The organism is Marinobacterium marisflavi, assembly GCF_982447095.1.
In genome coordinates, this window is sequence record NZ_OZ457898.1 from 1,426,676 (window position 1) to 1,540,911 (window position 114,236).

The following is a 114,236-nucleotide window of genomic DNA, read 5'->3' on the forward strand; positions in this document are numbered from 1 at the left end:
ATATAGACGGCCATTCGCTCAAGGTGGGTTTGAGTATTGGTATATCGACCTATCCCGAGGATGGTCAGGACTTTGATGCACTATTGAGAGCTGCTGATAACGCCCTATATAGAGCAAAAGATCTTGGGCGGGGACAGCATCAATTCTTCGCAAAGGAGATGGCTGATAAAGCGGCCGAGCACTTGCGAATCGAGTCAGGTATAGCTCGCGCACTGAAGGCGGGCGAATTTAAATTGTTGTATCAAAAACAGATTCGTCTATCAGATCGATCAGTTTACGGAATTGAAGCGCTGTTACGGTGGCAGGACCCAGATCAAGGTTTGCTCTATCCGGACGCCTTTTTAAGTGTTGCTGATGACTCGAACCAACTTGAGCAGCTAGAGCGTTGGATTATTCACGAAGCTTTTAATCAAGCGCGAGCCTGGAATGAGGAGGGCTATCAGTTTGGGCGTTTAGCCGTCAATCTCTCACCGCGTTCGCTGCAGAGAGGCTATGCCTTCAAGTTGATCAAAGAGGCTCTTGAGCATACTGCCTGCCCCACGCATATCTTAGAAGTTGAGATATCTGAGAATTTCTTGTTGGAGAATGAGGAGGAGGGGATCGCTGAGTTGGAGTCAATTCGTAACCTCGGCATCGAGCTCTCGTTAGATGACTTCGGCACGGGTTTTTCATCGCTGCGGTATCTTCAAAAAATGCCTATCGACAAGGTAAAAATTGATAAGTCATTTATAGCGGATATAGATACTAACGATAGCGATCTTGAGATTGTCACCGCCACGATCGCGATGGCGCACAAGCTCAATTTAGTTGTTATTGCTGAGGGTGTGGAGACACAGAGTCAGTTGCGCCTGCTAGAGCCAGAAGAGTGTGACGTTGTTCAGGGGTTTCTCTTCTCTAAACCAATGGAGGCGCGGGAAATTTTCAGACTGCCAGCGTCTCAGGATCAACCATAACAGCAAGCGAATCACTGCTAATCCACAGCTGCCCGTCCTGAATATTCGCCTGCAGGTGCATACCTCGCGCTATTAAACCGACCAAAGCCTGACACTGTTCATCAGGGATTCTCGTTATCTGTAGGTTTCGTTGACGAGTCTGCTCCGCGTGAATTGTGTTTAACCAGGGTGTTACAGCTTGGTCTGAGCCGTAGCAGAGTATAACGACCTGTTCCGAGCGGTTGCAGGCTTTGCGGATGCGCTTGTCACTGGGCAGGCCTACATCGATCCACAGCTCAATCTCATCGCTGTAGCTCTTGCGCCAGAGGTCAGGCTCGTCATCAGCTGCTAACCCCTTGGTAAACTCGAGCCGCTCAGACGCAAAGAGCAGAAATGCGAGTAGACGCAACATCATCCGCTCTTCGGTCTCAGAGGGGTGCTGCGCCAGTGTCAGTGAGTGATCTGCGTAGTAGTGCCGATCCATATCGGCGATCTGAATGTGCGCTTTGTAGACGGTTGCGTTTTGAGCCAATGTTTTTACCTATTTGATTCGACTAACCAAGAGTTGATCAATCTTGAAATTATCGACATCTATTACCTCAAATTTAAAACCGGCATAGTTCACAAACTCAGTACATTTTGGAATGCGCTTGAGACTGTACATCAGGAATCCCGCCAACGTCTCGTACTGCTGAGGGTCCGGGAATTCGTCTATGTCCAGAGCTCTACTAACGTCAGTAATTGGGGTCGAGCCCTCCATTAACCACGAGTTTTCATCGCGAACAATGATTTGTTCATGCGCCTGAGTCTGAGCCCAGTCGCCCATTACAGTGCTCATCAGGTCTTTGACGGTAACAACGCCAACGATTAACGCATACTCATTCATCACAACAGCGAAATCGGCCCCTTGGCTCTTAAAACTGTCCATTGCTTCAAATAGAGTCAATGTATCCGGCAGTATCACCAGTTCATTCATCATAGTGCTATCGATTGAGAGTTCACGATTATTGAGCAGCAATGAGAGAAGGGATTTTGCATCAACATAACCAATCGCGGTATCGATGCCCTCGTGACAAACTAGGAAGCGGCTATGTTCCTCGGTACAGAGCTTGGCCCTGAGCTCAGCGGGGCTATCTGACATAGAGAGATATACCAAATGTTCCCTTGGGGTCATTGCAGTTGTAACGCATTGAGACTGCATTTCAAAAACGTTCTCGATAACCTGATGTTCATTTGCATGCAGTAGTCCTGCTGCCGCACCGGCTTCCATCATGGTGTATAGGTCATCGTCGGTAATTTCATCGCTGCGCTCGGCTCGCATACCGAAAAGCTTGAAAAACAGATCGGCCACACCATTGATTAGCCAGACTAGTGGTTTAAACACTGTGATCAGGAGTGTCATAGGCCCCGCAACTCTCACGGCGATTGCCTCTGGATGATTCATTGCGATTCGCTTGGGGATTAGATCTGCAAGTAGGATAAAGCTCAGTGTTACGAAAGAGAATGCGGCATATGAGGGTAGCTGCGAATGCGCAAGGCTTGGGTACAACAGGCTCATGGCAGAGCTAAAGTGAGGGGTCAGATAGCTTTCACTGATGATGCCTGCCAGAATCGCGACTGAGTTGAGTCCAATTTGAATAAGCGTAAAAAATGCGCCGGGTGACGTTTGCAGTGCTATGACCTGACGTGCGGCTGCATTCCCAGACTCGTACATCTGCGTCAATTTTATCTGTCGTGCTGCTGCAAGTGAGAGCTCAGAAACAGAGAAGAAGATGCTGACTAATATGCATACAATCAGCAGACCAAGCGACTCAAAAGGACCCATATCAATAACCGTCTATCCCAGAGCCAGCCAAGCCGAAACGCCAATCATTAGCGTGCCAGCGATACGATTCATAACCTGTACATTGCCGCGATTGCGCAGCAGGTGGCTTAAGGCCTTTCCACCTGCGGCATAGCCCAGCAGTGACAGAAATTCGAGCGATAGGATAATGCCCATCATACTGGCTGATTGAGCAAGGATTGGGCGGCTGCTATCAATAAACGGGGGTAGGAGGGCGATAAAAAATGCCCAACCTTTGGGATTGGCGACTGCGGTAATAAATCCCTGAGAGAAGAGTGATGCACGGCTGATTACGAGTTGATCGGGCGAGTCGCACTTGATTGCCATTTTGCCCTTTGAGCGCCAGAGTTGGATGCCGAGGTAGAGTAGATAAGCCCCACCGCCCCACTTTAATGCGATAAAAAGCTGAGGATACTGCAGCATCAGCGCAGCAACGCCAATAATTGTCATTACGACTACCAACCCAACGCCAATAAGTTCACCTAGCATCATCCACAGGGTCCGGCGCACACCGATGGTCATTCCCAGCGTCATAGCCAAGGTCATGCACATACCCGGTGTGATAGAGACAAAGAAAAAGGTGGTGATGAAGAGAGTTAGGGCAGATAGGGACAAGGTAGGTTCTCTATAGAAGTTTCTCTTTGGTCAACGGTTTCTCGATGACGTCGTCGGCCCCTAGTTGAATTAACCGGTTGGTTTCATCACCAAGTGTGGCGGCCGTTAGACCAACGATTTTCCCTGCGAACCCCAGTTCGCGCAGATGCTCAGTCAATTCATAGCCGCTCATATTGGGCATGAATATATCCGTAATAACCAAATCAAAAGCGCCGTTCGCTGAAGTGTACTCTTTTAGCGCTTCACTGCCATCTGTTTTAACCACAAGCTTTTTCGGTTTAAAGGATTTGAGAATATATTCGGTAAGCTTACGCAAGGTCGGGTTATCCGCAGCGTACAATATTTGTGAATTCGCAAGGTCCAACTTGATCTTTTCAGTCACAAGCGCTTTGGCAGAGGATACGGGGTTAACCGGTAATTCAATTAGGAACCTTGCTCCGCCCAAGCCGTCTCGACGCTCTGCACCAGCACAATACCGCCTTGCTCACGTATGGCTCGCGAGCCACGTCGAGCGTGAACTTGCCGCTCTTATCCAGCCTCAAATTTTTGCTCGAAGGAATCAAATAGAGGTTGTCTGGTTTAGGCTCCACACCTGCGTCGGCCGCATGGATTGGCATTCTGGTCGATGACGTCAGTAGATCTCCAATAACACTCGTATAGCCCGGTGACAGATGTTGCACCACGACCCAAACAAGACCCGTATCGGCAGGCGTGGATTCAAAGAACTCTTTGATCGCCTCTAGCCCACCGGCTGAAGCGCCAATACCCACAATTCTGGGCAGACCGGGAGAATTTGACTCTTTACTCATTCCGGCATTCCTTGTTGTGCACTCTTTGCGTTCCTTGCAAAAAGTGGACGGCGCTATTTGCTATAAACAGCCCAATTTTTATCCGCTTCACCGTAGGCAGATTTGATCTGTATTGGACCAGCGATAAGTGCTTGACGGTGAATAATTTGTCGAAAATGAGACTAAAGCTATTCTTCCTTGGAATCATATTCATTCAGATTATGAATTTGTCTATTTTCTCTCTTGCTCGTAAACTCGCCACACTGAAAATCACAGCCTAATTGCTGTGCTGAGGAGAGCATTATGGGTAAGACCCTCTACGATAAACTTTGGGATGCGCATCTCGTTCGCCAGAACGAAGATGGGAGCTCTTTGATCTACATCGATCGTCAGATTCTGCATGAGGTGACCTCGCCTCAGGCTTTCGAGGGTCTGCGCATGGTAGGCCGCAAGCCTTGGCGCATCGACGCTAACCTAGCGACCCCTGACCACAACGTACCGACCACTGAGCGTGCGGGCGGTGTTGACCAGATCGTGGACCCCGTTTCGCGTATTCAGGTTAAGACGCTGGATGAGAACTGTGATGAGTACGGTATTGTTGAATTCAAGATGCTCGATGAGCGTCAAGGTATCGTGCACGTTGTCGGTCCAGAGCAGGGCATGACGCTGCCGGGCTCTACCGTTGTTTGTGGTGACTCTCATACCTCAACTCATGGAGCATTCGGCGCCCTGGCGCACGGTATCGGCACCTCAGAAGTTGAGCATGTGTTGGCTACTCAGTGCCTGATTGCCAAAAAGATGAAGAACATGCTGGTTCGCGTTGATGGTGAGCTGGGCATGGGTGTGACCGCTAAAGATGTTGTTCTGCATATCATTGGTGTGATCGGTACGGCGGGTGGTACCGGTTGTGCGCTAGAGTTTGGTGGCACAGCCATTCAGTCTCTATCGATTGAGGGTCGCATGACCATCTGTAACATGTCGATCGAAGCGGGCGCGCGCGTCGGTCTGGTAGCGGTTGATGACAAGACTATTCAGTACTTCAAAGGTCGTCCGTTCTCGCCTGTAGGCGAAGCTTGGGATGCAGCCGTAGAGAGCTGGAGAGATCTGGTATCAGATGCCGACGCTCAATTTGACAAGGTTGTTGAGATCCGCGCCGAAGATATCAAGCCACAGGTAACCTGGGGTACTTCGCCAGAGATGGTTGTTGCGGTTGACGGTACAGTACCAAATCCTGCCAAGGCTAAGGACTCAGATGAGGCCAATGCGATTACCCGTGCACTGCAGTACATGGGGCTGACAGCGGATCAGTCGATTACTGATATCAAGCTAGATCGTGTGTTTATCGGTTCATGTACTAACAGCCGTATCGAAGATCTGCGCGCTGCTGCTGAGGTCGTTAAGGGCCGTAAGGTTGCTGCCACCATTAAACAGGCGCTGGTTGTTCCCGGTTCCGGTCTCGTTAAGGCGCAGGCTGAGGCTGAGGGTCTGGATAAGATCTTTATCGAGGCGGGTCTTGAGTGGCGTGAACCGGGTTGCTCTATGTGTCTGGCGATGAACCCTGACAAGCTCGGTAACGGTGAGCACTGTGCATCTACCTCGAACCGTAACTTCGAAGGCCGCCAGGGCTTCGGTGGTCGTACGCACTTGGTGAGCCCAGCGATGGCTGCTGCTGCGGCTGTGACTGGCCACTTCATCGATGTGCGCACATTGGAAATGAATTAAGGGGTCCGACAATGAAAAAGTTTGAAACTCACACTGGCGTTGTCGCTCCACTGGACCGTAAGAACGTCGATACCGATCTGATCATTCCGAAACAGTTCTTGAAATCAATCAAGCGCTCGGGCTTTGGTAAGAATCTGTTTGACGAGATTCGTTATCTTGACGAGGGTCAGCCGGATCAGGATTGCAGCGGTCGCCCACTCAATCCCGATTTTGTTCTGAACAAACCAGAGTTTGCAGGGTCGAGCATTCTGCTTGCGCGTACAAACTTTGGCTGTGGTTCCAGCCGAGAACACGCTCCTTGGGCGCTTGATGATTACGGCTTCCGTGCTGTGATTGCGCCTAGCTATGCAGATATTTTCTTCAATAACTGCTTCAAGAATGGTCTGCTGCCTATCATCCTGACTGAGGCTGAGGTAGACGAACTGTTCAAAGCGGTTGCGGCTGAGCCGGGTATGAGCCTCACCGTTGATCTGGTAAACCAGAAAGTGGTTAGCCCAGCCGGTAAGGAGTACGACTTTGAAGTTGATGCATTCCGCAAGCACTGCTTGCTCAATGGTCTCGACGATATCGGACTGACGCTTGAGCATGCCGATGAGATCCGTGCCTATGAAGCTAAGCGTCGTGAGTCGGCACCTTGGTTGTTTGACGCAATTAAATAATTGGTAGGAGCGCAGCTAAGCTGCGCGACTCGGGAAACCTTAGCAGCGCAGCTAGGCTGCGCGATCTTGGCTTTTATCGCGCAGTGTAACTGCGCTCCTACAGAATAATTTTGGAAATAGAATGAACGAAAACAAAGTACTCATCCTTCCAGGCGACGGCATCGGCCCTGAAATTATCGCTCAGGCGCGTCGTGTGCTGGAGCTAGTTAACCAGCAGGACAGCCTCGGTCTGGAGTTTGATGAAGCTCACCTCGGTGGCTCTGCAATCGACGCAACTGGCGTACCTCTGCCAGAAGAGACTTTGGCTAAAGCACGCGACGCCAAAGGTATTCTGTTGGGCGCTGTTGGCGGCCCGCAGTGGGACACAAACCCAGACTTCCAGATTCGCCCAGAGAAAGGGCTGTTGGGTATCCGCTCTAACCTTGAGCTGTTCGGCAACCTGCGTCCAGCCATCCTCTACCCACAGCTTGCTGATGCATCAACGCTGAAACCGGAAGTGGTATCGGGTCTGGATATTCTCATTGTGCGCGAGCTAACGGGTGGTATCTACTTTGGTCAGCCACGCGGCGTACGCACTACCGAGGACGGACTTCGCGAAGGCTACAACACCTACGTCTACAACGAAGAAGAGATCAAGCGTATCGGTCGTGTTGCATTCGAAGCTGCGATGGCGCGTGGTAAGAAACTCTGCTCGGTAGATAAGGCTAATGTACTCGAAGTGACTGTTCTGTGGCGTGAGGTGATGGAAGAGCTTAAGAGCGAATACCCAGAGGTAGAGCTGAGCCACATGTACGTTGATAATGCGGCTATGCAGCTGGTACGCGCACCTAAACAGTTCGATGTGGTAGTCACCGGTAACATGTTTGGTGACATACTCTCCGATGCTGCTGCGATGCTCACTGGCTCAATTGGTATGCTGCCATCGGCTTCGCTGAACAAAGCGAGTCAGGGTATGTACGAACCTTGTCACGGCTCCGCGCCAGATATTGCAGGCCAAAACATTGCAAATCCATTGGCAACCATCCTATCTGCCGCTATGATGTTGCGCTACTCGCTCAACCAGGGCGCAGCGGCGGATAGAATTGAGAAAGCGGTAAGCGATGTTCTCGATCAAGGTCTGCGTACTGCGGATATCTTCTCTGAAGGTATGCAGAAGGTGAGCACAACGGAAATGGGTGATGCGGTAATTGCTGCGCTGAACGCGTAAACGGCCAGATCGCTCAAAGAGGCCGGTATGATACCGGCCTTTTTTAATCGTCTTCGGGATTGGATACCGAAGTAAGAAGTACTCTTAAAACAGAGGTTAAACATGAATCGTGTAGGTTTTGTAGGCTGGCGCGGCATGGTGGGATCGGTTCTTATGCAGCGCATGCTGGAAGAGAACGATTTTGACCAGATCAACGAGCCAGTATTTTTCACCACCTCTCAGGTAGGCCAGGCAGGCCCTGAGATCGGTAAAGAGATCGCTCCGCTGAAAGACGCAAATGATATTGATGCGCTCAAACAGATGGATGTGATTATTACCTGTCAGGGTGGCGATTACACGAAAGCGGTTTACCCTCAGTTGCGCGCAGCGGGCTGGGACGGTTACTGGATCGATGCAGCCTCTGCTCTGCGTATGGCCGATGATTCGATTATCATTCTTGATCCTGTAAATGCGGATGTCATCAATAAAGGGCTGAGCAAAGGTATCAAGACCTTTGTCGGTGGCAACTGCACTGTCTCCTTGATGCTGATGGGCCTTGGCGGCCTATTCAAGGCCGGTCATGTTGAGTGGGTCAGTTCAATGACGTACCAGGCTGCATCGGGTGCGGGTGCGCGCAACATGCGCGAGCTGATCACGCAGATGGGCCAGATCCGCGACGGTTCGGCTGAAATGCTCAAAGACCCTGCATCTGCCATTCTTGATATTGACCGTCAGGTTGCCAACACAATGCGCAACGATCTTGCCGTTGATAACTTCGGTGTGCCGCTCGCCGGCTCTCTGATCCCTTGGATCGATGTGCCGGTTGCCGACGGCCAGTCGAAAGAGGAGTGGAAGGGCTTCGTTGAGACTAACAAGATCCTTGGTCGCCATGCCAACCCTATCGCAATTGATGGTACCTGTGTTCGCATCGGAGCTATGCGTTGTCACAGCCAGGCGTTCACGATCAAACTGAACAAAGACATCCCAATGGGTGAGATTGAGCAGATGATCGCCGAAGCCAACGACTGGGTGAAAGTGGTGCCGAACGACCGTCAGATCACCATGGAAGAGCTGACACCGACCAAAGTTACTGGCACGCTTAACATCCCGGTAGGTCGTCTGCGTAAGATGAAGATGGGTAAGCAGTACCTCAACGCTTTCAGCGTCGGTGACCAGCTTCTCTGGGGTGCGGCTGAGCCACTGCGTCGTATGCTGCGCATTCTGAACGAACGTTAATAGAGCGCTCTCACAGCGTTTTTTCTATCAGCCCGCATCTGCGGGCTGATTCTATTCTGGAGTTTTGTCATGTCGAATAAAGTTCTACTTCTCGGTGTCAGCGCCCTAGCTGGTGAGCAGTTGCTTGAGCTGCTAGAGGATCACCCGCTTGCTAAAGAGGTGGTCTTTGAACTTTATGATACAGAGGAAGAGGCAGGGCGTTCGCTGATGGTGAATGGACGTGCGCTGCGTGTGCGCAGCTACGCTAACATCGATCTTGATGATGCCAAGCTAGCCATTCTCTGTGCACCTGAGATTCCCGCCGAGACCCTGGTAGCAATCGCTCCTGCTCTCACGCTGTTTGACTTGCATGCGCGAGCAGAAACTGAGGAAGGTGAGCTTTTGCTTGCCGGTGTTAGTGAGAGCCAACTTGCTCTGGCTAAAGGGGCGGTCTATCGCTCACCTGAGCCGGCGCTACTGGCCACAGCCGTGATCCTAAGAACGCTCTCGGCTGCTGTTGAACCGCTGCGCGTGACAGCAACGCTAATGCTGCCGGCAAGTATGCACGACCAGGCCGGTGTTCAGGCGCTGGCAACCGAGACGGCTCACTTGCTCAACGGACGCGAAGCGGCGGCTAAGTACTTGGATGCAAGTATGGCGTTTAACCTGATTGCACAGCCTCAAAAACCGATGGCAAATGCGTCCATGCCGGTTGAGGCGCTTTACGCTGAGGGCTTGGCTGAGCTGCTTGGTGCTGAGGATCTGGAAGTAAACGCGTCAGCGGTGGAGGTGCCTCTGTTTCACGGTACCGCAGTCACACTCGCTGTTGAGTTGGACAAAGGTGCTGAACTTAGTGAACTGATTCATCTGATCGATCGCGAGGCTAAGCTGCGTTACGCACCTTCCGCCTCGGCATCTACTCAGAGTGCCACAGGCATCGAAGAGTGCCTAGTTGCCCGTTTGCGTTTTGATCCGCAAGATGCAAATGTGCTGCTGATGACTCTGTTGTTTGATGAACAGCGCTTAGGCCGCGCATCGAATGCCGTCGACGCATTGCGCGCTCTTGTAACAGCTCACTAATGTAGCTCTTTTGAGTCAGTTTTAGCCTACAAAAAAGCGAGCGGGGAATAAATGCCCGGGCTCGCTTGACCAGTCTCTATCTTCCTACAATACTTCATTTAGTTTTGCGAAACGCAACTGCCTGTTTTTCTGGCAAAAAGCAGGTGTATTGGCCAAACATAAGGATAGATAAGATGGTGCGCAAACTCGCGCTAAGTCTTGCGGTTGCTTCGGTAATTGCAGCAGGACAGGCAAATGCACTGGGTCTCGGAGAGGTTCGTGTCAACTCGGCACTCAACGAGCCGCTCGATGCAGACATCCGTTTAGTGCAGGTTAGAGACCTCTCAGCACAACAGATCCTGCCGCGCATGGCGGATATCGACGAGTTCTCTCTCGCCGGGCTAACCAAGTCACGTTTTCTCAGTGATGTTACGTTCCAAGTAAAAGTAGCCCCTGACGGTAGCGGGTCTATCCACGTTACCTCGTCAGTGCCGGTTCAGGAACCCTTCCTGAGCTTTCTAATGGAGGTTAACTGGCCTCAGGGTCGACTGGTCCGGGAGTACACGTTACTGCTTGATCCTCCGGTCTTTGACCCGGCCCCGGTGACGACAGCGATTAACGCGCCTGCGGCAACGACACCGGCGGCATCTGCCCAGCAGCCAGTTGCTGCACCGGCGCAGCGCTCCAATATCCAAACCAATGTTGGTGGTGGCGAAATTTTCGTCAAAAACAACGATACCCTCTATGTTCTGGCCAAGAACAATCGGCATGCATCGGACATCAGTATCGAGCAGATGATGGTAGCGATGCAGCGTAAAAACCCGCAACTATTTCCAACTTCAAACATCAATGTGATGCGTGCTGGGCAGGTGATGAAGCTACCAACGGCCGAGGAGGCTCGTGCACTGACCCGCAAACAGGCCATTGCCGAAGCGGCTCGTCAGACTGCAGAGTGGAAGGCGAGTCGTCGCGCGGCTGCAGCGCCCAAGTCAGAGCCTAAACCTGAGGCTAAACCGGATACGACTGCAGCTGATACCCAAGCGAGTGGTACCGCTGAGGGTGCGCCTGATGCGTCAGAGAGTCAGCTGAAAATTGTAACAGCGGAAAAACCGGCTGAGATGGAGGAATCCGTTTCAAGTGATGCGGCGCCTGAGGCGGAGGCTATCGAGGTCGAGGGTGACAAAGCTGTTGTTGATACAGGCCCCTCTGAGCGCGAGATTGAGTTGATTCAGCGTAACGAGGATCTCGAGAATCGATTGTTGGTAACGCAGGAGTCGGTGGATAAGGTCTCCCGCGAGAATGCTGAGCTGGGCGAAAAGCTCGATTCGATTCAAGAGCAGCTCGCCGCAATGCAGCGCCTGATTGAATTGAAAGATCAGCAGATGGCTTCGCTACAGGCAGAGATGCTGAAGCAGGTACAGGAGGCTAACAAACCTAAGCCGAGCCCGGTGGATGAGTTTATCAATCTGATGATGACGAATCCGCTGTACTTAGGCGGCGCGGGTGGTGTGCTGCTGCTTCTACTGGCGCTTGCGGCGCTGGCGCGTCGTCGCAAGTCAGCTGATTACGATGATGAACCGGCACCTCGCAAGTCCAAAAAGGGTAAGAAGGGCAAGAAGGAGGAGTCACCCGAGGATGAAATTCCTGAGTTTGAGGAGAGCCCAGCACCTGCCGTTGCGGCGACAGCAGCAGTAGCAGGAGCTGCGCTGGCGAGTCAGGCTCAAGCGAATCCGGTGGATGAGCTCGATGATCTTGACCTAGATATGGATCTGGACCTCGATGATGATCCAACCCCTGCAGCAGAGATTGATCTCTCTGAGATGGAAGCGGTCGATGAGTCAGAGCTCGGTGGTTCGGAGATTGACTCGGTGCTTGACGACATCCTTGATGAAGATGTTTCGGGTGAGCCGCAAGAGGCGGATGATCTGGATGCATTGCTCGACTCCGATGCGGATATCGATACTGATCTAGATGAGCTGCTGGAGACGGATCTCGGGGATGATCTGCTGGACGATAAGTCACTCGATGATGCTCAGGTTAGCGATGCGCCGTCAGCAAATGAAAGCCTCGAGGATGATGAGCTCGAGGGTCTCGAATTTGCAGTTGCTGACAACTTTGGTGAAGAGGCGGTGGCCGAAGAGGCGGCCGATATGATCGACGAGGAGTTTTTCTCTGAAGAGATCGAACCCGAGTCGGATCAGGTTGCCGAATCTGCTGAGATTGAAGATTCGGAGCTGATCGATGAGCCCATCGAGATGGATAAGCCCAATGAGGATGCGCCGCTCGATACTGTCAGTGAAGATGACGAGATCGATGACCTAGTTGATGATGACCTCGATAAGATGTTGTTAGCCGATGCGGCGGAGCTCGAGACTGAACAGAACACTGACTCAGCAACTGAAGCCTCAACTGCACTCGAGTTTGAAGCACCTGACCTGGATGCTGAGGGGATGGGTATCGAGGAGCTCGGTGTCAACGAGGAGTTTCCACCGGAGTTGGAGTCAGCGGCCGGCCTGGATCAGATGGTCAGTGTCGATGACAATGAAGCCGTCGAGGAGGACGATCTGCTTGAGTTGGGTGACTTCGATACCAGCCTGAGTCTGGGTGACGAACCCCTCGAAGATGCTGAGTTGGCGACTGATTCGCTCGAAGGTTTAACCCTTGATGATGGTGATTCCTTTGATGAAGCTCCGGCTGAGCTTGCCGATGTGGCAGCATCAGGTGTTGACGAGCTGGATACACTCCCTGAAACAGACCTAGATGAGATGATGCAGGACCTCAGTAATGAGATGGCGATTGATGAGCCTGAGCGCCCTAAGTCGCCGGGTGAGCTAGTCGAAGACGAGCTGACGGCCAACATTGCGCATGATCTGGACATGAGTCTGGAGGATGAGCTGGATGAGATGCTGGCAGAAGATGATGGCGATATTGAGTTAGTAGAAGAGGGTGATGACGAGGATCTACTTGAAGACGATCTACTGGATTCACTTGATGGTGCTGATGAGGTGGAGACCAAGCTGGATCTGGCTCGCGCTTACATCGAGATGGACGACACTGAGGGTGCTCGTGATATCCTTGGCGAAATCGCACGCGACGGCAACGCTGAGCAGCAAGCCGAAGCCAAGTCTCTGTTGGATAAGTTGAGTTAATGCAACACACATCTGAAAATCAAGGGGCGACGCAAGTCGCCCTTTCTCGTTCTACGACCCGTTACGCGCTAGGTATTGAGTACGCAGGCTATAACTATCACGGCTGGCAGTCCCAGCGCGATGAGGGTGTAGTAACCGTTCAGGAGACTCTGGAAGCGGCTCTGTCGCAGATAGCTTGCCACCCCGTCAATGTTATCTGTGCTGGGCGGACCGATACCGGCGTAAACGGCTGCTACCAGGTAATTCACTTCGATGCACAGGTTCAGCGGCCAGATCGTGCTTGGGTACGCGGTACCAATACGAAACTGCCGGATGATGTGGCGGTGCTCTGGGCTAAACCGGTCTCCGATGAGTTTCATGCGCGCTTTTCAGCGATGGAGCGGCGCTACCGCTACCTGATCTATTCAGCTGAGGTAAAGCCGGCGATTCTTAGCCGCGGTGTTACCTGGACGCATAAAGAGCTGAATTTAGAGCGTATGCAGGCGGGCGCAAAGCATCTAGTGGGTGAACATGATTTTACCTCCTATCGCGCTATTGCCTGTCAGGCAAAAAGTCCGGTGAAAACGGTCAAGTCACTAGAGGTTTATAAAAAGGGGCAGCTTATCGTGATCGATATCTGTGCCAATGCGTTTCTACATCACATGGTGCGTAATGTTGCTGGTGTTCTGATGAAAATTGGAGCAGGGGAGGCATCCACTGACTGGAGTCGCGAGGTGCTTGATGCGCGCGACCGAAGAATGGGCGGTGTAACCGCTCCTCCGTGGGGACTGTACTTCGTCGATGTTAAATATCCCGAAAAGTTCGAACTTCCACCCGGTAACCAGGGTCCATTCTTCCTGTAACGCCCCTAGGCTTGAGCGTAGCGCGTGATCTAGTCGCCACCTCTTTGAAGAGGCTCCTACAGTGGGCTTTCAGGCTTTCGTTCGCGGCGCTGCTAAGTTAATATACGACCTTTGTTTTTGCGCTTGAGTGCTTGGTTTGAGAACGCGAGTTAAGATCTGTGGTATTACCCGTATGGAGGACGCGTTAGCGGCCGTTGATGCGGGTGCTGACGCACTCGGTTTTGTGTTCTATGCCAAAAGCCCGCGCGCGGTTTCTATCCAAGATGCTGCGGCTATCATCTCTCGTCTTCCCGCCTTTGTAACCAGTGTAGCGCTGTTTGTGGATGCGGAGCCTGAATATATTCAACGGGTTATCGATGAGACGCAGGTTGATCTGTTACAGTTCCACGGTCGTGAAACGGCTGAGGAGTGCGGTCGATACGAACGGCCCTACATCAAAGCGCTGCGGATGAAACCAGATTTAGATCTAAACCAAGAGATACTCGCGTACGCAGACGCGAGAGGTGTTTTGCTTGATGCCTACACTCCCGGGATTCCGGGAGGTACCGGCGAGCAATTCGACTGGTCAAGGATTCCAGCTGAACTTGCTTCAGAGATTACTCTGGCAGGTGGTCTGGACAGTGGCAACGTTGCTGCTGCAATCGACCAGGTGCGGCCTTACGCTATCGATGTGAGTGGTGGCGTAGAGCAGTCGAAAGGAATCAAGGACGCCAAAAAATTAGAACAATTTATTGCTGAGGTGCACCGTGTCAACAACAGCTGAGCAGAACAACTCAATTAACGTACCTGACGCTAATGGCCATTTTGGTATCCATGGCGGACGGTTTGTCTCTGAAACTCTTATGGGCGCGCTCGAAGAGCTTGAAGCCCTGTATGAAAGGCTGAGTAAAGATCCCGACTTTCAGGCTGAATTCGATAAAGATCTAGCGCATTACGTGGGTCGTCCCTCGCCGCTCTACCATGCTGAACGTTTATCAGCTCACTGTGGTGGTGCACAGATCTGGCTCAAGCGCGAAGATCTAAATCACACCGGTGCCCACAAGGTTAACAACACCATCGGTCAGGCTCTGCTGGCAAAGTACATGGGCAAACCGCGCGTTATTGCAGAAACTGGCGCAGGCCAGCATGGCGTTGCATCGGCAACCGTTGCTGCACGCCTGGGGCTTGAGTGTAAGGTCTACATGGGTGAAGAGGATGTTCGCCGCCAGGCTCTGAACGTCTACCGTATGCGTCTTCTGGGTGCAGAGGTTATTCCTGTGACTTCGGGTACCCGCACGCTCAAGGATGCTATGAACGAAGCGATGCGTGATTGGGTCACTAACGTCGATAACACCTACTACATTATTGGTACTGCAGCGGGTCCACATCCGTACCCTAAACTGGTACGCGATTTCCAAGCGGTCATTGGTCGTGAGACCAAGCAGCAGTCGATGGCGCAGATCGGTCGTCTGCCGGATGCAGTCGTCGCCTGTGTCGGTGGTGGCTCCAACGCTATCGGTATGTTCTACCCATTTATGGATGACACTGAAACTCGCATGATCGGTGTGGAAGCGGGCGGTTTTGGTTTGGAGACAGGCCAGCATGCAGCGCCTCTAACCGCAGGTCGTCCAGGTGTACTACACGGTATGCGTACCTATCTGATGGAAGATGATGCAGGCCAGATCTTGGGTACACACTCGGTCTCTGCTGGCTTGGACTACCCAGGCGTAGGGCCAGAGCACAGTTATCTCAAAGATATAGGCCGTGCAGAGTATGTTGCAGCGACGGACGACGAAGCGATGGATGGGTTCCGCAAACTGACTCAGATTGAGGGTATTATGCCGGCGCTGGAGTCTGCGCATGCTGTGGCTTATGCGATGAAGATGGCGAAGGAGATGTCGCCTGATCAAGTGATCGTCGTGAATCTCTCCGGTCGTGGTGATAAAGATATACATACCGTCGCTCAGATCGACGGTATCGAGATGTAAGCGTTTAGGGAAAAAAGACGAATGAATCGTATTGAAGCGCGTTTTAACCAGCTGAAAGCCGATGGCCGTAAAGCGATTATCCCGTATGTAACTGCGGGAGACTCTGAGCCAGCTGTCACTGTTCCGCTGATGCACGCGCTAGTCGAGGCGGGCGCCGATGTTATTGAGCTCGGTGTGCCGTTCTCAGATCCAATGGCTGATGGTCCTGTCATTCAGCTCGCGTGTGAGCGCTCGTTGATGCACGGTACGCGCCTGTTAGACGTACTTGATATGGTAGCTGAGTTCCGCCAGCAAGACGCTGATACCCCAGTTGTACTCATGGGCTACCTAAACCCGGTTGAAGCGATCGGTTACGAAAACTTTGCTCAGCGTGCGAAAGCCGCCGGTGTCGACGGTGTGTTAACCGTTGACCTGCCACCGATTGAGTCCGAAGGTCTTATGGCTGCACTCAAGGCAGAGGGCCTGGATATCATCTTCCTGATCTCGCCAACAACGTCGCCAGTGCGCCGTAAGGCAATTTGTGAGCAGGGCTCGGGCTACCTTTACTACGTTTCGGTTAAAGGAGTGACAGGTTCCAAAGCCCTTAACGTCGACGAAGTCGCAACCTACATCACTGAGATGCGTCAGGACACTGACCTACCACTCTGTGTAGGATTCGGTATTCGTGATGGCGAATCGGCTGCGGCTGTCTGCAAGGTTGCAGATGGCGCAATTGTTGGTAGTGTGTTGGTCAATCAGATCGCTGAGCTATCAACTCGCCCGCAGGAGATTCCTGCCGCGGTGGCTGCGATCATTAAGGATATGCGTACAGCGGTCGATGCCGCTTAAGTTCGGGGATTGAGATGAGTAACTGGTTAGATAAGATCGTACCCAACCTGGTACGTTCCGAGAAGAAACGCAACGCAATCCCGGAAGGTTTGTGGGAGAAGTGCCCCAAGTGTGAGTCGGTGCTCTACAAGCCGGAACTTGAGAAGAATCTGTCGGTCTGTCCTAAGTGCGAGCATCATATGCGAATTGGTGCGCGTGCCCGCTTAACTCAGTTCCTGGACGAGGGGAGTCTCTCTGAGTTGGCTGCAGACATTGAGCCGATTGATCGTCTGAAGTTCAAAGACTCCAAGAAGTACAAGGATCGACTGACCGCTGCTCAGCGCGATACCGGCGAGACCGATGCGTTGATTGCGATGCGCGGTACGCTTGAGTCTCAGCCTGTGGTAGCTGTTGCGTTCGAGTTCCGCTTTATGGGCGGCTCTATGGGTACTGTGGTTGGTGAGCGTTTCGTGCGTGCTGCTGAGGTTGCGTTGGCAGAGCGCCAACCACTAATCTGCTTCTCAGCGTCGGGCGGTGCTCGCATGCAAGAGGCTCTCTTCTCGCTGATGCAAATGGCACGTACCAGCGCCATTCTCGAGAAGATGCGTAAAGCAGGCGTGCCATTTGTCTCTGTATTAACCGATCCTGTCTATGGTGGTGTGTCAGCTTCTCTGGCTATGCTGGGCGATCTCAATGTAGCTGAACCCCGTGCATTGGTTGGTTTTGCCGGTCCTCGTGTAATCGAACAGACTGTCCGCGAGAAATTGCCTGAGGGCTTCCAGCGCTCAGAGTTTCTACTTGAGCATGGTCAGGTCGATATGATTATCCACCGCAAAGAGATGCGTGAGCGTGTGGCCAAGATGCTGCGTCAGTTGCAGGGCTTGCCGGCGCAGCCTGTGGCCGCTGCTGAATAATATCTGACTCAGTGGCAACTCCAGCTTCACTGAACGAGTGGCTCGCCTACATCGAGGCGGGTCATCCGACTGAGATCGAGCTTGGTCTAGACCGCGTGGCTTCAGTTGCGCAGCGGATGGGTATCGATCTCAGTTGCTCTAAAGTCATTACGGTAGCCGGAACCAATGGCAAAGGCTCTACCACCGCGATGCTCGATAGCATTTTGCGATCCGCCAATTACCGTACCGGCGTCTACACTTCTCCGCACTTTCTGCGCTACAACGAACGTATTCAGCTCTTGGGTGGACTCGCCTCGGATGATCAGATATGTGATGCTTTTTCTGTTATAGAACAGTCACGTGGCGAAATTTCATTAACTTATTTCGAGTTTGGCACATTAGCCGCACTGCATATCTTTTCACTCGCGAAGCTTGATTACGTCATCCTTGAAGTGGGTCTGGGTGGACGTTTGGATGCAGTAAATATTATCGATGCGGATCTCGCCATTTTAACGAGCGTTGCACTTGATCATACTGACTGGCTCGGTGATACGTTAGAGCAGATCGGTTACGAGAAGGCGGGGGTTTTTCGCGCAGGTAAACCGGCAATCTGCGGCCTTAGAACGCCGCCGGAATCAGTCGTTGATCATGCCGGCGCAATTGGTGCTGAGCTACTGCGTCGTGGTGTTGAGTTTGATCTTACTCATCAGGGTGATCTGTGGAGCTGGCATGGAGTCGACGTTCTAGGTGAAGCCTTAAGTTACGACGAACTGCCTCGACCCAATTTGCCGTTAGTAAATGCCCCGAGTGTGATTCAAGCGCTCTCTCTTATCGCCCCTGAAGTGGGCCTTATTGAAATTAAAATGGGACTGAAAAGTGCTCAGATGATGGGGCGCATGCAGCGCTCTACTTTAGGCCTGGCCCCTATGTTGCTTGATGTTGCGCACAATGAAGAGGCCGCCAAATATCTGGTATTGCGTCTTCGGGATTTGCAAATTGCGGGCAAATTGCGTTTCATTTTGGGAATGCTTAAGGACAAGGATAGGGCTGCTGTTGTTCAGCAGCTCGAAGCGCTTGCGCCAGAGTGGCACTTAGTTTCACTGCAGGGTCCGAGGGCCTCTAGCGCGAGTGAGCTGCAAGCGTTCGTAAATAACCCGCTAAGCAGTTACGATTCAGTTATGGAAGCGCTTGAATCGCTTGAGCCTCAGGTCAGCGCAGATGATCTGGTGGTAGTGTGCGGATCATTTTTAACAGTTACGGAGGCACTTGAGTGGCAGATGCAGCAGGCGAACTAGCCCCGAAGCGATCAGGCTTAAAGAAGCGAACAGTCGGCGCTATTGCACTGGTGGTGATCTCTCTTAGCATTGCGCCGCTGCTATTCGATGCCGCAGGCTATAAAGAGCGCCAACTGACCAATCGGATACCACCTGCGCCTAAACCTTTTGCGCCACTCGAGCCTCAAGCAGCAACTCCAGAGCAGGCGGCAGCCGTTGTTGATATAAAACCGGCTGAGCCTGCTGAGCCAGTCCAGATTGCACCTTTGCCTGAAGAGATCCAAAAGGAGGTGGCAGAAGTCGCTCCCGGGCCTTCACCAGCTGAGGATACGCCGCGACTCGATCAGGATGGTCTGCCAGTGGCTTGGGGGCTGCAGCTGGCCAGTTTTAAAGATGAACGCAATGCCCGTGCACTGCAGACTGACCTGTTGAAAGCGGGATATAAAGTCTACATTCGTCGCTCGGATACCTTGGTGCGCGTTTACATTGGACCTGAGATGCAGCGTACTCGTCTTGAAACTCTCAAGGAGAGTATCAAGCAAGAGTATGCACTTGATGGGATGATTACTCGATTTACGATTGAATAGTTAGTGAATAGTTGGGGTTCGCAATCAGGCTCTGGTAAAATATTGCCTGATTTCTTCTGAGATACGTTGATGATTTGGACAGATTGGGTGATCGTCGGGATTATCGCCCTGTCAGGCTTGTTGAGCCTTAAGCGCGGTTTCCTCCGCGAAGCGATGTCGCTCATCACCTGGGTAGTGGCGTTTGTTCTCGCCCGGCTATTCTCGGGTGTTCTCAGCACCCATATCACCTCCTTCCTCCCAGATCCAGCTGCCGGGCTGATGGCAGCGTTCGCCATACTCTTTGTGCTGACGCTTCTCTGCGGCTCATTGATACAGATGTTGATCATTGCGCTGGTGCGCGCCACCGGACTCTCCGCCACGGACCGCCTATTGGGTGTCGGCTTTGGTGTGGTTCGTGGCGGTCTCGTGGTGATCGTAATGGTTGCGCTACTGCGCATGACTCCAGTCGCAGCCAACGACTGGTGGCAGTCCTCATCTCTGATACCGCACTTTGTGCTGTTGGAGGGGTGGACCAAAGATATGGCTAAACAGATAGGAGCGGCTATCTGGAGCGCTAGTAGCGCAGGGTAGACGCAACAGCATACTTCTTCGAGGTTAATAGAATGTGCGGGATCGTTGGCATTGTTGCCAAAAGCTTTGTAAATCAGACCATTTTCGACGCGTTGACGGTGCTTCAGCATCGCGGCCAGGACGCAGCGGGTATGGTGACCAGTGACGGCCAGCGCTTCTTTTTGCGCAAGGATAACGGGCTGGTAAACGAGGTGTTCCGCACCCGTCATATGAAGAAGATGAACGGCAATATGGGTATCGGCCACGTGCGTTATCCAACCGCAGGCAGCTCAAGCTCTGCTGAGGCACAGCCGTTCTACGTAAACTCACCCTACGGCATCGCTTTGGCTCACAACGGCAACCTGACTAATGCAGAGCAGCTTGCAGACGAGATCTTTCGCGCAGACCTGCGTCATATCAACACCACCTCAGACTCGGAAGTTCTACTTAACGTCTTTGCTCACGAACTACAGGGGCTGGGTAAACTAAATCCGACTGCCGATGATATCTTTACAGCGGTTGAGCGCGTGCACCAGCGCTGTGAGGGTGGTTACGCCGTTGTAGCCATTATCACCGGGTACGGCATTGTTGCTTTCCGCGACCCCTTTGGTATTCGCCCCGTCGTTTACGGCAAGCGCGAAACCGAGCAGGGCACCGAATACATGGTGGCCTCTGAGAGCGTTGCACTGGACACATCTGGATTTGAACTGGTTCGAGACTTGGCTCCGGGAGAGGCGATCTTTATCTCGCAGGATGGCGAGATCGCTACTAAGCAGTGCGCCTCAAAATCACTCTTGGCGCCCTGTCTGTTTGAGTATGTTTACCTGGCACGTCCGGACTCAATCATCGACGGTATCTCAGTGCACCATGCGCGCATGGAGATGGGTAACAAGCTCGCGCAAAAAGTCCTGCGTGACTTCCCCGAGCACGACATCGACGTCATTATCCCGATACCGGATACCAGCCGCACCTCTGCGCTGGAGATGGCCAAAGAGCTGGGTGTGACTTTCCGTGAGGGATTTATCAAGAATCGCTACATCGGTCGTACCTTTATCATGCCGGGCCAGACGCAGCGTAAGAAGTCTGTACGCCAGAAGCTCAATCCAATCGCGGCGGAGTTCCGCGACAAAGTGGTGATGCTGGTAGATGACTCGATTGTCCGTGGTACTACCTCGGCGCAGATCGTAGAGATGGCGCGCCAGGCGGGTGCCCGCAAGGTCTACTTCGCCTCAGCTGCTCCTGAGGTGCGTTACCCCAACGTCTTTGGTATCGATATGCCGTCGCCCACCGAGTTGATTGCCCACGAGCGCACAGCGGATGAGATCGGTGAGCTGATTGGTGCCGACTGGATGCTCTATCAAGATCTCGATGACCTAAAAGCGTCAATTACCAAGTTTAATGAGAAGATCGATGACTTTGACACCTGCGTATTCAACGGCAAATACGTAACTGGCACCGTCTCTGAAGATTACCTGGCACGCATCGATGCGAAGCGCAACGATGATGCTAAAGCCAGTGCTGACTCTAAACAGAGTGACGAGAGTAATGAATCTGCCGATCTACATAGCGCATTCTGAGGTACCGATGGCCAAGAAAGAGTTTGAACGCCCCGAGCGTCTGCAGTTCACTGATGCGCACTACGCAACTGATACCCTAGCCGTCAGAGCAGGCCAGTACCGCAGTGAAGAGGGTGAGCACTCCGATGCAATCTACCCGACCTCAAGCTTTGTCTACACCAGCGCTGCAGAAGCCGCCGGCACTTTTGGCGGAGATATCGAGGGTAACATCTACTCGCGCTTTACCAACCCAACAGTACAGGCGTTTGAGCGCCGCATAGCAGCAATGGAGGGCGGTGAACGCGCTATCGCCACCTCATCGGGTATGGCTGCGATTATGAGTCTCTGCCTCTCGCTGATGAAGCATGGAGACCACGTAGTCTGTTCGCGCTCGGTATTTGGGTCAACGGTTTCACTGTTCGAGAAGTATATTAGTCGTTGCGGAATTGAGACGACCTTTGTCGATCCCAAGGATCTCGATGCATGGCGTGCTGCGGTGCGCCCAGAGACCCGCATGTTCTTTATGGAGACGCCGAGTAATCCACTGGCTGAAGTGACTGATATACGCGCAGTAAGTGGGATCGCTAAAGAAGTCAACGCGAAGCTGGTTGTCGACAACTGTTTCTTGACGCCCGCGCTGCAAAAACCACTACAGCTCGGGGCTGACATTGTTATGCACTCGGCGACCAAATACCTAGATGGCCAAGGCCGGGTTGTTGGCGGTGTGGTTGTTGGTTGCGACGCTGATATGGAAGAGGTGTTTGGTTTCGTGCGCACAGCGGGCACCTGTTTAAGCCCCTTCAATGCCTGGGTGTTCCAGAAAGGTTTAGAGACCATGCCGCTGCGTATGCGTGCGCACTCGTCTGCTGCACTGGAGCTTGCTCAGTGGTTAGAGCAGCAGCCTGAGGTTGAGCGCGTCTACTACTCCGGCCTCAAGTCGCATCCACAACACGAGCTGGCTGCAAGCCAACAATCAGCCTTTGGCGGCGTGCTTTCGTTTGAGGCGAAGAGCTCCGATGCAGATTTGAAAGCGGCAGCTTGGCGTTTGATCGATGCCACCAAGATGATCTCAATTACCGGTAACTTGGGTGATGTGAAAACTACCATTACACACCCTGCGACTACGACTCACGGGCGTATGTCGGCCGAGGCACGTGCCGCTGCAGGGATCCGAGATAATCTGATTCGCGTCTCAGTGGGTCTTGAGGACCTCGAAGATATCAAAGCCGATCTTCAATTGGGCCTTGATGCGCTCTGATTGATGTCTAACGCTATGCAGATCGTTCTAGCACCCATGGAAGGGGTTGTAGACGCACCGATGCGCCGCTTACAGGCGGCCATTGGTGGTCCTGATGCGATGGTTACTGAGTTTGTCCGGGTAACCGAACACCTTCTACCTCCCAAAGTTTTCTACCGGCTTGTTCCCGAGCTACAGTCCGAATATTGCGGCTACGGTGAAGTACCGCTGACTGTACAGTTACTCGGTTCTAATCCCCAGACTCTGGGTCAAAATGCCGTGCGGGCGATTGAGTTGGGTGCTCCGGCGATTGATCTTAACTTCGGCTGCCCTGCAAAAACCGTAAACAAGAGTATGGGTGGAGCGATTATGCTGCGCCAACCAAATTCTGTGTTTGACGCGGTTAAAGGCGTTAGGAGCGCGGTTGATCCGCACTACTCAGTCAGCGGTAAGATGCGCTTGGGTTACGAAGATAAAAGCCTGGCTCTGGAGAACGCTAAAGCGATCGAGGAGGGCGGGGCCGCCTACCTCACCGTGCACGCCCGAACTAAGGTGGAGGGCTATAAGCCGCCAGCGCATTGGGAGTGGATCGCCCGTATACGTGAGTCGGTGAATATTCCAGTGGTCGCTAACGGCGAGATCTGGACGCCTGAGGACTATCATAAATGCCGTGAAGTGAGTGGCTGTGAGCGCATCATGATCGGACGTGGTCTTGTAGCGAATCCATTTCTAGTGGAGCAGATCCGCAACCCGGGTGCTAATCGTGATACTGAGCATAACTGGCAGAGGCTTCAGCCCTATCTGCTCAACTTCTTTGATGATGTTAAGGCGAGTATCGAAGAGCGCCATGTGCATGGTCGCATAAAACAGTGGCTGACTATGTTGGGTTGGCACTTTCCGCAAGCAAAAGAGCTTTTTCAGAAAGTACGCACCGAGCGTGAAGCCGATGGAGTGGAGCGGGTGCTCAGAGAAAATTGCAGGGTAGAGCTGTAGGAGGTTTGTGAGGCATAGCCGCACGAGGCGATTAATCGCGACCTTGGCTGGGCCAAGGTCCCCCCTGCAAACGATGTGACGCTAAGCTGGCAGCAGTAGCTGCAGACCTGAGGCCGTGTTAGAGATCGGAGCCACGAGACGGCGCTCAATCTCTTTGACCGGACCGCTGAAACAGCCGCGCGCTGCGAGCCACATAGCCCACTCAACACCCTGGGCGCCAGCAATGCGAGTCAGGTCATCGTTGGAGTACTGGCAGATGAACTCCGGATCCGTCACGAGCTTGTCCATACACATCTGATCGAAATCTGTGTTGAGGAAGCCGGCACGTTCACCATCCAACTGGTGCGACAAACCGCCAGTACCGAGTACAACCACTTTCTGATCTGAATCCCAACTACGAATGGCGTCGCCTATCGCTTTACCAAAGGCGTATGAACGCGATGGCTTCGGCATTGGATGGCGTTCACAGTTGATCGCAATCGGAATCACTTTTACCCCCTGGTAGCTATGGTTAGGGTAAAGCACAGACATAGGTACGGTGGCACCGTGATCAACCTTGATGTCCTGACATACTGTTGGGTCAAAGTCGTTCTCGATCAGGTGGTTAACGATGTGCCAAGAGAGTTCAGTCTCACCAGTTAACGCCGGAATCGGATTGATTCCCCAGCCCTCATCGGCATTTTCATACTGCGGAGCACAACCGATCGCGAAAGTCGGCTTTTTGTCGAGGAACATCGACAGGCCGTGGTCGTTGTAGAAGAGCACCGCGATATCCGGTTTCTCTTCCTGCAGGAACTTACGCATTGGCTTGTAGCCTTCGAAGAAGTCGACCCAGTAGGGTGTCTCTTCCAGCCCCTGGTCCACCGCGCGGCCAATCGCCGGGATGTGTGAGGTGCCAATCATTCCAATCATCTTAGCCATTCGGTTTGCCCACCTTCTGTGAATCTAGATATGCCTGAAACTCTTCAGTTGTCTGGCCGGTCATAATGCCGCCAACATCCTGTACATTCAGGCCCAGTACGCCGGCAAACTTAGCTAGGTAGTAGATGCTGCCGCCATTGCGCAGCAGGGTGATAATATCGCGCTTAAGAATCGCCTCTTTCTGCACTTCGTTTAGGCCAAACTTGTCACAGTACGCCGCTTCGTCTTCACGGAACTCCGCGCGACTCACCTCATCATTGAAGGTGAAACACATCTTGTTGAGGTTGAAGCCCAGTGTGGCCATCTCACCATCAAATTTGTAGGTGCCCTCCGGCATCTGGTTATCACTCATAAAGAGTCTCCTAGCGCTCCCAGTAGAGGCGCATTGGGTTATCAATCAGAAGCTTCTGCTGCAGCTCTTCGGTTACTGCGATCTGAGGGATCACATCAACCAGAGCACCATCATCCGGTGTGTGCGACTTCATATTTGGATGCGGCCAGTCGGTGCCCCAAAGCACGCGATCAGGGAAGGCCTCTACTAGAGCGCGCATGTAAGGCACAACATCTGAGTAGTCAGGTGGCTGCTGCGTAAGGCGCTCTGGGCAGCTCACTTTGGTCCAGACTTTATCATTATTGCGCATCAGATCCATAAAGCGCTGGAAGTCGGGGTGATCAACACCCTTAGTCACATCAGGACGACCCATGTGGTCGACAACGATGGTGGTATTGAGCTCGTTAAGGAACGGGATCAGATCTTCCAGATCAGGCGCCTCAAAGTAGACAACGATATGCCAACCCAGCGGCTTAATCTTCTCTGCAATCGACATGAACACCTCTTTAGGTGTGGTGTCGACCAGACGCTTAACAAAGTTGAAACGAACGCCACGAACGCCCGCTCTATCCATTGCCTCTAGCTCTTCTACGGTGATTGCCGGATCAACGACAGCAACGCCACGTGCTAGCTCGCCCGCGGTTTCGAGCGCATCAACCAGCGCAGCATTGTCCGTACCGTGGCAGGAGGCCTGAACGATCACGTTACGGCTAAAACCAAGGTAGTCGCGCAGTGCAAACAGCTGATCCTTAGAGGCATCACAAGGCGTGTACTTGCGCTTAGGGTGGTAAGGAAACTGCTCAGCAGGACCAAATACATGGCAGTGTGCATCAACGGCACCGGCAGGGGCTACAAAGTCAGGTTTTTTCGGGTTGTCGTGAAACGGACGGTAATCTGCATCCATTGTTCAAATCTCTCTAATTAAAAGGCGAAAACAGTTCCATCGAACAGTTTGCGCGCTGTGCGTAATAGTGCCGCGCTCTTGGCAGCGCCATCTTGATCCAGCTCAAGTACAACGGACATCTCGCCCGTTGGGTGCTCGACCGCCAGTGTTTTGCGACTGCCTTCGGGTACCTGTGCCACGGCGGCAGCAGGGGAGTCCGGCAGTATTGCTGCCGTCGCTACACTGACTGCGCCGAGTACACCAATGGTGGCGTGGCAGCGGTGCGGTATAAACGTGCGAGTGTTGATAGCGCCCCCGTTGAGCGGAGCACTCACCATCGACATCTTCGGTACCGACTTCTCTGTTACATCACCAAGATTCATCATTGGGCCAGCTTGCAGGCGGATCGCCTCGAGTCTAGACCTGAGTTCACTATTGGCTTCCAGCTCTTCACGGGTCTCGGTGCCAGTGATGCCCATATCAGCGGCGCGCATTACCACAACAGGCATGCCGTTATCGATCAGCGTGCACTCGACGCCATTGATGGTATCGACTGCATTACCCGTTGGGAGCAGGGCGCCGCAGGATGAGCCGGCTGTGTCCAAGAACTCCAGAGGTACAGCTGCATGCGTACCCGGTACACCATCGATCTTCGCTTCACCGAGGTAACTCACAACGCCGCCGGGCGTCTGTACCGTAGCGATTGCGATCTGCCCGGTGTTCTCCATGAAGATGCGTACTTGTGTCTCATCATCTTCTGCCGCGACCAGGCCGCGCTCAATGGCGAACGGGCCGACGCCCGCAAGAATGTTGCCGCAGTTCTGCGCATCCGTAATGATCGCCTGGTCTACAAAGGCTTGCAGAAACAAGTAGTCGACATCGGCATCGTCTCGTGTGGACTTCGAGACCACTGCAATCTTTGAGGTCAGCGGATCTGCCCCGCCCATACCATCGATCTGCACAGGGTCTGGCGAGCCCATCATGCTGAGCAAAAAGGCATCGCGCTCGGCACTGTCCGAAGGAAGCTCCTGTTTGAGGAAGTAGCCCCCTTTGGATGTGCCGCCGCGCATCCACATACAGCGAATGCCGTTAGACATACTTTAGGCCTTTCTCTTCCAGACGTGGGCGCATGTTATAGATATCGAGGCCGAGTTCACCGTTGGCCATACGCACGCGCTTCTCCTCTTCACGCGCTTCGCGTGCAAGAGCCTCTTTAAGGACGGCTTCTGCCTCCTCACGACGAATCACACAGACGCCGTCATCATCAGCAACAATGATATCGCCTGGGTAGATCAGCGCTTCTGCACACGCCAAAGGTACGTTGACCGAACCCAGAGTCTCTTTGATAGTGCCCTTGGCGTAGACCGCTTTGGACCAAACAGGGAACTGCATCTCGCGTAGGATCTTGGTATCACGTACGCCGGCATCAATGATAAGGCCTTGCACACCGCGCGCCTGCGCAGAGGTAGCCAGAAGATCGCCGAAGAAACCATCAACTGAAGGTGAGGTAGGGGCAAACACCATAATATCGCCAGGCTGACACTGCTCGATAGCAACATGCATCATCCAGTTATCACCCGCAGCCCCAGAGATGGTTACCGCGCTACCGGCAATCGCAGCGCCCTGATAGATTGGACGCATGTAGTGTGCCAGTAGGCCTGTACGCCCCGCTGCTTCATGAACAGTCGCTACGCCCAGCTTTGCCAGTCCGGCAATCACTTCAGGATCGGCGCGCTCAATATGTTGTACGACTACGTTATCTGCCATGTCGGCTCCTTATTCTTGGTATGCGGTTAGACTTTCAGGCGGCTAAACACACGGCGAGTGTTATCTTCAAAGATCGCCTGCTTCGCTGCTGCATCAATTTTGGTGGTCGCATCGATGTACTTCTTGGTGTCATCGAAGTAGTGACCGGTTTCAGGGTCGATACCGCGCACCGCACCGATCATCTCTGAAGCGAAGAGGATGTTCTTAGTTGGGATGACATCGAGTAGCAGGTCGATACCTTTCTGGTGATAGACACAGGTATCGAAGTAAATGTTGTTGAGCACGCGCTCTTCCAGCTCAAACCCTTTATCCAGCGCCATGCCGCGGAAACGACCCCAGTGGTAAGGCACCGCACCGCCTCCGTGAGGGATGATGATCTTCAGTGTCGGGAAGTCTTTGAAAACGTCAGACATCATCAACTGCTGGAAGCCGGTAGTGTCAGCACCGAGGTAGTGTGAACCGGTAGTGTCGAAGTTGTGGTTACAGGCTGCGGATACATGAATCATCGCGGGGATATCGTACTCACACATCTTTTCGTAAATTGGGTAGAACTCACGTGCTGAGAGGCGGCTGCCGTTCCAGTGACCGCCTGATGGGTCTGGATTCAAGTTAATGCCGATAAAGCCCATCTCCTCGACTGTACGGATGATCTCAGGTACAGACTTGGCAGGGTCAACGCCCGGAGACTGTGGCAGCTGAGCAACAGGTACGAAGTTCTCAGGGAAGAGGTCACAGACGCGACGGATCAGATCGTTCTGGTTCTCAGTCCAGAAGCGGCTAGTGTGTTCGTTACCGACATGGTGTCCCATCCAGCTCGCACGCGGCGAGAAGATCGTCAGGTCGGTGCCGCGATCTTTCTGCAGTTTGAGCTGGTTATTGATAATTGATTCGCGAATCTCATCATCGGTTACACCGAAGTCACCTTTTTCGCCGACAAAGTTTGGATCCTTTGCAACCGCATCTTTCTGCGCATCGCGCCAAGCGCCAACGCCGGGAGGAGTTGTAGTGTAGTGTCCATGACAATCGATAATCATATTAGGGCCTCAACTTATGGAGTGTTTATCTGTCCAGTATCTAAATCGAGCCGTTCAATGGCTAGTTAGATTTGACCTGTGAGCTATTGGTTTTTGATATAGAATGCAGTCAGCAATCTGGAGAAAATGATGCAACCAACGCCCTTCCCAAATCTCAGACATCTACGTGTTTTCGCAGAAGTGGCGGAGTCTGGGAGTATTAGCCAGGCGGCTAACAGGGTTTTTCTATCTCAGCCAGCCATGACTCAGGCGATCGCAAAATTAGAAGGGCAGCTGGATGCAGTGCTATTTGATCGACAGTCTTCAGGTATGTATCTGACGCGTGAAGGGGAAATATGGTTGGCACGTGTCAAACGCTGTCTGGACTGGATTCAACTGGGTTTGACTGAAATTCAGGGTACACAGACCACTGGGCGTCAGGCGCGTGCCGCGCAGCAGTTAACGCAGATATCTTCAACTCAACTGCGTGCTTTAATGGCAGTGACTGATCGGCAGAACTTTACGTTGGCCAGCAGAGATCTGGGAATCTCACAGTCCTCGCTGCATCGCAGCGCCCGTGACCTAGAGGGCAGTCTGGGTATTTCACTGTTTGAAAAAACCAGTACCGGCATTGCCGCGACCCGGCCCGCCAGAATTCTAACCCAGCGCGCCAAGCTGGCTGTCGCAGAGATAGCCCAGGGTGTTGAAGAGCTCAGCGCCGCCAGAAACAGAGAACGTGGACGTCTTCGTATTGGATCTATGCCGCTCGCACGTACATCACTGTTGCCGATGGCGATTAACCGGTTTACTGCGGCGCACCCGGGCTTGACGCTAGAGCTTGTCGATGGGCCTTACGAAGATCTGTTGGGGCACCTAATAAATGCTGACCTGGATGTTGTCGTTGGCGCGTTGCGTTATCCAGCGCCGACCGAAACCATTTTGCAACGTGAGCTGATAGCTCCACCACTGGCAATAATTGGTCGTGCTGATCACCCGCTCAGAGTGGCAAACAATCTGACCGTGCAGCAATTGGCTGCTTATCCCTGGGTAGTCCCTCGCGAGGGAACACCAACACGTGAATTTTTTAATAGCCACTTTGCCGAGCCTCTGGCTAGCGGATATATGTCTCTAGTAGAAACCACCTCACATGTACTCACACGTGAGGTGCTGTTGGGTAGCGATCGGCTGACCTTAGTATCCCGCCACCAGCTAGAGCATGAGATACAGGCAGGGCAGTTGGCCGTCATGCCATATGCACTCAGCCATACGCGCCGCTCCATTGGATTTATGCAGCGGCGTGACTGGAAGGCGACAACCACTCAACAAAAATTTATCGACATACTGCAGTCCTGTGCGGCTGAGTATGCGGATATCTGAACAGCAGGATTCTAAAAAACTAATATCTCGCTGGGCCATTCTAATTGTTAGGGCGCAGCGCAGGTTGTTACTGTCTATCCCATCGTAAATTCCAATTAGGAGAGAGTGATGCGAGTTTGTGTTGCGGGCGCTATGGGCGCTTTCGGTTTGAAACACCTTGATGCTTTGGCGCAGATTGATGGGGTTGAGGTGACCTCAGTTGTTGGTAGTAAGCCCGAGAAGATCGAAGCTTTCGCTAAAGAGCGCGGTATCGGCCATTACACGACCGACCTGGCAGAGTCGCTGGCACGTGATGATGTTGATGCTGTTATTCTGGCAACACCGACACAGATGCACGCGTCGCAGTCTATTCAGTGTATGGAAGCGGGCAAGCACGTGATGGTTGAGATCCCAATGGCGGATAACATCGAAGACTCGCGTGCCGTTGTTGAGGCGCAGAGAAAGACCGGTCTAGTGGCTATGGCAGGTCACACACGTCGCTTTAACCCAAGCCATCAGTGGATCCACAATAAGATTGAGGCGGGTGAGATCAAGGTTCAGCAGATGGATGTGCAGACCTACTTCTTCCGTCGCACCAACAAGAATGCATTGGGCCTGCCACGCTCATGGACAGATCACCTGCTGTGGCACCATGCAGCCCACACCGTTGACCTGTTCCAATACCAGACGGGCGAACGCGCTCACCGCGTACAAGCACTCCAAGGGCCAATCCACCCAGAGCTGGGCATCGCAATGGATATGAGCATCGGCATGAAAGTGCCTTCAGGCGCAATTTGTACGCTGTCGCTCTCATTTAACAACGATGGCCCACTGGGTACCTTCTTCCGTTACATCTGTGACAACGGTACCTACATTGCCCGTTACGATGACCTTTACGATGGTCACGATAACAAGATTGATCTGAGCGGCGTTGCTGTCTCTAACAACGGTATCGAGCTGCAGGATCGCGAGTTTATCGCTGCTATCCGTGAGAGTCGCGAGCCTAACTCTTCTGTGCAGCAGATTCTGCAGTGCATGGAGACTCTGAACGAACTCGAAGGCAAACTCAACGAGAACGCCTAAGCCCTCATAGCCTCACCGAAAGCCGCCCACCACCTGGGCGGTTTTTTTGGGCTTGTCTCGGCGGCAGAATTGCCACGCCCATCAGAAAATTAGATTCCGTTACAGTCCTAGTCTATTGGACTGTTATGAGGATCTATTTCGGTTAGCGACCCATATGAGGCATTTACAGTTCAATCAGTGCGCGATCAGCGAGTCCGTCTGGCTGCGCTTGATAGGTCGTAATTGGTCCGGAGCCGTTCGACTTCATTGAGAGCGCACTCGGCTAGCTGTATTGAGTGCTGAGATCGCATATCCAGCAGTTGCACGCACTACTTGGTTACAACATCATTTTTCTAGTACCATAATCGGGTATATTTAGGTATCGAGGTAGTGTTATGGCAAAAAATACAAGCATCACTCTAGGTGATCATTTCGATGGTTTCGTAGCCGCTCAACTTCAAAGTGGTCGTTACGGTTCTGCGAGTGAAGTGATTCGGTCCGGGCTTCGTCTTTTAGAAACACAGGAAGCAAAAATCGCGACGCTACGCCAACTTGTGATTGAGGGTGAGCGCAGTGGAGTAGATGATTACGACCTGAAGTCCTTTATCCAAGAACTGGATGACGAAGAGTCTTGATGAGGTCGTTTAAACTATCGCGCAAAGCTAAAAAGGACCTCAAAAATATTGCTAAGTTTACGGCAAAAACATGGGGGATCGAGCAGCGAAACCTCTATTTAACGCAGATCGATGGAGTGTTCTCTATGCTTGCCGAAAATCCAAAGATCGGTAGGGATTGTCCTGAGATTCTGACGGGTTATCGAAAATTCCCATACGAGAGCCATTTGATTTTCTACACCGAAGACGCTGCTAATGAAATCCTTATAGTAAGAATTCTCCACAAAAACTTGGATGTAAGTCCAATCTTCGGTGGCTAACTAAGGTGCATTTATAATAAGTACCCGTTCCGATAAATGATGTTGGAGTGGGTGTGTCAGGTTTTATTGCCGAAGCGAGTCGCAGTCAAACGACGCTGTTTCCAGAGAGTTTGGATGATTATATTGATGCGGATAACCCTGTCCGTGTTATCGATGTTTTGTAAACGAGCTAGACCTCCTGTCATTGGGTTTTGAACGCACGGATCATGCGCAGACTGCGCCGTCCAGGCTACCATCCATCGACTCTTTTAAAGCTCTACATCTATGGCTATCTAAACCGTATTCAGTCGAGCCGCCGACTTGAACGCGAGAGCCGTCGAAACCTAGAACTGATCTGGCTAATTGGCCGCCTGTCTCCAGATTTTAAAACCATCGCTGATTTTCGTCGTGATAACGGCCCAGCCATTAAGAAGGTATGTGCTCAGTTGGTCGTGATTTGCAAGAACATCGGTATGTTCAATAACTCGGCCTTGGTCATCGATGGCAGCAAGTTCAAAGCCGTGAACAGCAAAGACAACAACTATACCGTTGCGAAGTTAAAGGCCCGCATTCAACAGACAGAAAAACGGTAGAGCATCCATTCGGAACAATAAAATCGTTGATGGGAGCTACGCACTTCTTAACCAAAACGATGAAAAATGTAGCAACCGAAATGAGCCTTCACATCCTAGCCTATAACCTGAAGCGACTAATAACGATCTTCGGAGTGACCAAACTCCAAGATATAGTCCGAGCCTAGCTCGGCCGAGGCTAAGTTAGCTCAAAAATAATCGGGATGGTCTGACGGTACTGATCTTACCGGCAGTATTCACACAGCCTGGACCCATAAGCGTCATTTAACTAAGATGCTTTCCCCCGCTTACCCGCAGTGCTCGATTTGCTGAAGTGAACCGCAGAAGCTATGGTGAATTAAGGTTTTTCTTACTTTCGGATGGTTCACAAGGACTCGGAGGCGCGGGTGACTAAGATAGCAAAACATCTTGCTATTTTGACGACATTTTCAAGCAGTTATGCAGCGGCCGAATTGAGATCTGCATATGACAGCTACGAGCATCATATGGATTGGGGCTCCGGTTTCTTTGGAGGTTTGGGGATGCTTCTGGTCTGGGTACTCGTGACCGCCACAATCGTGTTCGCGGTAAAATATGCCCTAGGTAGCTCTCACAATACCAGCTCAAGCAGTGCAGTAGACATCCTAAAGGAGAGTTTTGCTCGCGGTGAGATCGATGAGGAGGAATATCGTCTTCGTAAAAAATTACTTGATGAGAGCTAGATGTCTGTCAATGCCGACGTATAGAAGTAAGGTCGATACCAACCCTGTGTAGCCGCTTTCACGGGATAACGTAGACTTTCCAGACGCGTTTGGTTAAGTGTTTGTCAGAAGCTACATGCCCAAACCATTCTCTGTGTTACAACTAACTATTCAAATAGAGAGTAATTAAATGCGTTGTCAATTGTGAAAACCCTGCTCAGCTTTATGGATAATTTTTCGGGCAGAAGTGTATTGTGGCTGTCGTTTATCGCGGTTTTATTGCTCGGTGTTGCAAGTTTTTATTCAGTAGCCGAAGTCCCTCACGAGATATTCTATTTTGTTCCTACGACGATATGCAGCTGGTACGGATCAAAAAGATCGGGATTATTGGTGTCGACATTCTCTGTGATAGTGCTTTTTGGCGTTGAGGTTTGGCGCCAGGGGTTCGATCCATTACTACTATTCACGCACTTATTGCCAACCCTTTTTGGCTTGAGCTCGCTTGCGGTTATAGTTACGAACTTTCGCTCAGTTCATAGGTTTGAGAGCCTTGCGGCGCATACTGACAACTTGACAGGTATCAATAACACAAGGGGCTTTTACACCGAGCTGACTGACGAGCTATTACGATCGGTGAGATACGAACACCATTTTACGCTCGCTTTTTTAGATGTTGATGATTTCAAAAGCATAAACGATTCGCTGGGGCATGCGGTAGGTGACAAGCTTCTGAAAGAGGTGGCCAACTGTCTAAAGGTTTCAGTTAGATCGACTGATGTTGTGGGACGATTGGGCGGTGATGAGTTCGCCGTCTTAATGCCAGAGACTGAAGCAAATCAAGCGAAGCTAGCCTTTGAGAATTTACTCGAAGCACTGACGGTTCGGATGGCACGACATAACTGGAAGGTCGGCTTCAGTATAGGTGTCGTTACATTCGAGCGCCTACCGGATGATATTAAGGGAGCCCTTAAGGCGGCTGATGATTTGATGTATTCAGCCAAACTGGAAGGCAAGAGCAAAGCGAAATATCGAGTTTGGAGACCGAATTCCCGAAATGTGTGAGACACGTACGGGGTGGGCAGTCTTGGAAGTGCTGTACGAGTAATACCGGCCCATTGCGGCCATCACGGCTTCGCCTCACAAGCCTCCTACAGCGTTTTGTAGGAGGGTTATTCGGCGCAGCCGAATGACGCGATAAGGCAGCTAAGTGCCGAAAGCAGTCGCGCAATACGCTTTGCGTACAGCGCTCCTACACGAGGGCGTTGTGAGCGGGAGGGTCAGTGCAGCAGATAGGCCAGAAAAGCGTTTAATGTGATGAACGAGGCGCCGGTGGTGAATACTTGTATGCTTGCGGCGGCTTTGCCGACGCCGTAGTTGCTTGCGATGATGGCGTAGATGCTGAACATCGGTGATGCAGCGATCAGTACAAGAGCGATACCAAGTTGGCCTGGAAGAGGTGCGCTGAAGGCCAACACTGCTAGAGCGATCAACGGCATCAATATAAGTTTGCTAAAGGCGGTTGTTAGGATCGCAGTCATGTCGCCTTTAACCTGATGGCCAACTAGTGCGCCGCCGATAAAGACAAGCGCCGCTGGTGCTGCAGCTTTCGCCAGCATATCAAGGGTGGTTTGCAGGAAGGCTGGCGCATAAATATCCATGCTGGATAACCCAAGCCCTAGGACCACAGAGATCAGCATAGGGTTGTTTATCATACGCTTGCCAATCTGTTGCAGACGCTGATTGAGCGAGTCTCCAGACGCTGAGCTAATATCGGCCAGTAGCAGTGAAATCGGCATCACGATAATGTTCTCTACCAAGATACACATTACCAGCACCTGTACCGCGATCTCCGGGGTCGCCTGCAGCAGTACGGGGAAGCCGACAAACATCGAGTTTGGCAGGGCACCACCAAGGGCGAAGATGCTCGCGTGTGCGCTTTCACGCTTTAGAAGCACGTTGATGATAAATCCCAGGGCCAGAGTGAGCAGACCAATAATCGCATAGAGTTTTAGGAACTCAGGCTCAAAAACGGGATGCTGCTCTGAGCGTAAAAAATTACTGAGGATTACGCCGGGGACACAGAAGTAGAGGACGAAACGGGCGATCCCAGGGAGCAGGGAGGCTGGCAGAAGATTAGTTTTAACTGCCAGGTAGCCGAGGAAGATCAATGTAAAAAGAGGGCCGGTAATCGCAAAGACGTTAAGCATCGCAGGGCTATCCAATGAGCAGTGAAGCCGCCAGTGTAAACTTCCTCTGTGGGTAGGGCTAGCTAGTATCGAAAAGTATGAAGGTGTAGTCTTAAGCTATTGGTTTCGTATAAGTTGTTACAGTGTGGCGTGTGTGAAGATCGCTGATTCGGATATCGAGCGTTTAAGAGGACAGTTGGTCAACTCTGGCTTATTGTTTATGAGCTGGGTTATGCCTATCGTTGCGCTGTTGTCACTGCTTCGTATTCCTCTGTACGGCGTTATACCCGCGATGTACGGCATCGGGGTTATCGCTGTTGTCGTAATAGCGCTCTATAGGGTGCGCTACCGGCTTACCAACTCCCATAAAGCCTTGGCGTTTGTCGCGCTTGGATTACTGGGAGCATTGCAAAGCTACCTGAGCTTTGCAGACCCTTCTCGCGTGGCCATTATCATGGTTATTCCCGTTCTAATGGTCTCTTGCGCTGTCAATCGGCGGCTTGCTTATGGGTTTGCTGTTTTCGCCGGAGTCTTGCCGCTCGCGTTGAAATTGGTTCATAACGACGGGGAACCAATTACCGAACTTGTTCGTGGACTGGCTACGCTTTCAGCTTTTACGATATTCACTTTCGTCCTGATTGCTTACTTGATATCGAACCAACTGATTACTCATCTCAAACAGGTGACCCTACGCGAGAGAAGTTTAGAACGCACCGACTCGGTAAGCGGCGGCCGAAACGAGTTCGCAATTCGTGAAGAGATTGATCAGCTTTTCTCAGCTATTGATGCGCCGATCTTTCGGCTCTATCAACTCTATATGCCGGAACTCGATATAAGTAACAGCATTTATTCGCGGGAGTTACGTGAGCAGTTCGCCGTCAGGTTGGCGGCTGCATTTACGATTAATCTGCCTTCAAACACCATCCGAGGCCGGCTCAATACCGGCACCTTCATCGTTGTCGCGAAACGGGTTGATTGGTCTGAAACCGAGGCCGCACTGCGCAAGCTTAGAACGCTTGAATTCACAATTGAGGGCAAGAAGCTCAGCTTCGATCCAGTTGTGGTGACAACCGATGCGCCAGCTGATGGTAAGAACTCGGAGCGTCTCCTAGATAATCTCGGTCGTGTTCTTGAGCGCGCAAAAAGAGACCGTTTAGAGTTTGCACGCTTCCTTCCGATTGATCAGGCGTTAATGGATACGGAGTATCTTTTCGTCGGTGAAGTGGGTCAGGCGATTGAATTCGGCGATCTGAAGCTCTATCTGCAAGCTAAAGTAGAGGCCAGCGAGGGTAATAGGATCGTTGGGGCAGAAGCGCTGGTACGCTGGAACCACCCGGTCCAAGGATTACTCTCGCCTGCCTCTTTCCTATACCAGATAGAACACTCAAATGTGCGTACGGGGTTCGCGCTGTTCGTGATCAAACGGTCAGCCGAAATTCTCCATGAGATGCAGTTGATTGATCCCAATTTCGAACTCTCATTCAACCTCAGTGCCTACGACCTGCAAGAGCTGAGAGTGCTGGCTGAACTTCAACGGGTAATGGAAGCCTACACCTTCAGACCGGGTGCACTTCAGATTGAGATCAGTGAATCTGAAACCACGGTGAAGATTGATAATCTCAAGCGATCAATACAGGCGATCAAAGAGCTCGGCTACTCCTGTTCGCTCGATGACTTCGGTACGGGTATGTGTTCACTGGCTTATTTCAGTGTTATTCCCGTTGATACCGTCAAGGTAGACCGAGCATTCCTCGATGCAATTGAGACGAGTGAAACGGGCAAGCGCGTGTTGGAATCGATCGTTGAACTCTGTAAAGGTGTCGGTTGTTCAGCGGTTGTTGAGGGTGTAGAGACCCAATCTCAGGCGAAGATAGTCACAGAGTTGGGATTCGACAAGATTCAAGGCTATTATTTTGGTAAGCCCGTCGAGGTCGAAACATTTAAATCCACGCTCAAAAGTCAGATGGTTGAGCTGGGTTGAGTACCGCTGGATTAAGCACCGCTAGGTTAAGTACCGCAACATCAGGGAGATTTCATGTCATACGTACCCGCCGAAGATCGATATCAACAAATGGTTTACCGCCGTTGTGGCCGTTCGGGCCTGAAACTGCCTGCGGTCAGCCTTGGGCTGTGGCACAACTTTGGTCACGACTTTGACCACCAAATTAAACGCGATATTTGTCGTAAAGCGTTCGATCTGGGTATCACCCATTTTGACTTGGCAAATAACTACGGTCCACCTCCCGGCAGTGCCGAAGAGGCTTTTGGTGAGATTCTACGTACAGACTTTCGTGGGCACCGTGATGAGCTGATCATCTCTTCGAAAGCGGGTTACGAAATGTGGCCTGGACCTTACGGGGAGTGGGGCAGTCGTAAATACTTAATCGCTTCGTGTGATCAGTCGCTCAAGCGCATGGGCGTCGACTATGTCGATATCTTCTATTCGCACCGTGTTGACCCTGACACACCTCTAGAGGAGACCATGGGTGCACTGGATCAGATTGTGCGCTCCGGCAAGGCTTTGTATGTTGGTATCTCGTCGTACAACTCTGAACGGACTCGTCAGGCAGCCGCCATCTTGAAGGACCTGGGCACGCCCTGTCTTATCCATCAGCCTAGCTACAATATGCTCAATCGCTGGGTTGAAGAGGATGGATTGAAGCAGACTCTTGGCTCGCTTGGGATTGGTTCTATTGCTTTCACACCGCTTGCGCAAGGTCTGTTGACCAACAAATACCTCAACGGAATTCCTGAGGGGAGCCGCGCGACCCAGGGTAAATCTCTTGATGATCAGACTATCACTCCTGAGATGATCAAGAGTCTTCAGTCACTCAACGAATTGGCACAACAGCGGGGACAGTCGCTGGCGCAGATGGCTATCGCTTGGGTGCTGCGAAATCGGGGTATTACCAGCGCTCTGATCGGGGCCTCCTCGCCGAAACAGGTGGAGGATTGTGCTGCTGCTGTGCATAACCTTGAGTTCAGTGACGCTGAGCTTGCGAATATTGATTCCCTAGTTTCCGACGCTGGCATCAACCTCTGGAAGCAGTCTTCCGACGCCTGATCCAACCTCCGACTTAGGCGCAGCGCTGCTGCGCCGCATCTCATTAAGAGCGGCGTTTAAGTTACTTCATCTGGCGCTCCCATTAAATCGATCTTAATGCATTAAGATTTATCTTAAATTCCGTTTTGAAGAAGCTCTGAAGCACTATTAAAACGTGACTAAAACGTTTAAGAGATGTAGTCTCGACGGTAATTATCGGACAACTATATCTTGTGTGAGTTACGACAATGGATAGAGCTTTTGAAGCGCAGAAGACCTTGGCACGCCTACTTCCTGGTATTAACGCCAAGCGTTGGAAGAACAAGAGCGCCAAAACAGAATTCAAGGCCAATCTGGAGCAGCACTTTAACAAGCTGTTCGATGCGCTGGTGGAGCTCTATGGTCACCACTATGACCTGCACTTCCACTTAGACCGGCTTCTGAAGCATCTGGCGGCGCATTATGATGCCAATCAGGGCAACACGCTCGCTTCGACTGACCCTTATTGGTATCAGTCCGAGAAGAATCTGGGGATGGCGGTCTACGTTGATCTATTCGCTGGCGACCTCGTTAAGCTGCGTCAGCGGATCCCGTACCTAAAATCACTGGGCGTAAACTACCTGCACCTGATGCCTCTGTATTTGTCACCTGAGGGCGATAGCGACGGCGGTTATGCAGTCTCGGACTACCGACAGGTAAATCCTGAACTTGGCACCAATGAGGACCTCAAAGCGCTTGCGGATGCCCTGCACAACGAGGGTATGCGTCTGGTGTTAGATTTTGTCTTTAATCACACTTCAGATGAGCATCGTTGGGCCGAGGCGGCTAAAGCGGGCGATAAGCGCTACCAGGATTACTACCATCTATTCAATGATGGTAATGAAGTAGCACAGTACAACGAGACAGTACGGGAAATCTTTCCCACTGTCCGTCGCGGCTCCTTCACTTGGGTTGAAGAGGTTGATGCTTGGGTCTGGACGACTTTCAACTCTTTCCAGTGGGACTTGAACTACGCCAATCCTGAGGTGTTCGTCGCTATTACAGATGAGATGCTGCACCTCGCAAGTCTTGGCTGCGATGTATTGCGTCTCGATGCGCTCGCCTTTATCTGGAAGCAGAAAGGGACAGTCTGCGAGAGCCTGCCGCAGGCGCATACGTTGATCAAAGCGTTCAATGCCTGCTTGCGTATCTGTGCACCGCAACTGCTGTTTAAGTCTGAGGCGATCGTGCATCCAGATGAGGTGAATAAATACATCTCAGTTGAAGAGTGTCAGCTCTCCTATAATCCGCTGATGATGGCGCTGATGTGGGAGAGTTTGGCAACGCGCGAGACACAGCTACTCACCGCATCACTCAAGCGAAGTTTCCAGATTCCGCAGCACACCCGTTGGGTCAACTACATCCGCTGCCATGATGATATAGGCTGGACCTGGGATGATGCTGTTGCTGGTCAGCTCGGTATTAATGGCCAGGATCACCGCTTGTTCCTCAATCGTTTCTATACTGGTCAGTTTGAGGGTAGCTTCGCTCGCGGCGTGCCGTTCCAGATGAACCCATCAAATGGGGATTGCCGTGTCTGTGGCACCTTGGCGTCATTAACGGGCCTAGAGTCAGCCGTTGAAGCACAGGACGCTGATGCGATCGAACTAGCACTGGGGCGTATTCGACTTCTGAATGCGATCAATCTGAGCATGACTGGCTTGCCGCTGCTTTACCAAGGTGACGAGATCGGTGTGTTGAATGATCATGCCTACCTAGATGACCCTCACAAGCGTGAGGATGCTCGCTGGGTCAATCGCAAACCCCTCAATGAAAAGGATTTCGCTCTGGCCGCCAGCAGCGACACGGTGCAGGGGCGTGTCGCTCAACAGTTGCAGCAGTTGATCAAAATTCGCCAGTCGCATGCGGTCTTCGGCTCCAGTCAAACTGAAATACTAGAGACCTATAATCCGCACGCCTTCTCGTTTGCCCGTATCGGCGATCGTGAACGGTTGCTTGTTATCGCAAACTTTAGCGAGCAGCGTATCAGTATTCCGGGAACAATCACTGATATTCTGGCTTCAAGGCAGATGCAGGATCTACTTACAGGCAAAGCGATAAAGCGAGAGGAGCCGATAGCGCTCGACGCCTATCAGGTGGTTTGGGTACTTACCTTAGCCTCGGCCTAGATCTTGCTAGGATGAATTGACTCTGATCAGTGGGGCTAAACTCAAGCTTACGACCCCACTTACAAGCCTATGTTCTAACGCTTTTTCCAGTTAAGGAGCCGTTGTGGCTAAATCCACCAAACCCTATACGCCCAGCCTTGATGAAGGCTGTATCTCAGCCATTTCAGAGGGACGACACTCAGACACCTTCGCTGTTTTGGGGCTGCATACGCATCCGACTGGTAAGGGGCTAGTGGTCAGAGCCCTGTTACCGAATGCTGAATCGGTGCGTGTGATCAGCACTGATACAGGGCGCTCCTTAGGTGAGATGCACCAAATCGGTTTGCAAGGGCTGTTCGAACTGTCGCTACCGCGACGCAAGAATCGCTTTGGCTACCGTTACGAGGTGGTCTGGAACGGCGAAACCTATCATGAGACTGACCCGTACTCGGTTGGCGAGCTCCTGACTGCAGAGCAGCACTATCTTTTCGCTGAAGGCTCGGATGAGCGTGCCTACCGCTGGATGGGGGCTCACCCACGCAACGTCGGTGGGGTAGAAGGTACTCACTTTGTGGTTTGGGCGCCGGCGGCTCTGCGTGTCTCTGTTGTCGGTGAGTTCAATTACTGGGATGGTCGACGTCATGTGATGCGTGCCAACCCTGGTTCGGGGATCTGGGATATTTTTATTCCCGGCATTGCTGCTGGCACCCTCTACAAGTATGAAATTATCGATCAGCACGGGCAGCGTTTGCCGCTCAAATCAGACCCCTATGGACGTGGTTTCGAGCACCCTCCGCAAAATGCTTCGCTAGTCGTGCCCGAGCCTGCTCACACTTGGCGAGACGCCCAGTGGATGGCGGCCCGCGAAAAGCGCCAGAATTTCGATCAACCGATCTCGGTGTATGAGTTGCATCTGGGTAGCTGGCGTCGTAAACCGGAGGATGGTAATCGCTACCTTAGCTACATTGAGCTGGCGGATGAGTTGGTCCCCTATGTGAAATCGCTCGGCTTTACCCATATTCAGCTGATGCCCGTCAGCGAGTATCCCTTTGATGGCTCTTGGGGTTATCAACCCGTCGGAATGTTCGCGCCCACCATCCGTTTTGGTACCGCCGATGAGTTCCGCTATTTTGTTGATCGGTGCCACCAGGCGGGACTGGGCGTGTTTATCGATTGGGTGCCGGGACATTTTCCAACGGATGAGCATGGTTTGGGCCGGTTTGATGGCACTGCGCTATACGAGCATGAGGATCCGCGCCAGGGCTACCACCCCGATTGGAATACGCTGATCTACAACTACGGCCGTAAAGAGGTGGTGAGCTACCTTCTCAGTAACGCCTTCTATTGGCTGGATGAGTTTCATATCGACGGCCTGCGTGTTGATGCGGTCGCATCTATGCTCTACCTCGACTACAGCCGCAAAGAGGGTGAGTGGATCCCGAATGAGCAGGGCGGCCGAGAAAACCTTGAGGCGATCGCTATGCTTCAAGCAGTAAACCAGCGAGTCGGTTTTAACTACCCAGGTGTATTGATGATCGCAGAGGAGTCCACCTCCTTCCCCGGTGTGACTCGGCCGGTTGATATGGGTGGGCTTGGTTTCCACTACAAGTGGAATATGGGCTGGATGAATGACACTCTGGCGTATATGGAGCGTGATCCAATCTACCGTCAATACCATCAAGATCAGCTCACCTTCGGTCTTGTCTACGCTTTCAGCGAGAACTTCGTACTGCCCCTGAGTCACGATGAGGTGGTGCACGGGAAAGGGTCGCTACTGACTAAGATGCCGGGCGATGACTGGCAGCAGTTTGCCAACTTGCGCGCCTACCTGAGCTTTATGTGGAGCCACCCTGGCAAAAAACTGCTCTTCATGGGAGGCGAATTTGCTCAGCGCGCTGAGTGGAACCACAACACCAGTTTGGATTGGCATCTTTTGGATGCGCCGGCCCATGCGGGCATCAGCGAGCTTATCAAAGATCTCAACGCCAGCCTTACAGCGTTTCCAGCGCTCTATCAGCAGGACTGCTCACATGAGGGGTTTGAGTGGCTGCAGATCGACAACGCCGCGCAATCAGTTCTGGCTTGGCTACGGCGAGACGTTCAAGGGAACACAGTTGTTGTAACCGCCAACCTGACGCCGCAATACCATGCAGACTATCGTATCGGAGTGCCGTCGGGTGGTTCTCTGGTTGAGCGCTTCAATTCCGACCAGACGCGCTATGGCGGTAGCGGGCAGTTAAACGCTGAAGTGATCAATATCGAAGCGATCGAGGCCAATGGTCGCGCGCACTCTGCCAGTGTCGCGCTGGCGCCGTTGGCGGTGCAGATATTCGAGTTGAAGAGCTAAGGCTGGGATGAGCGCAGGGTTTACAATCTTACCAGGTAGTCGCTACCCGCTAGGCGCCACTCCTATGGAGGGGGGCGTCAACTTTGCTCTGGTCTCTGAGGCGGCACACCGCGTTGAGCTGTGCATCTATGATGAGACAGGCAAGTTGGAGCTGACCCGCTTGGAGATGCCCGAGCGCTCTGGCGATCTCTGGCACGGTTTTATTCCCGCACTCGACACCCGCCTGAGTTATGCCTATCGCGTGCATGGCCCTTACGAGCCGCAGGCTGGCCACCGATTTAATGCCAATAAGCTGCTATTGGACCCCTATGCCAAAGGGCTAGTAGGCGAGTTTCAGTGGAGTGAAAAACATTTCGGCTATGACCGCCAAGACCCTCGCAAAGATCTGAGCTTTAGCCTATCGGACAATGCGCCTTGTATGGTCAAAGGACGGATCCTATCGGATCAGCCCGAGACGATTATCCAGCGCCCCTGGATGGCCTCAGATTGCAATCGTATGATCTACGAGCTGCATGTGAAAGGTTTTACCCAGGGTATAGAGCTGGGCGAGCAGAGTGCACGTGGTACGCTCACCGCTCTTGCTGAGCCTAAAGTTCTGGACTACCTAAAAGGTTTGGGCGTCACTACGCTGGAACTGCTACCTGTACACGCCTTTATCGACGACTACTTTCTGCATCAGCGTCAGCTCTGCAACTATTGGGGCTATAATACACTCGGCTTCTTTGCCCCGCATCAAGCCTATCTAGATGACCCTAACCCCTTTGCATTTCGACGAACTATTGATCGATTGCATGATGCCGGTTTTGAGGTGGTGTTGGATGTGGTTTACAACCACAGCGCAGAGAGTGACCAGCTCGGGCCGACGCTGAGTTTGCGTGGCATCGACAATGCGCTTTACTACCGTCTGGCCGAGGACAAACGTCACTACGTCAACGATACTGGCTGTGGCAACACCCTTAACTTTGACCAACCTCGAGTGGTTCAGTTGGTGATGGATAGTCTGAGGTACTGGCACAGAGTACAAGGTGTCGACGGCTTCCGTTTTGACCTCGCCTCAGTGCTAGCGCGCCGAAATAGCGGTTTCGACCCAGCACACCCGCTACTGCAGGCGATTGCGCAAGACCCAGAGTTACAAACTGCACTCTTTATTGTTGAGCCTTGGGATATTGGTCCGGGTGGCTATCAGCTCGGAGCCTTCCCAAGAGGCTGGCTCGAGTGGAATGATCGCTATCGCGACACCGTTCGCCGTTTCTGGCGCGGAGATGCCGGCGTCGTACCGGAATTCGCCAAGCGGGTCCACGGTTCTGCTGATATATTTGAGGCCCGTAGGCGTCGTCCTGCCGAGTCGCTCAACTTCATCACCTCCCATGATGGCTTTACGCTGCATGACTGGACGCGTTACGAGCATCGTCACAACCGGGATAATGGCGAGCACAACCGCGACGGTCATCATGAGAACTTCAGCAGTAACTGGGGTGTTGAGGGTGAAACGACCGACCCACAAATCGGTGTGACGCGCACTTCACTACAACGTGCAATGCTGATGACACTGTTTCTATCGCAAGGAACACCGATGCTATTGGCTGGCGACGAACGCAGCCGTACGCAACGCGGCAATAACAACGCCTATTGTCAGGACAACGAGATCAATTGGATCGACTGGACGAAGAGTGTCGCTAGCGAGGAGTTAGTGGATTTTACGCGTCAACTGACGGCTTTGCGTTGGACCGAGCCACTGCTCGGCTGCGTCGACTATATCCATCGCCCGGAGTCGCACGAGGAGAGGGCAACCCTCTGGTTCAACTCTGCAGGGGAGCCGTTGACTGCGGCGCAATGGGAGCAACCTGACTTATGCCACCTTGGATATCTGCTGCGAGGTGAGCCTGAGGAGTCAGCGCTCTACCTGATTTTTAACCGGGCCGCTCATGCACAACACTTTGTGCTGCCGGTCGTTGAGCGCGGTTCTAACTGGGCTGCACGTCTGTGTAGCTCACCTACCGCCAAACTGGATTCAACCTATAGGATGGGCGCATCGCTGGAGCTTCCAGCACAGAGTCTGACACTCTTTAGCGCCTCTCACTAATTGCTACACAGGAATACTGATGACTACTGCCAAAACTAAAGCAATCGCAAAGCCAGCTGTCGAACTTGAGTCGATGACCGATGACCTGCGTCGCCATTTTGAGGTCACGCTGGGGCGTGACGAAGTGAGCGAATCACACTACTACCTCTACAACGCACTTGCATTGACGTTGCGCGATCGTCTGACGCAGCGCTGGCGTGAAACTCGCGAGCGTTACCGTGACCAGGACCCTAAACGGGTCGCATACCTCTCGCTTGAGTTTTTAATGGGGCGCGCCCTCAATAACGCCATACTGAATCTGGATCTGGATGCTGATACTCGCGAAGCGCTTCAAGGCTACGCAGTAGATCTAGAAACACTCACCGAAGAGGAGATGGATGCAGGCCTAGGTAACGGCGGTCTCGGACGTTTGGCCGCCTGTTTCCTTGATAGTTGTGCAACGCTTGAGTTACCGGTCACTGGATATGGTCTGCGCTACGAGTACGGTATGTTCCATCAGCGCATCGACAACGGGTATCAGATTGAGAGCCCCGATAAGTGGCTGCGGGCTGGTAACCCTTGGGAGATTGAGAGCCCAGAAAACGCGTGCCGAGTGAAGTTCTATGGCCGTACCGAGTATGTTACGGGCAAGGATGGCAAGATGCAGGCGCGTTGGGTCGATACAGCTGATGTGTTGGCGGTACCTTACGATATGCCCGTGCCGGGCTATCGCAATGAGACCGTAAATACTCTGCGCCTGTGGAAGTCTGAGGCGACCGATGAGTTTAATCTGCATGAGTTTAACGCGGGTAGCTACACCGACGCCGTGGCGGCAAAAAACCTCGCCGAGCAGATTACGATGGTGCTATACCCGAACGACAGTTCGGAGAACGGTAAAATTCTGCGCCTACGCCAGCAGTACTTCCTCTCCTCAGCCAGTCTGCAGGATGTGATCCGTCGTTGGGTGAAACGCAAAGGCGCAGACTTCTCAACCTTTGCTGAGAAGAACTGTTTCCAGCTTAACGATACCCACCCGACGATTGCTGTGGCAGAACTGATGCGTCTGTTGATGGATGAGCAGGGGCTCTCTTGGGATGCAGCGTGGGCCGTGACCTCTAAAACCATGGCCTATACCAACCATACTTTGCTGCCTGAGGCCCTGGAGACCTGGCCTGTACGTATGTTCTCGGAGATGCTGCCGCGCCTGCTGGAGATCATCTATGAGATCAATGCCCGCTTCTTGGCCGATATCGCGCGCCTTTACCCCGGTGATGTTGACCGCCTGCGCCGCATGTCTATCATCGGTGAAGACGGGGAGCCGCGTGTGCGCATGGCCTACCTCGCGATTGTCGGTAGTTTCTCGGTCAACGGTGTCGCAGCGCTGCACACCGAACTCCTCAAAGCGGGTCTATTCAAGGACTTTTACGAAGTTTGGCCGGATAAGTTTAACAACAAGACAAACGGTGTAACGCCGCGTCGCTGGTTGAGTGGGGCTAACTCGGGTCTGCATGAACTGATCAGCTCGAAGATCGGTGAGGAGTGGGTACGCGACCTCAGTCAGCTTGAGGGACTTAAGCGTTTCGCTAAGCAGAAGACTTTCCAGAAGCGCTGGGCCGGGGTGAAGCAGACGAACAAGCAACTGCTGGCAGATCTTGTCGAGGAGCGCACCGGTGTGCGTTTCGACACCAGTATGCTGTTTGATATTCAGGTAAAACGCATCCACGAGTACAAGCGTCAACTGCTCAACGTACTACACGTTATCCACCTCTACGATCGCATCACCCGTGGCGATGTCGGGGGGATGGTGCCGCGTGCCGTACTCATCGGCGGTAAAGCTGCGCCAGGCTATGATATGGCGAAAACACTGATCAAACTGGTCAATAACGTGGCAGCCGTTGTTAACGCAGACCCGCGCTGTGATGGCTTGCTCAAAGTGGCATTCCTGCCAGACTACAAGGTGAGTTTTATGGAGGTGATTGCTCCAGCGGCGGACCTGTCTGAGCAGATCTCCACGGCCGGTAAAGAGGCATCTGGTACCGGCAACATGAAGTTTATGATGAACGGTGCACTGACCATCGGCACGCTTGATGGCGCTAACATCGAGATCCGTGAAGCGGTGGGTGAGGAGAACTTCTTCCTCTTCGGCCTAGACGCTCAGGGTGTTCAAGAGACCCGTCTAAACTACGATCCTAGTGCTATTATTGCAGCAGATGAGGATTTCGGTCGCGTTATGGGACTGATTGAGTGCGGTCACTTCAATCAGTTTGAGCCCGGTATTTTCGAGCCTGTTGTTGCATCTATCCGCAGTCCGTACGATGCTTGGTTGACAGCGGCTGATTTCCGCAGTTTTATCGATGCACAGGCGGCGGTGGCTGAAGCTTACCAACAGCCTGCCCATTGGTGGGAGATGAGCATACTCAATACGGCAGGCAGTGGTCGCTTCTCGAGTGACCGTACGATTGAGGATTACAACCGAGAAATATGGCAGGTGAGGTAACCCAATCTGGCCCGCCAACGGATAAAACAACTCTAAGGACCCGAAATGCGTGGAGATAACCCTAACCCTCGTCACGTGAGTCGTATGACGCGTGACACCCTAGCGTTAGTTCTTGCAGGCGGGCGCGGCTCGCGCCTGCACGAGCTAACCGACTGGCGCGCCAAACCAGCGCTCTACTTTGGCGGTAAGTACCGAATCATCGACTTTCCGCTCTCTAACTGCATCAACTCGGGTATTCGTCGAATCGGGGTACTAACCCAGTACAAGGCGCACTCACTGATTCGACATTTGGTGCGGGGTTGGGGCTTCTTCAAGAACGAGCTCGGTGAGTTCGTTGATGTACTGCCGGCGTCGCAGCGCCACTCCGAAGCCTGGTATCAAGGCACCGCCGATGCGATCTACCAAAACCTCGACATCATACGTGCTCAACGCCCCAAGTATGTCTTGGTGCTTTCCGGCGATCATGTCTACAAGATGGACTATGGTTTGATGCTGGCCGAGCATGTCGCTTCAGGCGCTGAAATGACCGTGTCCTGTCTGGAGGTTCCGGTAGAGGAGGCTGCAGGTGCTTTTGGCGTGATGAAAGTTGATGAGACCAATCGTGTAATCGGTTTTGAAGAGAAGCCAGCCAATCCGTCGACGATTCCCGGCTCTGACAATCTGACGCTTGCCTCAATGGGGAACTATGTATTTAACACTGATTTCCTATTCAAAGTACTGGAAGTGGATGCCAAAACTGAAGGCTCTAGCCGTGACTTCGGTAACGACATTATTCCGAGCATTATTGAGTCCCATAAGGTGCACGCCTTCCCATTTCGTGATGAGCAGACTGGGGATCGTGCCTACTGGCGTGATGTGGGTACCCTTGATTCGTTCTGGACGGCCAATATGGAGCTGATTCAGACCGTCCCACCGCTGAATATGTATGACGAAGATTGGCCGCTCTGGACTTATCAAGAGCAGCTACCACCCGCTAAGTTTGTTTTTGATGAAGAGACACGTTGTGGCTATGCAACAGAGTCAATGGTCTCTGGTGGCTGTATCATCTCCGGCGCTCGTGTGCGTCACTCAGTATTGTTTAGCAATGTACTGATTGAGGAGCAATCTGAGGTGTCTCATTCGGTGATACTGCCTGACGCCCATATTGGTCGAAACGTGAAACTCAATAAGGTCATTGTCGATCGTAAAGTAGTACTCGAGGACGGCTTTGAGGCAGGTTTTAACCACGATCAAGACCGTGAGCGTGGTTTTAGAGTAACGGCGCAGGGTGTCGTGTTGATTACCCGCGGTATGCTAGGACAGGAGGAGGGCTCAGCCTAAGAGCCCAGTTTAATGACACTGCACGCAACCTCGCCCATAGATGGGCAGAAGCCTGGTACTTCAGGCCTTCGAAAGAAAGTCAAAGTTTTCCAACAGAACAACTACTTAGAGAACTTTGTTCAATCTATTTTTAATGCCCTGGAGAGGTGTGAAGGTGAGCGCCTGGTCGTTGGTGGTGACGGCCGTTACCTCAATCGTGATGCGATCCAGACCATAATCCAGATGGCAGTTGCCAACGGTTTCGGCGAGTTAATCATCGGCCAGGGCGGCATACTTTCGACACCCGCAGCCTCCAGTGTCATCCGCAAATATCCCAGTTGCGGTGGCATCGTGCTGTCGGCTAGTCACAACCCGGGTGGCCCCGATGAGGACTTCGGTATCAAGTTCAACGGACCCAATGGAGGTCCGGCAACTGAAGCGATGACTGAGGTTATCTATCGTAACACCCAGCAGATTAGCGCCTACCACAAAGCTGATCTCGACCCCGTTGATCTGGATGCCATTGGCGAACATAAACGTGGATCGACGCTGATTCGAGTTATCGACTCCGTTGCAGACTACGCTGAGCTGATGCAGCAGTTGTTTGATTTTGATGCGATGCGCGCTCTGATCAGCAGCGGTAACTTCCGCTTCTGTTTTGATGCGATGCACGCCGTTACCGGCCCTTATGCGAAGCAGATCCTAGTCGATTTGCTAGGGGCGCCTGTAGATTCGGTGATCAATGCAGAGCCTAAAGAGGACTTTGGCGGTCACCACCCTGATCCAAATTTGGTGCATGCTGCTGAGTTGGTTGAACGTGTAAATACTCAGGGTCTCGATTTTGGTGCCGCGTCTGACGGTGATGGCGATCGCAATATGGTGCTGGGTAATCACTTCTACATTAATCCCTGTGACAGCCTAGCGCTGCTGGCCGCTCAGTCTAGCCAGATACCGGCCTACTCGTCAGGCCTGGCGGGTGTTGCCCGCTCTATGCCTACAAGCCGCGCACTTGATCGGGTTGCTGCTAAATTGAATCTGGATTGTTACGAGACCCCAACCGGTTGGAAGTTCTTCGGCAACCTGATGGATGCACAGCGCATCACTTTCTGTGGCGAGGAGAGCTTTGGTACCGGTTCCAGTCATGTCCGTGAGAAAGATGGGCTCTGGGCTGTACTCTGTTGGCTCAACGTGCTTGCCGCGACTGGCAAGAGTGCAGCTGAGTTGATGCAGGAACACTGGGCTATCTTCGGTCGCGACTACTTTAGTCGTCATGATTACGAAGGTGTCGACTCGGATGCGGCTGCCGCGATGTTTAATGAGCTAAAGCAGAAGCTGCCGACACTGACGGGTTCAGAGTTCGCTGGGCTCGGCGTCGATCAGGCGGATGAGTTCGGCTACACCGACCCAGTGGATGGCTCGGTGAGCCAAGGGCAGGGCGTGCGAATCTTCTTTTCGTCCGGTGGACGTATTGTGCTGCGACTCTCGGGCACCGGCACCAGCGGTGCGACCCTGCGTGTCTATTATGATCAGTTTGATGCTGAGTCGTTGGATCTGGACCCTCAGGAGGCGCTTGCTCCGTTGATGCGTGCAGCTGAAGCGATTGTCGGGATTGAGAAGCATACGGGCCGTGCTGCCCCTGATGTAGTGACCTAAGGACTTTTCATTGAATATATTGATGATCGCCGCCGAGAATGATGCTCTGGCCGGTGCAAAGGTAGGTGGTATAGCCGATGTGGTGCGAGATATTGCCCCTGCATTAGCACAACGCTCACACCAGGTTCAGGTATTACTGCCTGGCTACCAAAGTTTATCTGAGCAATCGGGTAGCCAACGGCACGACCGGTTTCAGGTGACATTCTGGGGTCGAGTTGAGACGGTCGACCTCTACTCGGTTCCTGGGCGTAATCCGGTGGGCGGTGTCCAGCAGTGGGTGTTGGAGCATCCGCTGTTCGCTGCTGCGGGTAAGGGGCGTATCTACTGTGATGATCCACCGGATCGTCCGTTTGCGACGGATGCATCTAAGTTCGCGCTCTTCTGTGTTGCGGCCGCTGAGGCGGCAACACGTGGTCTGTTTGGGCAGTTAGATGTGCTGCACCTACACGACTGGCATGCCTCGGTCGTTGCACTGTTGCGCGCCTATCATGCGGATTACACTGCCCTGCAGTCTATCCACACAGTCTTCAGTATTCACAACCTTGCGCTGCAGGGGATCCGCCCGTTTGATGGCGATATCTCAGCCGTTCACGCCTGGTTCCCAGGTTTAGACCTTGAGTACGATCGTGTTTCTGACCCTCGCTATACAGACTGTATCAACCTGATGCGCACCGGCATTAACCTCAGTGACAAAGTACATGCCGTCTCACCCACATACGTTGCTGAAATCACGCGACCTAGCAGCCCGCAGCAGGGCTTTTTTGGTGGTGAGGGGCTCGACCCTGATCTGCTCGCTGCGCAGCAGCAGGGGCGGTTAATCGGCATTCTCAACGGGGCTGAGTATGATTCAGTTGTGCAGCCTAAGCTGGACTCAGAGCTCGAGCGCTTACTGCTAGCGGCCGAGAGTGAAGTGATTAACTGGATGTCTAAAGAGACCCACTGCTACTCGGGCCACAGTATCGCCTTGGGTCGTATTCAGCAGTGGCTACGAAACCTGGATCAGAAAAGCGGCGACAAGCAGATGCTGCTGACCTCAGTGGGCCGGCTAACCGATCAGAAGGTGCTGCTACTGCGTCAAACGATGCTTAATGGTAAATCGGCCCTCGATAACCTGCTACTGCAGCTAGCGGGGCGTGGGAGATTGATTCTCTTGGGTTCGGGCGATCCGCTACTCGAGCAGTTCTTGCTCGAGGTGGCCGGGCGTCACGCCAACTTTATCTTTCTGCGTGGTTTCTCCATCGACCTTTCGGAGCTGTTTTATCGAGCGGGTGATCTGTTCCTGATGCCAAGCTCATTTGAGCCCTGTGGTATCAGCCAGATGCTGGCGATGCGAGCTGGGCAGCCCTGTCTAGTTCACTCGGTTGGCGGTTTAGCGGACACAGTCGAGGATGGTAAGAGCGGTTTCAGTTTTAGTGGCTCGAGTTTGCATGAGCAGTGTCAGGGGATGCTGGATACCTGCGAGCGAGCCGTCAATGAATTTTCGCGCACGGCACACTGGAATGAGATCTGCGCCCAGGCAGCGGCGCAGCGTTTCCTCTGGTCTGACTCTGCGCTAGCTTACGAGCAACACCTCTATACAACAGGAGAGTAGCTATGCGTTATCTGCACACAATGGTGCGCGTTTCGGATCTGGACGCCTCACTAGACTTCTATACTCGAGGTCTAGGTTTGGTAGAAGTGCGTCGCAAAGAGAGTGAGAAGGGGCGGTTTACGCTGGTCTTTCTAGCTGCTCCTGAAGATGCTGAGCAGGGGGCATCAAGGTCGGCTCCGCTAATGGAACTCACCTACAACTGGGACCCGGAAGAGTATAGCGGCGGCAGAAATTTTGGTCACCTAGCCTATGAGGTCGATGATATCTATGCGGTCTGTCAGCATCTGAGCGATATGGGTGTGATGATTAATCGTCCGCCGCGTGATGGCCATATGGCCTTTGTACGCTCCCCGGATGGCATCTCTTTCGAGCTGCTGCAGAAGGGTGAAGCCCTGCCTGCTGCAGAGCCTTGGGTCTCAATGGAGAATAGCGGTAGCTGGTAATCAGCAGTGGTTGCGCAGTGCTGCGATGAAGCAGTTCATCTCTTCGCGGTTAGTGAAACCTTCGGCCAGGGCGAGTTCGCGTCCGCGCTGCTCGTCGAACCGTCTAGCTTTATTCGCTGAGCGACAGCCCGCGTCGTAGGCTGTTATCAGTCTTTCAACACGATCTGCCTTGTGCTGCTGGCCCTTGAGGCTAGCTGCACTAGTATTTGGGCGGGTTAGGCGGGTGGTGTTGCGTTCTTGCATCCAATGCTCCGAAAGCTCATAGCTTATTTCCTTTGGCATAAGACTAGACCAAAGTTCAGAATTTGCATGGGGAGCAGCAGAAAATTAAGAAAAATTCTCAAAGCAGATCAATCTAGCGCGCAGCGCTATGTTGCGATCAGTGAAAAGGGTCGAATAATCCGCTTCACAATCAAAGCCGGTCGGCTTTAGAGGCGTCCGGGTGTGCTTCTTTGACTTTAGGTTTCGAATCTATGAGAGACGTCTGGCTAGATCCAACGCATCATCGAGTCGATCCTGCCCCCAAAACGGCTCTCCGTTGACAATATAGAACGGGAATCCAAACACACCCGCACCAATGGCAGCACGGGTCTCGGACTCGAGTTGTTCGTCGAGCTGAGTCGATACCTCTAGCAGATAGGGGTCCATCTTCTGCTCTTTTAAGATTGCGGCTAAGGTGTTGGAGTCGCTGATATCGCGCTCCTCAACCCAAACTGCACTCAGAAGCGCACGTAGCATACTAGCGATCTGATCGGTGTTATCCCGCACTGCCAACAGCAGCTTCGTTGCGGGTTTGGGATCAACGGGAAAGTGTTTCGGCGTAAAGTTGATTGCAACGCCGCGCTTAGCTGCAATGCGATGCAGCTCTGCCATGCGGTAATCTAGGCGCTGTTTCGAGCGTTGGCCTAAGGGTATACCGCCCGTCTCGGCGAAAAGTAGTGCAAGGTCGACAGGATGATAGCGGATCTGCCCCGGTGCCTGACGCTCAAGGTCATCGCTGGCAAGAAAGGTAAAGGGCGATATGGGTGAGAAGTAGTAGTCGATGTTGGCAGGCATGCTGGGCTCTCTTGTTCTAGTTAGTTTTCGACCTAGGCTAGTACGCCATCAACTGTCTCGCAGACCTCTTTCAAGCTACAGGGTTTACCAAGAAAGGCGGCGGCATTGAGCACGGTGGCGCGTTTCTTCTCTAGATCTGTGTCGTAGGCGGACAGAAACACAATTGGGATCTCTTTGGTGGAGGGTACTTGGCGCAGCATCTCAGCCACATCTATCCCGCTCATTCCCGGCATATTGATATCCAGCATAATCAGGTCGGGAAGGTGTTTCATCGCGAGGTTAATTCCTGTATCGGGGTCAATCGCTAGCATTACTTTGTACCGAACGCTCAACGCCTCTTTGAGGCTGCTGAGAGTAAAGGTATCGTCATCGACACAGAGAATGAGTTTTTCCGCGGGTTCCATACTACTTCCTATTGACCACTGACGGTATTCACTCAGTCTAGTGCACCTTGACGGATTCGACAGGATTTTCGGTTAAGTTTGCTTTCTTTAGTCATTGACGGCGGTATACTTCGCGCTGGAATAGAGATTACTCGAGGAGCAGTGGAATGTCTGAGGAACAAAGCTTGGCGAATGTGGGCTTTATCGGAATGGGGGTCATGGGCAAAAACCTGGCGCTTAACTTAGCCGATAACGGTTATTCACTCGCAGCCTTTGATCTGGATAGTGCAAAAGTAGCAGCGGCGATCGCGCAGGACCGCGCTGAAGCACCTGATTCAGCAGCGCGAATCCGCGGATGCTCCTCATATACTGAACTGCTGGCTAATACAGAAACGCCGCGCATCATTTTTGTTTCAGTGCCTGCAGGTGACCCTGTGGATCACGTCTGTAGCAAGCTAATTGATGCGGGTATCGGTGCTGATGACATCGTGGTTGATACCGGTAACTCACTCTGGACCGATACGCGCGATCGCGAAACAAAATATGCGGGCAGTTTTATCTTCTTCTCGACTGCAGTTTCCGGTGGTGAAGAGGGAGCCCGCTTTGGGCCGGCACTGATGCCCTCAGGCGATCCTTACGCCTGGACACGTCTGCGGCCGGTATTGGAGGCGATCTCCGCTAAGGTCGACGCTGAAACAGGCCTGCCGATTGAGCGGCGTGAGCCGGGTAATCCGGTAACCGAGGGTGAGCCCTGCGCTGCATACATCGGCGACTCCGGTTCTGGGCATTATGTGAAGATGGTCCATAACGGCATCGAATACGCGGATATGCAGCTGATTTGCGAGGTTTATCATTTGATGCGCCACGCAATGTCAATGACACCCGCTGAGATCGCAGAGGTATTCAGGGAGTGGAATAAAGGCCCGCTACACTCCTACCTGATCGAAATTAGCGCAGAGGTGCTTGATCAGGTTGACCAGGAGACTGGCAAGCCGCTGGTCGACATCATACTTGATAAGGCGGGTCAGAAAGGCACCGGCCTCTGGACCGCAGTTAGCAGCCTGCAGGTCGGAGCTCCGGCTCCAACCATTACCAATGCCGTCTTTGCGCGTGCTTTATCAACGCTAAAAGAGGTGCGCGTAGCGGCATCTAAGTCTCTACCCGGTCCGGCCGGTAACGGTATTACCACCAGCCGAGAAGAGATGGTAGTGCAGCTCCACGATGCTCTCTACTGTGCCAAGATCTGTGCCTACGCTCAGGGTTTTCAGCTAATGCAGATCGCTGCTAAAGAGCACGGCTGGGACCTCAACTTCTCCTCAATCGCTAAAATTTGGCGCGCCGGTTGTATTATTCGCGCTGTCTTCCTGCAGCCTATCGCTGATGCATTTGAGCGCAACCCTGATCTTCACAGCTTGCTGATGGATCCGTTCTTTGCTGAGCAGGTAGGGCGCTATCAGTCCAACTGGCGGTCAGTTGTGGCACAAGCGGTTCTCGCAGGCATTCCAGCCGGCGCTATCAGTTCTGCGTTGGCGTACTACGACTCGTACCGCACGGAGGTGTTGCCGGCAAACTTGCTACAGGGTCAACGTGACTTCTTCGGTGCACACACCTTTGAACGCGTCGATCGTCAGGATGGTAAGTATCACGTGAAGTGGGCGGACCCAGATCGTCCGCTCGTTAAAGCGTAAATTCAGCAAAATGAGCTGAGAGCTCCCGGGCTATCAGCTCAGGTTTACGTTGGCGCTCGCTAAACTGGCGAGCGAATAGCGCGCTTGGCACACGCGTTTGCGGCTCCAGCAACGTTTCAATCTCTTCAAGTGTGAAGAACCCTGGCATCCCCTCATCGCCCAGCAGGTGGGGGCAGGCGTAGATCTGATACTGTCTTAATTTATCCGCTACTCCCTGTGCCTCAGGTACTAAAGTTGCTGCTAAACTCAGCACGTGCTGTGCTTCAGACTGGTAAACTCGATGCACGCTCTCCGCGCTATTACCGGCAGCTCTTAGGCGCGCACAGGCTGAAATTTCATTCCTAAGTGACTCGGGCCAGTCTGCTCGATACTCGTTTAGCAGGTTAATGATGCGGTCGACGTGGGCGCAGTTAGCACTCAGTGCAAACTGGTAACAGTGCATACCCAAAATACTGGCACGCACGCTGCCGATCTGTTCGACCAGCGGTAGCTGAATATTCAGTGCCCGTTGTAGCGCCTTCATATCTAGCTGATCGTAGAGGTGAGTATTAAGCTTTAGTAACCCTTCGCTCATTTAGCTAAACGCTCCAGCAGCGCTGACCATTGTCCGATGCGGTCCGATCCACCGACAAACTGACCAGAACCTCGCTCCTTAGCCAACCAGAGCCCTTGTACGTTGAAACTGTAGACCGGTACTAGGTCCTTGCGCTCGGTTGCCGGTTTGATTTGGGCTATTAGGTTGTCTAATACCAGAGGGATAGTGCGTGGATTGGGCGCGTAGGTTAGGACCATGTGCGCTTCATCCCAATTTAGCGCTTTGACGTAGGTAATACGCATCTTGCCGTCATCGACGCCTAGTTCGCGCAGTGTAAAGTACTTGGCGATAGAGTAATCCTCACAATCGCCACCAAAGGTGGTCAGCTTCTCAAACGGGGTAGCCCAATAGTCCTCTACGCCCCAGTGTTCTAGATCAGAGTAGTAGGGGACCAGGTTGAAGAAGTTGTTCACCAGTTCAAGCTTCTCTAACTCGCTCATGGCTTGGTTCTCAAGCACGATATTGCGCATCGCCTGCAGACGTTTGACCGCTGATGCGCCCCATTTGGCCTCGACCCGCTCCAATAGTTCAGGTGAGAAATCAATGAGTCCATCAGCACGCGCAACAGGTGCGAGCATCCCCAGCATAGCGAAGCTCAGGGCAATCAGCCCAAGGCGCAACAGCTTCACACTCAATACTCTTTGCGGCTCGCGCCGGCCAGCCCGATCTGGCGTAGAGTCTCAATATCTTCTGCAGATGCAACAGATTCGGCATGGACCTTAATATCGAGGAGATGACCAAGCTCCTGTAGCGCTTCAACCATCTGGCGCTTCTCTGCAGAGTGCGCAATATCCTCAGTGTAGTGGCGAGCGATACGAATGTAATCGAGCTTGTGCCCGTTGAGGCTGTCTATATTGAACTGCTGAGATTCAAAGCGCTTCAACATTACGCTGGTACCGGCACGGTGAGCAAACTCGATAAAGCTGATAAAGGCCGGAATATCCTGAGACGCAGCGTAGGCGCTGAGACTGAACGTAATTGAAGCGGACTGCTCGCGATAGGTCTGCAACCGTTCGAATAGGCTCTGGCGGAACTGGTTCGAGCGGATCGACTGCAGAGAGAGGTTGACGGCGATTGTGTGCTTGGTGCCGTCGACTCGTATACGGTCGATAACACGGCGCACGATCTTAAGATCAAACTCCTGAACCCTGTTTGTTGTCTCTGCAATTGAGATAAAGGTACCGATGGGGACGGGATTATCATCCTCATCTCGAACGTCCGCTAGAGCCTCCTCGATAAGCACTGTCGACTCTTTTCCAGAATCGAGCGCATAGCTGAGATTGGCATACTTGATAGAGAAGCTCTCTGAATCGATAGCACGGGCAACCAAACGGTTCCACTCTTCGACACTTCGGGCGGTGTTTGTTGATTCGCTGAGTGCGAATTCGTTCGGGCCGATGATGCGAGATTTCTCGTAAGCTTCAGAGGCTGATGCCAGAAGTCCGACCGTGGTGCAACGAGCATCAAAACTGGCACCGCCAATGTGTGCGACCTCGCTCACCCCAAAGGCTTCGCCGACGGTTTTGAACGCCTCGCAAAGTTTACTGCAGAGCTGCTTAGCTGCCGCTTCGCGAGAGTCGTTTGATATTAGAATGAACTCAGAACCTATCATGCGGAACAGATGCGCACGACCGCCGGCATCTGCCGCTGCGACCTCTTTTATTGCGCTAGCGAAAGCGCGAATGTAGCCATCAACCTGAGCGCTTGAGTGGCGACTAGCATAATCGGCCAGATTATCGATGCGAATAATGAAAAGGTGTCCCTCTTTACCCTGCATAAATAGCTCTTTCATAAGGCTATCGAAGCGGATTTTGTTGGGTAATCCGGTTAGCGCGTCAACATGAATGCGATCGCTGGCCTCGGAGAGGCGCTGATTGAGCGAGCCCACCACGCGCTCAATTTTGCCGGACATCAGGTTCATCGAGTTGGCCACACTGCGCATCTCTGCTGTCCAGGGGAGGGGCTCTATCTTCTCGTACTTGCCCTCACCGATGCGCTCGGCCATGAGACGGATGCGTTGGAGCGGTGCCAGCAGTGTGCGAATGACTAAGGCTAAAAGCGCCAGCGAAATCAGGAAGAGCATCGCAGAGTAGCTCAGTGAGTCTTTGAACTGTTTCCACAGTTTGAGATAGCCAAACCCTGGGTGGATCGTCACCTCGACTCGGCCACCGATCATCCAGCCAGAGTCGATATCAGAGAACGCGCTGCCGGTCTTCATAGGTAGCCAGTCGACGAACCAGCTGGGGACCTCATAAAAGGTTTCAGGGTTGCGTTTGCGCACTAACGCCTGCCCATCCATGTCGGTTAGGCGAATCTCCAGAAAATAGCCGCGATCAAAGATGGTATTCACCATGGTTTCGAGGATCGGATCCTTTGTCTCGAGGATATAGGGGGCCAACGAGAGGCCTAGGGAGGTCGCGGTATCTTGAGCGTGAACTTCCGATTCCACCTCAAGATAGCTCTTTATGTTATTGATACTTGTATAGAAATTGATCGCAAATATCGCGAGAAAGATACCCGATATAAGTAGCATCAACTGCTTGGAGAGTGACATATGCAGGCTCCCAGACGTCCTTAGGTTAGCATGAGATAAGATTAGTCCAGTTGTGGACTTATGTCATGAAATCAAACGGATAGGGCAATCTTTAATGATCAAGATCATTGTGAAATTGCGCTGCTGAGCTAGCCTTAGATTAGATTCTTTTTAATCAGTTTACGATCAGGGCGTATGAGGCGGGCTTATGGGGCGTGCGATAGATGAGCAAGAGTTCACAGCTGAATCATACGAGCAATTTGAAACTGCGTTAAAGCAACAGCTAGCTGAGCTGAAGTCTCTGCTGCAAGAGCCTAACTTTGGCATTGGGCCGCGTAGCCTAGGTGCAGAGGTCGAGCTTTACTTGATCGATCAGCTGAGTCGACCCGTTTGCCAGAATACCAACGTATTAGAAGCGTTGCCTGATGCTGGGTTGGCGCTTGAAATCAACCGCTACAACCTCGAGATCAACTTAGATCCTGTGCTGGCTGAGGGCAAGCCGCTGACCCTGATGGCCGATCAGATGCGCCTACGCATCGAGCAGATTAACCAACTGCTTGTTTATGCTCAGGTAATGACCGTGGGTATCCTGCCAACGCTGACGCCAGAGGACTTTGGCCCCGACGTTATCACGCCTGAGAATCGATACGTTGTACTCTCGCGTGTTTTGCGCCAAATTAGAGGCGAGGCTTTTGATATTCACATAGCAGGGGAGCCAGACCTTAACCTGCAGACTGAAGATGTCACCTTGGAAGGGGCTAATACCTCGTTGCAGCTGCACCTGAGGGTGACGCCGCAGGAGTTCGCCAACTGGTTTAATGCGGCCCAGCTCGTGACGCCCTTAGTGCTGGGGCTCAGCGCAAATTCACCGCTGCTATTTGGCCATCGACTCTGGCACGAGACACGTGTACCGCTGTTTCGTCAATCCATTGATGGGCGCTCGTCTGAGGAGTGCGAGCGAGCGATCCCCTCAAGAGTGGATCTGGGAAGCGGCTGGGTGCGAGAGGGGGCCTATGAGCTCTTCAGTGAACTGGTGCACCTGCATAGACCCATATTACCGATTATTGAAGCGCACCAGAGCTCACACGACTTGAGCGAATTGCGTCTGCACTCAGGCAGCGTCTGGCCGTGGAACAGAGCAGTCTATGATCCCGCGGGAGGCGGGCATCTTCGGATTGAGCTGCGCGCTCTGCCTGCAGGGCCAACAGTCTGCGACATGTTGGCCAATGCGGGGCTGATATTGGGGCTAACAGCCGCTTTTGCTGAGCAGATGCCTCTTTGGATCGAACGCATGCCATTTGAGACCTTAGCTAGCAACTTTTATGCGGCAGCAGAGTATGGAATTGAGGCTGAGATCTACTGGCCGGACAACGCAGGACATGCCGGACTTGTTAAACGGGACTTGGTTGAGCTAATCGACGAACTTATGCCACAGGCCCGCGAGGGATTAGAACACATGGGGCTCTCAACGGGGGAAATTGATATCCACCTAAAGCCCATCTACGAGCGCATCGCTGCACGCCAAAATGGCGCGAGTTGGATGTTCAAGCAGCTGAGCCTATTGGAGCACCGCTACGATCAGCCGCAAGCTCTGGTGGAGCTGGTCCGCATATACTCCGAGCTCAGTCGAGCAGACCTGCCCATTGCTCGCTGGCCCCTTGAGGATCTGCCTAAGGATAGTTGATGAAAGAGACACTCAATGAACTTACAAACCCCCGTCCTGATCAGATTGATGCTGACCCCATTGACTGGCTTGAACGCTTAGCTGGGCCCACGGTTATCTGGATTGATGGCAGAGAGTCAGCGCGCACCCGAGCTGTCGTTACGCTATTGCACGGCAATGAGCCCTCCGGCTTGTTAGCTATTCATTCGATCTTGCGTTGCGGTGAAGTGCCGTTAACTAACCTGCTACTGGTGATTGTTTCGGTGGAGGCGGCACTGTTAGAACCGCGGTTTCGATATCGCGCTTTTCCTCAGGAGCGTGATATGAACCGCAGTTTTAACCCGCCACACCAAGACAGCGCTGGGCGTTTAGCGCTGGCCGTTCTAAATCGTTTGAAGGCGGCTCAACAGTCGACAGACCTAGAAGCCGTATTGGACGTGCATAACACCTCGGGTCAAAGTCCGAGCTTTGCTGTAGCAACCGTTGAACAGCGTTCGTACGAGATTCTTGCTGCAGTTTTTACGCAGCGATTGGTGATTACAGAGCTGCGACTCGGCTCGCTTATGGAGCAGAGCATAGAGGAGTGCCCCGTAGTGACTGTTGAGTGTGGCGGTGCGCAAGAGACCCAATCCCATGCATTGGCGGAGCAAGGCTTGCGAACGTTTATGCAGCGAGAGAATCTATTTGAACTCGATCATGCGGTGGATATGGATCTCTACCATGATCCAGTGCGTTTCGAGTTGGAGCAGCGTCTGACGCTCGCATTTGCTGAGGCTCCAGTCTTGGGTGTTGACCTCACCCTGCTTGATCAGGTGGACCAGTTCAATTTTAAACTCGTACCAGCAGGAGTGCAGATCGGGTGGATTAGAGATCCGGATGTTGTTAAGCACCTGCGGGTAATCGACGCGCGCGGAAATAACCGCTTCGATCAATACTTTGAAATCTGTGGCAACCGGTTGCAGACTAAGGCAACGCAAAAATTGTTTATGGTAACGACACGTCCGGATATAGCGCTGAGCGACTGTCTACTTTACTCAGCGTTTGAGACAGAACATGCAAGGGTGCATCTTGACGAAAGAACAAATTGAACGGGGCGCTTCGCTCCCATCCGACCTCAACCCTGAGGGGTATCAGAATCTTATTGAACTCTTTGATCGTGGTGTCGAGCAGTATAGTCGTCGTCCTGCGGTCACGAGCTTAGGCTGTACACTCAGTTTTGCAGATCTTGATCGGTACAGCCGTGCCTTCGCGACCTACCTACTGGAGGAGGCGAAACTTCAGCCCGGCGATCGAGTGGCACTGCAGTTACCGAACTTGATTCAGTATCCGATACTGGTTTTTGGCGCACTTAGAGCCGGCATTATTCTGGTTAATACCAACCCGCTCTACACGCCAGAAGAGATGGCGCGGCAGTTTAAAGATAGTGGGGCGAAGCTACTGGTAATCTACGCTGGCATGGCTCACAAGCTGGAGCAGATCCTTGATCAAACCGATATTGATCGAGTTTTGGTGACGCAGGTGGGTGACTTTGGACCGAAATTGCGCGGTGCCTTTCTGAATTTTGCCGTGCGCTGGATCAAACGGGCAGAGCCAAAATTTAACCTTCCAAGGGTCGCTTGGCTAAAACCGACACTCGATGCATGGGTGGGGCGCAACGCTCGCTATCCCGATTTGACCCTGGGGGATGTGGCGGTGCTGCAGTATACCGGCGGCACCACCGGTATTGCTAAAGGTGCGGTTTTGACCCACGCGAACCTGCTGGCAAATATTCTGCAAGGTCGCGCGGTGATGAGTGTCATGCCGAAAGGTTGGGTTGAGCAGGTCATATCTCCGCTGCCGCTCTACCATATTTATGCCTTTGTCGTGTCGCAAATCATTGCTGCAGAGGGTGGCCACTCGCTGTTGATCCCCAATCCGCGTGACTTGGATGGTTTCGTTAAGACTCTGAAGTCTATGCGTATGAGCTGCTTTATCGGGCTCAATACGCTCTTCGTTGCGCTTTGCCGACATCCGCAGTTCGCTAAAGTGGATGTCTCGAACCTCAAAGCGACAGTTTCTGGAGGCATGGCGCTGACGTCGGCAGCTGCAGATGCGTGGCGCAAAGCGACTGGCCAAGAGATCATTGAAGCCTATGGCCTGACCGAAGCTTCTCCGGCTGTCACCGCGAACGATCCGCTTAATCCGCAAATAGGCAGTATTGGTAAACCGCTGCCAAACACAGAGGTTGATATCCGCGAGCAAGGGTATCGCTCGCTTGGACCTAACGAACCTGGCGAGCTCTGTGTAAGGGGGCCCCAGGTCATGCGATGCTACTGGAATCGCCCTGAGGAGACGGCTGCAACCTTTACAGCAGACGGCTGGTTACGCACGGGCGATATTGCCACTATTGATCAGGATGGTTTGATTCACATTGTCGACCGGGCTAAGGACCTGATTATCGTCTCTGGATTTAACGTCTACCCCAATGAGGTGGAAGAGGTTGTCGCTTCCCACCCTGACGTGGTGGAGTGTGCCGTTATTGGGGAGGCTAATGAAGAGAGCGGAGAGCAGGTCCATCTATTTGCTGTCAGCGCAAATCCAGAGCTGACGGAGCGAGAGCTCATTGAGCACTGCCGCGCGAATCTTGCGCCCTACAAGTGCCCTAAGCGAGTGAGTTTTCGCGATGAGCTACCGAAGACGCCTGTCGGCAAGGTACTGCGTCGAGCGCTCAGAGAGAAGTAGGGGTTGCGAGGGTGAGATGCTATCATCTCGCTCTCTTTGTTATTGGATACCACTGTGCTCGCTGCATTTCTCGCCGCCATCTTTCCGACGTTTGCAATCGCGACGCTAGGCTACCTGATCACTCGTAAAACCGATCTGCTGCGCCATGAGGGGATGCCCATCCTTACCAGTCAGGTAGCACTGCCAGCGCTGGTGTTACACTCGTTGCTGACCAAGGGGCTACCGCTGGGAGAGATGGGGCGCTTGATGCTAGTCACCGGGGTCTGTTTGACGATTGGTGCGGCGGTAGTTTGGATAGGTTGCAAATTACTCGGAAAGTCGTCGCGCTTCTACCTCACCACTTTGGTCAATCCCAATACCGGTAATTTCGGAACGCCGGTTGTATTCGCACTGCTAGGAGCTGACTCATTGGCTCCGGCTCTGATCATCTCAGTCACGATAACTCTCAGTCACTTTACTCTTGGGATCACTGCGATGTCCGGTAGTTTCGCTTGGCGCAAACTCCTCTCGAATACGCCCCTGATCGCACTGGCAACGGGGGCGTTATTACTCGGATTCGAGATTCAGTTGCCCACGCCTGTCATGGGTTTGTTGGATATGCTAGGCGGAGTTGCGCTGCCGTTGCTGCTGCTACTCTTAGGTAGTTCGCTGGCCAATCTGAATCTGAAGGGGCGCAGAGAGCTTGGAACCGTGGCCGCGCTTTCGCTCTATCGCCCTGTGAGCGGTTTCTTAATTGCTTTTGTCGTGACGCGTTATGCTGGGCTAGATCCGCTGACCAGCCTGGCACTGATGCTGCAAATGTCTATGCCCGTTGCGGTGATGAGTTATCTGCTCACGCTGCGTTTTGGCGGCCCATCAGATCGAATCGCGGCATTAACGATTACCAGCTTGCCAGCTTCACTTATCGTACTAGCGCTGATCTACGCTTATCAGAGCTCGCTCGTCTGAGGCTGTGTATATTGGTTAACGGCTTGAACTGAATCAGTTCATCGCCGCAAGCCGGGCATCAATCTCGCGCATTCGCGCGTGCGAATTACGCAAAAACGCCTGTGCAGCATTATAGCGGCCAGCCTTATCCGCCTTGAACTCCAGGTAGGCGCGAGTCAGGTTCTCTTTGCGCTGGTCCAACCAGCCTTGCTGCTCCTCCATTAGTCGCTGTGCCTGCTGGGGATCGAGTTGATCCAGTAGTTCGCGGAAGCTTATGTAGAGTTTAGCGTCGACAACATAAGCTAGAGACATCAGAGAGTCGATCTTCTCATCTAGAGTAGCGCTGTCACTAAATTGAGCATTCATACCTGCAAGCGTATCGTCGAGCGTAGGTAACCAATTCAGTTGTTGGCTAATCGTCAACCGAGAGGGTTCAGCTGGCATTGGATTATCTGTTTTTTGCTCTGCACTCGGCTCCATATCCGTTTGGACTACCGGCTGTTCCGGCCAGAAATCAGGCGTGCCTGCTTGCAGCGGCTGTGCCTCTTCAGGAGGTGCTTCTAGTGGCGGTAACTGGTCATCCGTCTTAAGTCGAGTCGGTGCCAGATCAGTTGAGCGCTCAGTCACCTCAACTTCAGACTCAGGGACGGGAGACAAAGCAATACTTAGCTGCCGGCCGGTCTCTGACGCCGCCGCTTGAGGCGAAGTTTCACTCGATATAGCGACCTTGTCCGTTGCAGGCTCTGAATCGCTGCTCAGATCCGCTGATTCGTCTGTTGAGTTAGCGCGAGCTAGAATCTCCGAAAGCGGGGTACCGCTACTGGTCTCTGTGCGTAAATCACTACGAGGCGTGGGCAGCGCCTGGCAACTGGCTAAGATAAAACTGGTTAAAAAAAGGGCGCTTTTGACTCTAGTTTTTGACGGCATCTCAAGCTCTTCAGACGTTGTTGGACTAGGCTGTAGTACCCTGCATTGTATAGCAGATACTTCACCGATTCTCTGTTATAATCGCGCGCTTTCTTTTGAGCAGCTCCACGGAGAGAGTAATGAGCGCTAAAGTAGCGATTGTAATGGGTTCTAAATCCGATTGGCCCACCATGCAGGAAGCGGCTGATATCTTGGATACCCTTGGGGTTAACTATACTGCTGAAGTGGTTTCAGCCCATCGAACTCCCGACAAGATGTTTCGCTTTGCCGAGGGCGCTGCCGCACAGGGTATAAAAGTGATCATCGCCGGCGCGGGCGGCGCTGCTCACCTGCCAGGCATGATTGCCGCCAAGACGCTGGTGCCCGTGCTGGGTGTCCCAGTACAGAGCAAAGCGCTTAGCGGACAGGACAGTCTGCTCTCTATCGTGCAGATGCCACGCGGTATTCCGGTCGGTACCTTGGCTATCGGTGGTGCCGGAGCGTTCAATGCTGGCCTGCTGGCCGCACAGATGCTGGCAACTGAAGATAGCGATCTTGCACATCGCTTGGGCGAGTGGCGTGCAGCCCAGTCTCAGGCTGTTCTCGATAATCCAGATCCACGAGGTTAATAATGGAACTGCCACGTATTGTTGTTGCTGGTAACGGCCAGCTCGGTCAGATGCTACAGCAGGCTGGTGCACCGATGCAGTTGCAAGTGCAACCTATACATCCGATTGGCGATAAACTGGTTGAACTGCGTGATGATGATGTCATCAGTGTTGAGATAGAGCACTGGCCCGATAACCCCGTGGGTAATCAGCTCAAAAGCCACCCCAACTTCCGCAATGCCAGTGCGCTGCATGCAGTGATAGACCGCCAGCGTCAGAAGAGCTTGCTCGATCGTTTAGAGGTGCCGACAGCGCCTTGGGTGAATCTTGACTCCAATAATGAAGAGCTTGCGCTTGCACTCGCCTCACTCGGTGATGCCGCTGTCGTAAAGGCGCGTATGGGTGGTTACGACGGCCGCGGTCAGTGGCGCTGGAAGGCGGGCGACGCTTGCCTGCCTGAGTGGGACGGGATCTGTATTGCTGAAGCGATGATACCTTTCTCTCATGAGGTCTCTCTGGTGGGTGCCCGTAATGCCGAAGGGGAGAAGGTGTTCTATCCGCTCACTCGCAACTGGCACCAGGATGGCATTCTGCGCGCTAGCATCACTAACCTAGACAGAGATGAATCACAGCAGCAGGACGCACAGAGCTGGCTTGGTCGCATTATGGACGACCAGGAGTACGTCGGTGTTATGGCGATGGAGTGCTTTGTAGTCGACGGGAAGCTGTTGGTTAATGAGCTGGCACCGCGTGTACACAACTCCGGACACTGGAGCCAAGAGGGCGCGACTATTAGCCAGTTTGAGTTGCATTTGAGAGCACTCGCAGGGCTCCCGCTGATTCAGCCACAGCTTCGTGGAGAGGCCCTGATGTACAATTTGCTGGGGCGTGATTGGAAACGAGAGTGGCTGAACGTCGCCGGTCTGCATGTGCACTGGTACGGCAAGGAGATCCGTCCGGGGCGTAAAGTTGGACACGCAAACATCGTGCGCCCGACGCGTGCATCGTTGGTTGAGTCTTTGCAGCAGTTGCGCCCACTTGTTGATAGCGGTGAAGAGCAGGTTATCGATTGGTGTTTGGCTCAGCTCTAGACCCGGTCAGAGAAGGACCAGACACAAAAAAGCCGCTCTAATGAGCGGCTTTTTTTAGCTACCGTTTAAACAACGGGTACCATATTGAAGCTTACGCCTTGGGCGCAGCAGCTTTGCGTGTAGCGCGAGGCTTCTTCTCAGCAGTAGGCATCATCGCTGTAAAGTCTAAGTTACCCATCTCCTTGAGGTAGTCAACTTCTGCGAGGCTGACCATAGATTCCTCAAATACTGAAGTTAGCTCCTCACGCGCAGTTGTAAGCGCTGCAACTTCCTGTTCAGCAGCAGCAGTCAGCTTCGCTTCCATCTCCTTGTAGAATGCTATCTGCATCTCTACAGCAGACTTAGGCTCAGTTGCACCTGTCAGTGCTTTGAACTGTGACATCCCAGCGTTGAACATCTCAGTCATGTAAGCAGACTGAAGTTCGAACAGCTTTTCAGCAGTCTTTTTGTTGATCTCAGCAGCCTTGTTGAAAGGAGCCATCTGGTCAGCGAAAGTTTTCATCATAGTGTCGTACATGGTTCAAACCTCAGTTTGTAGGTTTTAAGATCATTTTTGTGCGCTGCACAATATTTGTACAATTTAGGTCAGGTCGCCAACGGTGTCAAACATTTTTTGCTGCACTGCAACAAAAGAGTTTGATGAGCGGGAATGCTGAGCAGGAATACTGTATCCTCTGACGCTGACATAGCGGGGTAGAGGAATAGCAGAGTTGGTAATCGATAGTCAGAACGCCGCAGGTTCGCCGATAGGAGTGTTCGACTCAGGCGTGGGGGGGTTGTCGGTACTGCAAGCCATATCGACGGAGCTACCGAGCGAGCAATTAATCTATTTTGCCGACACAGCCTATGCCCCTTATGGGGATCGCTCTGATGGAGAGATTATTGACCGCTCTTGCCGGGTTACGGCCTGGCTGGTACGACAGGGGTGCAAGGCGGTTGTGGTGGCATGCAACACGGCAACGGCTGCGGCAATCAAGACACTCAGAGAGCGTTTCGATATAGCAATCATAGGCATTGAGCCAGGACTAAAACCGGCTGTGCAGCGCAGCAAATCCGGCCGTGTGGGCGTTCTTGCAACGAGTTATACGGTCCAATCTGATAAGTTCAACCGGCTCGTTGAAACCTTTGCCGCCGATGTCCAGCTCTCGATTCAGGCCTGTCCTGGATTGGTTGAGATACTAGAGCAGCCAGGTGAGCATGCTGAGCGGCTTCATGGCCTGCTGACCCGCTATCTGAAGCCGATGCGAGAGCAGGGAATCGACACCCTAGTTCTTGGGTGCACACACTACTCGTTTTTGCGCCAGGCCATTCAAGACTATCTGGGGGAGTCGGTTGAGATTATGGACACCCCGAAAGCTGTGGCTTCAGAGGTTCGGCGCCAGCTAGAATTGCGAACTCTTTTAACGGTGCAGGGTGAAACTTCTCCCCCGCATCGCTATCTAACTACCGGAATTGATATACCGGCCATTCGCGCCGTTATGCAGTCGCTGATAGGTGAGACTATCCAGATTGAACAGATTAAGGAGTAGCTAAATGGGATTTATATCTAGCTTGATGGGGCTTTTTAGCGCTAAGGAGGAGGCACCTGTTGCAGAGCCTTTAGAGTACAAGGGTTTTCAGATTATCGTGGAACCGCGCAATACCGGTGGCCAGTTTGGCGTGGGTGCACGGATTCTCAAAACGGTTGATGGGGAGCTAAAAGAACATCGCTTCATTCGTGCAGACATGCTGCCATCACGAGAGTCCTGCACGGAAGTGACCCTCAATAAGGCGAAAATGACCATCGATCAGTTGGGTGATCGCCTGTTCTCCAGCTAATGTTGGCAAATTAGGGAGCGACCTTAACCTGTTTGCTGTCCGCCAGAGAGATGTTCATGCTCAGGAAAGGGGGTTGAGCTGTGGTTCACCATACAGACATTGTTCCGGCCTGAGTGTTTCGCCCGGTAGAGTGCCGCGTCGGCGTCGGCCAACAGTGAGAGAATACCTTTTGCATCCTCGATCTGCTCTCCGGAGAATGTTCTAACTCCAGCACTGACGCTAAGCTCTATGGCTAGGTCGGTGGCGAGGAACGGAGTCTCCTCGACGGTTTTTCGAAAACGCTCGAACAGCTCAAAACTCTTCTCAGCCTCAATCGGGCAGACAACGATAAACTCTTCTCCGCCATAGCGTCCCACGGTGTCATAGGGCCGAAATGTATCTCGTAAGCGGTCGGCGAACTCGCGTAACACTCGATCACCCACCTGGTGGCCATGGGTGTCATTGACCACTTTAAAGAAGTCGATATCTAGGATGGCTATCGACAGCTCAGTTTGGTTTCGCTGAGCTCGGGCCAACTCTGATTCGAGCTGTTCAATGACAGCGCCACGATTGCGCAGCCCTGTTAGGTCGTCATGATCCGCCCTGTAGGCGAGCATATGATTGGCAATATTCAGCCGACGTTGAAGCTCTAAGGTGCGAAGACCGACGCCTATCCGTGCGCGAAGCACCCCTGAGTTGGTTGGTTTGCTGATAAAGTCGTTAGCGCCCGCATCCAGTGCGGTTTGGATATATTCGGCTTCAGCATGACCGGTGACAAGGATAATGTACGGCGGATCGCTAGTATCGCTCTCGCGCAGCGTCTTACAGAGATCGAGACCGTTAATCTTTGGCATCTCCCAATCAAGCAGCAACAGGCGCGGCGGTTCTTCAGACTCCTGCATGATCTTCAGAGCCTGCTCACCGTCAGATGCAATCACGGGTTCGAACCCCCAGCCCTCTAACATCTTCTGCATAATGAAGCGAAGGGCTAGGTCATCGTCTGCTATCAGGGCCTTCATCGATCCTGCGAGTCCTTTCTTGATTATCTGTTTGTGCTTAGTCAGATGTAGATTAGTTGTGATATGAGTTTTCTGCCATCAACTGATAACAAAAAACGCACCAACGAATCGGTTTTGAATCTCAGCTTTGCTTTTGACTCTGCATGAGCCGTGCCAAAAAATATCGACATCATTGGCAGTCTTTACACCTGACCAGAGTTGACCTAGTGAGCTCGGGATTTGGGCTATCGTTCGAGAATCTTGGTCTGCTGTATGAGCCGCGCAACAAAGGTCTCGGGTTCCAGCGGCGCACCAAAATAGAAGCCTTGAAGCTCATCAACGCCTAAGGATAGTAATCGGGCTGCCTGATCGGCACTTTCGACACCTTCGACCACAGTTGACCAGCCTTTCAGGGCGGCAAAATCGGTCGCAAAAGAGATCACTAAATTTGAGGCCTCAACATCCATCGCCTCATCCAAAAACACCTTGTCGACCTTGATCTGGTTCAACGGCAGGTTCACCAGATAGCCTAGCGAACTCATCTCTTGTCCAAAGTCATCCAAAGCAAGTGCGAGACCGAGCTCGTTAACGGCTCGAATCGAGCGAATAAGGACCTCGGGCATCAGATGGGTCTGCGATTCACTTAGCTCAATAATCATCGTCTCGGGAGCGAACTTCGCCTGATTCACCAGACGGCACAACTCGCTTAAGACATCGAGATCGCATAAATCGTAAGCTGTTAGGTTGACGGCTAGACTCTGCTGCTGATCAATCTCCTGTATTTGGCAAAGAAGTTCTGCTGCATGTTGCAGGACCCATACGGCTGTGCGTTTGCGCCAATGCGTATTGACCAGAATATCCAAAAATTTATCAGGTGAGAGTAGGCCCTCTCGCGGGTGTTCCCAGCGCAATAATGCCTCAGCACCGACGATGCGATGCGGCGATTGAGACTCAACTTTTGGCTGCAATAGCAGTTTAAACTGATTCTCTTCGAAGGCGGACTCAATATCTCCTATATATTCGACACCGTTTAGGTTTTCGCCATCAGTATCTGTGTGAAGAAAGCGCCGAAACGATTTATTCTCTCGGGCGGAGCGTGCGAGCGTATATCGAAGATTGACCAAAATTGAGTCAAAACTGGCCGCGTCTGTAGGGTAGTCCGTGCGTACATATCGAATTGAATAACTGAGCGCTGTGTCATTGATATACAGCGGAACATCGCAAAGAGTTGCTAGATACTCTCTTAAGGGCTCGCTCATCTTTTCGTGAACTAGCACTAAAAAGCCGGCGCGCGACAGGCTAGAGCCGGCAATGGATCCTTCTGTTTGAAGAAAATCGAAAAGCTTGCGATAGATCGCCTTGAGAATCTCAGAATCTGAGATTCCATGACGCTCGCACCGAGTTGTGTCATAGGCGATTAATTCAACGGCATAGAAGCTAAAACGCTGCTCTGAGTCTGCCGCCACTAGATCAGAAAATACGGACTGCAGTGCCTCGGAAGTAATGCCACCGGTACGTTTATCCAACGATTGTAATTGTTCAGCGTAGCGCTTCTCTTTCGTGATATCGCGAGAAAAACCCAGTTTTTCGAGCCGTCCATCGGGCAAACGGTACTGATCTATGATCGCCTGACTCAACCAGCGTGCTGGCATATCCGGGCCATTGGGTCTGTAGGCATATTCAATTGCAGGCCCCGGTTGCTCGTGGGATTTGGCCACGAGTTCTCGGTACTCCGGTTCAACTAACTGCAGCCATAGATCAGGCTTAAGAAATGTGCTCTGCCCAGTGGCGCTGTAAATAAAACTACCTTCTCCAGTCTGGGCGTCAATTTTGAACAGGTTGATGCCTGCAAATTGAAGCGCCTTTTTAAGGCGTTCCGTAATCCCAGACGCATTATTGGTGTTGAGTGCAATGGCCTGAACTGAGTCAAAGAGCGGAGTGTCGCTTAGACGCTCGAGCGACACTTGGTAACCCGTCAGGTCACCGTTCTCAGAAAATAACGGGACTAGGTCTGCGCTCACGTAAACCTTTTTAGCGCTCTTGGAGCGCAACATTACACGCTCATTGAAAGCAAGATCTTCGGAGCTAGAGATGGAGAAGTAGGCGCTGATATTGCGCAGATAGTTGTGATCAAAACTGTCAGGAAAGAGTAGGCCAATGCTATGCCCGATTATCTCATCACTGTGATATCCCGATATCGGACAATCCGAGTGGCTAACGGACGTCACGATGCCATCCTCTGCATTGAACGTCACCACCACTATATTGGACGAGATAGAAAGTCGAGGTTTACTTGTTAGACCCTGCATCGGCGTCCTCTGGCGGCGTGATACCCCGGGGGAATGGAGAAAGTTACATCCGGAATATAGACGAAATAACACGGTTATCTGTTGTAACTGTACCGCTCTGTGTTCAATTGATCAATTTACCGTCGTGCTGCGGTATACTTCTGAGCGCACTCAGTACACATAGTGCTGTATACACACCACCCAATTTTAAAGTTTGTCGGTCACTGTGATGTAAATTGGCTCGAAAATTGCTATATCAGTACTGTCCTGTCGAAGATCCCCGACAGGTTTGACGCACAAGTCGGGTGCCTACAAAAACGCAAAACCTGATCAATGAGAAAAGCACCGTTACGCGGTCACATAAAGAGTTGCAACAGATTGATGAAAGATTCAAATGGCGTCTCCAGGTCACGGAGTTGGAATAACAGCCTCTCGTTACTGAGCGGCCTAGAGGGTCGGGGCTGGATTCTTGTTATGCTGTTTATCGCGCAGCCTATCCTCCTGACAGTGGGGTATCAGTCGATCAGCCGGATTCAAGCGATAAGCGACACAACAGAGCTGCAGCTGGCGGCAATCCCCGAAGTTCGCGAAGTCACTGAGCGTCTCTTGCTACTGGGCGAGTATCGAGGTAGCTGCGCGACCGCTGCGCTTGTGGACGCGGGCGAACAGTCTTGGCTCGATACGCTCTGTGCAGAACGGTATAACGAGTTGACTCCTATCTACCCGAGTCTGCCTTCACTGCAAAACGGTGATAACGCAGAGTTTTTTCAACGAGTCACCGAGATAACCCAGCAAAATTTCGACACGTTGAACCGTCTCTATGTCGAATCGAAAGCTATTCTGGATCCTCAGGCGCCAACCTATCAGTTGGGTTTTGAGGTTTATCGCTTCTACCCACAGCTTATGGAGCACCTAGGTTTCGTCCGCGGCTCGCTTGCGGGGATAAAATTTGGGGGAGTGGATACAAAAGTACTCTTTGAGAAAGGAGGAGCAATAGCTCAAGTCGGTCAAAGGTTTGTTGACGAGATGCTATTGAATAACCTTAACCTGAGCGAATATGAAGCGCTAATTACAGCGGCTATTGAGTATGCGCACGGCGTTACAGATTTTGCATTAATGCCGACAGCGGTTCATACATCGGCAGAGAGCACACAGATTGTGATCGAATTATTTGATCAAGGCACAACAATGATCAGAGCTCTCGCGGCCGCTTCAGACAGAGAAGCGCTGGAGTTGGGTGAACTGTTGAGCGCGCGTCTAGATGCAGCGCTCGGGGAAATGCGCATGACGATAGCGCTCCTCGCACTACTGCAGCTTCTGCTGCTGATGTCTGCTAAGCGATCGCTGGAGGGCGTCAGGGCAATGAACCTGAGCGCACGTGCTGAACAGACTGCGCGGGAGAAGCTTGAGACAATGCTTGAGCAGCAAAAAGAGATGTTTGCCATTATCGGTCATGAACTGCGAACCCCGGTCGCCACTGTAAAAATGCTTACCTCCGATTCTGATACGCAAGATAGAGATAAACTGGAACAGATCAACGAGATTTCTGACAATTTACTGCACGTCCTAGAAGATCTGCGAGTCGTGATCGCCCCCGAGAGAGCGCTGGCCGCCAAGAGATCCGAAAGAGACAATCCAATTCGCGTGGTCACCCGTGCGCTATCGTCTCTTGAGGGACTTCTTCGGGATCACGGATGTAATCTCGAGTTGCAGCTGCCCGAGAACAGGACCGAACTGTTTAGCTTGCATACTCAAGCACTGCGTCAAAGCACCACCAACTTGGTGAGGAATGCTGCGCTGCACTCTAGCGGCACCCGAATTCTGGTTACCCTAACTCTGACACCTAGGTCGGTTGATAGAGCAACGTTGAATTTGAGGGTCGAAGACGATGGCCAGGGTATCCCTGATCATTTAAGGGATTCGGTGTTTGAGGCCTTCAAGCGTGGTGATACGCAAGCGGATGGGTCGGGTTTGGGGCTTTTTATCGTCAACAACATGGCGGACCTGATGGGCGGTACGCTGACTTACTCGCAAAGCTCGATGGGAGGCGCTGCATTCGAGCTATCTCTGCCGATATTCCGAGCCAAAGCGGAACAGCCGGATACTAATCACCAGCCCACAGAGAGGCTGAGCCTTGATGGGCTAAGGGTGTTGTTTGCCGAAGATGATGCGATGCTACGAATGTTGACGATTAAGCTACTCACTAAAGCAGGTGCTCAGGTAGATGGTTATGAGAATGGTCGCCTAGCTTTAGAGGCTTTTAGCCCTGAAAAGTATGATCTTGTCATCACGGATTTAATGATGCCGGAGTTAAATGGTCACGAGCTAACACGCGCCATTCGTACGCAGAGTAAAGAGGTGATTATCATCGCTGTTACAGCGGCGGTATTGGGTGCTGAAACGGAGCAGTTCAACCGTGAGGGAGCTAATCTGGTGCTACCTAAACCTATAACGACAGCGAACCTGATTGAGGCTCTTAACGAGTTAAAATCTACTCCCGATCTATCCCGCGAAGGTTAGAGCATGCAAAAGCTGTAATTGTGTATCGGTAATTCTACCCACAAAAAAGCCGGCTCAATGGCCGGCTCTTGCTGGTGTTAAAAGCGTATCAGCTTTTAGCAGCCATGAACTTCTGCAGTTCAGCGAAAGGCTGTGCAGTTGCAAGATCAGTCAAGCTCTTCTCAACCAGATTAGAAAGCTCTGCTTTAGCTTCAGCCAGAGCAGCGATCTCTTTCTCAGCAACTTCAGTCATTTTAGACTCAGCATCTTTCAGGTACTTAACCTGCAGGTCCAGAGCCGCTTTAGGGTCTTTAGTTTCAGACAGCGTCTTCATCTGAGATAGTGAAGCATTAACAACTTCAGTGACGTAGGCAGACTGCAGAGCGATCAGTTTCTCAGCCGTCTTCTTGTTGATTTCAGCCATATCCATTACTGGTTTCATGCTGTCTTTGAATTCGTTGATCATGGTAAATCTCCCGATTAGGTAATTTTGTGCAGTGCAACAATATGGTTACTTTATGATCACTGAGTGAAACTGTCAAACATTTTTTGTGCGGTGCACAAAGTTATTTCAACGTTCATTCAAGGCTCACCTCAGGGTATTGTCTGGCCAGTTAATTGAGTGACTGGTAGAGTGCGGCACAACTATGATGAGACAAGTGTTAGCGTGATAGATTTAGAGATCGTTTTTGAAGACGACTATTTGATTGGTGTGAATAAACCAGCAGGACTGCTGGTGCACCCGAGCTGGATCACCGCTGCTGATGAGCCGACTTTGATGGGGCTGTTAAAGGCCTACACAAGCGCCCCTAAGCTGCATACCATCCATCGTCTTGATCGAGCGACTTCGGGCATTATTCTGGTAGGTAAAACACTTGAGGCGACCCAGCACATTCAAGCTCAATTTTTGCAGCGCAGCATAAATAAAACCTATCTGGCTGCCGTGCGGGGGTGGACCCAAGATGCTGAGATAATCGATTATGCCTTAGTGCCCAAGCGAGATAAGTTCGCCGAGCCTATGGCGCAAGAAAATCCAGAAGCTAAAGAGGCGGTATCAGCCTATCGCACTCTCGGGAGAGTAGAGCTGGATATACCCATTGGGCGCTACCCCAAGGCGCGTTACTCCTTGGTTGAGGTTAAACCGAGCACCGGACGTAAACATCAAATCCGTCGTCATATGAAGCATATCCTTCACCCGATTGTGGGGGATACAAAATATGGCGAAGGGCGCCACAATCGATTGTTTAGAGAGCACTTCGAACTTCATCGTCTTTTGCTGATGGCGACTGAACTGGAATTTACACATCCTACGAGCGAGGCAAGGCTCAAACTTTCGGCGACTGTTGATCGCCAGGTTGATGAGCTTTTTAGCCGTTTCGGTTGGCAGGGGCTCTATCCGGTAGCGAAAACTTGACGCCAAGCATGCAAATTCGAATCAGGGTGGTACCATAGCGCGACAGTTATTTGCTCGCTAAGGAACCCCCATGAGCCGCCCAGAAGATTTGAATCCTGCAAACGCTGCCGATACAGGCCTATCCTCTTTGAAATCTCAACTCGCCGCTGATGCTCGCATCGCATTGATCGGCGCCATGGATCAGGAGATTGAGCTTCTGAAACAGTCCATTTCGGGCCTTCAGCAGCAGAGCATCGCTGGCTTTCTGTTTTTAACCGGCACCATCGGCCAGTTTGATGTGGTACTGCTAAAATCGGGCATCGGCAAAGTGAATGCGGCGGTTGGTACTGCGTTGCTACTGGACCACTTCAAGCCCACTTGCGTTATTAACACCGGCTCTGCCGGCGGCTTCGATCCTAGCCTCAGTGTGGGTGATGTTGTGATCTCGACAGAGGTACGTCACCACGATGTTGATCTTACGGTGTTTGGTTATGAGATTGGCCAGATGGCGCGCATGCCAGCAGCTTACGAAGCCGACCCATTGTTGGTGGATGTGGCAGAGGCCTCAGTCGAGAAGATGAGTGGTATGGCATGTAGCCGCGGCCTGATTGCGACCGGCGATACCTTTATGAGTGACCCCGAGCATGTGGCCCGCACACGCGCCAATTTCCCGCAGATGAAAGCGGCTGAGATGGAGGCTGCTGCCATCGCTCAAACCTGCTTCTGTTTCGGGACACCTTTCTTGGTGATTCGTGCGCTGTCCGATATCGCGGGGCAGGAGTCCAATGTCTCTTTTGATCAGTTCATCGAAACGGCATCAGAGAACTCGGCACAGATGGTATTGAACATCCTTGCCGAGCTCGAGCGTCGCATATAGCAGTTGTTATCAGTTAGTTGGCGAGGCCCTTAATCGCTTCGACCATCTCAGGTGAGTCCCACTCCCGCTCACCTAAGGCGTAATCGAGAATTTGATTTTCGGCTGATACCACGACTGTGATTGGCAGGCCGCTCAGCTTGAATGCAGGGAAGGCTTTGCCCGGCGGGTCCAGTAGCATGGTCATGTTGTTGGGCTCAAGGTTTTCAAGAATAAACGCTTCCACCTGATCCTGCTGCTCACCGACATTGATAGTGATCACATCGCCATCGATCGCTTCAAGCTTCTCATCGAGCTTCGCTAGAGATGGCATCTCTTTGACACAAGGCGGGCACCAGGTGGCCCAGAAGTTAATCACACGGAATTTACCATTTGTTTCGCTCAGGAGCATTGATTCACCATCCAGTGTCTGTAACTCTATATCCGGAAGTGGGTTTTCTGCCTGAGCACTGAGGCTCAGCGCTGCCAGAAAGGGAAGTAAGGGTCTGATTAGGCTCGTCATTCGTATGCTCACAGCGTTTCCAATAATTTCAACAAAGAGATAATAGCATGGCAAAGGTTGCATTCATCGGTCTTGGTACGATGGGTTACCCAATGGCGGGTCACCTTCAGAAAGCCGGTCATGAAGTTACAGTTTATAACCGTACAAGCGAAAAAGCCCAAAGCTGGGTAGACACCTACGGTGGTTCAAGCGCAGCCACCCCCGCGGCCGCGGCGGCAGGTGCTGAAATGGTGTTTGTCTGTGTCGGCAATGACCAAGACCTCTACTCAGTCACCACAGCCGAAGGTGGGGCAATTTCAGGCATGGCGGCGGGTGCTGTTCTTGTCGACCACACCACGGCATCAGCCGAGGCGGCGCGGACGCTTGCCGCAGCCTGCTCTGAAGCGGGGCTCAGCTTCCTCGATGCGCCAGTATCTGGCGGTCAAGCGGGTGCTGAGAATGGTGTCTTAAGCATTATGATTGGTGGTGACGAGAGTGTTTATCAGCGTGTATCGCCTGTTATTGATGCCTACGCTAAATCGCATAGCCTGTTGGGCGCGGTCGGCAGTGGTCAGCTTGCCAAGATGATGAACCAGATCTGTATCGCAGGGCTAGTGCAGGGGCTGTCTGAAGCGATCCACTTCGGTCAGAAATCCGGCATGGATGTGGCTGCCGTGATCGATGTAATCCAACACGGTGCCGCTGGCTCATGGCAGATGGTTAACCGTCACAAGACTATGATTGACGATCACTACGACCATGGCTTTGCGGTCGACTGGATGCGCAAAGACTTGGGCATCGTGCTGGACGAGGCACGCTCAAACGGCGCACAGCTACCCGTGACTGCATTGGTTGATCAGTTCTACGCTGATGTGCAGGCCATAGGCGGTAACCGTTGGGATACAAGCTCGCTGCTTAAGCGTTTGCAACGCGACTAACAACTCAGTTGATAGTCCAGTTAGAAACTGAGTCAACAACTGCACTAATAACCGAAAACCACGGACGGAGCTGTTGCATAGAACTGGGGCTGTAAATAGAATGCGCGCCATCTTTTATCTGACCATCATGGAGTTATGAAAATGGCCAACATCGACAAGTACAGTCTTATCTCTTTCGCACCAAGCATCGCAATCATTGCAGCAATGCTGGTTATGACAGTTGTAGGCGTGCGTTTCCTGAAGAAATCTATGGCTGCAGACGCTGCTAAAGCGTCTCGTTAAGCTAGCCGCGCCACGCTGGGCGCACCAGCTCAAAGCAGAAGAAGAGGGCACTTAGCCCTCTTTTTTTGTGCTCAAAATGGCGGTTTAACTTGATTCGGTACGTTGTCGCGCAAGCAGAAAAAATCCGAACAGCAACAGAATGATTGCCAGCAGGTATAGGCTGCGCCATTCGGTGAGTCCTAGGATGAGCTCTGCCAGTAGATAGAGCATCGGTGCTTGGTAAGAGTAGGCCGAGAGCATGCTTGGAGCGAGTTTGAGGGCGCAAACCTGCAGAATCCAGAAGCTCAGGAGTGAGGTAAAAAGTGTCAGATAGGCGAGAGCCCAGAAATCCTGCCAGCTAAAGTTGGTGATAAAGGCCTCGAGATCTCCAGTCAGCAAATCAGGTACGGCTAGTAGTAATCCACCCGCAATTAGACTTAAACAGGTGGTGGCATAGGGGTCTGCCGCTATCCACCGCCGATCGGTGGTGTAGCGTGACAGCGTGTTATAGCCGGCCGCAAGCATACATCCACCTAAATAGAGCGTCTCACCGTAACCCCACTCGATTGAGCTGATAGACCCCAGATCGGCTCGGCTAAGAATGATCAGCGCGGCACTGGCGACTAAGGCTAGCAATCCAGCGCGCGGCCAACTAAATCGCTCCATCCCCAACAACATAGAGAGAAGGTAAGCGAAGAACGGAAGAGTGATGTAGATGGCAGCCAAATTGAGCGGTGCGCTGTACCTTAAAGCGACGAACATAATAATAAAATTTCCACCCAGCAGAAGTCCTAGCACCGCATAGCTCGACCATGCAGCTGCGGACTGGCGCAGGGGTATAGGGCGAATCAGCCACAAAAACAGGCCAGCTAGAATGAACCGGATTGCGACCAGTAGTGTGGCAGATAACTCCGGCGTAAAAGCGGCGGCGACGGGAAACGAGGAGGCGACCAATGCCGCCCACAGCAGCATCATTAGGTGTGGCAGCAGCTGTGGCATAAACACTCCCGGCTCCTTAGTTGCCATCTAGCCCCCAGAGGTCGTGTACCACATAGCCGCGGCTTAGCACCTGGCGAGAGTAGCCCTCGCCGATAACAACCCAGATCTGTACGGCAGAGTGGCGCTTTGCCAGCTCTCGCTCGAGTAAACTTCTATCCAGTGCGCGCCCTTTAATGCGTCCGGGAGGGTAGAGCCAGAAAGGTTTCTCTACAATTATAAAACGAGCGTTGGCAGGATGTGTTTTGAGCCAGACGTTCAGCTCGGCTTGGTGAACCCACCAACCCCGTGCGTGATGAGGACTTATTGGATCAGGATAGGTGTTACGTAGGTCATTGGGATGTTGAAACACCCAGCCTTTAATCAGGCAAGCTCTATTCAATTGCTCGATGCCACGAGCGTGAAGCAGGCCTTGTGCTGCGGGCTGACTGAATATTTTGGTTTGATGGGTCAGCATATGTTGCCATTTCAGATCGAACCGGTCCTTGCGATTGGGACCATAATATCCTTGCAGCCCCTCTGTATCGATCTCACGTAGATAGAATTTCAGAGCAAGTTCGAGGTGCCACCAAACACCGCCGTAACGCAGCAAAAGGTCAGCTTCACCAACGGTAAGCTTGCCATCCCTTATAGGTATATTTGAAGCTATATCAGTTACTTGTGCATTTATACTTAAGCCAATTCTGACTAGCTGCTCGAACTGCAGCCCAAGACGACGAGCACTGATGTCGGCTGTTGGTTCCTCTGTACCAGGGTAAGACAGCAAACCCTCTGGCACCTCAAGGGGCTCGCATCGGGTGAGATTCGACGATGTGGCGAGCCAGCGCAACTGCTCGGCGAGGCGGCGGTTAGTAATACCAATCTCCTATCGGATTAACGTTTAATTAGACGGGACTCTCTCTTGGGTTAATCCCGTTAAAACTCTACACTAGCAGATTCTGAATAAAGCGACCCCACAGATCCCTTACAGGAGAGCATTGATGCCCCCATTGACCAAGCGTCAAGTCCAGGAAGCCGAAGCCCAAGCGCGTCGCCAGCGAACGTCTCGCGATCCACGCATGTCCGATACTGACATTAACAATATCTTGATGAACGGCGCGCAGATCGCTTTGACTAAAATGAACCGCGCCGAGGGGTACGACGACCGTCTTTACCACTACGCTCAGATCAGCGCCTTTCTTGAGGTCTCACTATCACGGGGCGCAGGCATTACCGATGATACTCGCGATGATCTAAATCAGATTCATCAACAGGCGACCCACCTGTATATGCAAGCTAGTCGCGCTGAGTAAGGGACTGTAGCGTGTCCGAACTAGGCGACAACGGGTTTGACCCTAAAGCGTTTCTGGAAAACCTGACGCAACGTCCCGGCTGCTATCAGATGTACGATGCGGCGGGCGAACTGCTGTATGTTGGCAAGGCGCGCAACCTCAAGAACCGTGTTAGCTCCTACTTTCGCAATACCGGCTTGAGCATCAAAACTCAGGCGCTGGTCTCCAAAATTGCCAACGTAGAGGTCACCGTGACCGGCAGTGAGACCGAGGCACTGCTACTTGAACAGAACCTGATCAAGAGCTACCGCCCGCCATACAATATTTTGCTACGGGACGACAAATCCTACCCTTACATTCTAATCACTGATGGCGAGGATCATCCGGCTGTTCGCTTTCAGCGTGGTAAATCCAAGCGCAAGGGCAAATTGTTTGGACCCTTTCCGAGTGGCTTAGCCGTGCGCGACAGCCTCAATCTGTTGCAGAAACTGTTTAAAGTGCGTCAGTGCGATGACACGCAGTTCCGCAATCGTTCGCGCCCCTGTTTGCAGTACCAGATAGAGCGCTGCTCCGGCCCCTGTGTAGGTTTAGTTTCACCCGAAGATTATGCGCACGACGTGCGTCACACCAAGATGTTTTTGGAAGGCAAGAACCCCGCAGTTCTCTTAGAGTTGAGCCAGCAGATGGATGAGGCAGCAGCGGCGTTAGAGTTTGAGCGCGCCGCTGAGCTTCGCGATCAACTGCAGAAACTGCGGCACGTGCAGGAGCAGCAGTTTGTTTCAGGCCAAAAAGGCGACGCCGATGTCTTTGGTTGTGCGATTAAACCGGGCGGCGTATGTGTGCACGCGCTGTTTGTACGGCAAGGTCGGGTAATCGGCTCCCGGGTCTACCATCCGCGGGTATCCATAGAGGAGGGTGCCAGTGAGCTGCTAGCCGCCTTCGTTGCACAGTTCTATCTAGGTGGTGGGCGAGAGATACCGGCCAGCATCATCACCTCCGAGCCGGTTGAAGGCGAAGAGGCCCTTGCACAAGCGCTTTCAGAGCTTCGCGGCGCGAAGGTGCAGCTCACCTCTTCCGTTAGAGGTGAGCGTGCTGCTTGGCAGCGGTTGGCTGTTACTAACGCGGAGCAGAACCTCACAGCTCAGTTGGCTAACAAACAGAATATGTATAACCGCTTTCTAGCACTACAAGAGGCGCTGAAGCTTGAAGAGGTGCCAGCGCGCCTTGAGTGTTTTGATATTAGTCACTCGAGCGGTGAAGCAACGGTCGCGTCCTGTGTTGTTTTCGATCGTAATGGACCGCTCAAACGGGACTATCGCAAGTTCAACATTGACGGCATAACTGGCGGCGATGATTATGCCGCCATGCATCAAGCGCTCGAGCGACGCTACGGTCGACTACAGAAGGAGGAGGCGCTGCTTCCGGATATTCTGGTGATTGATGGTGGTAAAGGGCAGGTGACTCAGGCAATGGATGTTTTGGGCACCCTGGGTCTAAAAGAGGTTCGAGTTATCGGTATCGCTAAGGGGCCGACCCGCAAGGCCGGTTTTGAGGTTCTGATAGAGGGCGAGACCGGTAAGGAAAATATCCTGCAGTCAGACTCTTTAGCGCTGCATCTACTGCAGCACATCCGTGATGAGGCGCACCGTTTCGCTATCACCGGGCATCGGGCGCGACGTGCAAAAGCTCGCAAGCAGTCGCTGCTAGAGGGGATAGAGGGAGTCGGACCGAAACGCCGTCGGGCACTACTGAACCACTTCGGCAGTGCCAAAGCCGTAGAGTCCTCCAGTGTTGAAGAGATTGCAAAAGTTGCTACGATAAGCAAAAGTCTCGCTGAGACGATCTATTTTGCCTTACATCCCGAGCCTAGGGATTAATGGAAACGCATGAAAATCCCAAATATCCTGACGCTGCTACGCATCATCCTGATCCCTGTTTTCGTACTGGTGTACTACTTACCGATTCAGGATGCTCGCATTTACGCTGCGCTCCTATTTGCGCTGGCAGCAGTGACCGATTGGCTGGATGGCTATCTGGCACGCAAGCTCGACCAGTCCAGCCCCTTCGGAGCCTTCCTCGATCCAGTAGCTGACAAATTGATGGTCGCTGCAGCACTGGTTGTGTTGGTGGATACCTACTCTCGAGAGTTACAGACCTGGCCAGTGTTAACGGCGATTCCTGCGATTGTCATCATCGGTCGAGAAATTGTTATCTCGGCGTTACGAGAGTGGATGGCCGAGATCGGCAAACGCACTCAGGTGGCTGTATCGATGGTCGGTAAGGTGAAGACAGCTCTGCAGATGCTGGCAATCCTTGTACTACTGGCGCTAGAGCCCGGTTCGAACGGTGCCTGGGCAGGCATTACAGCGCTCTATGCAGCAACGTTACTGACGCTCTGGTCGATGTTTGTCTATCTACGAGCCGCTTGGCCACATCTGAGCGAAGATATCTAGCCAAAGCTATCTAAGCATCTGAATTCTAAGTGGTTAATTTTTATACAGAAATATTTAGAAATAGAGCATTGACTCTAAGCGGTCAGCCTCTATAATACGCACCTCTTGACGAGATGCGGGATTAGCTCAGTTGGTAGAGCGATACCTTGCCAAGGTATAGGTCGTCGGTTCGAGCCCGATATCCCGCTCCATCTTTTTCAAGTAAGGCGAGTTGGCAGAGCGGTGATGCAACAGATTGCAAATCTGTATTAGGCCGGTTCGACTCCGGTGCTCGCCTCCATTTTCTTTCTAGTTTTTCCAGCCGATTAAGCTTGATACCCCGTAGCGATTCCGAGCGAGTCGCACCGCGGTTCTCTTGACTCGCGACGTCAATGAATTCTCGATATTTGTAATTATGAGGATTTTGACTAGACTGAATTTACAGACAGAGTTTTTTCATCACTCCGTGTTGTTGTGTGTTATTAGGCCAGCCGAGCGCTGGCCTTTTTGTATTCGAAAAATAATAAAGTAAAGCTTGGAGAGTTAAGGTAGGGATACGATGGGTCTTCGCGCAACGCTATTTAACCAGGAGATAGCACGCAGGTTCGGGGCCTAAATCGACCAACACATTTTTACCATTAAAAAGGGCGAGCGCTTAATGACTGAGCGCTCCTCCGATCTCTGACTTCGCAAGTACCACGCCAGAATCCGCCTCCATCAAAACAATCGGTATGCCGCTGGTTAACCGCAGATGGAGCAGGTTAGCAACCTGCTGCAGATACTCTTCGAACTCTAGCTGCCAGCTTTCATGGTGTTCGAAACCTACGCCAGTCAAATTATTGTAAAGCAACTCTAAGGCGACGCGATCACCCTGAATCTTGTGTTTTCCGTTGAACTTAAGCTGCAGCATCAGCTGGGTCTCTGTCTCGTTGTTGTCAGTGGTCGTGGACGAACTTTCTAATTGAGTTCGTTCCAACAATTGGCGTTATGCAAATTCAACGCCAAACAATTAGTGCTTGCTAATTTAAACTAAAGTACAAGGTTTTAGGCTGAGATGAAAGGGGTCAGCAGGAGATATCTTCCATGTAGGCATCGAGTAACGTTTGCGCACTGGGGTGACCAGATGCCGCAGCGCGTTTGAGCCAGTAGGGGCCAAGCATAGCGTCGCCCGGGTTTGGGCTTAACCCTTGCATGAGGGTGATCCCGAGCTCAACCTGCGCTTGCGGATCTCCGCCTGCGGCGGCACTCTCCAAGCTATTGAAGAAACAGTCTGGTACGGTGAACTGCAAACCCGATTGCTGATCACGCTCGAGCTCGGCAAGCCCGTAGTCACAATACGCAGTGGAGGCTTGCGCCTCTGAGGGTGAACAGGCTCTCGATGCCTGGATGGTTAATAGAGCTGCAATAACCAACGAACGACGCACAGCGCGCAATTCTGGCCTGTGTTTCAAAAGGGAGAGGCCGAGCTCGAGCCGAACCAACTGCGAGTCCTCTGTGATCAAAACACTGTGCTCTGTGTGCGATCCAGCGATCCAACAACAGCCGGCGTTGAGAACCTTTAAGCGCGAATGCCCGCTGAAAGAGCTCCACATTTTCAACTGGCCACGCACCAATAAACAGAGTTGAAACCCGGTGTGAGAGTGAGCCGGTATGATTGTTCCGGCGGGAAAGCGTAGGCGGGAAAGTCTAAACATTACGACTGCTCAATCTTAGCTTGCTGCCTCAGATTAGCGTTTTTCGAAAAGCCTCGTTGCGTAAAAGTCCTAACTTTGATTCAAGTCTTAGATTTCTTCTCTATAGCAGCTAACAAGTCGAGATATATAGAGAGTGCTGTGCTGTCCATATCTTTGGCTAAGCCTATGTTTTGCGTTGACATTTTCGCAAGCTAACAACACAATAGCCGCTCTTTCGCAGCCGCAACACTTAGCCTCGGTGGTGAAATTGGTAGACACAGGAGACTTAAAATCTCCCGCTGGTAACAGTGTACCGGTTCGAGTCCGGTCCGAGGCACCAACTTAACTCATATTATCCACTTGGTTTTCATGAAATTTCTTCTACGCTTTAGATTAGTGCAAGAGGGAATATGGTCATGAGTATCCGACAGAAAACGATGCTAATTGCGGTTTTTGCGGTAGCGTCCACGACTGCTGCGTCAATGCTGCTTCAGCCTGCCGTTGACTCGGTATTGACCTCGGGTAAGATGCAGGTATTAACGGATAAATAGGGCCGACTCTAAATGGATGATAGCAAGCCTACCGTCCTCTGTATCGATGATGACAGTTTCACTTTGGCACATCTGAAAGATAGCCTTAGCGATTACTATAATCTCATATTTGCTATCGATCCCGATGTCGGTTTTGAACTGGCGACAAAAAAGCGCCCGATCTTATTCTTTTAGATCTCAATATGCCTAACATGAATGGCTTTGAGGGCCGCGCTTAAGACGAGCTGCGATCCCGCCCAACTTAATGAGCTAAAACGGCAAGATTTTCTCTAGCAGCCACAGTAGACAGCAACTTAAACAAACAGGAGTCTGCTTCGCAAATGATAACAGCAGCTTCCCAATTAAAAGTTGTTCCCAGGATAGCGTTTCTATCCCTCTGCGTCTTCGCACTGCTCTCGGCAGCTACTTATTTTAACTTCCAGTCTAAAAGCAGTGAGTCACTTGAGCGCATCATCGCCGAGCAGCACTCTTTACTGATAAAAGATAACGAGTTGATAGCCACAGAGCTGCGGGAAACGATATCTGCCCTACAGATACTTCTCCAACGTGCCGAGGAGTTGGGGGCGCCTCCGGCTGAAGCGCTGCGCTCTGCAATTTTTGCAAACCATGCAGCCTTTCAGGCGCGTTGGCTATCACTAGACGGACAGGAGTTAATGCGATTTGATCGCAATGGTGACGAGATAACTGAGGTTTCCAGGCAAAAACTTCAAGATAAATCAGACCGCGACTACTTCCGCTCAATGCGCGATCTTGAGGTTGGGCAGATCTACATATCGGAGTTCAACCTCAATGTGGAGCAGGGAACGATTGAAGTCCCATTTCGCCCAACAGTTCGCATCGGTATGCGCGCTACGCGGGGCTATATTCTAGCTAACCTCAACCTCGCCCATCTTTTTGCGCTGATCCGAACCCCCCAGTATTCACTGCATGAAACCTGGTTGATTAATCGTCAAGGTGACTGGTTAATCGCGCCAGAGCAATCCATGGAGTGGGGTTTTCAGTTGGGTGAGCCTGTCAGAATTTGGGATACTCTGTCGTTTCCCAATCTAGGACAACTTATTTCGGGTGAGAGTTGGTCCTCCATCGCGCCTGGTTCCGGCGATATACTCTTGGCGAGCTCACTCAACTTAGGTCCTAAAAGCAGCTCGCAAGCTCGACTAGAAGATGATCACCCGATAATCCTGCGCCTGATACCTCGCAGTTTTGTCGATGAGTATATAGGTCAGCGCCATCTCATCCAGCCAGCTTTAGCTTACCTGCTGGCGCTGCTGCTCTCTTTTCTGATTTACGTACTATTGATTCAGTGGCGCAGACGGGTTGTCTCTGATGCATCCACCCTCGTCAAGAGCGAAGAGCTCGATCGGCTCTTCGGTATCGCAAACTTACTGCCACAGATGACTTGGACCACAACTTCCGAGGGCTATTGCGATTTTGTTAACTCTCGCTGGGAGTCATATACAGGAGTGCCAGAGATTGAGCTTGTGGGTACGGGGTGGTTTCAGTTTGTCCACCCGGAAGATCGCGAGCGTGTTCAGGGCGCATGGGAAGGGTGTCTGCTAACCGGTGAGGATTTCTCGCATCATTTCAGAATTCGAGATGAGGCTGGTAACTACCGTATGTTTGACACCCGCGCACATGCATTGAAGGACAGCAACGGGCAAGTCATTAAGTGGTTTGGTTCGAATACCGATGTGCAGAGCGCGATTGATCTAGCTGAAAGAGTCGAGGACGAGAAGCGAATTCTTGAATCCAATCTGGCCGAGCTACTCAAAGAGAAGCGTGAGCTTCTTCGGCGGTTTGAGTTTGCTGCCGGTTCGGCAAATTTGGGGGTATGGGAGCTAGACCTATCTCACCATCACCTCGTCTGGGATGACAGAATGTTCTCCATCTTTGGTCAACATCGCTCTCCAAAACCTAACATCTATCGTCTTTGGAAAGAGAGCATTCACCCTGACGATCTTTCGGAGATCGAAGCTAAATTAGCCTACGCCGCTCAGGAGCTGCAGAATATACACCTCGAGTACAGGGTGATGCGGCCAGATGGGAAAACCATATGGGTGAGAGATGACGCTTCAGTACAACACAGTGCCAACAGATCACGTGTGAAATTAATCGGTTGCTCGCAGGATATAACCGCCTACAAAAACCTTACGCTCTCCTTAGAGGAGGCCCTAGCTCACCTTGAGCAGGCGAGGAAGGTTGCCGGGATCGGTATTTTTCGGATTGTTCTTGCGCAGAAGCGGTCTGAGTGGTCGAGTGAGGTATTTTCTCTGCTCGGCCTACCTAAACAATCGAATTTCTCTCTCCAGCGCCTGCTGCAATATATAGTCCCGGAACAGCGGGACCGCATAGAGTTGGATTATCAAGCCGCGATCGCTCGGCATGAGCCTTACGACGCCTACATTCAAATTCGAACACCGCCAGGTGATACCCGTTTCTTGCACCTTTTTCTGGACGCTATCGTTGATGAGACGCGTGATGATCTCGTAATTTACGGCGTTTTGTTGGATGTTTCAGAGCAGAAAGAGGTTGAGATTGATTTAGAGGAGGCGCGCTCGCAAGCGGAGAGCTCAAATCTGGCGAAGTCAGCTTTCCTTGCTAATATCAGTCACGAAATACGTACGCCGATGAATGGCATTCTCGGCATGCTAGCGCTATTGCAGAAACGAACCCGAGAGAAAGAGAGCGCTAATCTTGTCGATAAGGCGCTCCACGCTGCAGAGCGACTAATGGGGATACTCAATGATGTTCTTGATATCTCTCGGGCCGACGCCGGCAAACTGACCCTGAATAAAGCTGAAATCGAGATAGACAGCTTACTGCAGGAGTCGGTGGATATCTTCTCTACCAACGCCGAGCTCAAGGGGGTTGCATTCGAGGTGGAGGTTGCACCCAGTTTGCCATTCAGCTTGAAGGTAGATGGTTTGAGGCTGGGGCAGATTATCTCCAATTTAGTTGGGAATGCGCTTAAGTTTACCGATAAAGGCGGGCGGGTTTTGGCGCGTTTTGAGCTTGATCAATTATCCCAGACACCGCAGTTGAAGGTCAGCATTATCGACACAGGTATTGGCATGACCGAAGAGCAGGCGGCTAGAGCATTTGATGAGTTCAACCAGGCTGACGATAGTATCTCTAAACGCTATGGAGGAACTGGGCTCGGCCTTTCAATCTGTAAACGCTTAACAGAGCTAATGCATGGACAGATAAAGCTTTCCAGTAGACCGGGTAACGGAACGACGGCAACCTTGCACGTGCCTTTTGAGTTTGTAGCGCCTGCATCATCAAGTCAGCAAAATCTCCACTCATGCCAGGTCGACCTCGTCACTCTCAATCAAACTCTAGAGCGGAGTTTGAGACCCGCGCTTGTTGCTAGCGGCGTCAGTTTGCGTGTCTTCTCAAGCGTCGATGAGCTGGTTGAGAGTGCGAAAGACCCAGCTGCGATATGGCGGCATCTATTAATAGATTCGATGTATATTGAGGGGCCTACAGGAGAGACCTTCGCAGCAAGGTACGATGAGTTGAGGCCCCAACTGCAGGAGTACACAAGCCAAACTCTATTTCTACCACCGTTGGTCAGCACATCCCTGCGTATTCAGCTGGGTTCGGGGACAACTCGCCTGATCTACGGCAACATAACCGCTACAGGTATCGAGCGCCTACTGCGAAACTCAATGTCAAATCGCCCACCCGATCCAGCGGTACGGAGTGTGGCAGGTACCGAGAAGAAGCTAAGCAACCTTAAAATCATCAGTGTCGATGATGTTGAATTGAACAACGACGTCATCAAAGGGCTGTTAGCGCAATACAACGCGGAAGTTGAGCTGTTTACTGACGCTCGAAAAGCGATAGCTCGGATAAAACAGGGTGGAGTTGACCTGGTATTGATGGACGTTCACATGCCGGATATGGATGGGTTGGAGGCGACTCGCCAAATTAGAGAGTTGGCAGAGAGCTTGCAGCCGTTGATCTTCGGTTTATCAGCATCAGTTTTGCCTGAAGATAGGGCCAAAGGCCTAGCAGCGGGCATGGATGAGTATCTCAATAAGCCATTCAAAATCAAAGAGTTAATAACGATATTGAATGTTGATATCGATGATTCAGTTAGGTGCGTGCCTGATACCAAGCCGGCAAAAGTATCGACCTATGACTGGCCGGAGTTTATAGACAGAGAGATGGCACTCAAACAGACAAGCGGTGACGAGGCAGCACTTCTGAATCTGGCTCGTGCTTTTGTAACCGGTTTTGCTGCTTACCCATCTGAATACGCCGAAGCTGTGGATACAAGAGACTCCAGCCGGCTCGAGCTTTTAACCCATCGCGTTAAAGGCGCTGCGGGTTATATCGGTGACACTAAAGTGCATGAGTTAGCTAAAACGCTGGAGCTCGAGGTAAAAAATGGCAAGCTTCCGACAGGAAATGAGCTTGGAGACCTGGTTGGGGAGCACATCAAATATCTGCAGCCGCTGTTAGCTGAAATGCGGACTGAGTCCGTGAAAGCAATTTCGAGTTCAGAGCTCGAACAGGTAACCAGCGAGCTACTGGCTGCCTATTCTGATAACTGCTTCACCCCGCAAAACGAGTGGAAACCCTATGTTGCTGGACTCAGGGCTGAAGGTTTCGATAGCATGGCACAGGAGTTAGAGCAGGCACTAGAAGTTAATGATTTCAATAGCGCAGCATCAATACTCACCGAAATTCGCGCATCTATAGAGAAAAGAGCGCAAAAGCGGTAACGGCCACTGGCTCACTTTCCCGAGCATAAAGAGTAGATATGAACAGCGACGCAACGGTTACCAAAGAGAAACTCAAAGTCTACCTGAAGCTGGCTGATGGCCAGCGTCTGCTGGGTTTCTTCTTTGTAGAATCAACTGAGCGACTACAGGATATTCTAAATGACGCCCGATCCTTTCTACCGCTCCATGCGCTAGGAGACAACGGTAAGTATCAGTTAATTATGGTTTCTAAATCCTTCATTCAGCAGGTTGAGGAGGTGGCAGAACTTCCAAACCTCGATGCCGGCTCTGATAGACGATCTGCAGATAGGCGTACGGGTCACGAGTTACGCCAACCAACAGCACCAAAATTTGAACTAGACTGATAGCGAAAGATCAACTCTGGCACGCCCCCTGCATTGCTTGATCTAAACGCTAACAGACTGGTCAAAATGAGCAATCCATCTACAGCCCCGCAACCTCATAATCTTGAGCTGGCGTCGAATCAGGCAAACTCCCTTGTCGGCCGCTTGATGATAATGCAGCTCCAAATCAGCATGGATCGGCAGACGATCACTGCAGATCACATGGGGCAGGCGATACTGGGTATGAGTGAAGACCAGCCCCTCGCAACCTGGCTCGAGGGACTTGAGCCCACTGAGATTCATAGCCTAATCGGGAAGGTCGATATCGACAGCACTCCTATATTAGTGCGTGACCTTGCGGGTATATATACCCCTGCAAAGCTGTGGCAGTATCGCTCGAGCAGTCAAGCTAATTGGCAGATTGCTATTCAAATTGAGATGCAAAATGCGACTGATGAAAACCCACTGAAGAAGCGTTTTTTTGCTCAGCAGCAGCTTCTCTCAATTATATCGCATGAGCTGAGAACACCTGCAGCAACACTGAAGATGCTGATCGATGAGCTGAGCGAGCAGAGCCTCGCTGAGCAGCTGCCGCTAATGCGTGATACCAGCGAGCATCTAATGGCCGTGCTTCAAGATATGCGCCAGGCGATTAATCCCCAGCAGAATTTGCCGCATCAACTGAGGGTATTTCACCCAAATAGACTGCTTGAGAGTGTCACGAGCCAAGTACGACGCATTGCACAGGCGCTGGGCATTGCGCTGCGCATGGAGTTGATAAGTGATGAGCAGCTTCGCGTTAAGTCAGATCTTGAGCGGTGCAAGCTGATTATGCTTAACCTCCTAAAGAACGCGGTTCTCCACTCGGAAGGAACTGAAGTCTGTGTTAGTGCTGAGGTCAGCGGCGTGGCAACTGACGAGCCCTCGATGACCCTTAGTATTCGTGATAACGGAGTGGGCATCGCACCTGCTGAGTTGGACCGCATCCTTCAACCCTTTGAGCGTATGCAAGGGCTGGAGCAGGGCGGTGATGTAGCGGGCCTTGGATTGTTCGTCGTTAAACAGAGCATCAGTGAACTTGGTGGCACGCTGACCCTTAGCCCAATAGCCTCTGGCGGATTAGACGCACGCGCAGTGGTACCTATTACTCCGGTGGAGAGCGAGAGCTCCAATCTTGGAGACGCCAGTCAGGAGTCGAAACGTTTCCAGAAGCGTCTAGCCACGATGCGAGTATTGGTTGTCGAAGATGATCCAGTGATTCGCATGGTTTCACAGAAGCTGCTCGCAAAAAGAGTTGGCCAAGTCGATGTTGCGGAGAACGGCGCTGCAGGACTCGAAAAGATCAAAAGTAGCTCCTATGATCTCATTCTTAGTGATTTCTTTATGCCTGTAATGGACGGCGCCGAGATGATCCGTCAAGCGCGCGCCTGCGGAATCTTGACGCCAATAATTTCGGTTACAGCCGCCGTTCTCGGTGAAGAGGCGCAGGAGTTGCGAGATGCGGGGGCCAATCAGGTTTTGGCTAAGCCCATCTCTATGAAGGCTTTCATAGACGCTGTAGAGCAGCTCTAGCCACAATCGAGTGCGCGGAGTATATTGTACGTATTATTAATACGTATGGTGTATTTTATGTCTAGCGATACTCGACGTAAGGTCTTTGAGGTAGCTGATGAGCTGCTTCGAGAAGGAAAGCGTCCAACACAACAGCTCATTCGGGATCGCATTGGGGTGGGATCGATTACAACCATCAACAAAGGTTTGAATGAGTGGTGGAGCGCGCTAAGCGATCGTTTTAACAACGCCGATGCCTCGGGCACCGTACCCGAGGCGGTTATTCGTCAGAGCGCGAGACTCTGGAGCGAGGCCCTTAGCTACGCTAGGCAAGAGCACAAGAAGCTTCGCTCAGAGCAGGAATCCATTCTAGAAAGCATTAATAATCAACTACTTAAAGAGCGCTCTGAATACGCCGCTAAGCTTCAGGAGCTGAGCGCGACGATCGCCAATCAGCAACGCAATCTTGCCGGCCTAGAGAACGAGCGCCAAAGCCTGCAAAAGACCCTTCACGCGACCGAGGAGGAGTGTTATCGTCTCTCTAAGTTAGAAAACTCACGCAAAAACAGTAGCATAGCCAGCAATGCAGATGAAAATCTGCGTGATCAGTTACTCGAGGAGCGTGTAAAACTGCGCATCAAACAGGACGCAATCGATGAGCTAAGCGTCAAAAATCAAAAGCTTATCGAAGAAAATGCAGAATTAAGATTAAAGCTAAGGCAGGTTAAGAGTTAATCATGGAAAGTCAGCTGAACAGCACGGCTACCGATGCAGCGATGCGTGAGCTTGTCAGTTCGGCGAGCACTGGCGACATAATAAACACGGTGACTCAAGCGCAGTTTGACCAACTTAAAAGACTGCTGGTTGAGTACAAAAAAGTTGGCTTGCGTCTATGCTTATTAGATGAAGATGGCTACATATTACGCCAAGTCTCGAGCCGCTCTAAATCCGAACGAGTTGAGCCAGGTTTTAACGAGCAGCAGAAGAGGGTGCTTAAGGCTCTCGAGCGTGTCCTGGAGGCCTGTGAGCGTGAAGACATTCGCCTAGTCGGTTACAGTGATTCCCTGGTCGCCGTGCCCGCAGCGCTGTTGCATACTGATCTGGCATCAGCCGAAGCTCGCGAACTGGAAACTGGGGACGTCTATCTTGGTGCCGACATTTTGAAAAGTTGATCATGAGAACTTAAGTGAGCAATTAAATGCCGAAGACTATCAGTGTTGTACTCGCAGATGACCACCCAATCGTACTAGCGGGTTACCAACACCTGCTTGAAGATGAGGGCGGGGTGCATATTATTGCTCAAACAGGCAGTTCAGATGAGGCTATTAGTCTTTGCGCAGAGCATGAGCCGGATATCCTTGTACTAGATCTAGGGCTACCCGAGTCCGAGGGAAATGAGCAGACGCACTCCCTGGGCGGGATCGGCGTGATCAAGACGCTAGCCGAGAAGGGCATCGAGACCAAGGTCTTAATTTCAACGATGCTGGATAAATCGCCGGTGCCTCAGCGCGTGCTTCAGGCTGGTGCGCAAGGCTATCTAGTGAAGACTGAAGCGGCGGATGAGTTAGTGAATGCGGTTCGTACGGTTGCGTCCGGCGGTCAGTACATTTCCCCGTCGATCGCTATGGAGCTAGCCACAGATAGCGAAGCTATCACTCGAATCGAGGATCTCTCTGAGCGCGAGCTACAAATCTTCTTGCTATTAGCGGAGGGGTTACCAGCTGTAGAGATCGCTGAAAAGACCAATCTAAGCCCCAAAACCGTACATGCTCACCGTGCCAATATCCTGCGTAAACTCAACCTTAAGAACAACTCAGACCTAGTGCGCTTTGCGCTCTCGTCCGGCGTTATTCAGCAGTAACAACTATGAATGTAGGTGCTACGGATGCAGGGGCTGAGCTAGCCGAAGATCCAAACAGTACTACAGCACTTTGGGCGGCCATCAATGTTGGCGATCAAATTCAGCTCGAGGCTGATCTTATCGAACAGGGTGTGCGACGCCTCAGCAAATCAAAATTCTACACGGTATTAGCGAAGGTTGATTCTCAGGGCAGCGCTTACTTCGATGCTTTCGTGGTTGAGTCTGATCTTGTCAATGAGCTAGTGCATGTCTCACCAGCGTTTGTCTGCAACTATAACAAGGCTGATCACGTACCGACCCTCGCGTAACAGATTGGTTTAACTCCTTAAGACGACGTCCATAACCGAAAGGTTGGTGCAGTTCGCACGACGCCTCAGCCTAGCGTCTCTACCAATTGTTATTTAACATAATATATATTATACGCAATCGTAAACATAAGTATTTGGAGGGCTTGGACTGTGTAAAAGCATACTTACTATGATGATTTCTAATGCCTGATACGCCCCTGGCATGCTCAGAACAGCCTAAAACCCACAGAAAAAGTAGCGAAATAGATTCTGAACCGCTAGCCTAGGCGCTTCTGAACTAAGGAAGCGTTTTAATGAGCACCGAACTACCACACTGTCCGAAATGCAAATCTCCCTATGCGTATGAAGATCAGCAGATGCTGATTTGTCCAGAGTGTGGTCATGAATGGGATCCAGCTGCCCCAGTTATTGATGAAGATGCTCTTGTCGTAAAGGATTCAAACGGCAATGTGTTGAATGAAGGCGATTCTGTGACGCTAATTAAGGACCTGAAGATCAAAGGCTCATCAAATGTTGCCAAGATAGGCACACGCGCCAAGATTGGACGCCTTGTAGACGGTGATCACGACCTAGATTGCAAAATGGACGGTTTCGGAGCAATCATGTTGAAATCACAGTTTGTTAAAAAGGCCTGATAAGCTATTAAAAACAATAATTTGAGAGCGCTATCTTAAGTTTTAGGTAGCCTTTTGCTTTTATATTGACCTAGAACAACAGATAGCGCTGTTAAGTCGTTATTTTCTGGTGCTATTTAATCTCTAGGCTAGACTACAGCCAGCCCCATTTAACGCATGAAGAGCTTAATGGCTCTGCGTTTATTACCGCTCGAGGAGTTTATGGATAGCCTCTCACAGCTCGCTAGCTTTGTTTTGAGTCATATTCCAGGGTTGATTACTCTGTTGATCATCCTGGGTATTGGCATACTCTATGTACAAGATCGCAGTCAGGTCGATCAGACAATTAGGCGCAACTACCCTGTTATTGGCCGTTTTCGCTACTTCTTCGAGGATCTTGGGGTCTTCTTTCGGCAGTACTTCTTCGCCCTCGACCGTGAGGAGATGCCGTTTAACCGCGCCGACCGCTCATGGGCCTATCGGGCCGCTAAGCGCGAATCAACGCTTCAGGCTTTCGGTTCAACCCGTGTCCAGCATGAGGGCGACGTGGTGTTTGCCAACGCGGTTATTCCCTTTACCGGCGAGAGCAGTAATACCCCGCTGACATTCGGACCAGAGTGCCGAACCCCCTACACTACTGACCGCCGCTTTCACATTTCAGGCATGAGCTATGGCGCTATCTCCAAGCCTGCTGTTACTGCTCTTGCACTGGGTGCTAAGCAGGCAGGCATCTGGATCAACACCGGTGAAGGTGGTGCCAGCGATGCGCATCTAGAGTCCGGTGCCGATCTTGTCTGTCAGATTGGTACCGCTAAATACGGAGTTCGAACGGCTGACGGGCATCTAGATCCCGAAAAGCTCAAGTCTCTCGCCGCGCGGGAGTCTGTAAAGATGTTTGAGATTAAGATCAGTCAGGGAGCTAAGCCGGGCAAAGGCGGTATTCTTCCAGCAGACAAAGTAACCCCCGAAATTGCAGCGCAACGAGGTATTCCGGTCGGTGAGGCGAGCATTTCACCGCTAGGGCATGAGGAGATTAATAGCGCTTCTGATCTATTCGATTTTATCCATCAAGTCCGTGAACTCACCGGAAAACCAACCGGATTTAAAATCTGCATCGGCAATATGGACGATTTCCGTGCTGTACTAGAGGTACTAGTAGTCGCCGCACAAAAAGCCTCTGAATCAGTAGCCGCTGATCAGTCTAAACAGGTTTTTGAGGCCTACCTAGCCGACTACGCTCCCGATTTCATCACACTGGACAGCGGCAATGGCGGCACCGGCGCTGCGCCTATGTCGTTGATTGATGCTGCTGGTATGAATATTCAGGAGTCTCTGCCCTCTGTGGTCAATCTTTTAACCTCTATGGGGCTGCGCGAGCGGATACGGGTAGTCGCATCGGGTAAGTTGATTACCCCTGTCGATGTTGCCTGGGCGCTCTGCGCAGGGGCCGACTGCGTGACCAGTGCTCGCGGCTTCATGTTCTCACTCGGCTGCATCCAGGCACTGCAGTGCCATCAAAACACCTGCCCCACAGGAATAACGACGCATAACAAGAAGTTACAGCGAGGATTGGATGCGAATGTTAAGTCCAATCGCGTCGCTAACTATGCCAATGAGATGCATGCTGAACTGGATACGATTGCCCACAGCTGTGGTGCTGCGAATGCATCAATGCTCAATCGCAGTCATGCAATGATCTATGTCGGCAACCAACGCGCTGTATCGATGACACAGGTCTACGCCGGTGACTTAACGCATGAAAAGTAGTTCGACTTAAGCTCTTTATCAGTGCGCGAAGAGGCGTTTCTGCAGATCAGTGCTGACGCAATCAAGATCGAGATGCATGAGCAGGTCCCACTGCAGTGCTCGACGCGATGACCGGTGCACCTCAAATCCATAGTTATCTAACAGACGTGCTCGACGATCAATTTCAGGACAACACTGGCTTGAGGGCATCACTAGCTGTTGGTTGTTCTGTTTGCCAGCAATAAAGTTCAATAGAAAGCAGAGTTCTGCGCCCTGCTCGTCTCTCCAGCTAGTCAAAACTCGGTGTTGTGAGTGTCTGTCGAGAGACTCTGTCTCAAGCACCACTGACCCAGTGTAGGTCCATTGTGATTGGAGAAGTTCCTCGGCGTTGAGAGAATGCTGTCGTTCGGTTTTGGCGATGCTAGTCATAGGGACAAATCTCCGCTCGTTTATCTTAACTTAGAGCGGAGATTGCAAGCCCTGTGCCAACTAATACCCTCCCAGACGGTTGGGTAAGATTACCCACGGATTATTGCCGGCACACCAATCAGCATCGGATGCAGCCAGATAGCGAACACGGCTGTGAGCACCACACCGACTGCAACTGTTAATAGAGTCGCCCCTAGGGTTGAAGCTGTTGGTCCTAGCCCGGCCGCCCGATCGGCCCTGCGATGTTTGATAAAGGCCAGAACACCCCAAGCCAGAAAGCTACCGAATAGAATCAGATCAGCGAGGGTCCCATTAACCAACAGGTGCGCTATCGTCCAAGTTTTAACAGCGATCAGCATTGGGTGCCCAAGTCGAGCTTTAATCGCATTACCCGGCACATAGGTTGCCGCAAGGAAGATAAACGCGACCAGCATCAACAGTGCTGTTATGTGAGAGAGAAAGGCGGGGGGATGCCAGATCCACACCGGCTCCATGCGCGCCGCTCCGTATCCGGTTGCGATCAGGTACAGGCCGATCACAGAGACCAGGCTAAAGAGCCCTTTCCAAGCACCTGCACCGAGTTTCTCCACCATGTTTTCGCGCTTTGCGGGTTGCAGAGCCGGCAGAAGATGGATGCCTAAGAATAGAATTAGACCGATCACCAGTGATGTCATTTAACAGCTCCTTGATGCTGATTTATCCATGTTTCAATTTTCTGGGCCACAGCCGCTAGCTGGCGATGTGCACCCGGTAGTATGTCCGTACTGCTGAGTATCAGTGCGGGTTGTTCGAATCGGTGTAAAAGCAGGCGTCCGCCGCTCCCTTTTACTCCACCAAAACCAGGCTCCATTTGCAAACCAGAGATCTCCTCCAGCGCACCGCTCCAGCGATTGATCCCTGACAAGAGTCCGATACTCAACAGGCGATACGTACCTTTGTCGGCATCCAGTTGCAATCGGTGATACTTCTGTAACGCAAGAATAGCGATCAACAAAAAATTAAATAGCGTGAAGTGCAGAGGTTTCAGCCCTGTTTCAACGGCTAGTGCAAGAAACCAAAAGAGCGCAAAGAGGCCCACACATAACAGCGCCAGCACTACTGGAAACTGCTGATATTCAAGCTGATTTTGCTTCTCGACTAACATACGCATACTCTGAGTTTGGGCATTACGGATCAATCTTACAAGCGATATACTGAAACAAAATTATTCTGAGGTATCTGATGAAGCTGATCTACGTACTCGATCCGATGTGTTCTTGGTGTTGGGCCTTTCGCCCTCAGCTACAGCAGTTTCTCAGCCGACATTCCGAGTTGGAGCTCGATCTGATACTCGGCGGCTTAGCGCCAGACTCCGATCAACCGATGCCAACAGCTCAACGCCACCAAATTGAGCAGATTTGGCATCAGATCGCGGAGCAGACCGGGGCCGAGTTTAACTACGAGTTTTGGCAGAAAAACACTCCAAGACGCTCCACCTATCCTGCGTGCCGGGCCGTTATTGCTGCTGACCGGTTAGCTAACAAAGCAACGGAGATGGTCGATGCGATACAGCAGGCCTACTATCTGCGAGCGATGAACCCCAGCGACTCCTCTACATTGATACAACTCGCTGGCGAACTCGGTATCAGTGAGGGCGATTTTGCAGAAGCTCTAGCCGGTGAAGCTGTCGAGAATCAATTCAAGCAAGATTTATCGCGCGCCCGCTCAATGGGTATCTCTGGATTTCCCGCACTTATAGTTGAGATCAACGGCGCTTATCACGCGTTAGCACTGGGGTACACTCAGTGCGCCAAAATTGAGCAGAGATTCAGCCAATTGACCGCAGATTAGCTCGCTGGATGCTTAGGATAGAGCGTCTCGAAAGGTTGAGTTGGCGTAAGATTGATCGAGTGACCCAGGTCACTGAACACGCCCTGCTGCAGACCCAAACACACGGAGTCCTCTAATAGCAGCCCTTCAATTTCGCGCTCCAGCAGTTTGCGCAGCTCGGCTTGGTTCCGTCGACCTTGGCGGTAGTCTCGAATGCTTGGGATTAGGCGTAAGATTGCCTGCCGGTCGCGAGTGGCGCGCAAAAACAGCATCAACCGTTTAGCTAACTGCTCGAGTTTACTGCGGCTGCCTTCTATGTAGCCTCTGCTTGCTGTCTGCACTGCCGTGAACATTGCATCCGCGCCACAGATTCCTTCATTCCAGTGTATAAGTAGCTGCTTCCGATTGGCCTCCAGCAGACACTCAATGCTATGAGTGTCAAACCCGGTCTGTTTCAGATAAGAAACCGTCATTCCAATCCCCTACTTCTCTTACTCTCGATAAACACTAATTCAGCCAGATAAATTTTTGCTGAAAGCCGAACCGTTCAACCCATAGGTTGAAAGCGATTGAGCCGTTATGAAGAAGCAAAGAGCGAGCCAACTTTCCCGCATTAACTTCGAAAAGTTCGTATTGAAGATTATATAATAAACCTCTAATATACACCGACTTTGGAAACTATCGAGACGCGATAACTCATGGAAATAGTAAATTTCACTCCTGTCCCCGCTTTTATTGGCGGCGCATTGATCGGGCTTTCAGCAGCCTTCCTACTTTTGGTAAAAGGCCGTGTAGCAGGTATCTCGGGTATTGCCGGCGGTATTATTCTGCCTGAGAAAGGCGATGTGCCTTGGCGAATTCTGTTTGTGCTGGGGCTTGTTCTTGGCGGTCTAATCTACCAGTTCTTTGACCTGGGCCCCGATGTAGCACTGATAGAGGCACAGACCGATAAAGGCATGTTGATCGTTGCGGGTCTGTTAGTGGGCATAGGAACTACTGTTGGTACCGGCTGCACCAGTGGCCACGGTATCTGTGGCCTTGCTCGTCGTAGCCCGCGCTCATTGGTTGCCACACTCACGTTTATGGCGAGTGCGATGGTGACAGTCTTTGTTGTTCGTCACTTAGGAGGTGCCTAGTATGATGCCGCTAATTGCCGCCCTGGCTGCGGGTACTCTCTTCGGTTTGGGATTAGCAATCGCCGGTATGATCGATCCCGCAAAAGTTGTTAACTTCCTGGATATCTTTGGCACTTGGGACCCCTCCCTTGCATTCGTAATGGGTGGTGGCTTGCTAGTGAACGCGATCGCGACCCCGTTCATCATGCGCCGTAAGACACCGATTCTTGCCGAATTCTTCCGCACACCGACTAAGCATCAGGTGGATAAACGCTTGATCATCGGTGGGGTGCTCTTTGGTGCCGGTTGGGGAATCGGTGGTTACTGCCCAGGCCCTATGCTGACCTCTTTGAGCTTTGCAAACAGCGATATTATTGTTGTGGTTGGTGCCTACATCGTCGGAACCTTCCTTGCCCGAACCATGCTACGTGCATGGGAACGCGACCAGCAGGCTCAGGCGCAGCGGGATCAGCAATCCTGCGTAGAGTGACACCAAGCTGAGACAGTCGGGGTTGGACTATCAGTCCAGCCCCAAAAATCCACCCGTTTGATGCGCCCACAGCTGGGCATAAATACCCTTGTAGCGTAGCAGCTCTTCATGCGTCCCCTGCTCAACGATCTCTCCCTTGTCGATAACCACCAAACGATCTAGCGCGGCTATGGTCGATAGTCGATGCGCGATAGCAATAACCGTCTTGCCCTGCATCAACTCATATAGGCTCTCCTGAATGGCCGCCTCTACCTCTGAATCTAGGGCCGAAGTAGCTTCATCGAGTACTAGGATTGGAGCATCTTTTAGCAGTACACGGGCAATAGCGATGCGCTGACGCTGTCCACCTGAGAGCTTAACGCCACGCTCTCCGACCTGAGCGTCAAGACCGGCATTGCCGCTTGGATCAGAGAGCTGATCAATGAACTGCTCCGCCTGTGCACCCCTGAGCGCCTGCATCAACTCCTCTTCAGTTGCATCAGGTCTGCCGTAAAGGATGTTATCGCGAATCGAACGGTGCAGCAGTGAGGTATCTTGGGTCACCATGCCGATCTTCGAGCGCAGCGAATCCTGGGTAACCTCTCGCAACTCCTGACCATCGATACGAATCGCGCCGCCATCAATTTCATAGAAGCGCAGTAGGAGGTTAACGAGTGTAGATTTGCCCGCCCCAGAGCGCCCTACTATTCCGACCTTCTCGCCCGGTTTGATATCAAGCTTTAGCTTGTTAAAGACCTGAACCTTCTCGCCGTAAGAGAAATCCACCTGATCGAACTCAATATGACCCTGCTCGACCTCTATGTTGCGTGCGTGCGCCGCATCCTGAATATCTACCGGTTTCGATAGTGTGTTCATGCCGTCGACGACCGTGCCGATATTCTCGAACAGCGCACTGACTTCCCACATAATCCACATAGAGATCCCGTTGAGGCGCAGCGCCATGCTGACGGCGATCGCTATGGCACCCACAGTAATATCACCCTGCGACCAGAGATAGATCGCTAACGCGGCTGTAGAGAAGGCCAGCACATAGTTAGAGAGCTGCACACTGAAGTTCAGCCCCGTGCCGAGGCGCATCTGGCGGTAAACGGTGTACAGAAACTCGCGCATACTTGATTCGGCGTAGTCGGATTCGCGTTGTGTATGCGCAAAGAGTTTCACGGTGCTGATGTTGGTATAAGAGTCAACGATACGACCTGTCATCGTCGAGCGCGCATCCGCTTGATCAGTCGCGACTCGCTTCAGGCGGGGCACGAAATAGATCTGCAAACCGATGTAGATAGCCAGCCAGCCCAGCATCGGCAGCATTAGCATCCAATCTGCTTGGGCGACCAGCACCACCATGCTGATGAAGTAGACCAACACGTAAACCATCACGTCCAGCAGTTTCATTACGGTCTCGCGCACCGCGAGCGCAGTCTGCATCACCTTAGTCGCGATGCGTCCAGCGAAGTCGTTCTGGTAGAAGCTCAAACTCTGTCGTAGCAGATAACGGTGGGCCATCCAGCGAATCGCCATCGGATAATTGCCCAATAAGCTCTGATGGAGCAGCAGCGCATGCAGCAGCGTTACCGCTGGGATCGCGATCAGCGTCACCAGACTCATCCACAACAGTGTACTACCCTCCTCAGCAAAGAGGGTTTGTGGATCCTTGTCTGATAACCAGTCGACTAGCTGGCCCAAGAAGCTGAACAGGGTTACCTCCAAGATCGCGATCGTCGCCGTGCTCAGAGACAAACCGATCAGAGGCAGCTCAAAACCCCGCGTGTAGTGGCGACAAAACGCCCATAACCCCTCTGGCGGTTGTTCAGCCTCACGATCAGGCAGGGCTTGTGTAAAACGTTCAAACAGTTGAAGTAGCATTGAATTCCCAAAGATCTCCCGTAAGGGAGTAACGGTGCTGAAAGATTCAGCAAAAATAGATTCGACTCAGGTTGCCTAGTATAGTCCTACGCACTATCTATCCCAACAGCTCTACGGATTTGAAGATGTTGAAGTTTGGAATACTGGGCAATGCAAAAATTGCTCGCGAAAAGGTCTGCCCCGCGATTGTTGCTGCCGGACATCAAGTTTATGCGCTGGCCACTGCTCGCCCTGACGCTGCAGCTAATATCATCGAGCCGTTCAATATCAGCAAAACTTACCCCGACTACGATCAACTGCTGAGCGATCCAGAGATAGATGCGATCTACATTCCCCTCCCCAACCATCTACATGTTGAGTACTCGATCAAGGGGCTAGAGGCTGGCAAAGCGGTCCTCTGCGAGAAGCCGGTCGCACTCGATCAAGCTGATCTGAGCCGTTTAGAGGCCGCCGTAGAGAAACACCCCGGAGTTCTGATGGAAGCCTTCATGGTAGCCTACAACCCGCAATGGCGCCTGCTGCGTGAGGAGTTGCTGCCAAAGATCGGTCCAATCCAATCGGCACACTGTATCTTCGCTTACAAAAACTTAGATCCAAAAAATATTCGGGCGAAAGCGGAACTTGGTGGTGGTGGCCTTCTCGATATTGGTTGCTACGCGACACTAGCGGGGCGCTGGATCTTTGACGCTCAGCCCAAAGTGATGGCGTCGCGACGTGTATTGGATCGCGAAGGCGGTGTGGATCGCCTCACCAGCGCCATGCTTGATTACGGACAAGGCCGCACATACGCATTTACGGTAGCGACCCAAGCCTGCTTGCACCAGCGTATCACGATTCTAGGAACCCAGGGTTGGGCTGAAGTGATGGTGCCTTTCAATCCAGATAGTGAAGAGGATGCACGTTTCCGTTGGGAAGTTGAAGGTGGTCGAGGTGAAGGCACTCTGATCGAGATGCCACCGATAGATCAGTACACCGAGATGGTTAAGGCGTTCGCTTCCAAGGTTGATGCGGGCGTGTCGTGGAACAACTTAGAGCAGTCGCGTCAGGTGATGGAAGTACTTGACCAAATCAAAACCCAGGCGGTAACCGATGTAGTCCCCTCCGCCCACATGGCCTAGGGAAGCTAGATAGCGAGGTTCAGACAAATGTCAGAGATCTGTTCTAATCTCTTATTAAATCTAATGTTTTAAGAGCTAAGAAGGTCCTAAACATGCGTGTACTCCTGGTAGAAGATGAAGCCGCGTTGGCAAGTGCACTAGCTGAGCATCTAGAGCTTCAAGGGATGGCGGTTGATAGTTTTGATCATCTACGGCTGGCCGACGGTGCGCTGCGCACAACCGAGTATGACCTGGTGCTACTCGACCTTCAGCTGCCCGATGGCGACGCAATCCCTTGGCTTAAGCAGCAACGACAGCAGCAGTTAAAAACCCCGGTCATCATACTGACTGCACGCGACCAGATCAGCGATCGGATCGCAGGACTCGACGCCGGTGCCGATGATTACGTCATCAAGCCCTACGATTTGGATGAGGTGAGTGCACGGATTCTGGCTGTCACCCGCCGGCAGTCCGGGCTAGCTACCAATGAGGTGCAGTACGGCAATCTCAGCATCGATTTGCAACGGCGCCACCTGGCGCTGGATGGCGAGCGTGTTGAGCTCACTGCTCGCGAATGGAGTATTCTCGAAACGCTGATAAAGCGCCCCGGTCACGTTGTCAGCAAAGAGCAGATTGAAGATCGACTCTACGCCTTCGGCCACGAGGTTGAGAGCAATACCGTAGAGGTCTACATCAGCCGACTGCGCAAGAAGCTTGGCCGGGAGCAGATAACCACTGTGCGCGGACTCGGCTATCGCTTGGATACCGAGACGGCATGAGCCGACCCTCAACGCTCGCGGCACGTCTGGGCACCCGTATTGCGATCAGTCTATTAATCGCCTGGGTTCTGGCGACCCTGGTATCGCTAGCCGTTTTGATGCGCGAGCTCAACTACTCCTATGATAAAACGCTACGGGAGACGGCTCAGCGCCTGCTGCCTCTGGCCATATCAGATTATCAACTGCATCAGGTCGGCCTGCTCGAACTGCGACCGGATCTGAGCCTGCTGCAGAATTTTGACCTGGGTATTACTCACCGTCTGCTGAGCGACCAGCCCGAGTACCTGCTGTATCAACTGCGAGATTGGCGCGGTAAGGTGCTACTGAGCTCGCACAACGCACCGATGAGCCCAATGCTACCTGCGATTCAACCGGGCTTCGCCTCCCTTGAACACTTCAGGCTATATACGGCCTCGACGCCGGACGGCCTCTACCATATTCAGGTGGCTGAATCGGTAAAGCACCGCTATGGTGCGCTGGTCGACTCGCTAATTCTATTCTTGCTGGTGTTCGTGCTTGCCCTTCCGGTCAGCGTGTTGCTGGTGTACACCGCGGTGCGCAAACAATTAGTGCCGGTCAATATGTTTACTAAGGCGATCGCACGACGCCACGGCCACAATCTCAAACCGATTGATCCCATCGATCTGCCAGATGATTTTCTTGAGGTGCAGCAGGCAACCAACGACCTGCTTGAACGGCTGCGTAGTGCGCTTAACTCCGAACGTGAATTTGCTGCTAATGCCGCGCATGAGCTGCGTACCCCGCTAGCCGTTGCATCGGTACAGCTGCAGCGCTTGCAGCAGGAGCTCGGTGGTGATGCCGACCGACGTGAACGTTTGAGCACTGTCTCTTTTAGCTTGCAGCGCTTGACGCGCTTGGTTGATAAGCTGTTGCAGCTGGCGCGCGCGGAATCTGCGGGCCTCTACTCAGGTACCCCGACGCCCATTGAACGTGTGGCTCAGATGGTCGCACGTGAATTGGATCCGAGTGGGCAGCGTATTGAGTTACTCGTCAGCGGTGCACCGAATTTGCAGCTAGACCCCGACGCCTTGGCAGTTATCCTCTCAAACCTGCTAGAGAACGGTCTGAAGTATGCGCCAAGCGAGAGCCCGGTCATTCTGCGCGCTGACAAAGATGCGCAGGTCCATGTAGAGAACCTAGCGCCTAACCTAGACGCAGAGAGTCTTCAGACTCTACAGCAGCGGTTTGTTCGCGGTTCCGAACGAAACAAACCAGGCGCCGGCCTAGGATTAGCTATTGTCTCGGCCTTCTGTCAGCAGCTAGACATAAAGCTATCCCTGGGACTGGTCGGCACCGGGCGTGGTCAACGGATACAGGTCAGTCTGGACTTCTCGGCGGTCACTCTGGCGACAGGGCCGGCTCTCCCATCACCCAAGTCTGTTTAACTGCACGCTCATCACCCAAAATCATTAGAGCGAAGATCAGCTCGTCGATCTCTATCGGGTGCTCCAACCGCAGCTTAAGTTGTGGAATGCGTTCAGGCGCTAGCAGAACGCAGTCCGCCTCTTTGCCGACTTCAAAATTACCGATATAGGCATCGAGTTGTAGTGCTCGAGCCGCACCGAGCGTCGCTAGATAGAGTGCTTGCTGGGGTGTGAGCCCCTCACCCGCCATCTGCTGTACCTTGTAGGCATCCCCCAGCGCGCTCAGCATTGAGAGGTTGGTACCACCGCCCACATCAGTCCCCACACCTACCTGCACGCCTGCGTTTAACGCACCGTTGATGGAGAAGAGTCCAGAGCCAAGGAACAGGTTTGAGCTGGGGCAGTGGCAAACGGTAGAGCCCGCTTCAGCCAAACATTGATGGTCCTCAGTGTCCAAGTGGATGCCGTGTGCGAATACCGCCCGATCGGTGACCAGTCCAGCCTGTTTGTACGCATCCAGATAGGAGCGGCTCTTGGGGTAGAGTTCAGCCACCCAAGCACACTCATCTACATTTTCTGCCACATGAGTGTGCAGATAGGTCTGCGGGTAGTCGCAGAGCAACTGACCAGCTGCGAGCAACTGAGCCTCGCTCGAAGTGGGGGCAAACCTGGGGGTTACGGCGTAGTCTAAACGGCCGACCCCTCGCCAGCGCTCGATCAATTCGGCTGACTCATCGTAAGCGCGTTCGGGCGTGTCACAGAGTGCCTCAGGCGCATGCTGATCCATCAGCACTTTTCCGCTGAGAATCCGTAGATTGCGCTGCTGCGCTTGCTCAAAAAAAGCATCCACTGAATTGACGGCTGAAGTTGCGAACACCAACGCGGTGGTCGTTCCTTGTGCCAGAAGTTGATCAAGGAAAGCGCCGGCCTGACGGCTCGCATAAGGCTTATCCGCATACTTCTGCTCTACCGGAAAGGTGTAACGGTTGAGCCACTCCAGTAGTTGTGTACCATAAGCCGCAATCATCTCAAGCTGAGGATAGTGCACGTGCATATCGATGAGGCCGGGGATCAGGATATGGTCGGGGTAGTGCTCCACAGCGGTACCCGGCGGTAGTTGCGCTAGCAGTACCTCGGCGTTCCCAAGCTGTTTCACACGGCCATCAGCGATCCAGAGTAGACCGTCAGGCAGGTACTCCCACTGAGCATCGAGAGCGGATTTAGAGCTGTCGGGAAAGTGAAGGATGGAGGCGCGGATACATCGTTGCATCAACGGGCACCGCTATCCGTCTTAAGTGGCCGAACGATGGCTAGCTTGCTGTCACTCGCTGACTCAATAGAATCGTCGCCGCAGAGTTTTTGGCGCTTGTACATCAGATCCGCGGCAATAGACACAGCGATCTCAGTCGGTGTTTTAGTTTTTAAGTCGGGCAGTCCGATCGGTGTATCAATTCGATCCTTCTCAGACTGTGCGATACCGCGCTGATCTAGGCGCTGCATAAACCGACGCGCTTTCGTGTTCGAGCCGATCATCCCCAAATAATCAAACTCACAGCTAAGCGCGGCAAGTACCAGTTCGAAGTCGAGTTGATGATCGTGCGTCATAATTAACGACCAAGCCCGTTTTGGCAAAGATCCTGCGACATCAATAGGGTCACGTTCTACTCGATTAACACCCGGGGGTATCGCATGGATAAAGAGTTCATCGCGATCATCAATCCAGTGCACATTGAATCCAAGGCCGGCCAATATTGGCACCAACGCTTGGGCTACATGCCCCGCACCGAATAGATAGAGCTGCACCAAACTGGCATTAAAGACCTCGAACAGTACGCGAACTTCGCCGCCACAACACTGCCCCAGTGAGCTGTTTAGTGTGTAGGGCTTCTCAAACACCCCATCGACCCCTTGGTGGATCAACTCACGCGCATACCCGACTGCATCGTACTCAAGATTGCCGCCGCCGAGGGACTCAACGACCTTATCGAGCGTTACCACCATTTTGGTTCCGCGCGACCGAGGGCTTGAACCACGATCAGCAATTTGGGTAACAAGTACCGCCGCCTGGCCCGACTCGATGGTATCTGCGAGTGCTTTGCTCCACTGACTAAACAACTATTAATTCCTTATTATTCAATGCGTAAAGAGGTCCTTTAAATCTAAAATCTGGTATTTCGCCTGCCACGCTAGTGCGCTCTGTTTAGCTGCGCCAGTGCGGACACAACGGCTTCTGGCGTTGCTGGCGCCTGCAGTTGAACCCAGCGTTGGTAGCCTGCCACACTTGCAATAGCATCTTCAATGGCACACCAGGCCGAGATTGCGAGCATCAACGGCGGCTCGCCAACAGCCTTAGAGCTGTAAATTGTCGCAGCCGAGTTAGGCTCCTGCAGCAGCTCGATACGCAGATCCGTTGGACGATCAGAAACCGCAGGGATCTTATAGGTTGCCGGAGAGTTCGTCAGTAAGCGACCGTCATCGCTCCAACAGAGCTCTTCCGTCGTTAACCACCCCAACCCCTGTACGTAGCCACCCTCAATCTGTCCCAGATCAATACTCGGGTTAAGACTCATACCCGCGTCATGCAAAATATCGGCCCGTATCACCTGAGACATACCAGTGAGTCGGTCCACCTCAACTTCGGTACAGGCGACTCCCAAGGCGAAATAGTAGAACGGCTGGCCTTTTGCCTGTTTGCGGTCGTACCCGATCTCCGGCGTCTTGTAGAAACCGGTCGCTGATAGAGAGACACGCGCCATATAGGCCTGCTGTACCAGCTCGGCAAAACTCTGCTCGCCTCCCGGCCAACTAATCATCCCATCAGCAAAGCGCACTGACTGCGCCGCTATACCCTGACGCTTTACCAGATGCTCGACAAGACGTTCACGCAAAGTCAGCGCAGCATTACGGGCAGCCATACCGTTGAGGTCAGCGCCACTTGAAGCGGCTGTCGGCGACGTGTTGGGTACCTTATCGGTGCGAGTAGAGCTCATTCTAACCTGGCCTAAAGCGACTCCCAACACCGCCGCAACGATCTGGCTCACTTTGGTGTAAAGACCCTGCCCCATCTCTGTACCGGCCTGGCTCACGAGTACCGACCCATCGGTGTAGATATGCAAAAGTACGCCGGCTTGGTTCAGGTGTTTGCCGGTGAAAGAGATTCCAAACTTAACAGGGGTCAGCGCTAAGCCTTTTAAGTAGCGCGGATCTGTGGTGTTGTGGGCGGTAATCGCCTGGCGACGCTCGCGGTAGTCCGCACTCTGCTCGAGTCTTTGTATCATTGAGCGTAGTTGACTGCCGTCGACCTGCTGATGATAGGGAGTGGTCGCTCCCGACTCTGGATAGAGGTTCCTCAAGCGCAGATCTAAAGGGTCGAGAGCAAGCTCACGCGCGATCTGCTGCATCATCGCTTCTCCAGCAAGCATCCCCTGGGGCCCGCCAAAGCCACGAAAAGCCGTATTGGAGACCTTATCAGTGCGCCAACGCTCACCGAGGATGCGAGCATTTGGCAGATTATAGGCATTATCAAAGTGGAACATCGCTCGATCGACGATTGCGTCTGAGAGATCCGCAGAGCAACCGCAATCACCGTCCAGCACAGCCGTTACTGCTTCTATCTTACCCTCCGCCGTAACGGCAGCTCGATAAGCTGCCTCGAAAGGGTGGCGTTTACCCGTTAGCATCATATCCTGAGCTCGAGGTAGACGTAGTTTAACAGCCTGCCCTGTACGCTGTGCAGCAACGGCTGCTAGGCATGCCCAGGCAGCAGCCTGACTCTCCTTGCCGCCAAAACCTCCACCCATGCGGCGCACTTCGACACATACCTCGTTGAATTCGAGGCCACAGACCTCAGCCACCAATTTCTGCACTTCGCTGGGATGCTGAGTTGAGCAGTGAATCTGCAAGCTACCATCTTCGTTTGGCAAGGCGACTGAGGCCTGCCCCTCTAGGTAGACATGCTCTTGACCACCGATTTGAAGGCCACCAACAATCACATTATCGGCAGACGCGAGAACCGCATCCGGATCACCTTTGAGTAGTTCATGACTTGGTCGGACACGCGCTTGAGCAGAGCGAGCTTGGGCTAGCGTTAGAATCGGCGCCTCTTCGCAGTACTCCACTTCGGCCAGCAGCGCCGCGCGGCGCGCCTGTAATTCAGTTTTCGCAATTACAACAAACAGCGCCTGTCCGTGAAATATGACCTCTGTATCAACGAGTAGCGGGTCGCCAGGGAAGATCGGTCCAACATCTGTAAGAGCTGGCAGGTCTGAGTATGTTAGTAGGTCAACCACCCCTGATGCTGCTCGCACAGCGTTGAGATTCAGCGACCTCACCTCTCCACGCGCGATACTCGTCTGCCCTACCGCAGCGAACAGAGAACCCTGAGGCAGTGGAATATCATCTATGTAACGGGCATCGCCGGTTACGTGAAGTTTGGCGGACTCATGCTCGATACTCAAACCCACTGGCAAACTACTCTTCATCGCTCACCTCCGCAGTCTGCAAAGCATCTAAAAGCAACGCAGTTGTACAGTGCAGACGGTAGTCGGCGCTAGCGCGCAGATCATCTAGCGGGTGCAGGTGCTTATCGACCAGCGCGCGAATTGACCTGTAATCCCAGGCTCCAGTCTCAGTGCCCTGCAACTCAGCGGCCAAGCTCGACGCGTTGATTGGAGTTGCCGCCACACCGCCAAGCCCGAGCGCTAGATGCGCAATTCGCCCACGAGCAACGGTGATGCAGGCGGCGAAAAGCAAGGCCGAAATATCATCTTCGCGCCGTTTTGAGACCTTCTCGACTATGAGTTTTTGAGGTCCCTCAGGCAAGCGCAAACTCACCGAGTGGATAATTTCGTTGGGTTCCAGAACCGTCGTCCGATAACCGGTGAAGAACTGAGCGAGAGGGACATCGCGCGTTCCCTGAGCACTCCAACACCGCACCTCTGCGCCGAGGGCCAAGAACAGCGGCGGCAGGTCTCCGATCGGTGAAGCGGTTCCGAGATTCCCACCCACAGTGCCGCGATTGCGGATCTGATCAGAGCCTATATGTAGTAGCAGGTTTGCGAGTTCAGGTAAGGCTGCGCTTGCCCAGTCCAATAGCTGGTTGAAGCTCACTCCCGCCCCGACTCTTACCTGACTGGACTCTCTTTCCTCAACAATCTGCTGCAGCTCCCGAATTCGACTCAACCCGATCATCTGGGGCTTTCTCTTCAGTTGCTGAGTCACCTCCAGCATCAGGTCAGTTCCACCTGCAACCAACCCGTAATTCAAGCTTTGCGACTGCAGGCGAGCCAACTCTATCAACGACTCGGGAAGCATAAGCGCACACTCCTGCCCTAGGGGCGGTATTTGATTAAGCTGATTAGCTATCTCAACCCGATCGATCTGAGTCTCATAGTTTTGTGCGGCCCGTTTCACGGCGCTGACGATGGTGCCATAGCCCGTACAGCGGCATAGGTTACCCGCAACCGCCTGGCTCGCCTTTTCATCTGACGGTGTTTCGCCCTCCCCCAGACTCTCCATCAAGACAAACGCAGAAACGATAAAACCGGGAGTACAAAACCCGCACTGAGATGCATGCGTCTCAATAAAGGCCTGCTGTACCGGATGAAGGGTAGTGCCCTGCCGCAGATCGGCCGCCGTGATCAGTTCGCGCCCGTGCAGCTCGGTCGCGGGACAGATACAGGCGTTTATACTCTGGTATTCAACCTGTCCAGCCTCATCAAGTTGGCCCAGCGCAACAGTGCAGGCACCGCAATCGCCTGAAGCGCACCCCTCTTTAGTGGCGGTCATGCGCCGCTCGTTACGTAGATAATCAAGCAGTGTTAAATCGGCGGGCAGCTCTGTCTCGCTAATGATCTGATTGTTGTGTAGATATTGAATCACTTAGGCACTCCCAAGCCGCCGTTTACACTTATCCTGTAACGACTATTGCCTAGAATGGTCAAAAAGGGCAAGTTTTGGTTGATTTAGTGGTGTTGATTTCTTTCAATACTGATTTGGCTGTATCCGTACTGGTATCGGCCCTTTAGAAGTTACGAGCGAATGTCCAACCCCCAATCTATATCGGATTTGAATAGCAAAACAATATGGCTCGCAAATCCGCTTGCGATCTATACCGGAACAGAAACCGACGCTGGCGGTGGAGTTGTTGTATCGGGCCGAGAGATAGTTGAACTAGTTCCCGCAGGCGCTCAGCCTAAGACGTATGCATCTGAGCGTATCGATATGAGTGAGCAGGTGCTGATTCCTGGCCTGATCAATACTCACCACCACTTTTACCAGACGCTGACGCGCGCTCTGCCCGCCGCACTGAATAAAGAGCTTTTCCCCTGGCTGCAGACGCTCTATCCAGTCTGGGCTAACCTGGACCCAGAAGTTCACCGTGCTGCCACGCGCCTTGCTTTAGCAGAGCTACTTCTGTCCGGTTGCACTACCGCTTCAGATCATCACTACCTGTTTCCTCAAAACCTAACAGATGCGATAGATCACCAAGTTGAGATTGGTGCCCAGATGGGCGTGCGAATGGCGATGACACGCGGCTCCATGAGTCTAGGCAAAGATCAAGGCGGACTGCCACCTAACTCAGTCGTACAGACCGAGGAGGCTATTCTGGCTGACTCTGAGCGCCTGGTATCACGCTATCATGACAGCGCGAAATTCTCGATGAGCCAGATCGCTCTGGCACCCTGCTCGCCGTTTTCGGTCACCACCGAGCTAATGCGCGACACTGCATTACTAGCCGAGAAACTCGATGTACGATTGCATACCCACTTGGCCGAAACCATCGATGAGGAGAACTTCTGCCAGCAGATGTTCGGTATGCGCACGGTCGACTATCTTGAATCCGTTGGCTGGCTCTCCAACCGAACCTGGCTGGCGCACGCTATCCACTTCAATAGCGAAGAGATTGAGCGTTTGGGGCGAGCAGGTACCGGCATCTGCCACTGTCCAAGCTCCAATATGATGCTCGCTTCGGGTATCTGTCACGTCAAAGAGCTCGAAGCCGCAGGTTCACCGGTCGGACTGGGTGTCGATGGATCAGCATCCAATGACTGCTCGAATATGATTCAAGAGGTGCGTCAGGCGATGTATATCCAGCGACTGCGCTATGGGTCAGCAAAGGTCACCCACTTTGACGCGCTGCGCTGGGGAACGGCGGGTTCGGCGCGCGTGCTTGGGCGTGAAGATATAGGTACACTGGCGGTTGGAAAAGCAGCTGACATAGCCACCTTTAAATTGGATGAGCCGCGCTTCTCTGGCGCTCATGATCCGCTAGCCGCCCTGCTCCTCTGCGGTGCTCATCGCGCTGAGTCAGTTATGGTTAATGGCGAATGGCGTGTAAAAGGTGGTGAGCTGGTTGACGGCGATATCGACCAGATTATGTTTGAACACAAATGTGCGGCCCAGACCCTGGCCGCCCGTGCGACCCAGTGAGGTAAGTGATGACACCCTATAACAAAGACTTCCCGGTTAGTTGGGACGAAATGCACCGCAATGCCCGTGCTCTCTCCTGGCGTCTGCTTGAACTGGGCCCATGGAAGGGTGTTATTGCGATTACCCGCGGTGGTCTAGTGCCTGCCGCTATTCTGGCCCGTGAGATGGATCTGCGACTGATCGATACCATCTGCGTTGTCTCCTACACCAATTCAGACAGTGGCGAGGCCTCGGTACAGGGTGATATTGAGGTACTTAAAGGCGTTGAAGGTGACGGTGAGGGAATGATCCTGATTGATGATCTGGTCGATACCGGCAAAACCGCTCGCCACGTTCGCGAAATGCTACCCAAAGCCCATTTTGCGACGCTTTATGCGAAGCCTGCTGGCAAGCCTTTGGTCGATACTTTTATCACCGAGGTGAGCCAGGATACCTGGATACGATTCCCTCGGGATATGGTACAAACCTTTACGCCGCCGCTAGCTGAGAGCCGATAACTGATGCCAGAGTCGCTGTTAGAGATTACTGGGCTCACCAAAGCCTACCCCGGTGTTGTTGCCAACAACGACGTCTCCTTCACGATCAACAAGGGTGAAGTTCATGCGCTACTGGGCGAGAACGGCGCCGGCAAAAGCACCCTCGTAAAGATGATTTACGGCCTGGTCAACCCGGATGCAGGTGAAATGAGGTTGAACGGTACGAGTTTCGCGCCCGATTCACCGAACCGCGCACGTGCTAGCGGTGTTGCCATGGTGTTTCAGCACTTTTCACTCTTTGATGCTCTTAGTGTTGCCGAGAATATTGCCCTGGGTATGGATAACGCTCCAGCACCCAGAGAGCTTGCCAAGAGCATTGAGGATGTCTCACACGCCTACGGCCTGCCGCTTGAACCCAAGCGTATCGTCGGTACCCTCTCAGCCGGTGAACGCCAGCGAGTTGAGATCATCCGCTGCCTTCTGCAAAACCCGAAACTCCTGATTATGGATGAGCCGACTTCGGTATTGACGCCACAAGAGGTTGAAATTCTGTTTCAAACTTTGCGTCAGCTTAAAGCTGAGGGCACCTCGATTCTCTATATCTCGCACAAGCTTGAAGAGATCCGAGCACTCTGCGATACCGCGACGATACTGCGCCACGGTGAAAAGGTGGCAACCTGTATCCCCGCCTCAACTACAGCGCGTGATATGGCCGAAATGATGGTTGGCGCCAGCTTCTCAAATCCCGTTAAGGCACAGCGTGAGATCGGTGAAACTTTGTTGCAAGTGGATAACCTTCGCTCACAAAGTGCCGATCCCTTTGGCACCTCATTGCGCGCGATCAGTTTTGAAGTAAAAGCGGGTGAGATACTTGGAATTGGTGGTGTAGCCGGCAACGGCCAAGATGAACTACTGGCAGCCC

107 protein-coding genes, 3 tRNA genes and 2 pseudogenes (2 of these 112 running past the window's edge) are annotated in these 114,236 nt (G+C 52.4%); 75 read left to right on the forward strand and 37 right to left on the reverse strand.

The genetic code is table 11. The features are described from left to right. A protein-coding gene (locus tag AC1WNR_RS07070; RefSeq protein WP_481643811.1) for a putative bifunctional diguanylate cyclase/phosphodiesterase crosses the window boundary here: on the forward strand, positions 1-953 show its 3' end. Its footprint begins 1,309 nt before the window's first position; 953 of the gene's 2,262 nt are visible here — the last part of the coding sequence; its start codon lies beyond the left edge, outside the window; it ends in the stop codon at positions 951-953. Here the strand turns inward: AC1WNR_RS07070 and AC1WNR_RS07075 are convergent. The 5 genes from AC1WNR_RS07075 to AC1WNR_RS07095 are packed head-to-tail and all read right to left on the reverse strand — an operon-like array spanning position 922 to position 4,199. Beyond that, positions 922-1,464 (reverse strand): YaeQ family protein, encoded by a 543-nt coding sequence (locus tag AC1WNR_RS07075; RefSeq protein WP_481643812.1) that lies wholly within the window; start codon positions 1,462-1,464, stop codon positions 922-924. The two genes, AC1WNR_RS07070 and AC1WNR_RS07075, sit on opposite strands and share 32 nt — an antisense overlap. A 9-nt stretch (positions 1,465-1,473) precedes the next feature. After that, positions 1,474-2,757 (reverse strand): polyamine export protein PaeA, encoded by a 1,284-nt coding sequence (gene paeA, locus AC1WNR_RS07080; RefSeq protein ID WP_481643813.1) that lies wholly within the window; start codon positions 2,755-2,757, stop codon positions 1,474-1,476. A gap of 12 nt (positions 2,758-2,769) precedes the next feature. Further along, complete coding sequence (locus tag AC1WNR_RS07085) at positions 2,770-3,390, reverse strand: LysE family translocator (protein ID WP_481643814.1); 621 nt, start codon at positions 3,388-3,390, stop codon at positions 2,770-2,772. A 10-nt stretch (positions 3,391-3,400) separates the two neighbouring features. Beyond that, positions 3,401-3,772 (reverse strand): response regulator, encoded by a 372-nt coding sequence (locus AC1WNR_RS07090; RefSeq protein WP_481643815.1) that lies wholly within the window; start codon positions 3,770-3,772, stop codon positions 3,401-3,403. 37 nt (positions 3,773-3,809) lie between these two features. Continuing rightward, entirely contained in the window at positions 3,810-4,199 is a 390-nt protein-coding gene (locus tag AC1WNR_RS07095) for a chemotaxis protein CheB (protein WP_481643816.1), read from the reverse strand. A gap of 279 nt (positions 4,200-4,478) precedes the next feature. Between AC1WNR_RS07095 and leuC the strand changes: the two genes are divergently transcribed. From leuC to AC1WNR_RS07180, 17 genes are all read left to right on the forward strand, one after another. Beyond that, positions 4,479-5,900: a 3-isopropylmalate dehydratase large subunit gene (leuC, locus tag AC1WNR_RS07100; RefSeq protein ID WP_481645375.1), complete on the forward strand. Its 1,422-nt coding sequence runs from the start codon at positions 4,479-4,481 to the stop codon at positions 5,898-5,900. An 11-nt stretch (positions 5,901-5,911) separates the two neighbouring features. After that, entirely contained in the window at positions 5,912-6,559 is a 648-nt protein-coding gene (leuD, locus tag AC1WNR_RS07105) for a 3-isopropylmalate dehydratase small subunit (RefSeq protein WP_481643817.1), read from the forward strand. Positions 6,560-6,680: 121 nt separating this feature from the next. Then, positions 6,681-7,766, forward strand: coding sequence for a 3-isopropylmalate dehydrogenase (gene leuB / locus AC1WNR_RS07110; RefSeq protein ID WP_481643818.1), 1,086 nt, complete (start codon positions 6,681-6,683; stop codon positions 7,764-7,766). A 102-nt stretch (positions 7,767-7,868) separates the two neighbouring features. Continuing rightward, positions 7,869-8,981 carry an aspartate-semialdehyde dehydrogenase gene (asd, locus tag AC1WNR_RS07115; RefSeq protein ID WP_481643819.1) on the forward strand — a complete coding sequence of 371 codons (1,113 nt, stop codon included), beginning with the start codon at positions 7,869-7,871 and terminating at the stop codon, positions 8,979-8,981. 69 nt (positions 8,982-9,050) lie between these two features. Then, positions 9,051-10,040: an Asd/ArgC dimerization domain-containing protein gene (locus AC1WNR_RS07120; protein ID WP_481643820.1), complete on the forward strand. Its 990-nt coding sequence runs from the start codon at positions 9,051-9,053 to the stop codon at positions 10,038-10,040. 173 nt (positions 10,041-10,213) lie between these two features. Then, positions 10,214-13,168 carry a motility hub landmark protein FimV gene (locus AC1WNR_RS07125; protein WP_481643821.1) on the forward strand — a complete coding sequence of 985 codons (2,955 nt, stop codon included), beginning with the start codon at positions 10,214-10,216 and terminating at the stop codon, positions 13,166-13,168. Further along, positions 13,168-14,010 (forward strand): tRNA pseudouridine(38-40) synthase TruA, encoded by an 843-nt coding sequence (truA, locus tag AC1WNR_RS07130; protein WP_481643822.1) that lies wholly within the window; start codon positions 13,168-13,170, stop codon positions 14,008-14,010. The genes AC1WNR_RS07125 and truA overlap by 1 nt, the downstream gene beginning before the upstream one ends. Positions 14,011-14,137: 127 nt before the next feature. Continuing rightward, a complete protein-coding gene (locus tag AC1WNR_RS07135; protein WP_481643823.1) occupies positions 14,138-14,773 on the forward strand; it encodes a phosphoribosylanthranilate isomerase in 636 nt (211 codons plus the stop codon). Beyond that, a complete protein-coding gene (gene trpB / locus AC1WNR_RS07140) occupies positions 14,757-15,977 on the forward strand; it encodes a tryptophan synthase subunit beta (protein WP_481643824.1) in 1,221 nt (406 codons plus the stop codon). Before AC1WNR_RS07135 ends, trpB begins: the two co-directional genes overlap by 17 nt. 21 nt (positions 15,978-15,998) lie before the next feature. Next, complete coding sequence (gene trpA / locus AC1WNR_RS07145) at positions 15,999-16,805, forward strand: tryptophan synthase subunit alpha (RefSeq protein WP_481643825.1); 807 nt, start codon at positions 15,999-16,001, stop codon at positions 16,803-16,805. 14 nt (positions 16,806-16,819) lie between these two features. Next, positions 16,820-17,698, forward strand: a complete 879-nt coding sequence (gene accD, locus AC1WNR_RS07150) for an acetyl-CoA carboxylase, carboxyltransferase subunit beta (protein ID WP_481643826.1) — start codon at positions 16,820-16,822, stop codon at positions 17,696-17,698. A gap of 11 nt (positions 17,699-17,709) precedes the next feature. Beyond that, positions 17,710-18,972: a bifunctional tetrahydrofolate synthase/dihydrofolate synthase gene (gene folC, locus AC1WNR_RS07155; protein WP_481643827.1), complete on the forward strand. Its 1,263-nt coding sequence runs from the start codon at positions 17,710-17,712 to the stop codon at positions 18,970-18,972. Next, positions 18,948-19,538, forward strand: a complete 591-nt coding sequence (locus AC1WNR_RS07160) for an SPOR domain-containing protein (protein WP_481643828.1) — start codon at positions 18,948-18,950, stop codon at positions 19,536-19,538. Before folC ends, AC1WNR_RS07160 begins: the two co-directional genes overlap by 25 nt. Before the next feature lie 69 nt (positions 19,539-19,607). Continuing rightward, positions 19,608-20,108: a CvpA family protein gene (locus tag AC1WNR_RS07165; RefSeq protein WP_481643829.1), complete on the forward strand. Its 501-nt coding sequence runs from the start codon at positions 19,608-19,610 to the stop codon at positions 20,106-20,108. A gap of 32 nt (positions 20,109-20,140) precedes the next feature. Continuing rightward, on the forward strand, positions 20,141-21,664 hold the full coding sequence (purF, locus tag AC1WNR_RS07170) for an amidophosphoribosyltransferase (RefSeq protein WP_481643830.1): 1,524 nt from the start codon (positions 20,141-20,143) through the stop codon (positions 21,662-21,664). Positions 21,665-21,671: 7 nt separating this feature from the next. Further along, complete coding sequence (locus AC1WNR_RS07175; protein WP_481643831.1) at positions 21,672-22,901, forward strand: O-succinylhomoserine sulfhydrylase; 1,230 nt, start codon at positions 21,672-21,674, stop codon at positions 22,899-22,901. Positions 22,902-22,904: 3 nt separating this feature from the next. Continuing rightward, complete coding sequence (locus AC1WNR_RS07180; RefSeq protein ID WP_481643832.1) at positions 22,905-23,873, forward strand: tRNA dihydrouridine synthase; 969 nt, start codon at positions 22,905-22,907, stop codon at positions 23,871-23,873. An 81-nt stretch (positions 23,874-23,954) separates the two neighbouring features. On the opposite strand, the gene AC1WNR_RS07185 is transcribed toward AC1WNR_RS07180, so the two are convergent. The 6 genes from AC1WNR_RS07185 to AC1WNR_RS07210 are packed head-to-tail and all read right to left on the reverse strand — an operon-like array spanning position 23,955 to position 28,809. Continuing rightward, positions 23,955-24,794, reverse strand: coding sequence for a class III extradiol dioxygenase family protein (locus tag AC1WNR_RS07185; RefSeq protein WP_481643833.1), 840 nt, complete (start codon positions 24,792-24,794; stop codon positions 23,955-23,957). Beyond that, positions 24,787-25,146 (reverse strand): protocatechuate 3,4-dioxygenase, encoded by a 360-nt coding sequence (locus AC1WNR_RS07190; protein ID WP_481643834.1) that lies wholly within the window; start codon positions 25,144-25,146, stop codon positions 24,787-24,789. The genes AC1WNR_RS07185 and AC1WNR_RS07190 overlap by 8 nt, the downstream gene beginning before the upstream one ends. Positions 25,147-25,156: 10 nt before the next feature. Then, a complete protein-coding gene (locus AC1WNR_RS07195; RefSeq protein WP_481643835.1) occupies positions 25,157-26,029 on the reverse strand; it encodes an amidohydrolase family protein in 873 nt (290 codons plus the stop codon). 17 nt (positions 26,030-26,046) lie between these two features. Next, a complete protein-coding gene (locus tag AC1WNR_RS07200) occupies positions 26,047-27,105 on the reverse strand; it encodes a 4-oxalomesaconate tautomerase (protein ID WP_481643836.1) in 1,059 nt (352 codons plus the stop codon). Next, on the reverse strand, positions 27,098-27,775 hold the full coding sequence (locus tag AC1WNR_RS07205) for a 4-carboxy-4-hydroxy-2-oxoadipate aldolase/oxaloacetate decarboxylase (protein WP_481643837.1): 678 nt from the start codon (positions 27,773-27,775) through the stop codon (positions 27,098-27,100). The genes AC1WNR_RS07200 and AC1WNR_RS07205 overlap by 8 nt, the downstream gene beginning before the upstream one ends. Positions 27,776-27,801: 26 nt before the next feature. Then, entirely contained in the window at positions 27,802-28,809 is a 1,008-nt protein-coding gene (locus AC1WNR_RS07210; RefSeq protein WP_481643838.1) for an amidohydrolase family protein, read from the reverse strand. 129 nt (positions 28,810-28,938) lie between these two features. Between AC1WNR_RS07210 and AC1WNR_RS07215 the strand changes: the two genes are divergently transcribed. The 8 genes and pseudogenes from AC1WNR_RS07215 (at position 28,939) to AC1WNR_RS07250 (ending at position 34,454) form a co-directional block, all read left to right on the forward strand. Beyond that, the gene (locus AC1WNR_RS07215; RefSeq protein ID WP_481643839.1) at positions 28,939-30,165 is read left to right on the forward strand and encodes a LysR family transcriptional regulator; all 1,227 of its coding nucleotides are present in this window, start codon (positions 28,939-28,941) and stop codon (positions 30,163-30,165) included. Between the two features lie 108 nt (positions 30,166-30,273). Then, positions 30,274-31,227 (forward strand): Gfo/Idh/MocA family oxidoreductase, encoded by a 954-nt coding sequence (locus AC1WNR_RS07220; RefSeq protein WP_481643840.1) that lies wholly within the window; start codon positions 30,274-30,276, stop codon positions 31,225-31,227. Between the two features lie 374 nt (positions 31,228-31,601). Further along, positions 31,602-31,841, forward strand: a complete 240-nt coding sequence (locus AC1WNR_RS07225) for a type II toxin-antitoxin system ParD family antitoxin (protein WP_481643841.1) — start codon at positions 31,602-31,604, stop codon at positions 31,839-31,841. Next, positions 31,841-32,140, forward strand: a complete 300-nt coding sequence (locus AC1WNR_RS07230) for a type II toxin-antitoxin system RelE/ParE family toxin (RefSeq protein WP_481643842.1) — start codon at positions 31,841-31,843, stop codon at positions 32,138-32,140. The genes AC1WNR_RS07225 and AC1WNR_RS07230 overlap by 1 nt, the downstream gene beginning before the upstream one ends. A gap of 53 nt (positions 32,141-32,193) precedes the next feature. Next, positions 32,194-32,703 (forward strand): annotated as a pseudogene (locus AC1WNR_RS07235) (transposase); the annotation flags it as partial. Next, positions 32,691-32,879, forward strand: a pseudogene (locus AC1WNR_RS07240) (transposase); the annotation flags it as partial. The pseudogenes AC1WNR_RS07235 and AC1WNR_RS07240, both read left to right, overlap by 13 nt. 219 nt (positions 32,880-33,098) lie before the next feature. After that, positions 33,099-33,413, forward strand: a complete 315-nt coding sequence (locus AC1WNR_RS07245; protein ID WP_481643843.1) for an SHOCT domain-containing protein — start codon at positions 33,099-33,101, stop codon at positions 33,411-33,413. A gap of 183 nt (positions 33,414-33,596) precedes the next feature. Beyond that, complete coding sequence (locus AC1WNR_RS07250) at positions 33,597-34,454, forward strand: GGDEF domain-containing protein (RefSeq protein ID WP_481643844.1); 858 nt, start codon at positions 33,597-33,599, stop codon at positions 34,452-34,454. A 215-nt stretch (positions 34,455-34,669) separates the two neighbouring features. Here AC1WNR_RS07250 and AC1WNR_RS07255 read toward each other — a convergent pair whose 3' ends face one another. Next, a complete protein-coding gene (locus AC1WNR_RS07255; RefSeq protein WP_481643845.1) occupies positions 34,670-35,599 on the reverse strand; it encodes an AEC family transporter in 930 nt (309 codons plus the stop codon). Positions 35,600-35,732: 133 nt separating this feature from the next. Here AC1WNR_RS07255 and AC1WNR_RS07260 point away from each other — a divergent pair, with 133 nt between their 5' ends. From AC1WNR_RS07260 to AC1WNR_RS07305, 10 genes are all read left to right on the forward strand, one after another. After that, positions 35,733-37,559 carry an EAL domain-containing protein gene (locus tag AC1WNR_RS07260; protein WP_481643846.1) on the forward strand — a complete coding sequence of 609 codons (1,827 nt, stop codon included), beginning with the start codon at positions 35,733-35,735 and terminating at the stop codon, positions 37,557-37,559. A 54-nt stretch (positions 37,560-37,613) separates the two neighbouring features. Next, on the forward strand, positions 37,614-38,642 hold the full coding sequence (gene mgrA / locus AC1WNR_RS07265) for an L-glyceraldehyde 3-phosphate reductase (protein WP_481643847.1): 1,029 nt from the start codon (positions 37,614-37,616) through the stop codon (positions 38,640-38,642). Between the two features lie 227 nt (positions 38,643-38,869). Next, positions 38,870-40,789: an amylosucrase gene (locus AC1WNR_RS07270; protein ID WP_481643848.1), complete on the forward strand. Its 1,920-nt coding sequence runs from the start codon at positions 38,870-38,872 to the stop codon at positions 40,787-40,789. Positions 40,790-40,892: 103 nt separating this feature from the next. Further along, the gene (glgB, locus tag AC1WNR_RS07275) at positions 40,893-43,115 is read left to right on the forward strand and encodes a 1,4-alpha-glucan branching protein GlgB (RefSeq protein WP_481643849.1); all 2,223 of its coding nucleotides are present in this window, start codon (positions 40,893-40,895) and stop codon (positions 43,113-43,115) included. A 7-nt stretch (positions 43,116-43,122) separates the two neighbouring features. Further along, the gene (gene glgX / locus AC1WNR_RS07280; protein ID WP_481643850.1) at positions 43,123-45,198 is read left to right on the forward strand and encodes a glycogen debranching protein GlgX; all 2,076 of its coding nucleotides are present in this window, start codon (positions 43,123-43,125) and stop codon (positions 45,196-45,198) included. 19 nt (positions 45,199-45,217) lie between these two features. Beyond that, the gene (locus tag AC1WNR_RS07285; protein ID WP_481643851.1) at positions 45,218-47,674 is read left to right on the forward strand and encodes a glycogen/starch/alpha-glucan phosphorylase; all 2,457 of its coding nucleotides are present in this window, start codon (positions 45,218-45,220) and stop codon (positions 47,672-47,674) included. 45 nt (positions 47,675-47,719) lie between these two features. Further along, positions 47,720-48,994, forward strand: a complete 1,275-nt coding sequence (gene glgC, locus AC1WNR_RS07290) for a glucose-1-phosphate adenylyltransferase (protein ID WP_481643852.1) — start codon at positions 47,720-47,722, stop codon at positions 48,992-48,994. Positions 48,995-49,006: 12 nt separating this feature from the next. Further along, positions 49,007-50,626, forward strand: coding sequence for an alpha-D-glucose phosphate-specific phosphoglucomutase (locus tag AC1WNR_RS07295; RefSeq protein WP_481643853.1), 1,620 nt, complete (start codon positions 49,007-49,009; stop codon positions 50,624-50,626). A gap of 10 nt (positions 50,627-50,636) precedes the next feature. Then, positions 50,637-52,217 (forward strand): glycogen synthase, encoded by a 1,581-nt coding sequence (locus AC1WNR_RS07300; RefSeq protein WP_481643854.1) that lies wholly within the window; start codon positions 50,637-50,639, stop codon positions 52,215-52,217. A 2-nt stretch (positions 52,218-52,219) separates the two neighbouring features. Then, entirely contained in the window at positions 52,220-52,660 is a 441-nt protein-coding gene (locus tag AC1WNR_RS07305) for a VOC family protein (RefSeq protein ID WP_481643855.1), read from the forward strand. On the opposite strand, the gene AC1WNR_RS07310 is transcribed toward AC1WNR_RS07305, so the two are convergent. The 3 genes from AC1WNR_RS07310 to AC1WNR_RS07320 all read right to left on the reverse strand — a co-directional run bounded on the left by AC1WNR_RS07310 (position 52,661) and on the right by AC1WNR_RS07320 (position 54,120). Continuing rightward, positions 52,661-52,903, reverse strand: a complete 243-nt coding sequence (locus AC1WNR_RS07310; protein ID WP_481643856.1) for a hypothetical protein — start codon at positions 52,901-52,903, stop codon at positions 52,661-52,663. Between the two features lie 228 nt (positions 52,904-53,131). After that, positions 53,132-53,716 (reverse strand): DsbA family protein, encoded by a 585-nt coding sequence (locus AC1WNR_RS07315; protein WP_481643857.1) that lies wholly within the window; start codon positions 53,714-53,716, stop codon positions 53,132-53,134. 32 nt (positions 53,717-53,748) lie between these two features. Beyond that, positions 53,749-54,120, reverse strand: a complete 372-nt coding sequence (locus AC1WNR_RS07320) for a response regulator (RefSeq protein ID WP_481643858.1) — start codon at positions 54,118-54,120, stop codon at positions 53,749-53,751. A gap of 146 nt (positions 54,121-54,266) precedes the next feature. Between AC1WNR_RS07320 and gndA the strand changes: the two genes are divergently transcribed. Further along, positions 54,267-55,787 (forward strand): NADP-dependent phosphogluconate dehydrogenase, encoded by a 1,521-nt coding sequence (gndA, locus tag AC1WNR_RS07325; RefSeq protein WP_481643859.1) that lies wholly within the window; start codon positions 54,267-54,269, stop codon positions 55,785-55,787. Here the strand turns inward: gndA and AC1WNR_RS07330 are convergent. The 3 genes from AC1WNR_RS07330 to AC1WNR_RS07340 are packed head-to-tail and all read right to left on the reverse strand — an operon-like array spanning position 55,777 to position 58,936. Further along, a complete protein-coding gene (locus AC1WNR_RS07330; RefSeq protein WP_481643860.1) occupies positions 55,777-56,361 on the reverse strand; it encodes a hypothetical protein in 585 nt (194 codons plus the stop codon). The two genes, gndA and AC1WNR_RS07330, sit on opposite strands and share 11 nt — an antisense overlap. Beyond that, on the reverse strand, positions 56,358-57,011 hold the full coding sequence (locus AC1WNR_RS07335; protein WP_481643861.1) for a transglutaminase-like cysteine peptidase: 654 nt from the start codon (positions 57,009-57,011) through the stop codon (positions 56,358-56,360). The genes AC1WNR_RS07330 and AC1WNR_RS07335 overlap by 4 nt, the downstream gene beginning before the upstream one ends. Positions 57,012-57,013: 2 nt before the next feature. Further along, positions 57,014-58,936 (reverse strand): bifunctional diguanylate cyclase/phosphodiesterase, encoded by a 1,923-nt coding sequence (locus AC1WNR_RS07340; protein WP_481643862.1) that lies wholly within the window; start codon positions 58,934-58,936, stop codon positions 57,014-57,016. Positions 58,937-59,123: 187 nt separating this feature from the next. On the opposite strand from AC1WNR_RS07340, the gene AC1WNR_RS07345 reads away from it, so the two are divergent. Genes AC1WNR_RS07345 through AC1WNR_RS07360 form a run of 4 tightly spaced genes read left to right on the forward strand, consistent with a single transcriptional unit; the run spans position 59,124 to position 64,247 of the window. Beyond that, entirely contained in the window at positions 59,124-60,599 is a 1,476-nt protein-coding gene (locus tag AC1WNR_RS07345) for a glutamate-cysteine ligase family protein (protein ID WP_481643863.1), read from the forward strand. Continuing rightward, positions 60,599-61,666, forward strand: a complete 1,068-nt coding sequence (locus AC1WNR_RS07350) for a M14 family metallopeptidase (RefSeq protein WP_481643864.1) — start codon at positions 60,599-60,601, stop codon at positions 61,664-61,666. Before AC1WNR_RS07345 ends, AC1WNR_RS07350 begins: the two co-directional genes overlap by 1 nt. Next, positions 61,647-63,299, forward strand: coding sequence for an AMP-binding protein (locus AC1WNR_RS07355; RefSeq protein ID WP_481643865.1), 1,653 nt, complete (start codon positions 61,647-61,649; stop codon positions 63,297-63,299). The genes AC1WNR_RS07350 and AC1WNR_RS07355 overlap by 20 nt, the downstream gene beginning before the upstream one ends. Positions 63,300-63,353: 54 nt before the next feature. Further along, on the forward strand, positions 63,354-64,247 hold the full coding sequence (locus AC1WNR_RS07360; RefSeq protein WP_481643866.1) for an AEC family transporter: 894 nt from the start codon (positions 63,354-63,356) through the stop codon (positions 64,245-64,247). Positions 64,248-64,280: 33 nt separating this feature from the next. Here AC1WNR_RS07360 and AC1WNR_RS07365 read toward each other — a convergent pair whose 3' ends face one another. Next, positions 64,281-65,153 carry a hypothetical protein gene (locus AC1WNR_RS07365; RefSeq protein ID WP_481643867.1) on the reverse strand — a complete coding sequence of 291 codons (873 nt, stop codon included), beginning with the start codon at positions 65,151-65,153 and terminating at the stop codon, positions 64,281-64,283. Positions 65,154-65,272: 119 nt separating this feature from the next. Here AC1WNR_RS07365 and purE point away from each other — a divergent pair, with 119 nt between their 5' ends. Together purE and purK are read left to right on the forward strand one after the other, a co-directional pair. After that, the gene (purE, locus tag AC1WNR_RS07370) at positions 65,273-65,761 is read left to right on the forward strand and encodes a 5-(carboxyamino)imidazole ribonucleotide mutase (RefSeq protein WP_481643868.1); all 489 of its coding nucleotides are present in this window, start codon (positions 65,273-65,275) and stop codon (positions 65,759-65,761) included. A 2-nt stretch (positions 65,762-65,763) separates the two neighbouring features. Beyond that, positions 65,764-66,831, forward strand: coding sequence for a 5-(carboxyamino)imidazole ribonucleotide synthase (gene purK, locus AC1WNR_RS07375; RefSeq protein WP_481643869.1), 1,068 nt, complete (start codon positions 65,764-65,766; stop codon positions 66,829-66,831). A gap of 91 nt (positions 66,832-66,922) precedes the next feature. Here the strand turns inward: purK and AC1WNR_RS07380 are convergent, their stop codons facing one another. Beyond that, positions 66,923-67,348, reverse strand: coding sequence for a phasin family protein (locus AC1WNR_RS07380; RefSeq protein ID WP_481643870.1), 426 nt, complete (start codon positions 67,346-67,348; stop codon positions 66,923-66,925). A 193-nt stretch (positions 67,349-67,541) separates the two neighbouring features. Between AC1WNR_RS07380 and murI the strand changes: the two genes are divergently transcribed. After that, the gene (murI, locus tag AC1WNR_RS07385) at positions 67,542-68,360 is read left to right on the forward strand and encodes a glutamate racemase (protein WP_481643871.1); all 819 of its coding nucleotides are present in this window, start codon (positions 67,542-67,544) and stop codon (positions 68,358-68,360) included. 4 nt (positions 68,361-68,364) lie between these two features. Further along, positions 68,365-68,649 carry an HlyU family transcriptional regulator gene (locus AC1WNR_RS07390; protein WP_481643872.1) on the forward strand — a complete coding sequence of 95 codons (285 nt, stop codon included), beginning with the start codon at positions 68,365-68,367 and terminating at the stop codon, positions 68,647-68,649. A 23-nt stretch (positions 68,650-68,672) separates the two neighbouring features. On the opposite strand, the gene AC1WNR_RS07395 is transcribed toward AC1WNR_RS07390, so the two are convergent. Together AC1WNR_RS07395 and AC1WNR_RS07400 are read right to left on the reverse strand one after the other, a co-directional pair. Further along, complete coding sequence (locus tag AC1WNR_RS07395; protein ID WP_481643873.1) at positions 68,673-69,647, reverse strand: GGDEF domain-containing response regulator; 975 nt, start codon at positions 69,645-69,647, stop codon at positions 68,673-68,675. A 224-nt stretch (positions 69,648-69,871) separates the two neighbouring features. Beyond that, positions 69,872-71,935, reverse strand: a complete 2,064-nt coding sequence (locus AC1WNR_RS07400; RefSeq protein ID WP_481643874.1) for an EAL domain-containing protein — start codon at positions 71,933-71,935, stop codon at positions 69,872-69,874. A gap of 360 nt (positions 71,936-72,295) precedes the next feature. On the opposite strand from AC1WNR_RS07400, the gene AC1WNR_RS07405 reads away from it, so the two are divergent. Further along, positions 72,296-74,434, forward strand: a complete 2,139-nt coding sequence (locus AC1WNR_RS07405) for an ATP-binding response regulator (protein ID WP_481643875.1) — start codon at positions 72,296-72,298, stop codon at positions 74,432-74,434. Positions 74,435-74,522: 88 nt separating this feature from the next. Here the strand turns inward: AC1WNR_RS07405 and AC1WNR_RS07410 are convergent, their stop codons facing one another. Beyond that, positions 74,523-74,879 carry a phasin family protein gene (locus AC1WNR_RS07410; RefSeq protein WP_481643876.1) on the reverse strand — a complete coding sequence of 119 codons (357 nt, stop codon included), beginning with the start codon at positions 74,877-74,879 and terminating at the stop codon, positions 74,523-74,525. A gap of 201 nt (positions 74,880-75,080) precedes the next feature. On the opposite strand from AC1WNR_RS07410, the gene AC1WNR_RS07415 reads away from it, so the two are divergent. Then, a complete protein-coding gene (locus AC1WNR_RS07415) occupies positions 75,081-75,827 on the forward strand; it encodes a pseudouridine synthase (protein WP_481643877.1) in 747 nt (248 codons plus the stop codon). A gap of 70 nt (positions 75,828-75,897) precedes the next feature. Further along, positions 75,898-76,683, forward strand: coding sequence for a 5'-methylthioadenosine/S-adenosylhomocysteine nucleosidase (gene mtnN, locus AC1WNR_RS07420; protein ID WP_481643878.1), 786 nt, complete (start codon positions 75,898-75,900; stop codon positions 76,681-76,683). A gap of 13 nt (positions 76,684-76,696) precedes the next feature. Here mtnN and AC1WNR_RS07425 read toward each other — a convergent pair whose 3' ends face one another. Further along, the gene (locus tag AC1WNR_RS07425) at positions 76,697-77,182 is read right to left on the reverse strand and encodes a TlpA family protein disulfide reductase (RefSeq protein ID WP_481643879.1); all 486 of its coding nucleotides are present in this window, start codon (positions 77,180-77,182) and stop codon (positions 76,697-76,699) included. A 47-nt stretch (positions 77,183-77,229) separates the two neighbouring features. Here AC1WNR_RS07425 and AC1WNR_RS07430 point away from each other — a divergent pair, with 47 nt between their 5' ends. Next, entirely contained in the window at positions 77,230-78,099 is an 870-nt protein-coding gene (locus tag AC1WNR_RS07430) for an NAD(P)-dependent oxidoreductase (protein WP_481643880.1), read from the forward strand. 141 nt (positions 78,100-78,240) lie between these two features. Next, positions 78,241-78,381 carry a hypothetical protein gene (locus AC1WNR_RS07435; RefSeq protein WP_481643881.1) on the forward strand — a complete coding sequence of 47 codons (141 nt, stop codon included), beginning with the start codon at positions 78,241-78,243 and terminating at the stop codon, positions 78,379-78,381. Positions 78,382-78,465: 84 nt separating this feature from the next. On the opposite strand, the gene AC1WNR_RS07440 is transcribed toward AC1WNR_RS07435, so the two are convergent. Continuing rightward, complete coding sequence (locus tag AC1WNR_RS07440) at positions 78,466-79,386, reverse strand: DMT family transporter (RefSeq protein ID WP_481643882.1); 921 nt, start codon at positions 79,384-79,386, stop codon at positions 78,466-78,468. Next, positions 79,376-80,122 carry a DUF1853 family protein gene (locus AC1WNR_RS07445; RefSeq protein ID WP_481643883.1) on the reverse strand — a complete coding sequence of 249 codons (747 nt, stop codon included), beginning with the start codon at positions 80,120-80,122 and terminating at the stop codon, positions 79,376-79,378. The genes AC1WNR_RS07440 and AC1WNR_RS07445 overlap by 11 nt, the downstream gene beginning before the upstream one ends. 214 nt (positions 80,123-80,336) lie before the next feature. Between AC1WNR_RS07445 and AC1WNR_RS07450 the strand changes: the two genes are divergently transcribed. The 5 genes from AC1WNR_RS07450 to AC1WNR_RS07470 all read left to right on the forward strand — a co-directional run bounded on the left by AC1WNR_RS07450 (position 80,337) and on the right by AC1WNR_RS07470 (position 83,360). Then, a complete protein-coding gene (locus AC1WNR_RS07450; protein WP_481643884.1) occupies positions 80,337-80,648 on the forward strand; it encodes an excinuclease ABC subunit C in 312 nt (103 codons plus the stop codon). An 11-nt stretch (positions 80,649-80,659) separates the two neighbouring features. Further along, positions 80,660-82,504: an excinuclease ABC subunit UvrC gene (gene uvrC, locus AC1WNR_RS07455; RefSeq protein ID WP_481643885.1), complete on the forward strand. Its 1,845-nt coding sequence runs from the start codon at positions 80,660-80,662 to the stop codon at positions 82,502-82,504. A gap of 9 nt (positions 82,505-82,513) precedes the next feature. Beyond that, complete coding sequence (gene pgsA, locus AC1WNR_RS07460; RefSeq protein ID WP_481643886.1) at positions 82,514-83,080, forward strand: CDP-diacylglycerol--glycerol-3-phosphate 3-phosphatidyltransferase; 567 nt, start codon at positions 82,514-82,516, stop codon at positions 83,078-83,080. Between the two features lie 115 nt (positions 83,081-83,195). After that, positions 83,196-83,271, forward strand: a tRNA-Gly gene (locus AC1WNR_RS07465). Between the two features lie 14 nt (positions 83,272-83,285). Continuing rightward, positions 83,286-83,360 (forward strand) — tRNA-Cys (locus tag AC1WNR_RS07470). Between the two features lie 354 nt (positions 83,361-83,714). Here AC1WNR_RS07470 and AC1WNR_RS07475 read toward each other — a convergent pair. Beyond that, positions 83,715-83,969: a DUF7688 family protein gene (locus AC1WNR_RS07475; RefSeq protein WP_481643887.1), complete on the reverse strand. Its 255-nt coding sequence runs from the start codon at positions 83,967-83,969 to the stop codon at positions 83,715-83,717. 154 nt (positions 83,970-84,123) lie between these two features. After that, a complete protein-coding gene (locus AC1WNR_RS07480; protein WP_481643888.1) occupies positions 84,124-84,561 on the reverse strand; it encodes a hypothetical protein in 438 nt (145 codons plus the stop codon). 424 nt (positions 84,562-84,985) lie between these two features. Here AC1WNR_RS07480 and AC1WNR_RS07485 point away from each other — a divergent pair. The 11 genes from AC1WNR_RS07485 to AC1WNR_RS07535 all read left to right on the forward strand — a co-directional run bounded on the left by AC1WNR_RS07485 (position 84,986) and on the right by AC1WNR_RS07535 (position 96,461). Next, positions 84,986-85,072 (forward strand) — tRNA-Leu (locus AC1WNR_RS07485). A 76-nt stretch (positions 85,073-85,148) separates the two neighbouring features. Continuing rightward, positions 85,149-85,283 carry a hypothetical protein gene (locus AC1WNR_RS07490; protein ID WP_481643889.1) on the forward strand — a complete coding sequence of 45 codons (135 nt, stop codon included), beginning with the start codon at positions 85,149-85,151 and terminating at the stop codon, positions 85,281-85,283. 320 nt (positions 85,284-85,603) lie between these two features. Then, positions 85,604-90,016: a PAS domain-containing protein gene (locus AC1WNR_RS07495; protein ID WP_481643890.1), complete on the forward strand. Its 4,413-nt coding sequence runs from the start codon at positions 85,604-85,606 to the stop codon at positions 90,014-90,016. 38 nt (positions 90,017-90,054) lie between these two features. Beyond that, a complete protein-coding gene (locus AC1WNR_RS07500; protein WP_481643891.1) occupies positions 90,055-90,381 on the forward strand; it encodes a DUF6812 domain-containing protein in 327 nt (108 codons plus the stop codon). A 66-nt stretch (positions 90,382-90,447) separates the two neighbouring features. Further along, on the forward strand, positions 90,448-91,932 hold the full coding sequence (locus AC1WNR_RS07505; protein WP_481643892.1) for a hybrid sensor histidine kinase/response regulator: 1,485 nt from the start codon (positions 90,448-90,450) through the stop codon (positions 91,930-91,932). 57 nt (positions 91,933-91,989) lie between these two features. Continuing rightward, positions 91,990-92,646: a DNA-binding protein gene (locus AC1WNR_RS07510; protein ID WP_481643893.1), complete on the forward strand. Its 657-nt coding sequence runs from the start codon at positions 91,990-91,992 to the stop codon at positions 92,644-92,646. A gap of 2 nt (positions 92,647-92,648) precedes the next feature. Next, positions 92,649-93,083, forward strand: a complete 435-nt coding sequence (locus AC1WNR_RS07515) for a response regulator (protein WP_481643894.1) — start codon at positions 92,649-92,651, stop codon at positions 93,081-93,083. Between the two features lie 26 nt (positions 93,084-93,109). Beyond that, positions 93,110-93,772 (forward strand): response regulator, encoded by a 663-nt coding sequence (locus AC1WNR_RS07520; RefSeq protein ID WP_481643895.1) that lies wholly within the window; start codon positions 93,110-93,112, stop codon positions 93,770-93,772. A 5-nt stretch (positions 93,773-93,777) separates the two neighbouring features. Further along, entirely contained in the window at positions 93,778-94,080 is a 303-nt protein-coding gene (locus AC1WNR_RS07525) for a hypothetical protein (RefSeq protein WP_481643896.1), read from the forward strand. Between the two features lie 293 nt (positions 94,081-94,373). Beyond that, positions 94,374-94,715: a zinc ribbon domain-containing protein YjdM gene (locus AC1WNR_RS07530; protein ID WP_481643897.1), complete on the forward strand. Its 342-nt coding sequence runs from the start codon at positions 94,374-94,376 to the stop codon at positions 94,713-94,715. Between the two features lie 168 nt (positions 94,716-94,883). Next, entirely contained in the window at positions 94,884-96,461 is a 1,578-nt protein-coding gene (locus AC1WNR_RS07535; RefSeq protein WP_481643898.1) for an FMN-binding glutamate synthase family protein, read from the forward strand. 18 nt (positions 96,462-96,479) lie between these two features. On the opposite strand, the gene AC1WNR_RS07540 is transcribed toward AC1WNR_RS07535, so the two are convergent. From AC1WNR_RS07540 to AC1WNR_RS07550, 3 genes are all read right to left on the reverse strand, one after another. Then, positions 96,480-96,869, reverse strand: a complete 390-nt coding sequence (locus AC1WNR_RS07540; protein ID WP_481643899.1) for a hypothetical protein — start codon at positions 96,867-96,869, stop codon at positions 96,480-96,482. 89 nt (positions 96,870-96,958) lie between these two features. Then, on the reverse strand, positions 96,959-97,543 hold the full coding sequence (locus AC1WNR_RS07545) for an NnrU family protein (RefSeq protein WP_481643900.1): 585 nt from the start codon (positions 97,541-97,543) through the stop codon (positions 96,959-96,961). Continuing rightward, positions 97,540-98,013, reverse strand: coding sequence for a hypothetical protein (locus tag AC1WNR_RS07550; RefSeq protein ID WP_481643901.1), 474 nt, complete (start codon positions 98,011-98,013; stop codon positions 97,540-97,542). Before AC1WNR_RS07550 ends, AC1WNR_RS07545 begins: the two co-directional genes overlap by 4 nt. Positions 98,014-98,090: 77 nt before the next feature. Here AC1WNR_RS07550 and AC1WNR_RS07555 point away from each other — a divergent pair, with 77 nt between their 5' ends. Further along, positions 98,091-98,699 carry a DsbA family protein gene (locus tag AC1WNR_RS07555; RefSeq protein WP_481643902.1) on the forward strand — a complete coding sequence of 203 codons (609 nt, stop codon included), beginning with the start codon at positions 98,091-98,093 and terminating at the stop codon, positions 98,697-98,699. On the opposite strand, the gene AC1WNR_RS07560 is transcribed toward AC1WNR_RS07555, so the two are convergent. After that, a complete protein-coding gene (locus AC1WNR_RS07560) occupies positions 98,696-99,151 on the reverse strand; it encodes a hypothetical protein (RefSeq protein ID WP_481643903.1) in 456 nt (151 codons plus the stop codon). The genes AC1WNR_RS07555 and AC1WNR_RS07560 overlap by 4 nt on opposite strands. A 225-nt stretch (positions 99,152-99,376) precedes the next feature. Here AC1WNR_RS07560 and AC1WNR_RS07565 point away from each other — a divergent pair, with 225 nt between their 5' ends. Continuing rightward, a complete protein-coding gene (locus AC1WNR_RS07565; protein WP_481643904.1) occupies positions 99,377-99,814 on the forward strand; it encodes a YeeE/YedE family protein in 438 nt (145 codons plus the stop codon). Position 99,815: 1 nt separating this feature from the next. Further along, complete coding sequence (locus AC1WNR_RS07570) at positions 99,816-100,283, forward strand: DUF6691 family protein (RefSeq protein WP_481643905.1); 468 nt, start codon at positions 99,816-99,818, stop codon at positions 100,281-100,283. Positions 100,284-100,313: 30 nt separating this feature from the next. On the opposite strand, the gene AC1WNR_RS07575 is transcribed toward AC1WNR_RS07570, so the two are convergent. Next, positions 100,314-102,146, reverse strand: a complete 1,833-nt coding sequence (locus tag AC1WNR_RS07575; RefSeq protein ID WP_481643906.1) for an ABC transporter ATP-binding protein — start codon at positions 102,144-102,146, stop codon at positions 100,314-100,316. Positions 102,147-102,271: 125 nt separating this feature from the next. Between AC1WNR_RS07575 and AC1WNR_RS07580 the strand changes: the two genes are divergently transcribed. From AC1WNR_RS07580 to AC1WNR_RS07590, 3 genes are all read left to right on the forward strand, one after another. Further along, positions 102,272-103,264 (forward strand): Gfo/Idh/MocA family protein, encoded by a 993-nt coding sequence (locus tag AC1WNR_RS07580; protein ID WP_481643907.1) that lies wholly within the window; start codon positions 102,272-102,274, stop codon positions 103,262-103,264. 92 nt (positions 103,265-103,356) lie between these two features. Beyond that, positions 103,357-104,022, forward strand: a complete 666-nt coding sequence (locus AC1WNR_RS07585) for a winged helix-turn-helix domain-containing protein (RefSeq protein ID WP_481643908.1) — start codon at positions 103,357-103,359, stop codon at positions 104,020-104,022. Beyond that, positions 104,019-105,428: a sensor histidine kinase gene (locus AC1WNR_RS07590; RefSeq protein WP_481643909.1), complete on the forward strand. Its 1,410-nt coding sequence runs from the start codon at positions 104,019-104,021 to the stop codon at positions 105,426-105,428. The genes AC1WNR_RS07585 and AC1WNR_RS07590 overlap by 4 nt, the downstream gene beginning before the upstream one ends. Here AC1WNR_RS07590 and guaD read toward each other — a convergent pair. From guaD to AC1WNR_RS07610, 4 genes are all read right to left on the reverse strand, one after another. Then, on the reverse strand, positions 105,382-106,677 hold the full coding sequence (gene guaD, locus AC1WNR_RS07595) for a guanine deaminase (protein ID WP_481643910.1): 1,296 nt from the start codon (positions 106,675-106,677) through the stop codon (positions 105,382-105,384). The two genes, AC1WNR_RS07590 and guaD, sit on opposite strands and share 47 nt — an antisense overlap. Then, entirely contained in the window at positions 106,677-107,522 is an 846-nt protein-coding gene (xdhC, locus tag AC1WNR_RS07600) for a xanthine dehydrogenase accessory protein XdhC (protein ID WP_481643911.1), read from the reverse strand. Before xdhC ends, guaD begins: the two co-directional genes overlap by 1 nt. A 71-nt stretch (positions 107,523-107,593) precedes the next feature. After that, positions 107,594-109,888: a xanthine dehydrogenase molybdopterin binding subunit gene (gene xdhB, locus AC1WNR_RS07605; RefSeq protein ID WP_481643912.1), complete on the reverse strand. Its 2,295-nt coding sequence runs from the start codon at positions 109,886-109,888 to the stop codon at positions 107,594-107,596. Beyond that, positions 109,878-111,287 (reverse strand): xanthine dehydrogenase small subunit, encoded by a 1,410-nt coding sequence (locus AC1WNR_RS07610; protein WP_481643913.1) that lies wholly within the window; start codon positions 111,285-111,287, stop codon positions 109,878-109,880. The genes xdhB and AC1WNR_RS07610 overlap by 11 nt, the downstream gene beginning before the upstream one ends. A 159-nt stretch (positions 111,288-111,446) precedes the next feature. On the opposite strand from AC1WNR_RS07610, the gene AC1WNR_RS07615 reads away from it, so the two are divergent. The 3 genes in view from AC1WNR_RS07615 to AC1WNR_RS07625 are tightly spaced (at most 8 nt apart) and all read left to right on the forward strand, a layout consistent with a single transcriptional unit that may run on beyond the window. Then, entirely contained in the window at positions 111,447-112,838 is a 1,392-nt protein-coding gene (locus AC1WNR_RS07615) for an 8-oxoguanine deaminase (protein WP_481643914.1), read from the forward strand. A gap of 8 nt (positions 112,839-112,846) precedes the next feature. Further along, positions 112,847-113,335: a xanthine phosphoribosyltransferase gene (gpt, locus tag AC1WNR_RS07620; RefSeq protein WP_481643915.1), complete on the forward strand. Its 489-nt coding sequence runs from the start codon at positions 112,847-112,849 to the stop codon at positions 113,333-113,335. A gap of 3 nt (positions 113,336-113,338) precedes the next feature. After that, positions 113,339-114,236 carry the 5' portion of an ABC transporter ATP-binding protein gene (locus tag AC1WNR_RS07625; protein ID WP_481643916.1) on the forward strand. The gene runs 623 nt beyond the window's last position, so the window shows 898 of its 1,521 coding nt (coding positions 1-898); its start codon is at positions 113,339-113,341; its stop codon lies off the right edge, out of view.

Excerpts from the sequence above, each read along its gene's own strand:
- AC1WNR_RS07435 (WP_481643881.1), top strand. The coding sequence starts at position 78,241 with ATGGCCAACATCGACAAGTACAGTCTTATCTCTTTCGCACCAAGCATC.
- AC1WNR_RS07570 (WP_481643905.1), top strand. The coding sequence starts at position 99,816 with ATGATGCCGCTAATTGCCGCCCTGGCTGCGGGTACTCTCTTCGGTTTG.
- AC1WNR_RS07535 (WP_481643898.1), top strand. The coding sequence starts at position 94,884 with ATGGCTCTGCGTTTATTACCGCTCGAGGAGTTTATGGATAGCCTCTCA.
- guaD (WP_481643910.1), bottom strand. The coding sequence starts at position 106,677 with ATGCAACGATGTATCCGCGCCTCCATCCTTCACTTTCCCGACAGCTCT.
- AC1WNR_RS07230 (WP_481643842.1), top strand. The coding sequence starts at position 31,841 with ATGAGGTCGTTTAAACTATCGCGCAAAGCTAAAAAGGACCTCAAAAAT.
- AC1WNR_RS07295 (WP_481643853.1), top strand. The coding sequence starts at position 49,007 with ATGACACTGCACGCAACCTCGCCCATAGATGGGCAGAAGCCTGGTACT.
- AC1WNR_RS07540 (WP_481643899.1), bottom strand. The coding sequence starts at position 96,869 with ATGACTAGCATCGCCAAAACCGAACGACAGCATTCTCTCAACGCCGAG.
- AC1WNR_RS07270 (WP_481643848.1), top strand. The coding sequence starts at position 38,870 with ATGGATAGAGCTTTTGAAGCGCAGAAGACCTTGGCACGCCTACTTCCT.
- AC1WNR_RS07580 (WP_481643907.1), top strand. The coding sequence starts at position 102,272 with ATGTTGAAGTTTGGAATACTGGGCAATGCAAAAATTGCTCGCGAAAAG.
- AC1WNR_RS07575 (WP_481643906.1), bottom strand. The coding sequence starts at position 102,146 with ATGCTACTTCAACTGTTTGAACGTTTTACACAAGCCCTGCCTGATCGT.
- AC1WNR_RS07560 (WP_481643903.1), bottom strand. The coding sequence starts at position 99,151 with ATGACGGTTTCTTATCTGAAACAGACCGGGTTTGACACTCATAGCATT.
- purF (WP_481643830.1), top strand. The coding sequence starts at position 20,141 with ATGTGCGGGATCGTTGGCATTGTTGCCAAAAGCTTTGTAAATCAGACC.
- AC1WNR_RS07330 (WP_481643860.1), bottom strand. The coding sequence starts at position 56,361 with ATGAGCGAAGGGTTACTAAAGCTTAATACTCACCTCTACGATCAGCTA.
- AC1WNR_RS07395 (WP_481643873.1), bottom strand. The coding sequence starts at position 69,647 with ATGAAGGCCCTGATAGCAGACGATGACCTAGCCCTTCGCTTCATTATG.
- AC1WNR_RS07215 (WP_481643839.1), top strand. The coding sequence starts at position 28,939 with ATGCAACCAACGCCCTTCCCAAATCTCAGACATCTACGTGTTTTCGCA.
- AC1WNR_RS07430 (WP_481643880.1), top strand. The coding sequence starts at position 77,230 with ATGGCAAAGGTTGCATTCATCGGTCTTGGTACGATGGGTTACCCAATG.
- AC1WNR_RS07305 (WP_481643855.1), top strand. The coding sequence starts at position 52,220 with ATGCGTTATCTGCACACAATGGTGCGCGTTTCGGATCTGGACGCCTCA.
- AC1WNR_RS07205 (WP_481643837.1), bottom strand. The coding sequence starts at position 27,775 with ATGGCAGATAACGTAGTCGTACAACATATTGAGCGCGCCGATCCTGAA.
- asd (WP_481643819.1), top strand. The coding sequence starts at position 7,869 with ATGAATCGTGTAGGTTTTGTAGGCTGGCGCGGCATGGTGGGATCGGTT.
- purK (WP_481643869.1), top strand. The coding sequence starts at position 65,764 with ATGGAACTGCCACGTATTGTTGTTGCTGGTAACGGCCAGCTCGGTCAG.
- glgX (WP_481643850.1), top strand. The coding sequence starts at position 43,123 with ATGAGCGCAGGGTTTACAATCTTACCAGGTAGTCGCTACCCGCTAGGC.
- leuD (WP_481643817.1), top strand. The coding sequence starts at position 5,912 with ATGAAAAAGTTTGAAACTCACACTGGCGTTGTCGCTCCACTGGACCGT.
- AC1WNR_RS07390 (WP_481643872.1), top strand. The coding sequence starts at position 68,365 with ATGGGATTTATATCTAGCTTGATGGGGCTTTTTAGCGCTAAGGAGGAG.
- AC1WNR_RS07350 (WP_481643864.1), top strand. The coding sequence starts at position 60,599 with ATGAAAGAGACACTCAATGAACTTACAAACCCCCGTCCTGATCAGATT.
- truA (WP_481643822.1), top strand. The coding sequence starts at position 13,168 with ATGCAACACACATCTGAAAATCAAGGGGCGACGCAAGTCGCCCTTTCT.
- AC1WNR_RS07510 (WP_481643893.1), top strand. The coding sequence starts at position 91,990 with ATGTCTAGCGATACTCGACGTAAGGTCTTTGAGGTAGCTGATGAGCTG.
- AC1WNR_RS07220 (WP_481643840.1), top strand. The coding sequence starts at position 30,274 with ATGCGAGTTTGTGTTGCGGGCGCTATGGGCGCTTTCGGTTTGAAACAC.
- AC1WNR_RS07365 (WP_481643867.1), bottom strand. The coding sequence starts at position 65,153 with ATGCCGTCAAAAACTAGAGTCAAAAGCGCCCTTTTTTTAACCAGTTTT.
- AC1WNR_RS07165 (WP_481643829.1), top strand. The coding sequence starts at position 19,608 with ATGATTTGGACAGATTGGGTGATCGTCGGGATTATCGCCCTGTCAGGC.
- leuB (WP_481643818.1), top strand. The coding sequence starts at position 6,681 with ATGAACGAAAACAAAGTACTCATCCTTCCAGGCGACGGCATCGGCCCT.
- paeA (WP_481643813.1), bottom strand. The coding sequence starts at position 2,757 with ATGGGTCCTTTTGAGTCGCTTGGTCTGCTGATTGTATGCATATTAGTC.
- mgrA (WP_481643847.1), top strand. The coding sequence starts at position 37,614 with ATGTCATACGTACCCGCCGAAGATCGATATCAACAAATGGTTTACCGC.
- AC1WNR_RS07505 (WP_481643892.1), top strand. The coding sequence starts at position 90,448 with ATGAGCAATCCATCTACAGCCCCGCAACCTCATAATCTTGAGCTGGCG.
- AC1WNR_RS07615 (WP_481643914.1), top strand. The coding sequence starts at position 111,447 with ATGTCCAACCCCCAATCTATATCGGATTTGAATAGCAAAACAATATGG.
- AC1WNR_RS07200 (WP_481643836.1), bottom strand. The coding sequence starts at position 27,105 with ATGTCTAACGGCATTCGCTGTATGTGGATGCGCGGCGGCACATCCAAA.
- AC1WNR_RS07545 (WP_481643900.1), bottom strand. The coding sequence starts at position 97,543 with ATGACATCACTGGTGATCGGTCTAATTCTATTCTTAGGCATCCATCTT.
- AC1WNR_RS07440 (WP_481643882.1), bottom strand. The coding sequence starts at position 79,386 with ATGGCAACTAAGGAGCCGGGAGTGTTTATGCCACAGCTGCTGCCACAC.
- AC1WNR_RS07380 (WP_481643870.1), bottom strand. The coding sequence starts at position 67,348 with ATGTACGACACTATGATGAAAACTTTCGCTGACCAGATGGCTCCTTTC.
- AC1WNR_RS07425 (WP_481643879.1), bottom strand. The coding sequence starts at position 77,182 with ATGACGAGCCTAATCAGACCCTTACTTCCCTTTCTGGCAGCGCTGAGC.
- AC1WNR_RS07255 (WP_481643845.1), bottom strand. The coding sequence starts at position 35,599 with ATGCTTAACGTCTTTGCGATTACCGGCCCTCTTTTTACATTGATCTTC.
- AC1WNR_RS07120 (WP_481643820.1), top strand. The coding sequence starts at position 9,051 with ATGTCGAATAAAGTTCTACTTCTCGGTGTCAGCGCCCTAGCTGGTGAG.
- AC1WNR_RS07225 (WP_481643841.1), top strand. The coding sequence starts at position 31,602 with ATGGCAAAAAATACAAGCATCACTCTAGGTGATCATTTCGATGGTTTC.
- AC1WNR_RS07495 (WP_481643890.1), top strand. The coding sequence starts at position 85,604 with ATGATAACAGCAGCTTCCCAATTAAAAGTTGTTCCCAGGATAGCGTTT.
- AC1WNR_RS07450 (WP_481643884.1), top strand. The coding sequence starts at position 80,337 with ATGCCCCCATTGACCAAGCGTCAAGTCCAGGAAGCCGAAGCCCAAGCG.
- AC1WNR_RS07190 (WP_481643834.1), bottom strand. The coding sequence starts at position 25,146 with ATGAGTGATAACCAGATGCCGGAGGGCACCTACAAATTTGATGGTGAG.
- AC1WNR_RS07555 (WP_481643902.1), top strand. The coding sequence starts at position 98,091 with ATGAAGCTGATCTACGTACTCGATCCGATGTGTTCTTGGTGTTGGGCC.
- AC1WNR_RS07585 (WP_481643908.1), top strand. The coding sequence starts at position 103,357 with ATGCGTGTACTCCTGGTAGAAGATGAAGCCGCGTTGGCAAGTGCACTA.
- AC1WNR_RS07315 (WP_481643857.1), bottom strand. The coding sequence starts at position 53,716 with ATGCCTGCCAACATCGACTACTACTTCTCACCCATATCGCCCTTTACC.
- xdhB (WP_481643912.1), bottom strand. The coding sequence starts at position 109,888 with ATGAAGAGTAGTTTGCCAGTGGGTTTGAGTATCGAGCATGAGTCCGCC.
- AC1WNR_RS07185 (WP_481643833.1), bottom strand. The coding sequence starts at position 24,794 with ATGGCTAAGATGATTGGAATGATTGGCACCTCACACATCCCGGCGATT.
- AC1WNR_RS07400 (WP_481643874.1), bottom strand. The coding sequence starts at position 71,935 with ATGCAGGGTCTAACAAGTAAACCTCGACTTTCTATCTCGTCCAATATA.
- AC1WNR_RS07175 (WP_481643831.1), top strand. The coding sequence starts at position 21,672 with ATGGCCAAGAAAGAGTTTGAACGCCCCGAGCGTCTGCAGTTCACTGAT.
- AC1WNR_RS07520 (WP_481643895.1), top strand. The coding sequence starts at position 93,110 with ATGCCGAAGACTATCAGTGTTGTACTCGCAGATGACCACCCAATCGTA.
- AC1WNR_RS07095 (WP_481643816.1), bottom strand. The coding sequence starts at position 4,199 with ATGAGTAAAGAGTCAAATTCTCCCGGTCTGCCCAGAATTGTGGGTATT.
- AC1WNR_RS07340 (WP_481643862.1), bottom strand. The coding sequence starts at position 58,936 with ATGTCACTCTCCAAGCAGTTGATGCTACTTATATCGGGTATCTTTCTC.
- AC1WNR_RS07550 (WP_481643901.1), bottom strand. The coding sequence starts at position 98,013 with ATGTTAGTCGAGAAGCAAAATCAGCTTGAATATCAGCAGTTTCCAGTA.
- AC1WNR_RS07180 (WP_481643832.1), top strand. The coding sequence starts at position 22,905 with ATGTCTAACGCTATGCAGATCGTTCTAGCACCCATGGAAGGGGTTGTA.
- AC1WNR_RS07345 (WP_481643863.1), top strand. The coding sequence starts at position 59,124 with ATGGGGCGTGCGATAGATGAGCAAGAGTTCACAGCTGAATCATACGAG.
- gndA (WP_481643859.1), top strand. The coding sequence starts at position 54,267 with ATGTCTGAGGAACAAAGCTTGGCGAATGTGGGCTTTATCGGAATGGGG.
- AC1WNR_RS07590 (WP_481643909.1), top strand. The coding sequence starts at position 104,019 with ATGAGCCGACCCTCAACGCTCGCGGCACGTCTGGGCACCCGTATTGCG.
- glgC (WP_481643852.1), top strand. The coding sequence starts at position 47,720 with ATGCGTGGAGATAACCCTAACCCTCGTCACGTGAGTCGTATGACGCGT.
- AC1WNR_RS07530 (WP_481643897.1), top strand. The coding sequence starts at position 94,374 with ATGAGCACCGAACTACCACACTGTCCGAAATGCAAATCTCCCTATGCG.
- trpA (WP_481643825.1), top strand. The coding sequence starts at position 15,999 with ATGAATCGTATTGAAGCGCGTTTTAACCAGCTGAAAGCCGATGGCCGT.
- gpt (WP_481643915.1), top strand. The coding sequence starts at position 112,847 with ATGACACCCTATAACAAAGACTTCCCGGTTAGTTGGGACGAAATGCAC.
- purE (WP_481643868.1), top strand. The coding sequence starts at position 65,273 with ATGAGCGCTAAAGTAGCGATTGTAATGGGTTCTAAATCCGATTGGCCC.
- AC1WNR_RS07310 (WP_481643856.1), bottom strand. The coding sequence starts at position 52,903 with ATGCAAGAACGCAACACCACCCGCCTAACCCGCCCAAATACTAGTGCA.
- AC1WNR_RS07195 (WP_481643835.1), bottom strand. The coding sequence starts at position 26,029 with ATGGATGCAGATTACCGTCCGTTTCACGACAACCCGAAAAAACCTGAC.
- AC1WNR_RS07565 (WP_481643904.1), top strand. The coding sequence starts at position 99,377 with ATGGAAATAGTAAATTTCACTCCTGTCCCCGCTTTTATTGGCGGCGCA.
- pgsA (WP_481643886.1), top strand. The coding sequence starts at position 82,514 with ATGAAAATCCCAAATATCCTGACGCTGCTACGCATCATCCTGATCCCT.
- AC1WNR_RS07475 (WP_481643887.1), bottom strand. The coding sequence starts at position 83,969 with ATGCTGCAGCTTAAGTTCAACGGAAAACACAAGATTCAGGGTGATCGC.
- AC1WNR_RS07210 (WP_481643838.1), bottom strand. The coding sequence starts at position 28,809 with ATGATTATCGATTGTCATGGACACTACACTACAACTCCTCCCGGCGTT.
- AC1WNR_RS07405 (WP_481643875.1), top strand. The coding sequence starts at position 72,296 with ATGAAAGATTCAAATGGCGTCTCCAGGTCACGGAGTTGGAATAACAGC.
- accD (WP_481643826.1), top strand. The coding sequence starts at position 16,820 with ATGAGTAACTGGTTAGATAAGATCGTACCCAACCTGGTACGTTCCGAG.
- mtnN (WP_481643878.1), top strand. The coding sequence starts at position 75,898 with ATGAGCCGCCCAGAAGATTTGAATCCTGCAAACGCTGCCGATACAGGC.
- AC1WNR_RS07410 (WP_481643876.1), bottom strand. The coding sequence starts at position 74,879 with ATGATCAACGAATTCAAAGACAGCATGAAACCAGTAATGGATATGGCT.
- AC1WNR_RS07515 (WP_481643894.1), top strand. The coding sequence starts at position 92,649 with ATGGAAAGTCAGCTGAACAGCACGGCTACCGATGCAGCGATGCGTGAG.
- AC1WNR_RS07285 (WP_481643851.1), top strand. The coding sequence starts at position 45,218 with ATGACTACTGCCAAAACTAAAGCAATCGCAAAGCCAGCTGTCGAACTT.
- AC1WNR_RS07320 (WP_481643858.1), bottom strand. The coding sequence starts at position 54,120 with ATGGAACCCGCGGAAAAACTCATTCTCTGTGTCGATGACGATACCTTT.
- AC1WNR_RS07500 (WP_481643891.1), top strand. The coding sequence starts at position 90,055 with ATGAACAGCGACGCAACGGTTACCAAAGAGAAACTCAAAGTCTACCTG.
- AC1WNR_RS07525 (WP_481643896.1), top strand. The coding sequence starts at position 93,778 with ATGAATGTAGGTGCTACGGATGCAGGGGCTGAGCTAGCCGAAGATCCA.
- AC1WNR_RS07490 (WP_481643889.1), top strand. The coding sequence starts at position 85,149 with ATGAGTATCCGACAGAAAACGATGCTAATTGCGGTTTTTGCGGTAGCG.
- AC1WNR_RS07125 (WP_481643821.1), top strand. The coding sequence starts at position 10,214 with ATGGTGCGCAAACTCGCGCTAAGTCTTGCGGTTGCTTCGGTAATTGCA.